Genomic DNA, 112170 nt, shown 5'->3' with positions numbered 1-112170 from the left:
TCGACGAGCTGAAAGTCGACGGCGTGTTCATCGCCATCGGCCACACCCCGAACACCTCGCTGTTCGAAGGCCAGTTGACCCTCAAGGACGGTTACCTGGTCGTGCAGGGCGGTCGTGACGGCAACGCCACTGCCACCAGCGTTGAGGGCATCTTTGCCGCCGGCGACGTGGCCGACCACGTGTACCGTCAGGCCATCACCTCGGCCGGCGCCGGCTGCATGGCAGCACTGGACACCGAGCGTTACCTGGACGGTCTGCAGAACGCTGCACACTGATACCCAGGCCATAAAAAAACCGGCGTAAGCCGGTTTTTTTATGGGTGTTGCATTGTAGGAACCGGCTTGCCGGCGAAGAGGCCCTCGAGCCTTGCGCTGCCTATGTTGGCGCCTTCGCTGGCAAGCCAGCTCCTACAGAGTGCGGCTCAGCGGCGGGTCAGCGGTTGGGCTGCGAACTTCACCCCGGCCAGGCCGTGAGCGATCAGGGCGCGGATATTGCCGTGGTCAGTGCCTTCGGGGGTGGCCAGTACCGAGCGGTAGTGCTCGCCGAAGGCCAGCAGCGCCTCTTCGTCGCTCAGGCCTTCCAACAGGGCCAGGCCCAGGGTCTTGCACGAGCCTTCGTTCTGCCCGGCGGCGTTTTCCACGCCGCCGTTGTTGAAGGCCTGGGGCTGGTAGTCGTAACCGGCGGCGACAAAGGCCAGGGTGTCGGCAAAAGCGTGTTCACCGCTGTTCAGGCTGGCGCGCAGGGTGTTCAGATCAGTCATGGGGCTTTCCTTTGGCGAACGCCGCTTGCTGCTCGGCGCTGGCTTCTTTCTGGTAGAGATTTTTCCATTCGGCGTAGGGCATGCCGTACACCACTTCGCGGGCGTCATCGAGGCTGACCTCGATCTGGCGTTCGTCGGCCTCGGCCTTGTACCACTTGGACAGGCAGTTGCGGCAGAACCCGGCCAGGTTCATCAGGTCGATGTTCTGCACGTCCTTGCGGCTGTCCAGGTGGGCCACCAGGCGGCGAAAGGCCGCGGCTTCCAGTTCCAGGCGTTGTTGTTCGGTCATGGGTTTCTCCGGGACAGTGGCAAGTGCCAAGACAGGCACTTGCCGCTGTGGCTGTTCTCTATGCGCCAGCGCGGCTGGCCGCGAGGGTGATCGATACCGACTCGGCAAAGCGCAGGGCGTGGGGTTTGTCGACTTCGACCTCGGCGTACTGCACCGAGAGGTTGCTCATCACCAGGTCCAGCAGTTCCTGGGTCAGGCGCTCCAGCAAGGCGAAGCGATTGCCTTCAACGTGGGCAATGATTGCTTTGGTGATGGTGCGGTAGTTCAGCGCGTGATCGATGTCGTTGTCGCGCACCGCATCCTGGGCGGGATACAGGATGGTCAGGTTGATCAGCACATCCTGCTTGTTGAGGATCTCTTCCTCGTTGATTCCGATATAGGTCCGCAGGAGCAGGTCCTTGACTCGGATACGAGCCATTCCTGGCTGAAGTTGTGGCATTGCTACTTGCTCCGTCCAATCAATTGCAGGAATTCCTGGCGAGTGGTGCTCGAGTCGCGAAAGGCGCCGAGCATCACCGAGGTGTGCATGGTGGAATTCTGTTTCTCGACGCCGCGCATCATCATGCACATGTGCTTGGCTTCGATCACCACCGCGACGCCCGCGGCCTGGGTCACGCTTTGCACCGCGTCGGCGATTTCCCGGGTGAGATTTTCCTGGATCTGCAGGCGCCTGGCGAACATATCGACGATCCGGGCGATCTTCGACAGCCCCAGCACCTTGCCAGTAGGAATATAAGCCACATGGGCCTTGCCGATGAAGGGCAGCAGGTGATGTTCGCACAGGGAGTACAGCTCGATGTCGGCGACTATCACCATTTCGTCGCTGTCGGAGGCGAACAGTGCGCCATTGACGATCTCTTCCACCGACTGGCTGTAGCCATGACACAGGTACTGCATGGCCTTGGCCGCGCGCTTGGGGGTATCGAGCAAACCTTCGCGCTCGGGGTCTTCACCGAGGCCCTTGAGGATCTCGCGGTAGTGTTGGGGCAGGGAAAGGCTCATGCAAGGTCCTCGTGGGGGCCGGCTTATTTAACGTGCCGCCCGCCGTTGACGGTCAAGGTGGTGCCGGTGACATAGGGGTTGTCCAGCAGATAGCGCAGGCTCTGGTAGATCACTTCGCTGCCGGGTTCGATGCCCAGCGCGGATTTGGCCAGGGCCTTGGCGCGGTACGCCGCGTCGTCGTCGGGGTTGAACAATAGCAGGGCGGGAGCGATGCCGTTGACCTTGATTGTCGGGGCGTATTTGGCCGCGAAGGACAGCGTCAGGCTGTCCAGCCCGGCTTTGCTGGCGCAGTAGGCGATGTGCTTGCTGCTGCCCTTGCGGGTCACGTCGTCGCTGATGTGGATGATGTCCGCCGGGCTCGAGCGCTGCAGCAACTGCGCGCAATGCAGGTTGATCAGGTAGGGCGCGAGCATGTGCACGTTGAACATCTGGGTAAAGGCGGCGGTTTCCTGGCCGGGGCTTTCTTCCAGCCATTGCGAGGCGTTATGGACGATGGCTCGCAGGCGATCGGTGTGGCTTTTCACTTCGCTGATCAGGGCCAGGATTCCGGCTTCGCTGGAGAAGTCGGCATGCAGCAGGATCGCACCCTTTTCCCGCAGGGTCTGCAGGCCCGGGCGGTCGCTGCGGTAAGTGACAATCACCGGCTGCCCGTCTTCCAGCAGGCGCAGGGCACAATGCAGGCCGACACGCTGGCTGGCACCAGTGATCAGGATCGGGGCGGGGGAGGCGTTCATGGAGGGCTCGCGTCGCGGGTAGGGGAAAACTATACCAGCGGGGAAGGCCTTGTGCCTTTAGGCAAAGGGCTTCGCTGGCAAGCCAGCTCCTACACAAGCCAGCTCTTGCGCAGTATGTAGGAGCCGGCTTGCCGGCGAATCACGGATTCTGCGTCGAAGGGGCGCTCGGAAGCGGGCGGGCCGGTGTGCTGTTGAGCCAGTTGGCCAGTAGGCGGGTGGACAGCGGAATGAAGAAGTAGACCATCAATGGGGTCAAGGCCAGGGTGCTGACAAACACTCGGGGCAACAGGCTCAGGTCGCTGAGCAGGGGGCCGAGGACGAAGTTGAACAGCAGCGATACCGGGAAGAACGCCAGCCAGATGGCGACGGCCTGTTTCCAGCGCGGTGGCCGTTGCCCGGCTGCGCCGAACCAGCCATCCATACCGCTGACCCGATGTTCCGATGGGTGGGCAAACAGGTCGCTGCCCCGAGCCAGCCAGGCGGTACGCGAAGCGGAGTGTTCCCAGGTGTGCAGGGTCTGTTCGTCGGCGAAGCGGAAGATGATCTGGAATTCGTCGTCGTCAGGTGGCGGGGCCAGAACGCCGGAACCCAGATAGCCGGGAAAATCGGTGGCCAGTTGTTCGCCTTCGCGCAGCCAGGCGATCAGGTCCTGGTAACGGCCGTCGGCAACGCGCCGGGCAACCATCAGGGTGACGGGTGAGGTAGACATTATGTATCTCCGTAAAACCAATGCGCGGCCTGGGTAAGGCCGTCGCTTGACGTGGCACCGGGGTAGTGGGCCGCGCCTGAAACAAGCAAGGATTATTCCTGATTGGCGCGATGGTACCAATGACACCGGTCGGTTTTTCTCGCGCTTGAAGCATTTGCACCTGGGGGGAGTAGAATGGCCGCCACTTTGTTTATCGGTGTTTTCTCCCCAGATGCCCGTCATGACTGAACTTGCCCCCGTCGCTCCGGCTCCTGACCCCGCCCGTCAGGATGAGCTGTTTCCGATCCGTGAGGTGGCGCGCCTGACCGGAATCAACCCGGTGACCCTGCGGGCCTGGGAGCGCCGCTACGGTCTGATCCAGCCAACGCGCACCGAAAGCGGGCATCGCCTGTATTCCATGCGCGATGTTGAGGCGGTGCGAGAGATTCTTGGTTGGATCGAGCGCGGTGTGGCGGTGAGCAAGGTCGGCAAGATTCTGGCCAAGAGCCGGGCGGCTCAGGCGCAGGTCAAGGCGCCGGTGGACGACGGCCTGCAAAGCGAATACGACCAGTGGCGCGATCAGTTGAAACTGGCGGTGAACGCTTTCGATGAAGAGCAACTGGAACGCCTCTACGGGCAGGTCTTCTCCAGCTACACCTTGGCGGTGGTATTCCAGGACATTTTCCTGCCGTTCTGGAAGCAACTGCTGCAGGACCGGGACACTTTCGGCCAGACCAGCGAGTGGTTGTTCCTGGATGGTTTTTTGCGGGCGCGGATCACACAAAGGCTGTTGTTGCAGCGTGCCACTCAGCGCCAGCAACTGCTGCTGACGGCGCTCAACCCGCAGTGCCGCGAACTGGAGTTGCTGGTGGCGGCGCTGATGCTCGGGCATGACCAGATCGGTGTCCGCCTGCTGGGGCCAGGAGCGCCGTTGGATGAGCTGACCCTGGTCTGCGAAAAACTCAGGCCTGTGGCCCTGGTGGTGTTCTCCAATCATGCGCCGACGGCGGAGTTGCCCAAGCGTCTCAAGCGTCTGGCGCTGACCCTGGACTGTCCGTTGATGCTGGCCGGGGATGCGGCGGACCTGGCTCAGGAAAGCTTCAGCGGTTCGCCGGTGGCGTGCCTGGGCAATGAGGGGCGCTTGATGCAGAAGCGCCTGCGGCAGTTCCTCAGCGGTCGCCTGGACACCTGAAGCCGCTGCCGCTCAGTCTCAGGCGTGCAGGGCCGGATGGGTATGGCGGTGCTGCTGGAGGATGAACTGGCGCAGGCGTTCGGTTTCTTCCGCGTCACTCTGATCCAGGCGATAGGCGTAGAAACCGGCTTCGGTCTGGCGCTCGAAGCGCCCGTGCAGGGCAATCCGTTCATATCCCGAAGGGCTGAACCACTGGGCGAACTGCTTGGGCGGACGGGTCCGGTTGCGGATCTCCAGCAACACGCCCTTGAACGACACTTCCCGCACCCACAGGCGTCCGGGCTGGCCACGGGAGTTTTCCAGGGCCACCGGCTCTTCCAACGCTAAGCGCCAGGGCCGGATCATGGGGCCGTCCTCGAAGATGCTCGGCACCCCCAGGCGCAGATGCAGGGCATGGAACTCGTCTTCCACCAGATGCAGGGGGAAGGTCATCTGCTGATTGTCGAAGTGGGCCTGGATGGTGACCTTTTCATTGGCAGCCAGACGGGTCAGCAGGTCACGGATCTGCGAGCCGCCATTGACCAGCAGGCTCGATGTGGCATCGCGCACATTGAGCTGCGGGTTGTGCTGCATGGTCTGGATGAAGTCCAGTTCATCCTGGGTGAGGAGAGCGTCACGCTGCATGATGTTGCTCGAAGGGTGGAGGACAAATCGGCGGGGAATATCCCTACAGACCACTAAACCTGCGACTTATTAGAGCCGTCGGTCGCCTTGAGTGCGGCGAGTTCGGCTTGCACTGCGGCCAACTGCTGCTCCAGCTGGAGCAAACGTTGCTGCGCCTTGATCTGCACGCTGACGTCTTTCTGCACACCAATGAAATAGGTCAGTTGATCGCTGTCGTTGAATACCGGGGTGATCGACAGCTCGTTCCAGAAGTGGCTGCCGTCCTTGCGATAGTTGCGCAGCACCTCGCGGCACGGCTGACCCTGGCTCAGGGCCTGGCGAATCCGTTCCAGCCCCGGCTGGTCACGGTCTCCGGACTGCAGGAAACGGCAGTCCTGATACAGCACTTCGTCGGCGCTGTAGCCGGTCAGTCGCTCGAAAGCCGGGTTCACGTAAATCACGATGTTGTCTTCGCCTTCCTGTTCCGCGACCACAATCCCGTCGTTGGAGGCGTTGATCATCTTTTGCAGCAGATGAGCGTTGATCATCCCGAAGTTCCGCTATCGATCAGCAAGTGCTGGATTCTAAGGCACGCTGGCACGCTGTCCACAGGCACTTTTGAGCTGTGCGGGGCACCAGAAGCGGGATTTTACTCCGTAGCTGGTAATATCCCAGTCTTTTAGTCAGCTTCAGGAACAGATTGATGAAAGTCGCCATCCTTTCCGGCTCGGTGTACGGCACGGCTGAAGAAGTCGCCCGGCACGCCGCCAAGCTCCTCAACGCCGCAGGTTTTGAGGCCTGGCACAACCCGCGGGCCACTCTGGCCGAGCTTCAGGCCTTCGCCCCACAGGCGTTTCTGGCCGTGACCTCGACCACCGGCATGGGCGAGTTGCCGGACAACCTGCTGCCGCTGTATTCGAGCATTCGCGATCAGTTGCCCGCCGCCTGGCGCGGGCTGCCCGGAGCGGTGATCGGCCTGGGGGATTCCAGCTACGGCGATACCTTCTGTGGCGGTGGCGAGCAGATGCGTGAGCTGTTTGCCGAGCTGGGAGTGGAAGAAGTGCTGCCGATGCTGCGCCTGGACGCCAGCGAGAGCGTGACCCCGGAAACCGATGCCGAGCCCTGGCTGGCCGAGTTGATCAGCGCACTGCGGGGCTGACCGGCTGTTCCCGTAGCAGCGCCAGCCAGGCTTGCGCTGCCTTGGACAGATACGCGCCCTGGCGCCAGATGAAGGCAATGTCCCAGCGCAGATAGTCCGGGGCCTTCAGCGTCAGGCGCACCACCCCCGGCCGCACCAGGCCGCGGGCCACCACACTGGGCAGCAGCACCACGCCTTGACCGGCGGCCACCAGCGCCGCGAGAAAGTCCGCCTGGCCGCTGCGTCCCCCTTCCTTAGGCGTGAAGCCCACCTGCTGGCAGGCCTGGAGCAGCCGGTCGTTGAGCACAAAGCTGCGCTGATAGAGGAGGAAGGGTGTATCCGCCAGTTCTTCCAGGCGCACCTGGGCGTTCATCGCCAGGGGATGCTCGGCGGGCAACAAGGCATCCAGGGGCTCATCGCAGAAGGGTTGATAGGCAAATGCCGGGTCCTTGGGGGTCAGGCTGCCTCCCAGTTCCAGCTCACCGTTGCGCACCGCCTGTTCCACATTCAGGCTGCCGCCTTCGAGCAGTTGCACCTGGATATTCGGGTAGCGCCGGCGGTATTCGGCGAAACGGCTGGCGAACAGTGCATCGCTGCCCAGCAGCGGCAGACCCAGGCGCAGTTCACCCCGTGCCAGTTGGCTCAGGTCATCCAGTTCGCTGAGCAGTTCATGGCGCAGACGCAGCATGCCCTCGGCCCGTTGCAGCACCACGCCACCGGCGGCGGTGAGATGGATGTGCGAGCCCTGGCGCTCCAGCAGGGGCGTGCCGAGGCTCTGTTCCAGTTGCGCGATCTGCTTGCTGACCGCCGACTGGCTGATGTGCAGCGTCCTGGCCGCCTGGGTGAAACCGCCCTGGCGGATCACTTCGACGAAACTGCGCAGTTGTTTGAAATCCATGGTGGTGATTCCAGATTGGAATGGTTTCAAGTCTAACAATTCGCTTCGGTGATGCAGGGGCTTTTCATAAAATAGGCCCTTGAGAGGACTGAACCACCATGAACATTTCCACCTGCAAACGCCTGGGCCGCCTGATCTGTGAACTGGCGGTGCTGCTGGCCATTTACTTTCTCGGTTGCCAGCTGGCCATCTGGCTGCCCTGGCCGATTCCCGGCGGGGTCATCGGCCTGGCGCTGTTGCTGCTGGCCTTCGCCCTGGGCTGGGTCAAGCCGGCGGCGTTGCAACTGGGGGCCGGCCTGCTGATGGCGGAGATGCTGCTGTTCTTCATTCCGGCGCTGATGAGCTTGCTGGACTACGGCGGCCTGCTGCGTCAGGACGGCTGGCGGATTCTGCTGGTGATCGGCATCAGCACCCTGCTGGTGATGCTGGTGACCGCACTCACGGTGGAGATGGTCTGCCGCTGGAGGGTGCGCCATGAAGCTTGAACTGATGCCGATGTTCTGGCTGGCCCTGACCCTGGGGGCGTATCTGTTCAGCCGCTGGATCTATCGGCGCACCGGGCGCTACCTGCTGTCGCCGCTGATCCTGGTGCCGGCCCTGCTGTTGGCGGTTGCCGTGCCGCTGCACACCGCCTATGCCGAGTACGCCGCCAACACCCACTGGCTGATGCTGGTGCTGGGGCCGGTGACCGTCGCCTTCGCCATTCCCATCTGGCAGCAGCGGCAGTTGCTGATACGTCACTGGTCGGCCCTGTTGCTGGGCATGCTGGCGGGCAGCGCCGCGTCCATCGGCAGTTCCTTCGGCCTGGCCAAGGCCCTGGCCCTGGACAGCTCGGTGACCCTGTCCCTGGTGCCACGCTCCATCACCACGCCGTTTGCCATGCCCCTGGCCCATGACCTGGGCGGCGTGCCTGAGTTGACGGCGGTGTTCGTGATGTTCACCGGGGTGTTCGGCGCCATGCTCGGGGGTGTGCTGCTGCGCTGGCTGCCCCTGCGCAGTGCCCTGGCCCGGGGCGCGCTGTTTGGCGTCGGCGCCCACGGAGCCGGAGTCAGCCGGGCCCATGAAGTCGGTGGGGAAGAGGGTTCGGTGGCCGGTCTGGTGATGGTGCTGACCGGGTTGCTGAACCTGTTCGCCGCCCCTTTGCTGGCGTCGGTGCTTTGACGTAAAGCCGCGGGCCAGAGCCTGTTTGCCGGCTGACCCGCTCGGTCATCAAGCTGGCTGCCAATGCAACTCCGCAGCTGACGCGGGCTGTCTAGACTCTGAGGGTTCTCTCATCCAATAAGAACCATCACCGAGGTCCTTGCCGTGAGCCTAGCCCCCGTTCAATCGACACCGAGTGTAAAAAACCAAGTCAGCGCCATCGAGTGGCAAACCCGCCTGGATCTCGCCGCCTGCTACCGCCTGGTGGCCATGCATGGCTGGGACGACCTGATCTTCACCCACATCTCCGCCAAGGTACCGGGAACCGAAGACTTCTTGATCAACCCGTTCGGCATGATGTTCCACGAGATCACCGCCTCGAGCCTGGTGAAGGTCGACCAGGCCGGTAACAAGCTGATGGACAGCTCCTACGAGATCAACCCGGCGGGCTACACCATTCACAGTGCCGTGCACGCGGTGCGCCACGATGTGCTCTGTGTGCTGCATACCCACACCGCCGCCGGGGTCGCGGTGTCGGCGCAGAAGCAGGGCGTGCTGCCCATCAGCCAACAGTCGCTGTTCGTGCTGTCGAGCCTGGGCCATCACCCTTATGAAGGCGTGGCCCTGAACCCCGAAGAGAAAGAGCGGCTGCAGGCCGACCTGGGGGACAACAGCTTTCTGTTGCTGCACAACCATGGCTTGCTGACCTGCGGCGCGAGCATCGCCGATACCTTCCTGATGATGTTCACCTTCCAGCGTGCCTGCGAGATCCAGGTGCTGGCGCAGAATGGCGGCGCCGAGCTGATCACTATTCCCGCGTCGATCCTGGCCGGGGCCAAGGCGATGATCGCCGGGGTCACCCGCAGTGCCCAGGGCATGGGGGGCGCACTGGCCTGGCCGGCCCTGTTGCGCAAACTCGATCAACTCGACCCGGGTTATAAAGTCTGATGCCTATCGCCGAGATTCCTCTTTGTGTCTGGCGCAAGCACGGCAAGGACTTCGTGTTTCGCGGCCAGCACATTCGTTACTGGGTGGCGGGGCAGGGCGAACCGCTGCTGTTGATCCATGGATTCCCCACGGCCAGTTGGGACTGGCATTACCTGTGGCAACCCCTGGCGCGGCGCTATCAGGTGATCGCCTGCGACATGCTCGGCTTCGGCGATTCGGCCAAGCCTCTGGACCACGAGTACAGCCTGCTGGAGCAGGCCGACTTGCAGCAGGCGCTGCTGGCTCATTTGCGGATCCAGGAGCCGCTGCACCTGCTGGCCCATGACTACGGCGACAGCGTCGCCCAGGAACTGCTGGCCCGGCATTACGAAGAGCGGATCGAAATCGCCAGCTGCGTGTTCCTCAATGGCGGTCTGTTTCCGGAAACCCATCGCCCGGTGCTGACCCAGAAGCTGTTGCTCAGCCCTGTGGGCTGGATGCTCGGGCGGGTGTTCAGCCGCCAGGGGCTGGCGAACAGTTTTCGGCAGATCTTCGGCCCCCAGACGCGCCCCAGCGAGTCGGTCCTGGATGACTTCTGGAGCCTGGTGCAAAGCAACAACGGGCCGCGCATCCTGCACAAGTTGATCGCTTACATCCCCGAGCGGCGGGCGCAGCGCGAGCGTTGGGTCGGCGCCATGCAACGCGGCGAGGTGCCGCTACGGGTGATCGATGGCGCCCAGGACCCGATTTCCGGGGCGCACATGGTGGAGCGCTATCGTCAGTTGATCGCTGAGCCGGACACGGTGCTGCTGCCGGGTATCGGCCATTACCCACAGATTGAAGCGCCGTTGCCGGTGCTCAAGCATTACCTGGGGTTTCGCGACAGGTTGCTCGCGCCGCCACGCCAGGCAGTGGGCTCCTGAGCGCCAGGGCCACTGTGTGGCCCAAGGCAGGGGCGCGGTCTTGAGCGGGCGGGGCGATTATCCCGCTGTCTTATTGGGCACCATTCAGGCCCGGACGTTTTTATTGTGACCGCCGGCCGCCTGCCTGACACTCGAAGGATTGTCCATTGGCCCTGCTGGAGTTCGGTATGAGTGAGTCTGTGCGCTTGGAAGACAAAGTGGTGATCATCACCGGAGCCGGCGGAGGCTTGGGGCGGGCCCATGCGTTGCTGTTCGCCAAACATGGGGCCAAGGTGCTGGTCAACGACCTGGGGGGCTCGGCCCAGGGCGAGGGCGCCAGTGCCTCGGCCGCGGATCGGGTGGTGGCGCAGATCCGCGAGGCCGGGGGCATCGCCGAGGCCAACCATGACTCGGTGACCGATGGCGAAAAGATCGTGCAGAACGCCCTGGATGTGTTTGGCCGGGTCGATGTGGTGGTCAACAACGCTGGCATCCTGCGGGACAAGACCTTCCACAAGATGGAGGACACCGATTGGGACCTGGTGTACCGGGTGCATGTGGAAGGGGCCTACAAAGTCACTCGCGCCGCCTGGCCGCACCTGCGGGACCAGGCGTATGGACGGGTGATCTTCACCGCCTCCACCTCGGGCATCTACGGCAACTTCGGCCAGTCCAACTACGGCATGGCCAAGCTGGGCCTGTATGGCCTGACCCGGACCCTGGCGATCGAGGGGCGCAAGAACAATATCCTGGTCAACGCCATTGCCCCTACCGGTGGCACGCGCATGACCGAAGGCCTGATTCCGCCTCAGGTGTTCGAGCAGCTCAAGCCGGAACTGGTGAGCCCGCTGGTGGTGTACCTGGGCAGCGAGCAGTGCGAGGAAACCTCCGGCCTGTTCGAGGTAGGCGGCGGCTGGATCGGCAAGGTGCGCTGGGAGCGCAGCCTGGGCGCCGGTTTCGATCCGCACCAGGGCTTTTCGCCGGAAGATGTGGCGGCCCACTGGCAGCAGATCTGCGATTTCGAGGGGGCGTCCCACCCCAAGGACAACATCGAAGCGCTGAAAGAGATGATGCAGAATCTGCAAAAGTACGCACTCTGACTTCCATCCGGGGAGGTCTTGCGGTCCGGTGATCGGCGCCCTGCGTTGCTGATCACCGGGCGGTCTTTCCAGGCTTGAAAATAGCCGGTCAATGACGCATCGGGCCTTGAGCCCCGGCGGTTGTACTCCTGCAGCGTTCGTCTCTATGCTCGACGGTTACCGAACGAACAAGGAGCGCTTGATATGTACGAGTCAAAGGACCAGCCGGTATTGTCGAGATTGCTGTTTATCCGACGCTTATGTGTTCACGGCCTGGTGGTTCTGGCCCTGATCATCTTTTCGGTTTTGCTGGGTATCAGCGGTCTGCTGTACTTCGAACAGGACATTTCCTTTCACGACGCCTTGTATGACGCAGCCATGATCCTTGGCGGCATCGGGCCCATCAACATGCCGCAAACCCCTGGCGGCAAACTGTTTTTTGCCACGTACGGGCTTTATACCAATCTGGTTTTTGCCGCCACCCTGGGCTTGATCCTGTCACCGGTGGCGCACCGTCTGCTGCACAAGTTTCATTACGATGAAAGTGATGACGACCGCCTGTAAGTGCAACTTGGCTTTTATATTCCAGGCATAAAAAAGGCCGCTGCAAGAGCAGCGGCCAAAGTAAGACGTTAGATCAAGGAGCTACAAAATCAACGTCGGTGAACCTGGGGTAGCGGCCTGAACTGAAGCCCTTCAAGCCTGCTGGAAATCTGTTTCGGGAAACGGCCGCCGGGCGCTTTGCGCGGCAGTGGCGTGGCGCTGTTTGCCGTGACTGCGAGGCAAGAATAAGCCCTGGCGTGACCTGGAAAAATAGCGATTCAGGACAAGGACTGTTACAGCATGAGCAACAGTCCAGAGGGGGCGCAGCACCTGTATCGATGCACTTGATGGGCTCGTATCCAGCCCGTGGATACGCCTCTGAGCGGCCCCCGTGGCAAGGGCACTCATCCTTTCGGGCGACAACTCGAATACCTCCTTGGTGCGCTTATCGGCCGTGGTACCCCGGCAGTAGGGTGAGCCTCCTGTCACTCACCGGGGAAGACGCATGACAAGAACAACAATGCGCGCCATCTTCAAACCGCAGGCGCTGGCCGTCGCGGTGGCGTTGGGCTGTAGCTCCCAGGCTCAAGCGGTCTCGTTCAACATCGGAGAAATCGAAGGGCAGTTCGACTCGTCGTTATCGGTCGGCGCCAGTTGGGGCATGCGCGATGCCGACCGGGCGTTCGTCGGTACGGTCAACGGCGGCACCGCGCAGTCTTCCACCGGCGACGATGGCCGCTTGAACTTCAAGAAGGGCGAGACCTTCTCGAAGATCTTCAAGGGCCTGCACGACCTTGAGCTCAAGTACGGCGACACCGGCGTCTTCGTTCGCGGCAAGTACTGGTACGACTTCGAACTCAAGGACGAAGACCGCGAGTTCAAACCCATCAGCGACCACAACCGCAAGGAGGGCGCCAAGTCCTCGGGGGCGCAGATTCTCGACGCCTTCGTCTACCACAACTACTCCATTGCCAACCTGCCGGGTACCGTGCGCGCCGGCAAGCAGGTGGTCAGCTGGGGCGAAAGCACCTTCATCGGCAACTCCATCAACAGCATCAACCCGGTGGACGTCTCGGCCTTTCGCCGCCCCGGGGCCGAGATCAAGGAAGGTCTGGTGCCGGTGAACATGCTGTTCGCTTCCCAGGGCCTGACCAACCAGTTGACTGTGGAAGGCTTCTATCAGTTGGAGTGGGACCAGACCGTGGTGGACAACTGCGGCACCTTCTTCGGCAACGATGTGGTGGCCGATGGCTGTACCACCGGCTACACCGTCGGCAGCCCGGCGATCGCACCGTTGCAACCGGTGGCAGCGGCCTTCGGCCAGGGCTTTCAGGTAACCCGCGAGGGGGTGATCCTGCCCCGCGGCGGTGACCGCGACGCCCGGGACTCCGGGCAGTGGGGCGCGGCCCTGCGCTGGCTCGGCGACGACACCGAGTACGGCTTGTACTTCATGAACTACCACGCGCGCAGCCCGGTGGTGAGTACCACCACGGCCAACATCAGCCCGGCCACCTTGGGGGCTATCGGCGCCGCGGGAGCCGCGGCCGCTCCCACTGTTCCCGGCGCGGGGGCCAGCCTGGTGCAAAGCGTGATGCTCGGCCGTGGCCAGTACTACCTCGAATACCCGGAAGACATCCGCCTGTATGGCGCCAGCTTCTCCACCACCTTGCCCACGGGCACTGCCTGGACCGGCGAGATCAGCTACCGGCCCAATGCCCCGGTGCAGGTCAACACCAACGACCTGACCCTGGCCCTGCTCAACCCCATCGCCGGGGGCGCGGCTTCACCGATCAAGACCGCCATGGGCGCCGACAACACTGGCTACCGGCGCAAGGAAATCACCCAGATCCAGAGCACCATGACCCAGTTCTTCGATCAGGTGCTGGGGGCCGATCGCCTGACCCTGGTGGGCGAAGCGGCGATCGTCCGGGTCGGTGGCCTGGAGGACAAAAGCAAGCTGCGCTACGGCCGTGATTCGGTCTACGGCCAGTACGGCTATGGCGGCGACACCGACGGGTTTGTCACCGCCACCTCATGGGGCTATCGCGCCCGGGCCATCCTCGACTACAGCAACGTGATCGGCGGGATCAACTTCAAGCCCAATCTGTCCTGGTCCCATGACGTCAACGGCTATGGCCCCAACGGCTTGTTCAACCAGGGCGCCAAGGCCCTCAGCGTTGGCGTCGATGCCGATTACCGCAACACCTACACCGCCAGCCTCAGCTACACCGACTTCTTTGGCGGGCGCTACAACACCCTTACCGACCGGGATTTTCTCGCGTTGAGCTTTGGCGTGAACTTCTGAATCGGCTCAAGAAGGAGCACTTGAATGCGCAAGATGATTCTGCAATGCAGCGCCCTGGCACTCGGCCTATGGGCGGCCAACCTGATGGCCGCAGTGAGTCCGGAAGAAGCCGCCAAGCTGGGCACCAGCCTGACTCCCGTGGGGGCGGAAAAGGCCGGCAACGCCGATGGCTCGATTCCGGCCTGGACCGGCGGCATCCCGAAGAACGCCGGGGCAGTGGACAGCAAGGGCTTTCTCGCCGACCCCTTCGCCACTGAAAAGCCGCTGTTCATCATCACCGCGGCCACGGCGGACAAGTACCAGGACAAGCTTTCCGCAGGGCAGTTGGCGATGTTCAAACGCTACCCGGACAGCTACCGGATTCCGGTCTATCCCACCCATCGCAGCGTCGGCCTGCCACCGGAGATCTACGAATCGGCCAAGCGCAGCGCGCTGAACGTGACCACCACCAACGACGGCAACGGGTTGGCCAATTTCACGGGCAACCGCTACTACGCCTTCCCGATTCCGAAGAACGGCATCGAGGTGCTGTGGAACCACCTGACCCGCTATCACGGCGGCAACCAGAAACGCATCATCACCCAGGCCACCCCCCAGACCAACGGCAGCTACACCTCGATCCGCTTTGAAGAGGAAGTGGCGGCGCCCCAACTGATCCCCGACCTGGACCCGGCCAAGGGGGCCAACGTGCAGAACTTCTTCAAGCAGTCGGTGACCGCTCCGGCGCGGCTGGCGGGTAACGTACTGCTGGTCCATGAAACCCTGGATCAGGTCAAGGAGCCCCGTTCGGCCTGGATCTACAACGCCGGGCAGCGCCGTGTGCGCCGCGCCCCACAAGTGGCCTACGACGGTCCGGGGACCGCGGCCGACGGGCTGCGGACTTCGGACAACTTCGACATGTTTTCCGGAGCGCCCGATCGTTACGACTGGAAACTGGTGGGCAAGAAGGAGATGTACATCCCCTACAACAGCTACAAGCTGGACTCCCCGAGCCTCAAGTACGACGACATCATCAAGGCTGGGCACATCAACCAGGACCTGACCCGTTACGAACTGCACCGGGTCTGGGAAGTGGTGGGCACGGTCAAGCCCAACCAGCGGCATATCTATGCCACCCGGCACATGTACATCGACGAGGACAGCTGGCAGGTGGCGCTGGTGGATCACTACGACGGTCGTGGCCAACTGTGGCGAGTGGCCGAAGGGCACGCGCAGTATTACTACGACCATCAGGTTCCGGCCTACACCCTGGAAGCCCTGTATGACCTTAACGCCGGTCGCTACCTGGCCCTGGGCATGAAGAACGAGGAAAAGCACAGCCTGGAGTTCGGCTTTGCCGCCAAAGCTGCCGACTACACACCGGCCGCGTTGCGCGCCAGCGGGGTACGCTAGGCAGCGGTGACGCACGAGTACAAAGGCGACCGTGCGGTCGCCTTTTTTATGGGGCTGGATCAGCCCGCTGAATACTTCTTCAACAGGTCGGGAGGTCGGGGCTAGGGTGGGAGCACGCTGGCTAAAACTATAAAAAGGCATGCTGCAATGACTGCCATGACTCGTTGTCCAGAGCGTTCCGGGTTCATGCCCCGTTTGTCTTCCCATCATTTTCCACGTGGCCACCTGAGTACGCCGTTGCTGGCCTCCAGTGCGCGGGTCAAGTTGTTGTGTGCACCCGCCGGCAGTGGCAAGACTGCACTGCTCAGCGAATGCCTGCAGCAGGCGCCCGCTTCGTGCCGGGTCATCTGGTTGCCTCTGGGTGGTGCGCGCCAGAGTCCGGAAGACTTGTGTCGTGCCCTGGCCGCTGCCCTGGGCCAGGCCGATGCCGATCCGACCGCGTTGCTGCAGCACCTGGCCCATCTGCCCAGTCCGGCCTGGCTGTGCATCGATGACTATTGCCGGCTGCCGGCGGCGGACCTGGACGGGCTGCTGGACCGCTTGCTGAGCATCGACAATCCCTTGCTCACCTGGTGGATCGGCAGTCGCCGTCGCCCCCAATGCAACTGGCCCCGCCTGTTGCTGGACGACCAGCTCTACGAACTGGACGGCAGCGCCCTGGCCTTCAGCCAGAGCGATATCGAGCAACTGTTGCAACGCTTGCCGCAACCTTTGTGTGCGCAGACCGCCAGCCGCATCCTGCAACGCAGTGGCGGCTGGTGTGCCGGGGTGCGTATCGCCTTGCTCGATGGCAGCGAGCGGGTGACCCAACCCTGTAAGCCAGGGCGCCCCAACACCTTGCTGGAATACCTGGAGCACGAGCTGTTCAGCGTGTTGCCGGCGGAACTGGCGGAGGTCTGGCAAGTGCTGGCCCATATGCCGCGGTTCAATGCCGAGCTGTGCGAGCATCTGTTTGGCGCCGGGGAAGGGGCCCAGTACCTGCGTACCCTGCAGGACCTGGCCTGCTTTATCGAACCCTGGGAAGGCAGCGCCGACTGGTTGCAGGTGTTCCCGCCCCTGGCCCGGCTGATGCGGGACGAAGCCTGGCCCACCGGGCGCTCCTGGCATCGACGGGCTTGCCAGTGGTTTACCGCTCAAGAGGACTGGCAGTCGGCCTTTGAGCAGGCGCTATTGGCCGAGGAGTATGACGTCGCGGTCAGCTTGCTGGAGCATTTCAATTTCGAGTTCCTGTTCCAGCAGCACAACGGGTTGTTGCTGTTGCAACTGCATGAGCGGCAGGGCGCCGAGTTGCTGCTGGGCAGTCCGCAGTTACTGGGGTTGCTGGTGGCGGCCATGCTGTTCGCCGGACGCTTCGAACAGGCCGGGCAATGCATGGCCCAGATGGCACGGTTCGCACCGCAACCTTCGGCCGTTGAACAACGCCAACTGCTGGCTCGCTGGCAGGCACAACAGGGTTGGCTGTTGCATTTGGCTGGGCGGATGGACGCCGCGCGGCAGCACTTTCTCGACGCCTTGAGCGAACTGGCAGACAGCGCCTGGACCACCCGTTTGCTGTGCCTGTCCGGGCTGACCCAGCAAGCACTGCTGTGCGGTGAGCTGGATGTGGCCCAGTCCCTCAATCGCGAGGCGCTGTGTCTGGCCCGGGCCCAGGATGCGTTGCTATTCGAAGGCTTGCTGGAGCTCGACCATGCCCAATTGCTGGAGCAACGCGGCGCGCCCCATCGAGCGCAAAGCTTGCTGGAGCAGGTGATCGAGCGTTTGTCCGGGCAAGCGCTGCGCGCCACGCCCTTGCTCGGGCGCCTGGCCTTGCGCCTCGGCCGGCTGGCGTTGCGCCAGGGACACGATGGGCAAGCGGCCGAGTATTTTCGCCGAGGGCTCGAGGACTGCCTGGTCAGTCATGACAAGCGCGCTTTGTATGGCTTTCTCGGTGAAGCCCAGTTGGCGGCCAACCAGGGCGACTACGCCCAGGCGTTCGTTCGCCTGCGGGACGCCGAGCGGCTGATGCAGCAACGGCAGATCCCCGACACTGTCTACCGTGGCGTGCTGTTGCAGGTCAGCAGCCAGCTCTGGCTGCAGCAGGGCCGGCCGGAGCTGGCCCACGAAGCCTTGAGCCGGTTGCTCCGGCACTTTCGCGGGCCCCAGGCCCTGCAGGCGCCGCCGGCCACCCTGGAGTTGATCCCGAGCATCGAGTACCTGCTGGTGTTGGCCGAGGTTGATCTGGGGCGGGCCCAGGCGCCGGTCGCCACGTTGCAGGGGCTGCTGGCACGGGCCCAGCGCCACGGCATGCTGGGGCTGGAGGCGCAGGTGCAGTTGGCCCTGGCCGAGGTGGCCTTCACCCTCGGCGATCAAGCCTTGGCGGCGCAGGCGTTGCAGGCCGGGCAGGAGCTGGTGGCACGCTGCAATCTGCCCCAGGCCCTGCACGAGTTGCACCTGCGGCAACCGGCGTTGTTGCAGGCGCTGGACTGCTCACAAACCACGCTTGCGGTGGCGCCGCAGGAGAGTCAGGACAGCCTGCTCAGCCTGCGGGAGTTGCAAGTGCTGCAATTGATCGCCCAGGGCTGCTCGAACCAGCAGATTGCCGAGCAGCTGTTCATTTCCCTGCACACGGTGAAGACCCATGGGCGCCGGATTCACAGCAAGCTGGGGGTGGAGCGGCGGACCCAGGCGGTGGCCAAGGCCCAGGCCCTGGGGCTGATGAGTTGAGGCGCGCCGGTTATTCGGGCTGCGGTTGATAACCCATGCGCCAGCTCACTGCAGAGCTGGCCGCCAGCAGGCGTTGGGCTGCGGGTCCATGTTCATCGGCGTGAAACAGCGATGTCGGCCCTACCACTGTCAGCACCGCGGCGATCTTGCCGGTGGCATCGAACACTGGCGCCGACAGTGCATCGACCCCAGGCATCAGCAAACCGTGGACATGGTGCAGGCCGCGCTGGCGAATCTGCTCGGCCAGTGCGTCGTGGACCTGTGGATCGGCCAGCGCATGGGGGCTGCTTGTGGACAGCTCCTGCTGACGCAGATCGAGGGTTTCCCGCTGTGGCAGGTAAGCGTTGAACACCAGTCCGGTGGATGAGCTGAGCAGGGGCAGCACCGAACCCAGTTGGGTGACCACGGTCACCGCCCGCACCGCCGGCTCGATGTGCACCACGGTCGCGCCCTGATTGCCCCACACCGCGAGGAAGCAGGTTTCGTTCAACTCATCCCGCAGCTCCGCCAGGGGCAGGGCGCCCACCTTCAAGACATCCATGCTGCCCAGGGCCGCCAGTCCCACCCGCAAGGCTTCACGACCCAGGCCGTAATGATTGGTGGCGGTGTTCTGTTCGGCAAAGCCGCTGGCGATCAACGCCTGCAGGTAACGGTGCACCTTGCTCGCGGGCATCTGCACATGTTCGGCCAGGCGCGAAAGAGAAGTGGCCGGTGACAGTTCGGCCAGGGCCTTGAGGATGTCGGTGCCGACTTCGGCCGAGCGGACTTTCTGTTTACCGGTGCTGTCGCTGGTGCTGCGCGGCTTTTCCATGGAGGTGTTGGGGTCCCGTGACAAGTGGCGGTCTTTATAGCTTGACGCTCCTGGGCAATCAAATTACGTTATGCGTAATTGGATTACGATAAAAATAACCCAGGCGTGCCGATAACTCTTGTTAAGGAGTGGTGGGCCCCTGCCTACTCCAACTTCCAGGAGGCTCCATGAACCTCGATTCTTCGGCGTCGGCCCTCAGCTATCAATCGGGCTTCGGCAATGAATTCGCCAGCGAAGCCCTGCCAGGCGCGCTGCCCGTCGGCCAGAACTCCCCGCAGAAAGCGCCCTACGGCCTGTACACCGAACTGTTTTCCGGCACCGCCTTCACCATGACCCGCAGTGAAGCCCGGCGTACCTGGATGTACCGCATCCAGCCCTCGGCCAATCACCCGGCGTTTGCCAAGCTCGAACGGCAACTGGCGGGCGGCCCCTTGGGAGATGTGACCCCCAACCGCCTGCGTTGGAACCCGTTGCCGATCCCTGCCGAGCCCACCGATTTCATTGATGGCCTGGTGGCCATGGTGGCCAACTCTGCAGCGCAGAAGCCTGCGGGCATCAGCGTCTATCACTACCGCGCCAACCGTTCCATGGAGCGAGTGTTCTTCAACGCCGACGGTGAAATGCTCCTGGTGCCGGAACTGGGCCGCCTGCGCATTGCCACCGAATTGGGCGTGCTGGACCTGGAGCCCCTGGAAATCGCCGTGCTGCCCCGGGGCCTGAAGTTCCGCGTCGAGCTGCTGGACCCACAGGCCCGTGGCTACATTGCCGAAAACCATGGTGCGCCGCTGCGCCTGCCGGACCTGGGCCCCATTGGCAGCAACGGCCTGGCCAATCCCCGGGACTTCCTGACCCCGGTGGCCCACTACGAAGACCTCAAGCAGCCCACCACCCTGGTGCAGAAGTTCCTCGGCGAACTCTGGGGCTGCGAGCTCGACCATTCGCCGCTCAACGTGGTGGCCTGGCACGGCAACAACGTGCCCTACAAATATGACCTGCGCCGCTTCAACACCATCGGCACCGTCAGTTTTGACCACCCGGACCCGTCGATCTTCACCGTGCTGACCTCACCCACCAGCGTGCCTGGCCTGGCCAACCTCGACTTCGTGATCTTCCCGCCGCGCTGGATGGTGGCCGAGAACACCTTCCGTCCACCGTGGTTCCACCGCAACCTGATGAACGAATTCATGGGCCTGATCCAGGGCGCCTACGATGCCAAGGCCGAAGGCTTCCTGCCCGGCGGCGCGTCCCTGCACAGCTGCATGAGCGCCCATGGTCCGGACGGCGAGACCTGCACCAAGGCGATCAACGTCGAGCTGCAACCTTCGAAGATCGACAACACCATGGCCTTCATGTTCGAGACCAGCCAGGTGCTGCGTCCCAGTCAGTTCGCCCTGGAATGCCCTGAGCTGCAGAACGACTACGATGCTTGCTGGGCCTCGCTGCCCGCCACCTTCAACCCGAATCGGAGATAACCCATGACCTCAACCATCACCCGTAGCTGGGTCGAGTCCGCCAACGGTCACCCCGACTTCCCGTTGCAGAACCTGCCCCTGGGGATCTTCAGCACCCAGGGTTCGGCGCCCCGCAGTGGCGTCGCCATTGGCGAACAGATTTTCGACCTGGAAGCGGCGCTGGACGCCGGCCTGTTCGAAGGCCAGGCCAAGGCCGCGGTGCAAGCCGCCCGTGGTGGTCAGTTGAATGCTTTCTTCCAGCTTGGCCGTCCAGCCCGTGTTGCCCTGCGTGAGCGCCTGCTGGAACTGCTGGGCGAGGGCAGCAGCCTGCGCGGCAAGATCGAAGCCCAGGGAGCGAAGCTGCTGCCCCTGGCGGCGGACTGCCAGATGCACCTGCCGGCCAAGATCAATGACTACACCGACTTCTATGTCGGCATCGAGCACGCGCAGAACGTCGGCAAGCTGTTCCGTCCCGACAACCCCCTGCTGCCCAACTACAAGTACGTGCCCATCGGCTACCACGGTCGCGCCTCGACCATCCGCGCTTCCGGTGCCGATGTGCGCCGGCCCAAGGGTCAGACCTTGCCGGCCGGGCAGAGCGAGCCGACCTTCGGCCCATGCGCACGCCTGGACTATGAACTGGAACTGGGTATCTGGATCGGCCAGGGCAACGAGATGGGCGAGCCCATCGCGATTGGCGATGCAGCCGAGCACATTGCCGGTTTCTGCCTGCTCAACGACTGGTCGGCGCGGGATATCCAGGCCTGGGAATACCAGCCGCTGGGGCCGTTCCTGTCGAAGAGCTTCATCACCAGCATTTCGCCCTGGGTGGTGACGGCCGAAGCCCTGGAGCCGTTCCGCCGGGCCCAGCCCCAGCGCCCTGAAGGCGACCCGCAACCCTTGCCGTATCTGCTGGACAAGCGCGATCAGGACGCAGGTGGCTTCGACATCGAGCTGGAAGTGCTGCTGATCACCCAGGCCATGCGCGAGCAGGGCTTGCCGGCGCACCGCCTGACCCTGAGCAACACTCAGCACATGTACTGGACCGTGGCACAGATGGTCGCGCACCACAGCGTCAACGGCTGCCAGTTGCAGGCCGGCGACCTGTTCGGTTCGGGCACTTTGTCCGGCCCGCAGAGCGGACAGTTCGGCAGCCTGCTGGAGATCACCGAAGGCGGCAAGAAACCTATCGAGCTGGCCTCCGGCGAGGTGCGCAAGTTCCTCGAAGACGGCGATGAAATCATTCTGCGCGGGCGTTGCAGCCGCGAAGGTTTCGCCTCCATCGGCTTCGGCGAATGCCGGGGCACTGTCCAGCCGGCCCGCTAAGGGGAGCGCCTTATGCAGCTCTATACCTACTACCGTTCCACGGCGTCCTACCGGGTGCGCATCGCCCTGGCCCTCAAGGGCCTGGAGTTCCAGGCCATCCCGGTCAACCTGCTGGTGCCCAAGGGCGGGGCGAACCGCCAGCCGGAGTACCTGGAGATCAACCCTCAGGGCCGGGTTCCGGCCCTGCGCACCGATGAAGGCGATCTGCTGATTCAGTCACTGGCGATCATCGAGTACCTGGAGGAGCGTTATCCACAGGTGCCGCTGCTGTCCAAGGATCTGGTCAGCCGCGCCCAGGAACGGGCGGTAGCCGCCATCATCGGCTGCGACATCCACCCGCTGCACAACTCCAGCACCCAGAACCTGCTGCGGGAATGGGGGCATGAAGAAGACCAGTTGCTGGTGTGGATCGACCATTGGATCAGCCAGGGCCTGGCCGCCCTGGAGCAACTGATCGGTGATCACGGCTTCTGTTTCGGGGATGAGCCGGGGCTGGCCGATGTGTTCCTGATTCCCCAGCTGTACGCCGCCGAGCGCTTCAAGGTATCCCTGGACGCCTATCCACGGATTCTTCGGGTCGCGGCCCTGGCCGCGGCGCATCCGGCGTTCCAGGCCGCGCACCCGGCCAACCAGCCCGACACCCCGGCCTGAGCCTGCACGCTGCCCCAGCTTTCGGGGCAGCGTGGCATCCGCATGACCTAGGCCCCGCAACGGGGCCTGAGCGGTCACCACCTGTGACCTGCGCAACACTGCTGCTCATAACCATAAAAAACGAACAGGTACCTTGCGATGCAAAATCAGATTGCCAGCTTTCGTGCTGCGCTCGACGCCCGCCCGGTGTCCCGCTATCAGTGGTTGCTCCTGTTGCTTCTCGCCTTGTTGCTGGTCACTGACGGCTACGATGCCCAGGTCCTGGGTTATGTGGTGCCGGCCCTGGCTCAGGACTGGGGCCTGGAAAAGTCCGCCTTCGGTCCGGTGTTCAGTGCCAACCTGCTGGGCTTGACCCTCGGCTCTCTGGCAGTGACACCGCTGGCGGACCGTTTCGGGGTACGGCGGATTCTGCTCTGTTGCGTGCTGATCTACGCCAGCCTGACGGTGCTGATGGTGTTCGCCAATTCCCTCCACAGCCTGATGGCCGCGCGCTTTATCTGCGGGATCGGCATGGGCGGTGCGATGCCCAGCGCCATGGCCCTGATGTCCGAGTATTCGCCGCCGCGTCTGCGCACCTTGATGGTGACCCTGGCCGCCTGCGGTTTCTCGTTCGGTGGTGCTGCCGGTGGTTTTGTCGCTGCCGGTTTTATCGATCGCTTCGGTTGGGAGGCGGTGTTCCTGGCTGGTGGGATCACGCCCTTGCTGCTGTTTCCGTTCCTGGTCTGGCGCCTTCCCGAGTCCCTGCCGCGCTTGCTGCGGGACGCGCCGCCCTATGCGCGCTTGCGCAAGGTCACAGCGCAGATGCTTGCGGACTGGCAGCCACCGCCCGTTGTCAGCGGCCCCGGTGAAGCACCGGCAGGCAGCAAGCTCACAGTGGTGGAGCTGTTCCGCCAGGGCTATGCGCGACCCACGCTGCTGATCTGGTCGACCTTTTTTGTCAGCCTGATCCTTCTGTATTTCATGATCAGTTGGTTGCCGACCTTGCTGCTGGAAAGTGGCCTGGCCCTGAAACAGGCCAATCTGGTGACCTCGATGTTCCTCTTCGCCGGCACCCTGGGGGCGATCTGCATGGCCTGGTTCGCCGACCGCCTCAAGCGCAAGGTGCGCCTGCTGGCGGCCGTGCTCGGCGCCGCGGCTCTGTGCACCGTGCTGCTGGGCCTGAATCACGACAACCCGCGTTATCTGGTGGTGTTCGTGTTTGCTGCCGGCTTTTGCATCATCGGCGGGCAACTGACCCTCAACGCCTTCGCCAGCAATTTCTATCCGGCGCAGGTGCGCGCCACCGGTACCGGCTGGGCGCTGGGGGTGGGACGCTTCGGTTCGATCCTGGGGCCGTTGTTCGGCAGCATGCTGCTGGCGATGCATATCCCGGTGCAGCAGATTTTCTTCTTCTGCGCGATTCCGGCGGTGCTGGCGGCCGTGCTGATCATCCAGGTGCGCTCGCCGTCCGAGGCTTGCGCGGGTGACGCGGGAGCGGCCCCCGAGCTGCAGGCGCCGCTCAAATCCTGAGGTGCTGTCGGTTCAGCGTGCCAGGTGCTTGATCATCGGCACGCAGGCCAGGGTCAGGCCCCGGGGTGACTGGTACTGGGCGATTCGCTCGCCGACGAAACCGCAATGACGGTAGAAGTCGGCGGCATTCAAGGTCGAATCCAGGATCAGGTGCGGCAGCTCGGCTTGCTGTGCCCGCTCTTCAAGGTACGCCATCATCTGCCGGCCAATCCCCTGGCCCATGTAGGCCGGGTCGACGAACACTGCGTCGACCTGTCCGGTCTCCAGGTCGAGCAGGCCGCTGGCGGTTACCAGGTCGTCGATGACGGCCACGTAGCCGGTGCCTTCCACCACTTCGATGAAGTAGTCCGCCAGGCTGCCGGCGGTCCAGATCTGCAAGTCGGCGTCGGGGTAGTGGCCGCGGCACTGGTGGTTGATGGCTTGGTTACGAATGTCGAAGACCCGTTGCGCGTCATCGCCATGAGCTTTTCTGATCAGCATGCTGTACCCGTTCCGTGGAGTGAGCCGAGCATCCTGCCAGAGCCCGGGAGGGGCTGTCATGCGGCCCTGGCCTGGATCAGCAGCAGCCCCCAGCCGGTCAGCAGCGTACCGTCCGCTCGCAGCAAGGGTTGCATGGCCTTGTGCAGCTCGTCCTTCAACAGTGTGCAGGTGGCGGGTGTCAGGCGGTCAAGGTCGTAGGTTTCCCCCAGGGCGTCCCAGAACTCCTCGAAGGTGGGGGTCCATTCAAGGTCCAGTTCTTCGAATTGCACGTCACGGAAATGGCGCGCCAACAGCTCTCGCCAGCCACTCTGGGACTGGGTACGTGGGTCCACCAGAGGCAGGGGCGCTAGCCGGTCGCGTTGGGCGGCGGCACGAAAGGCCTGCAAGTAGCGCAGGCCCGGTTCGCCGAGGAGAAAGCTGCGGCCGACGATGGCCGACAGTTGTCCGCCCCGGGCCAGGACTCGATGCACCTCGGCCAGTACCTGTTCGATATCGCTCATGAGCATCAGCGCCAGGTGCGAGACCACGGCGTCGATGCTACCGGTGGCCAGGGACAGGGATTGGGCGCGCTCATTGAGCAACACACTGCGCTCCCCGAGACGGGCGCGTGCAGCCTGCAGTTCGGTGCTACTCATGTCCACGCCGATCAATCGCGCCTCGGGGTACTCGCCGGCTAGCAGGTCCAGCAGAAAACCGTCGCCGCAGCCCAGGTCCAGGAGTTGGGCGCCAGGCCGAGCGGTGGCGAGTGTGGCGGTCAGCATGTCGTAGGAGGAACCGCGTCCCGGCAGGCTCAACCCGGAAAAGGCCGGTGGCGTGGTGCCGGGGCGCCGCTGGTGAAAGTCCTGAAGAAAGCGTTCGGCACTGTTCATGCTGTTCATCCTTGATGCAAGCGGTGAGTGGAGGTGGCGCGCGGGTATTGTTGCACGCAAGCAGTGCCCAGCTCTCAATGGACGATGTTGTTGGGCGGCAGATGCCCCAGACGTTCGGTCAGGCGCAGACGCTGGATCGGGTCGTCGCTGAGCAGCAGCGCGTGTTCCAGGTCGAAACGCTCGGCATTCGGGCACTCCAGGCGTTGATAGAGGCTGGCCCGGGCCAGGTAGTCGGCGGCGCTGCCGTTGCCCAGCTCCAGCACGCGCTCGGCATTGATCAGGGCCCCCAGGTTGTCGTCGTAGGACAGGTGCAGCTGGCGCAGGTTGCGCGACAGGCGCTGGAACATCTGCAGCGGCTCGGCACTGGCCAGGTGTTCGGCGCTGAGCTTGATATGGGCGCCGTACTGGCGTTGCAGCAGTTCCCGGCAGTCGGCGGGGTACAGCCGGCGTCCGCCGCAGGGGTCCAGCAGATGGTCGGCGCCGGGCACCCGCAGCAGAAAGTGCCCGGGGAAGTTCACCCCCACCAGGGGAATCTGCAGCCGTTGTGCCAGCTCCAGAGCAATCAGCGCCAGGGCCAGGGGTTGCCCGCGGCGCGATTCCAGGACCTTGTCCATCAGCGCCGCCTGGGGACGCAACGGAAGGTGCTCGTCCTGCTGAAAGCCCAGGTCGTTCATCCGCCGCAACAGTGGCTGGCCCAGTTCGTTCGCCGGCAGATGAGGCAGGCTGCTGCCGATCTGCAGCTGGATCTCCTTGAAGGCTTCCAACTGACGCTCGGGCACCAGTTGCGGTGCATGTTCGGCGGCAATCCACAGGGCCGCTTCCAGCAGGGCTGGGGGCGAGCGGTGCAGGCAGGCGAAAAAGGCTTGGCGCGGGTTCATCTCAACCTCCGACGGATGCCTCGTTTTAGCCTCGTGGCGCAGGTTCGTCCAGTGCTGACACAGGTGGTAGCAGGTTATTTCCCAAAGCCTGCAAATGCCTGCGGCTTATTCCAGCGTGGCGCAGCAAATTCCAGGCGCAAGCCTATACTGGCGACTACAAGAAGTGATTCGGGAGCCCGTCGATGTTCGCTCTCATGCACAGCACCCGCCTTGAATCGCTGCACCTCAGCGTCGACCCCAGCACCGGGTTGAAGGCAGTGATCGCCATCCACAACAACCGCCTGGGGCCCGCCCTGGGCGGTTGCCGTTATCTGGCCTACCCCGACACCACCAGTGCCGTGGAGGACGCTGCGCGACTGGCCCAGGGCATGAGCTACAAGGCGGCCCTGGCTGGCTTGCCTCAAGGTGGCGGTACTGCGGTGATCATCCGTCCCGCCCATGTGGAAAACCGCGCGGCGCTGTTCGAGGCCTTTGGCCGTTGCATCGAGCAACTGGACGGGCGCTACATCACCGCCATCGACAGCGGCACCTCGGTGGCCGACATGGACTGCATCGCCCAGCAGACCCGATACGTCACCAGCACCAGCGCCGCCGGAGATCCGTCGCCCCACACTGCCATGGGGGTGTTCGCCGGGATTCGCAGCACCGCCATGGCCCGCCTGGGCAGCGACAATCTGGAAGGTCTGCGGGTGGCGATCCAGGGCCTGGGCAACGTCGGCTACGCCCTGGCCGAGCAACTGCACGCCGTCGGGGCCGAGCTGCTGGTCAGCGACATCGATGCCGGCAAGGTGCAGTTGGCCATGGAGCAACTTGGGGCGCATCCCGTCGCCAATGATTCGCTGCTCAGCACCCCTTGCGACATTCTCGCCCCCTGCGGTCTTGGCGCCGTGCTCAACAGCCTCAGCGTGGCCCAGTTGCGCTGCGCGGCGGTGGCCGGTTCGGCCAACAATCAACTGACCAACCTACAAGTTGCCGATCAACTGGAACGGCGCGGGATTCTCTATGCGCCGGACTACGTGATCAATTCGGGTGGCCTGATCTATGTGTCCCTCAAGCATCGCAATGAGGAACTCCCGGTGATCACGGCGCACCTGTCGAAGATCAGCCTGCGGTTGACAGAGATCTTCGCCCACGCCCAGGCGGAAAAACGTTCCCCGGCGCGGGTCGCGGACGAACTGGCGGAACGGGTGCTGTACCGCTAGGCCTCCCTGTCTTAACCCTGGGGCCTGCCCTCTGTAGTATCTGGGCCCGGGCAAGGTTGCAGGGCTGAGCCCAATCCCTCACGGCCCCACTGACAAGGAATGTATTCGACGATGCCTCAAGTGCTCGATAGTGGTCTGGATGAGCAGTTGTCTTCGCTGTTGCGCTCAGGTGCGGATATTCGATCGATACGCCAGCTTCTTGTGCGATACCGGAATAGGGGCTTTGGCGCGCAGGCTGTGTACAACTTTCTGGCGTCGTTCAGGCATGACGCATCGGATGAACTCGAAGACAGAGTCCTGGAAGCCATGGATATAGCATCCGGATATTGCCCGCCAGGCTGCCGGGTGTGGGAGGTCGCGCCATGACCGCAGCCAATACGGACAATCTATCGAGCAGGTGTTCTGTCAGGGATCTGCAGTTGTACGCTGCGGCGTGCCTGGAGGCTTACTGCCTGAGTAAAGGTATTGCTCATCCTGCTGTAGATGACTTGATCAAGCACCTTGAGGACTACCCGGAAAAAGATCGTTTACTGGCCTGGGACAGGGCCGGAGCGCAACTGGCATTGAATGGACGAGGGGATGACTTGCCACCGAGTCTTGTTGCTTTGATAGCGCCTGAAGATATCGAGGCGTTCTCCAGTATCGTCGACAGCGCGGTTGAGGTTGGAATGGTCGACCTGTATGGAGGTGCGACCGATTTGCCCGTGATGTTCATGGGCCAGATCACTGCGATATTGCGTCGCAACCTTATCGATTTGCCCGAGCCCCAAGGCGCGTCAGTCGTTTAACCAGCGGCTGCATAACGGGCGCTCCATGATCGGCACACATGAAAAAAGCCCTGTGCCATGGACACAGGGCTTATTCAATTCGCGTGAAGCCTATTTCGCAGCCTTGGCTGCTTTCGCCGGCTTGGTCGGCGCCTCGACTTCAGCAGGTTGCTGCGCTTGAACCACCTCCACCCCGGGAGCGGGGGCGCTGAGCAACTCGGACAATGCATCCGGCTGGCTCTTGAAGGCCCTGGCAAATACATCGCGGTTCTTCGCCATGTAGATCCCGGCTTCTTCCACTTGTTGTTCGCTCAGCGACGGCACTGCTTTTTGCAACACTTGCGCCAGCACTTCAGCCAGTTCGAGCATTTTGTCATGACGGTCAGCTTCGGCTTTATCCATGAACAAGCGCTCCAGATCTCGGCTGCTGCGGTATACCACTTCGACGGCCATTCACCACCTCACATGCCTTCACGATAATGGGTCTGTATAAATACTGTATCTATATACAGGTCGAGAGAATAGGCGAAACCTTTTCCCTTGGATAGTGGCTTTTTAATGTAGACGGAATTTTTTTCCCGGGCCGATTGTTACGCGGCCGTGCCTCGTTGCGGGCGGCCACCATCTCATTGACGGCTCCTGGCCTTTTTTCTGCATGCAGAACAACCGTCACGTCCAATCCGCATCATCCGGTCGAACCGACCTAAGGAAGAACCATCGTGAAAATCAATTGGGCCGAGAACCTGCGGCAGAACGTCCATCAACTGGCCGAGTCCCTGGGCAACCTGTTTGTCGAGTCGTTCCACTACCTGGCGCTGTTCGCCATCGGAGCGGTGACCGCCTGGGCGGCAGTGATGGAATTCCTGCAGATGATCGAGGCGGGCCACATCAAGATCGATGACATCCTGCTGTTGTTCATCTACCTGGAATTGGGGGCGATGGTCGGTATCTACTTCAAGACCAACCACATGCCGGTGCGCTTTCTGATCTACGTGGCGATCACTGCGCTGACCCGGCTGCTGATTTCCAACGTTTCCCACCACAACCCGCCGGACCTGGGGATCATCTACCTGTGTGGCGGGATTCTGCTGCTGGCCTTCGCCATTCTGGTGGTGCGCTACGCCTCGTCGCAATTTCCTTCGGTGAAGATCGAGCATCCGCAACGCAAGATCGGCGCGGGCTCCGGCGAGCACCCGGAAGTGGAGAAAGGCGAGCTCTAAAACCTCAAGGCCTGGGGCGCAGGCTTTTGGCCGACGGGCGGCAGCAGTGCGAGGCTGTCGCCATTGGTCATGGCTTCGAGGATGGCTACGGCGCTGTGGCCTTGCTCGATGGCGATGCCGAATTGAATGCTTTGCACCAGGCGCTTGATGCGCTGCGGGTCATTGCGCTGGGCTGCGCTGATCATGCGCTTGGCCACCACCCGGCCGGCCTGGGACAGGGTCAGCATGATGCTGCCGTCCAGGCCCTGGATGCTCAGGTTGACCTGATAATCCGGGGTGAAGGTGTCGGTAATCAGTTGAAAGGGGTTGTCCATGATGCGTCACCGCCTGATTGGATCGTGCAGTCATTGACTGGCAGGGCGCGGAATTAGTTCGCGATTCCAGACCGCTGACCGGTCGTTTGCCGAGGCTTGCCTACGTCCGTGTTGCTCAAGGATGAACAAAGCAAGGGGCATGCCGGGAACCTCGACGGGCAATGATTGCGGGGACAAAAAAGCGGACCACAAGGTCCGCTTTTTTTATTCCTGCCCGTTTCAGGGCACGACCGAGTAAATGATCGCAGACAGTGCGATCAGGCCGATCAGCACCACGAACAGGTTCGACAGTTGACCCGAATACTGGCGCAGCGATGGCACGCGCCGGATCGCATACATCGGCATCAGGAACAGCAGGCAGGCGATCACCGGTCCGCCCATGGTCTCGATAATGCGCAGAATGCTCGGGTTGAAGGTGGCCACGGCCCAGCAAGTGAGGATCATGAACAGCGCGGTGATCTTTTCCAGGCGGGTGGACGACAGCGAGCGCCCCCGCAGGTTTTTCACGATCAGCCCCTGGAAGCCTTCGCTGGCGCCGATGTAGTGGCCCAGAAACGACTTGGTAATGGCCACCAGCGCGATCAGCGGTGCGGCGTAGGCAATCACCGGGGTCTGGAAGTGGTTGGCCAGATACGACAGGATCGAGATGTTCTGCTCCTTGGCCGCCGCCAGGTCCGCCGGCGACAGGGCCAGCACGCAGCTGAAGCAGAAGAACATCACCGTCAGCACCATCATGGTGTGGGACATGGCCAGGATGCCGCTGCTCTTGCGCTCGGCCTGGGCGCCGTAATGGCGCTTCTGATCCACGGCGAAGGCCGAGATGATCGGCGAGTGGTTGAAGGAAAACACCATCACCGGAATCGCCAGCCACAGGGTCTTGAAGAACAGCGGCAGGGGCATGCCCTCGCTGGCCGAAGCGAAGAACGCGCCGTTCCAGTTGGGGATCAGGCTCAGGGCCAGCAACAGCAGAGCGGCGACGAAGGGATAGACCAGCAGGCTCATGGCCCGCACGATCACGCCCTGGCCGCAACGCACAATCGCCATCAGCCCGAGGATCAGCAGCAGCGACAGCAGCGCCCGGGGCGGCGGCGTCAGGTGCAACTGGTGCTCCATGAAGCTGCTCAGGGTGTTGGTCAGGGCCACGCTGTACACCAGCAGAATCGGGAAGATGGCGAAGAAGTAGAGCAGGGTGATCAGCTTGCCGGCACCGACCCCGAAGTGTTCTTCCACCACCTCGGTGATGTCCCCGGAGCGTCCGGAGAGGACGAAGCGGGTCAGGCCGCGGTGGGCGAAGAAGGTCATGGGGAAGGCCAGCAGCGCCAGTACGATCAACGGCCAGAAGCCACCGACCCCGGCGTTGATCGGCAGAAACAGGGTGCCGGCGCCGATGGCGGTGCCATACAGGCCAAGCATCCAGGTGGTGTCGTGCTTGCTCCAGCCTTGCCGGGCTGTTGCGGTGTTGCGTGATGTGGCTACAGCGGGATTTTCGGCAGCAGGTGTGGGTACATCGGTCATCGGTATCGCCTCGTTATTATTTTTGCTCGGGCTCACGTGTTACGGACGATCAGGGAAGGCTCCTCAGCATTCCACCCAGCTCACCGCCAGGCCGCCCCGTGAAGTTTCTTTGTATTTGTCATGCATGTCGGCGCCGGTATCGCGCATGGTGCGGATCACCCGGTCCAGGGAAATGAAATGCTTGCCGTCACCGCGCAGGGCCATCTGGGTGGCGTTGATCGCTTTCACCGCGGCAATTGCGTTGCGCTCGATGCAGGGCACCTGCACCAGGCCGCCCACTGGGTCGCAGGTCAGGCCAAGGTTATGTTCCAGGCCGATCTCGGCGGCGTTTTCCAGTTGCTCGGGCGTGGCACCGAGGACTTCCGCCAGGCCCGCGGCGGCCATGGCGCAGGCTGAACCCACTTCACCCTGGCAGCCGACTTCGGCGCCGGAGATGGAGGCGTTCTTCTTGCAGAGGATGCCCACTGCCGCGGCTCCCAGGAAAAAGCTCACGACGTCGTCGTCAGAGGCCTGGGGATTGAACTTCATGTAGTAGTGCAGCACCGCCGGGATGATCCCCGCCGCACCGTTGGTAGGGGCGGTGACCATGCGTCCGCCGGCGGCGTTTTCCTCGTTGACCGCCAGGGCATAGAGGTTGACCCACTCCATGGCCGAGAGGGTCGAGGTGATGACATTCGGCTTGCCGATTTCCAGCAGGCTGCGGTGCAGCTTGGCGGCGCGCCGCGGTACATCGAGGCCACCAGGCAGGATGCCTTCGTGGCGCAGGCCCTGTTCCACGCATTCGCGCATCACCGACCAGATATGCAGCAGGCCGCTGCGGATTTCGGCGTCGCTGCGCCAGGCTCTTTCGTTGGCCATCATCAGCTCGCCGACGCGCAACTGGTGGGTCTTGCACAGCGCCAGCAGTTCAGCCGCGCTGTTGAAGTCGTAAGGCAATTCGACGCTGGCGCCGGCTTCGGTTCCGGCCTCGACCTGGGCCGCTTCGATGATGAACCCGCCGCCTACCGAGTAGTAGGTCTGCTCCAGCACGATGCCCTGCTCGCCGAGGGCGGTCAGGGACATGGCATTGGGGTGGTAGGGCAGGCTTTGGTCCAGCAGGAGCAGGTCCTGTTGCCAGTCGAAGGCGATGTTCCTGCGCCCCCCCAGCAGCAATTGGCCGCTGTCGCGCAGTTGCTGGATGCGTGGGCCGATGCTGCCCGGATCGATGCTGTCGGGCCATTCGCCCATCAGCCCCATGACGCTGGCGCGGTCGGTGGCATGGCCGACACCGGTGGCGGAGAGGGAGCCGTAAAGGCGGATCTGCACCCGCTGTACCTGATCCTCCAGGCCCAGGTCGAACAGCGCCTGGGCGAAAGTGGCGGCGGCGCGCATCGGGCCCACGGTGTGGGAACTGGAAGGACCGATACCGACTTTGAAAAGATCAAAAACACTGATAGCCATGCTAAAGCCTTACAAGCAATGGAAGGTGGATCGCTGCCATTTTTTGTAGGCCAAGCGCAATGTCGGCGATACTGCCCGGGTCGGTCGGTACTGACCAACGAAACTTCCTAAGAGATCCTTTAGCAGGACTAAACGATGAGCCGTCAGTTTCATGCCCAGACCTATGTCTGGCTGCATGTGTTTTCCTGTGCCGCGCGGCACCTGTCCTTTACCCGTTGTGCCGAAGAACTGCACATCACTCCCGGGGCGGTCAGCCAGCAGATCCGCCAGTTGGAAGAGCGCCTGGGTTTGCGCCTGTTTCACCGTCGGCCCCGGGGTGTGGAACTGAGTGCCGAAGGCCAGCGGCTGGCGCTGACGGTGAGCGAGGCCTACGGCAGCATCGATGCGGAACTGCGGCGCCTGGACGCGGGAATGATCAGCGGCACCCTGCGCCTGCGTTCGATCCCCTCGTTTCTTGGCAAGTGGCTGACGCCCCGTTTGCCGCGGCTGCAACAGCGTTATCCGGAGATCCAGCTGCGGCTGGTGGCGGAGGACAGCAGCGTGGCTCTGCATGAAGGCGACTTCGATCTGGCCATCGACCTGAACGACGGCAGCTACCCCGGCTTGCAATCCACGGCGTTGCTGGATGAGCAGATCTTCCCGGTCTGCGCGCCGACTCTGCTAAGGGGCCGTCCGCCGTTGCACGGACCGGCGGACCTCGCGCATTTTCCATTGCTGCACGACATCACCGCCTGGCGCGGCAGCTATGAATACGCCGAATGGGAGTTCTACCTGAATGCCATCGGCTTCGAAGGCGCGGATGTGCGTCGTGGCCACACCTTCAACCGCAACCACCTGACCATCGAGGCGGCGATCGCCGGCATGGGCGTGGCGATTGCCCGGCGTACCCTGCTCAATGACGAACTGGAGCGCGGCACCCTGATCGTGCCTTTCGGCCTGGCAGTGCCCAACCACAAACGCTACGTGTTGCTCTATGCGCCGGGCGCCCTGAGCCATCCGGGTGTACGCGCGGTGCATGACTGGCTGGTGGAGGAAGCGGAGATCTTTCGCGGTTTGCACCCTCTGGGTGAGGGGCAATTGTGAGGGTTTGAGCGAGGAAGCTGAATCGAGTCAACTCCCGACCTTAACAGCGCCTTTGCAGTTTGTCCGGCTTTATTTGCGTATGAATATTTATCTTTTTTAAGGGGTTGAAATGTTCGCCGCCGTGCCTAATTGTGTAATCAAGAGGTCACGAAATGCAGGTTCCAACACACTGCCTTGACCCTCTTACGAGCAAGCTGAAATAAGGGAAGAACTATGCAAATCCAAGTCCATAGCGATAACCATATTCAAAGCAGCCTTCGGATGGAGGAGTGGGTGCGCAGCACCGTTGAAAGCACGCTCGAACGCTACGAAGAAGACCTGACCCGGGTAGTGGTCCACCTGCGGGACGAGAACGGCGGCAAGTCAGGTCCGGACGACATGCGCTGCCAGCTGGAAGCCCGTCCGAAAGGTCACCAACCGATTTCCGTGACCCACAAGGCCGACACCCTGGAACAGGCCCTCGATGGCGCCACCATCAAGCTGGAAAGTGCCCTGGAGCACATGTTCGGTAAACTGCGCGGCAAACGTGCGGCGGCGGTGCCCAGCAGCGATGGCACCGAGGCGGATGCTCTGCTCGAAGAAGAATTCCTGGAAAACCAACAGGCCGCGCTCAATAGCTGACGGCTGAGTTTCTCCCCCAACCAACGGGCCTGCATTGCAGGCCCGTTTTGTTGTGGGCGAGAAAAAGTCAGAACGCCACTGAAGTCTGTACGTAAAGGGTGCGCGGCTCACCCACGTACTTGCCCTTGTTGTTGTCGTCGAAGGAGCGGGTGAAGTACTGGTGGTTGAAGATGTTCTTCACGCCCACCGCGACATTCAGGTCCGACAGCTGCGGACCGAAGTCGTAGCCGGCGCGAGTGCTGAACAGCATGTAGCCGGGGATGCGGCCGTTGCTGCCGTCAACGCTTTCGCGTGACGTGTTGGCGTTGTCGGCGAACTGGCCGCTCTGGTAGCTGCTGTCGAGGTTGAGCTTCCACGGACCTTCGGTGTAGCTCACCCCCAGGGTGCCCTTGTGCTTGGAGGAGAAGGGCACGCGGTTGCCCTTGTTCGGGCCGTCCTCACGAATCGTGGCATCGACGTAGGCATAGGTGGCGTAGACGTTGAAACCGGCCAGCGCCGGATCGAGGCCGTCCAGGGCGTAGTTGATGCTGCTCTCGATGCCCTGGTGGCGGGTTTCACCCCGGGCGATCACCGTGTCGTTGGTCTGGTTGCTGTCGTACTGGTTGTCGAAGTTGATCAGGAAGGCGCCGATCTCTGCCCGCAGGGTGCCGTCGTCATAGCGGGTGCCCAGTTCCCAGGTACGGGCCTTTTCCGGTTTGACCTCGCCGCTGGCCACGCGGTTGGGCATCTGGCTGTACTGCACGCTGCCGAAGGAGCCTTCGGTGTTGGCGTAGAGGTTCCAGCTCTCGTTGAGGTGATACAACACATTCAGCGCCGGCAGCGCGGTGTTGTAGTCGCCTTTGTATTTAACATTGGTGAGGTTGTTGCTCTGCTGCGACTCGATCATCTCGTAGCGGATGCCCGGGGTCAGGGTCCACTTGCCGATATCGATCCGGTCGTCGACGAAGAACGCGTGGGCCTCGGTGCCACCGCGGGTATCCCGGTCGTTGCGGCTGTTGGTGGTGGGCAGTTGCTGGTTGGCGGTCAGCGGTGTGCGATAGCGCAGTTCATGCCCGGCTTCGTTGATGTAGCGGTAGCCGACGCCCACTTCATGGCTGCTGTCTCCCAGGTCGAAGCCCTGGGCGAAGCGGGTTTCCAGGCCACGTACCCAGTACTCGCGGGGTGACAGGGAGAGGAAACTGCCCTGGTCCAGATAGCCGCTGCGCAGGGTCTTGGTGAAGAAGCTGTTGACGGTGAACTCCCGGCGATCTTCCTGATAGCGATAGCCGACGTTGAACATCGTGCGTCGACCCCAGAATTTGTCATAGGGACGGGTGGACTGATACGGGTCGGCCTTGTAGTTCGCCACGTTCAGGCCACCGGGCATGTCCGCTTCACCCTCGTAGTACTGGGCCATGGCATTGAAGCTGTTGGCCTCGTCGAGCTGGTACTTGCCCTTGAGGATCAGGTCGTCGATCTGCGTGTCGCTGTGTTCGCGCCAGTCGCCGCCGCGGGTGCCGGAGTACAGCAGGGCGCCACCCAGGCCGTTGTCGGCCGTGCCGCCGGCCAGCAGGTTGGCGCTGGTCTTGAAACCGTCATGGCTGGAGGAGGGGCTGGTCTCGGTCTGAAAACCACCCTTGACCGTCGGTGCGTCGGGAATCGCCCGGGTCACGAAGTTGACGATGCCGCCGACGTTCTGCGGGCCGTAGCGCACGGCGCCGCCGCCACGCACCACGTCCACGGCATCCATGTTGCCCATGCTGATGGGGGCAAACGACAGTTGCGGCTGACCGTAGGGGGCGAAGGGTACCGGGATGCCGTCCATCAGCACCGTGGAGCGCGAGGCCAGACGCGGATTGAGGCCGCGAATGCCGAAGTTCAGGGCCATGTCGTGGCTGCCGGTGCCGTTGTTGTCCGGTGCATTGACCCCGGGAATCCGATTGAGCACGTCCCGGGCCTGGGTCGCGCCCTGACGCTCGAACTCTTCCCGCCGAATTACGTCCCGGGCGCCGGGGTGCTCGAAGACATCGCTCTGCTGGGCATCGCCGAGCCAGTCACCGACCACGCTGGAGGCTTCCAGCTGCACCGACGCCGGGGCAGTCTCGGGGCTGTCCGGTTGCAGGCTGAAGGCGTTGCTGCCCTCGGCTCGGGCTTGCAGGCCGGTGCCTTGCAGCAGGGCGTCGAGGCCTTGCTGCGGGCTGTACTGGCCTTCCAGGCCACGGCTTTGCACACCGCTGGTGACCTGTGAACCGAAGGAAATCAGCACCCCAGCTTGCCGGCCGAACTGGTTCAGCGCGTTCTCCAGCGAGGTCGGGGCAATGTGATAACTCTTGGCCTGGGCCTCGGCGGCTTGGACCAGGGGCAGGCTGGCCAGGCTCAGGCTTGCCCCCAGCAGCAGGTGACGCAGGGTGCGGGCCAGGGGCGTGAGGCGGGTGGGTTGCTCGGTCATGAACGGTGATCCTGAGAAGGGGGAATCAAGGTGGCTTTCCTTCTCTGTCACCCGAGCCCTGGAAAACGGCTCACCTGAATTGAAAGTTTTTTTCCGGTATGGAAAACACTCAGCCAATCACCGGCCAGACTTAGGCCCGCGCCTGGACGGTGACCCAATAACGGGTAAAGCGCCGCACCCGCACCGGCAGGCTGATTTCCAGCAGCTCGAGAATCCGCTCGCTGTCATCCAGGGGATAACTGCCGGAGATCAGCAGGTCCGCCACCTGGGCGTCGCAGTTCAACTGGCCACGACGGTAGCGCCCCAACTCGTCGAGGAAATCCGCCAGGCGCATATGGGCCGCCACCAGCATGCCTTCGCTCCAGGCACCGCTGCCGGCATCCAGGGCCCGGGGCGGTTGCCAACTGCTGTGGGTGAAATTCAATTGTTGTCCGGCCGCGACTTGAGGCGGCAGTGCGCTGTAGTGCGAAGGCGTCACACTGACCGTTCCGGAAAATACCGCCAACTGACTGTGCTCCTTGAACTGGCGCAGGTTGATCCGTGCGGCAGCGGGTCGTACCTGCCCCTGGGCGGTCTGTACCAGCAGCGGCCGGGCGTCCTTGCCGGCGCTGAGCATGATCTCGCCCTCCAGCAGGCGGATCAGTCGTTGCTGTGCATCGAAGCGCACATCCACCGCGCTGCTGGTGTTGAGCTGCAGCTGGCTGCCATCGCTCAGTTGCAAAGTGCGCCGCTGGCCCAGGGAGCTGCGGTAGTCCGCCAACAGCGGCGGCAGCGGGTTGTGTTCCCGCAGGCCCCAGGCGGCGGCCGAGCCGGCACCGAGAATCAGCAGCAGCTTCAAGGCCTGGCGCCGGCTGGCGGACTTCGGCGCATTCAAGGCCGCGTGGGCCAGGGGCGAGGACAAGCCGCGCAAGCGCTGATTGACCCGTTGAATATGCTCCCAGGCTCGCTGATGTTCGCTGTGGGCGTCGTGCCATTGCTGCCAGGCCGCTTGCTGGCGCGGGCTCAAGGCGCCGCCTTGCATTTCGATCAGCCAGTGCACGGCCTGTTCGGCCACGGGGTTGCTGAAGTCGGGCTGGCCATTGAGGTGTGGATTCATCGAGGCGCTCACAGGGCGAAATAGCAGCGCATGGCGGCTTTGTTCAGATGACGTTTGACCGTGGCGATGGAGATGTTCAATTGCTCGGCAATCTGGCCGTAGGTCAGGCCATCGAGCTGACAGAGCAGAAAGGCCCGCTTGACCGGGCGTGGCAGGCCGTCGAGCAAGGCGTCCAGCTCCATCAGGGTCTGCAGGATGATGGCCCGCTCCTCTTCGGAGGGGGCCACCTGCTCCGGCATCTGCGCCAGGGTTTCCTGATAGGCCCGCTCCAGGTCCTGGCGTCGGAAGTGGTTGAACAACACCCGTTTGGCGATGGTGGTGAGAAACGCCCGGGGTTCGATCAGGGTCGGAGTTTCCCGGGCACTGAGTACGCGAATAAAGGTGTCCTGGGCCAGGTCGGCGGCACTGTGGGGGCAGCCGAGCCGGCGCCGCAGCCAAGTGTTCAGCCAGCTGTGATGGGCTTGGTAGAGGCCTTCGACGGTAGCGCAATGGGACAAGTCGGACGCTCCTGCACCGATAAGGCGCATAAGAGAACAAGAATTGTTCGCATTGTAGTGGTGCGACATGGCATTCGGCAATCAGCCCGGACCGACGGAAACGAACGGCTTTGTCAGTGTTTTTTGCGCATGAGAATATTTATCATTAGTATTGTCCGCCTGTTTCTCCCCGACGGCCTGTGCAGTGCCCCGGGCATCCCCTCGCTTCAAGGTTCAAACATGAAAAGCAAGGCCGGCGGAATTCCCGCTTCCTATCGTCTGGCAGTGGTGTCGCGGGTCTGTGCCGCGGTCCTGGGTGGTTATCTGCTGGCGGCGCTGTCCAGCGTCTGCCTGACCCTGCTGCTGCCCATTCCCAGGGCCGACGCCGTGCTCAGCGGGATGATGGCCTCCTTTGTGTTCTATCTGCTGGCGGTGCTCTGGTGCTTCTCCTGTCGCACTGCCTGGCAGGCCTGGTTCGGCCTGTTGCTGCCAAGCCTGGTGCTGGCGCTGGTCGCCGGCAGCGCCTATTGGGTGGCATTACCATGAAGGAAGGTTTCCGTCAGTCCATGGCCTGGCTGCACACCTGGGGCGGGCTGGTGTTCGGCTGGTTGCTGTTCGCGATTTTCTTCACCGGGACCCTGTCCTACTTCAAGGAAGAAATTACCCACTGGATGCAGCCGGAAGCCCCGGTCCGGGCCGTGAATGCCGATACCAGCCTGGATCGCGCCCAGCGTTACCTGGAACAGCACGGCCAGGGTGCACAGCGCTGGTTCATCAGCCTGCCCGATGCGCGCCAGCCGCTGCTGTCGGTGGCCTGGCAGGCGCCGAGCGCCCCGGGCGAGCGTGGCGACTTCACGGAAAAACTCCTGGACCCCAGCACCGGCAGCGAACTGCAGGTGCGCGATACCCGTGGCGGCGAGTTCTTCTATCGTTTTCACTTCCAGTTGCAAATGCCTTATCCCTGGGGGCGCTGGTTGTCGACCCTGGCCGCCATGGTGATGTTCGTGGCCCTGATCAGCGGCATCATCATCCACAAGAAAATCTTCAAGGACTTCTTCACCTTCCGGCCCCGCAAGGGCCAGCGCACCTGGCTCGACGGGCACAACGCGGTGGGCGTGCTGGTGCTGCCATTCCACCTGATGATCACCTACAGCAGCCTGGTGATCTTCATGTCCATGGTCATGCCGGCGAGCATCCTGGTGGCGTACAAGGGCGACAGCAGTGCGTTCTTCAAGGACTTGCGGCCGGCCAGCAACAGCACGCCGGCGGCCGGGCAGCCGGCAGCGCTGACGGCCCTCGACCCGCTGCTCAAGCAAGCCCTGGAGCATTGGCCGGGGGGCCATGCGCAGCGGCTGGTGGTCAACCACCCGGGGGATGTGAACGCCTCGGTACACGTCATGCGCCACAGTGCCGACCGGGTGGCCCGGGATCTTGGCAGCACCGTGTCGTTCAACGGGGTCACCGGCCAGCCGTTGGAGGCCAGCCCCGAACAGTCCCTGCCCATGGCCATCGGCGGCAGTTTCTATGGCTTGCACATGGGCCTGTTCGCCGGTCCGGTGTTGCGCTGGCTGTACTTTATCTGCGGCCTGGCGAGCACCGCGATGATCGGCACCGGGCTGGTGATCTGGCTGGGCAAGCGCCAGCTCAAGCACGCCAAGAGCGGGGTCATGCCCTTTGAGCTGCGCCTGGTGGAAGTGCTGAACATTGCCAGCATGTCCGGGCTGGTGCTGGCGGTGGCCGGCTTCTTCTGGGCCAACCGGCTGTTGCCGGCAGCCTTCGCCGAGCGCGCCGACTGGGAGGTCAACAGCTTCTTCATCCTGTGGGGCCTGAGCCTGGTGCATGCCGTGGCCCGGCCCGGGCGGCGAGCCTGGGTCGAGCAATTGAGCCTCGCCGCCTTGCTGTTCACCTGCATCCCCTTGCTGGACGCTGTGACCAGCCCGAGCCTGATGGACGGCTTCATGGTGCGTGGCGACTGGATGCTGGCGGGCTTCGACCTGGCCTGCCTGAGCAGCGGCCTGTTCCTGGCCTGGGCGGCGCGCAAGATGCATCGCGGCCAGCAAGCACCGGCCCGTGCTGCGCCCCGTGCGGCACGGCAACGGCCACTGGCCCCTGAAACCGAGGTGAACTGATGTTGCTGGCGCTGCTGCTGTGTTTTGCCGGATTCACCGGCCTGTGCCTGTCCCTGGACCGGCATCACGGCGAGCTGCTGGGGCACAAGCCCACGACTCGGCGCCGCCATGGCCTGCGCCTGGGAGGCTGGTTGCTGCTGGGCCTGTCGTTGGCGGCGGCAGTGCAGGACACCGGCTGGAGCCTGGGGCTGGTGCAGTGGTGCGCCGTGCTGATGTGCAGTGCCTTGCTGCTGGTGTTGCTGCTGCCCTATCGCCCGCGTCTGGTACTGTCGATGGCGGGGGCCAGTCTGTTGGCCAGCCCCCTCGCGGCCCTGGCCCAGTTCTGAGGGAGCGGCCCGTGATGAGCGCCCTGCCGCCGGAGCCCGGCGATCTGGATCACCCCGATCTGCGGGGCAGTCGTGCGCATTTTCTCCAGGTGTTCCTGTCCCAGCGTTCGCAGATGGAAGCCCTGGTCAGCCGCCGGGTCGGCTGCCGGGCCACCGCCGCGGATCTGGTGCAGGACCTGTTCCTGCGCTTCTGGCGCCGGCCTCTGGTGCAGGTCGAAGAGCTCAGCACCTACCTGCTGCGCTGCGCCGGCAACATCGCCATCGATCATTTGCGCAGCGAAGGTGCACGGGTGCGGGTCAGTGAAGGCTGGCTGCCGGAGCAGCAGGACAACCAGGGCTGCGAGCCCCAGGCCGCCCTGGAAGCCGGCAACGACCTGCGGCACGTGGAGGCCGCCCTGCGCAGCCTGCCGCAGCGGACCCGGCAGATCTTCCTGCTCAACCGTATCCACGGGCGCAAGTACGCCGAGATCGCCAAGGTCATGGGCCTGTCCCAAAGCGCCGTGGAAAAACATATGATGCGCGCCCTCGAAGCCTGCAAGGCCAGCCTGCGGGAACCCTCGACCACGCGCACGCCAAGGAATGCACCGTGAATCAGCGCTCCAGTGTCATCCCGACGCCCGCCCAGGAACAGGCCGCCCTGGCCTGGCTGAGCCTGCTTCACGACCAGCCCAGCAGTGGCGACCAGGCCACCTTCAGCCAATGGCTGCAGGCCGATCCGGCCCACGTCGAAGCCTATGCCCAGGCCCAGGTGCTGTGGGAGTTGAGCGAACAGCCGGCGCGGACCCTGGCGGATGAAGACGCCCTGGCCCTGCAGGGCCTGCTGCGCGCCATGGATGGAGCCAGGGCTCGGGCCCGGCGGCGCTGGTCGGCGGGGTTGGCCATGGCCGCCAGTGTACTGCTGGTGGTCGCCCTGGGCGCCGGCTGGCAGCCGGGCCGTTGGGTCGATGACCTGGGAGCCGATTACGTTTCGGCACCGGGCCAGGTCCGCACGGTGATTCTTGCCGACCAGAGTCAGGTCACCCTGGACGCCGACAGCGCCATTGCCGTGGACTTCAGCCGCGGCGAACGGCATGTGCAGCTGCGTCGTGGCGCTGGTTTCTTCAGCGTCAGCCACACCGGCGCGCCCTTTGTGGTAGCGGCCGGGGAGGGCGAAGCGCGGGTCCTGGGCACCCAGTTCGAAGTGCGTCTGCAAGCGGACGGTGCCCAGGTTACGGTGCTGTCCGGGCGTGTCGGGGTCACGGCTGCCCAAGGCGCGGCGCAGCAGGTGCTCGGTGCCGGCCAGCAGGTGGCGTACGGTCATGGTCAGGCGACCCCGTTGCAGGGTGTCGACAGCGAGGCGCAACTGGCCTGGCGCCAGGGTTGGCTGAACTACTACCACGCGCCCCTGGCCGTGGTGGTGCAGGACCTGCGGCGCTATTTCCCCGGACGCATCCTGCTGCTCGATGACCAACTGGCAGCGCGTCGGGTCAGTGGCAGTTTCTCCAGCAAGGACCCTCAGGCGGTCCTCGATTCCCTGCAGGCGGCCCTGGGCTTCGAACAGCACCAACTCCTCGGCAGGCTCATAGTCCTGCGCTGAAAGGCCCGTCCCAGAGCTCCCGAACATTCATCGATATCACACGGATCTGTCACCAAACCGTTACATCAGGCGCGGATGATCTGCGGATTCCTGAGCACATGGTCAGGATCGGCGAGGGTTGTGATTCAGCTCTCACAAGGGAGGGAAGGCTGAAGCGGGAGCAAGACGATGCGCAGCTGGGATGTCGCTAAAAAGAAGAAGGCCCACATCGAAATCATTCCGATGATCGATGTGATGATGTTTCTCCTGGTGTTCTTCGTACTGATCAGTCTCAACGTGATTCCCGCCGTGGGAATCAAGACGCAGTTGCCGGTCGCCAGTACCGCGCAACAATTGAAGCCGCAAAACAAGGCGGTGATTACCCTGGGCTTGCAAGAACGCCTGCAACTCGACGGCCAGGATCTGGATGAAGGGGCGCTGTTGGCACAACTCAAAGTGCTGAACAACGGCAGCGAAAAGTTGGTGATCATTATTAATAGCGATCAGGGTGTTGAAGTTAAACGCCTGGTTTCGGTGATGGACTTGCTCAAGGGCAATGGCTTCTATTCCGTCTCCATCGCTACGCGCAAGTCCTGACGCCATGTTCGGTTTATATAGAACTCGCAAGTGGCTTGCGTGCCTGCTGCCGGCCGGCCTGCTGTTTCTGCTGATCTATGCCAGTCAGTTGCAACAGTTGCAGATCAAGCCGGTGTACGACGAAAGCACGGTGGAAATTGCCTTGGTGGATGCGGCGGAACTGGTGGCCGCGGCAGAGCCGCCACCGCCTGAACCCGAGCCGCTGCCGATCGAGCCCGAGCCACCGCTGGTGGTGCCCGACGAAGAACCGCTGGTGATCGAGCCGCCCAAGCCCAAGCCGGTGGTCAAGCCCAAACCCCCAGCGCCCAAGCCGTTGCTGGCCAAGCCGCAACCGCCCAAGCCGGCTCCGGCTCAGGTGGCCAGGAGTGCCCCCGCGCCGCAGCCTGCGGTGGTTGCAGCGCCGCAACCGGCGGTGGCGCCAGCGGCTCCCGCACCGGCTCCGGCCCCCGCACCCGCGGCGCCCGCCAGTGCCATCAAGGAAAGCCTGTACACCGCCGCTTTGCGCAAGGAACTGGAAAAGCACAAGCAATACCCCAGTGGCCGCGAGGCCTCGCTGCAACGTCCCCAGGGCGATGTAGTGATCTGGCTGGAAGTCGATCGGGCCGGCAACGTGCTCGACAGTGGCATCGAAAACAAGGCGCCGAACATGTTGCTCAATCGCGCCGCGCAAACCAGTTTGCGCCGCGTGGAGAAAGTTTCACCGTTTCCCTCGGACGCGTTCTCCGGCAAGAACAAGCAACGTTTTACCGCGACCTTTAGTTACAACGTGGAATAAACCCATCACCTATTAACGAAAGTTGTAAGCAAGGGATTGACCCGTGAAGATCAATAAACTTTATGCCCTGCTTCTGGCATCGGGCCTGGGCAGTTTTGCGCCATTGGTTATGGCCGACGATACAGTGGACGTCGGTTCGGTGAACGTTGCCGGTAAACAGACCCTGGGCAACGGCCACATGATCAAGGAAGAAAGCGCCAAAGGGCGCTCCACCGTGACCAAGGAGGCCATGGATCAGATGGCCCCCACCGCCAACGCCGTGGACAAGCTCAAGTACACCCCGGGGATCAACGTCTCCAGCACCGATGCCACGGGCCTGAGCGGCACCAACTTCACCATGCGCGGGATGAACTCCGACCAGGTCGGGCTTTCCGCCGACGGTTTCCCGATCAACGATTCGGGGGACTACAGCATCTACCCGAACCTGATGGGCGACCCGGAGAACTTCAGTGAAGTCTTCGTCACCCAGGGCTCGTCGGAAGCCGACGGCCCGCACATCGGCTCCAGCGGCGGCAACATCGGCCTGGTGACCGTGCGCCCGACCAAGGACTTCGGCGTGTTCGCCAAGCAGTCCATCGGCTCGAACAACGTGCGCAAGAGCTTCGCCCGTCTCAACACCGGTGACTTGGGCGGCTTCAAGACCTGGGTCTCGGCGTCCCACACCGAGGGCGACAAGTGGCGCGGCAAGGGCACCTTGCGGGCCGACAAGGTCGAGTGGAACACCCTGTTCGAAGACGGCAACGGCAACTCCACCAATGCCATCGTCAAGTACAACTTGCAGGAAAACTACAACTACAACAGCCTCAGCAAGGCCCAGTTCCAGAATCAGGGCCGGCGCCTGGACTACTCGGAAAGCACCGTGTTCAAGAACGGCAGCGTGTCCCAGTCCTACAAGCTCAACCGCAACCCCTTCGAAAGCGTGACCGCCTCGGTCACCCAGCGCTTCCAGCTGCGCGATGACCTGAGCCTGACCTTGAACCCGTACTACGTGTGGTCCAACGGCGGCAGCTTCAGCGGCCAGACCGCCACCAGCTTGTCCGCCTCGTCGAACAAGGCCGGCAACTACAACCTGGCCGGCTTGCCCAGCGGCACCTACTACCGGCCTTCGTGGACCGAAACCTGGCGCCCCGGGATGACCACCAAGCTCAAGTGGGACCTCAACGAAGAGCACAGCCTGGACGTCGGCTACTGGTACGAGCGCGCCCGCCAGCGCCAGACCCAGCCCTTCATCGGGATCAAGGGCAATGGCGCCCCGGAAAATGTCTGGGGCGACTACAACGGTTCCGACCAACTGGTGGACCGCAACGGCGCCACGGTCCAGGGCCGTCACCAATACACCGTGACCCCGGCGCAGAAACTCTGGGTGCAGGACACCTGGCAGGCGACCCCGGACCTGACCCTCACCGGGGCCCTGGCCTACCAGTACGTGGAACGTGACGGCAACAACCTCGGCAGCCTCACCGACAAGCCGGAAAAACGCGACGCCAAGTACCACGAGTTCCTGCCCAGCTTCAACGCCAAGTACCAGATCGACCCGAGCAACCAGGCCTTCTACAACGTCACCCGCAACATGCGCACGCCGCCCAACTACGTGCTCTACAACAAGGGTGATTCCATCAGCCTGAAACCCGAGCTGAGCTGGAACCAGGAACTGGGTTGGCGCTACAGCGAAGAGAACATGGCCCTGAGCGCGACCCTGTTCTACATCAGCTTCAAGGACCGGCAGATCTCCACCACCGACGTCAACGGCGACTACGTAGTGGCCAACGTCGGCGAAGTGAAGAACCGCGGCCTGGAGCTGGAGTGGAGCGGCAAGTTGCCACACAACTTCAACTACTACGCCTCGTACACCTACACCAAGTCCGAGCAGATGGACGACCTGAGCAACAAGAACGTGCTGCTGCCCACCTCCGGCAAGCAACTGGCCAACGTGCCGGAAAACATGTTCAACCTGAGCCTGGGCTACGACGACTCGCGCTACTACGGCAACGTCGTCGGCAAGTACGTCGGCGCCTTCTACGGCGACCTGACCAACGACGAGAAGATCGCCGGACGCACCGTGGTGGATCTCAATGCCGGTATCCACTTGCCGGTGGACAAGAAAGTGCTGAAGTCCGCGACCCTGCGCTTCTCCATGCTCAACGTGTTCGACAAGGAATACCTGGCCTCGACCCGCACCGTGTCGTTCAACACCCAGCGCACCAATGGCCTGGCACCGAGCACCGCCTACTACAACGTCGGTGAGGAACGCACCGCGATGGTCTCCCTGGAAGCCGGGTTCTGATCCGTTTCAGGCACACGAGGAAATGACGATGGACATGAATCTGCTGCACGACATCACCTTCTACACCATGTACGGCGCTGCTGCGATTGCCGCCTTTATCGCGGTAGAGCGGGGCATCTACTTCAGTTTCAGCCTGCGCCAGGCGAAGAAACTGGAGGCCGTGCTCAACCCGAAGATGCACAGCGTCGACGACCTGCCCGCCGAACTGCGTGAGCGCAACAGCCTGCCCCTGGAAATGGTCGCCGAGCTGTTTGCCCACAAGCAGGGACTGGCCAGCCACAAGGACCTGGAAGACCTCAGCGAGTCGATCTACATCGCCACCCGCAGCAAGCTGATGCACGGTCTGTGGCTGCTGGAAACCGTGGTCACCGCCGCGCCCCTGCTGGGGCTCTTGGGCACCATCCTGGGGATCATCGACACCTTCAAGGCCTTGGCCGAGACCGGCGTCAGCGATCCGGGCGAAGTGTCCAAGGGCATCGGCACCGCGCTCTACGCCACGGCCCTGGGTATCGCCATCGCCCTGGGCAGCATGATCTTCCACAACCACTTCCAGGACCGGGTCGAGCGCATCACCGACCACCTGAAGATCCTCCTGCTGCGCGCCGGCATGGGCACCGCGCTGAAAGCTCCAACGGCCGCACCAGCGGTGCATGGCGGCCTGCAAACCGCCTGATGAGTTGCCCTCTGTAGCCGCTGGTGATCGACGCTGGGGCCCCTGTTGTTCAGGGGGCTGCGCCGGCTGATCACCAGCGGTCTTTTTTTGCCGATTTGCCAAGGACTCTATCCATGTCCCGTCTTCGTCCCATGCCCCGGATGCTGGGTGCACTGACCCTGGCCCTGGTCACCCTGGCCGGTTGCAGCTCGGTGCCACGCGAGCCGCAACCGGTGGCGGTGAACATCGTCGCCATCAACGACTTGCACGGCTATCTGCAGGCCAACCCCTTCAGCGTCAAGGATCCCCAGGCCCCCGGCGGTGTGCGCAAGCTGCAGGCCGGGGGCATCGCCACTCTGGGCGGCATGCTGACCCAGTTGCGCCAGCAGGACCCGCAATTGCTGTTCATCGGCGCCGGCGACCTGGTGGGCGGCAGCCCGCCGCTGTCGGCCATGTGGGCCGACGAACCGACCCTGGAAGCCCTGCGCCACATGGGCATGAAGCTCAGCGCCATCGGCAACCACGAACTGGACAACGGCAAGGCCGAGTTCCTGCGCCAGCTCAACGGCGGCTGCCAGTCATCACGGCCGGACAAGGCCTGCCAGTTCCGAGCGAATTACCCGGGCAGCGGTTTCCCCTACCTGGCGGCCAACCTGCTGGACAGCGACACCGGCAAACCGCTGTTGCCGGCCTATCGCATCGAAGAGGTGCGCGGGGTCAAGGTGGCCTTCGTTGGCGCGGTGCTGCGGGACGTGGCTTCGGTGGTCAGCGCCAAGGGCATGCGTGGCCTCAAGGTTGCCGATGAAGCCGAATCCATCAACCAGCTGATCCCCGAGCTCAATGCCCAGGGCGTTAACGCCATCGTCGCCGTGGTGCACCAGGGCGGCGCGACCCCGGAACCGTTCGACAAGCAGGACTGCTCGCAACTCGGCGGCGATATCGTCGACGTGGCCAAGCGCCTGGACCCGGCGGTGGACGTGCTGATCAGCGCTCACTCGCATCAGGGCTACCTGTGCAAGGTCGGGCCATTGCTGGTGACCCAAGGCAATTCCTACGGCCACCTGCTGACCCATCTGACCCTGCAAGTGACCCCGGGCCAGCACCGGGTGGCGAGCATCCAGGCGCTCAACCTGTTGGCCGACCCGGCCCGTTATCCACAGGACCAGGACTTGGCGAAGCTGCAACAGGAGGTCGAGGCCCGCAGCAATCAGGTGCTGCTCCAGCCGGTGGGGGCGATTGCCGCCTCGCCGATTGCCCGGCGCGCCGACAACGCCGGGGAAATGCCCATCGGCGACCTGATCGCCGATGCCCATCTGGCGGGGGGCCGGGCCAACGGTGCGCAAATCGCCTTCATGAATACCGGCGGCATTCGCAGCGATCTGGCCCTGGAGCCGGGGCAGACCCAAGTGAACTACGGGCAACTGGCGACCCTGCAGCCGTTCAACAACAACCTGATCGCCTTCGACCTCACGGGGCGGCAGATCGAACAGGTGCTCAACCAGCAATGGAAGGGCGCGGACGATGCCAATATCCTGCAAGTGTCCCAGGGCTTCAGCTACCGCTGGGATGCCAAGCGTCCGCTGGACAGCCGCGTGGTGCCGGGCAGTGTGCGTCTCAATGGCCAGCCACTGCAGGCCGACGGCAGCTACCGGCTGGTGATGAATGGTTTCCTGGCCGACGGCGGTGACCGCTTCAGTCTGTTCAAGAGCGGCCTGAACCGCAGTGACCTGGGGGTTTCCGACCTGGAGGCGATGTTGCAGTACCTCAAGGCCATGGACCAGCAGCGTAGGCCGGTGGGTTCCAGCAGCAGCGCCGGGCGTATCCAGCGCAGCAACTAGCGCCCTGCGATCCCTGTAGCCGCCGGTTGCCGCGGCTACAGGAGACGCTCCCGAGCCGCGCCGGGGGGCATGCTTGTCAGGTCCCTGAAAATATTTTCAAAAAACAGGTGAGGTCTTTGCGCTCGACGTCCGTGTAATGCTTGAAAGTGCGATTAATTCGCATTCACGGCGCTTTTACACACGAGTCTCAAGCATGAAGTCCAGGGCACATTCGGCGGCAAACGGTTCGGTCAAACGGTGGTTCGGCGCTTCGGCGCTGGTGGTGTCGGGGTTGGCCTTGCTGCCCCTGAGCGTGGCGCAGGCGGCCGAGGCCGGCAGTGCGCAACACAATTCGCTGTTCAACTTTGCCATCGCGGCCAAGCCGCTGCCCCAGGCCCTGAGCGATTTCACCCGGGTGACCGGGATCAGCGTGGTCTACACCGACGAAGCGCCTTATGCGTTCAAGGCACCGGCCCTCAGTGGCCAGTTCAGCGCCGAACAGGCCCTGCAGCGTCTGCTGGGCGGTTCCGGCTTCACGTACCGGCGCAGCGACGCGCACACCCTGGTCCTAGAACCCTTGCCCAACAGTGGCGCACTGAACCTGGGGGCCACCAGCATCACCACCCAGGGCATCGACGACAGCACCAGCTACCAGCCACCGGCCACCACTTCGGTGGCCCGTTCCCAGGCGCTGAACCAGGAAATCCCGCAGATCATCAACGTAGTGCCGGCTCAGGTGCTGCGGGACCAGACCCCGCGCAATCTGGATGACGCCCTGAAGAACGTAAGTGGCATCACTCAGACCAACACCCTGGGCGGCACCCAGGATGCGGTGCTGCTGCGTGGTTTCGGCGACAACCGCAACGGCTCGATCATGCGCGACAGCATGCCGGTGGTGCAGGGCCGCTCCCTGAACGCCACGGCGGACCGGGTGGAAGTGATCAAGGGCCCGTCGTCGCTGCTCTATGGCATCCAGGACCCGGGCGGGGTCATCAACATCGTCAGCAAGAAGCCTGAACTGCAGCAGTCCACGGCCCTGACCGTGCGTGGCTCGACCTACGGCTCGGGCAAGAACGGCAGCGGCGGCAGCCTCGACACCACCGGACCGCTGGGTGATTCCGGGCTGGCCTACCGCTTGATCGTCGACCACGAGGACGAAGACTACTGGCGCAACTTCGGCACCCATCGCGAATCCCTGGTGGCGCCGTCCCTGGCCTGGTACGGCGAGCGCACCAAGGTGCTGCTGGCCTATGAGCACCGTGAGTTCCTGACCCCCTTCGACCGTGGCACCGCCATCGACCCCAAGACCAACCACCCGCTGGACATCCCCGCCACCCGACGCCTGGACGAGCCGTTCAACAACATGGAAGGGCGCTCGGACCTGTATCGCTTCGAAGTCGACCACGAGCTCAGCGACGACTGGAAGGCCCACTTCGGCTACAGCTGGAACCGCGAGACCTACGACGCCAGCCAGGTGCGCCTGACCGCGGTGAATGCCAACGGCACCCTGACCCGGACCATGGACGGCACCCAGAACGCCCTGACCACCGACCGCTACGCCACCGTCAGCCTGGAAGGCAAGGTGCAGCTGGGCGGCATGCGGCATGATCTGGTGTTCGGCCTGGACGACGAGTACCGCAAGATCTACCGCGCCGACCTGATCCGCGGCAAGAGCACCAGCTTCAACTACCGCAACCCGGTGTATGGCCAGCAAGTGGCGGGAACCAACGTCAGCGCCCCGGACAGCGACCAGACCGACTTGCTGCGCAGCGACTCGCTGTTCTTCCAGGACGCCATCCACCTCACCGACCAGTGGATTCTGGTGGGCGGCGGGCGCTTCCAGGAGTACGACCAGTACGCCGGCAAGGGCCGGCCGTTCCACGTCAACACCAACAGCAACGGGCAGAAGTTCGTGCCCCGTGCCGGCCTGGTGTACCGCTACACCGACCAGCTGTCGTTCTATGGCAGCTACACCGAGTCGTTCAAACCCAACTCCAGCATCGCTCAACTGGCCGGGGGCAGCGTGGTGCTGGACGGTTCCATCGCTCCGGAAGAAGCCAAATCCTGGGAACTGGGGGCCAAGCTCGACATGCCAGGGCGCATCACCGCCAGCGCGGCGCTGTTCGACATCACCAAGCGCAACGTACTGGTGACCACCGCCACGGCCACCGAGACCGTTTCCAGCGTCGCCGGCGAAGTGCATTCCCAGGGCCTGGAACTGGACCTGACCGGACAGCTCACCGATCAGTGGAGCCTGATCGGCAGCTATGCCTACACCGACGCCGAGGTCACCAAGGACACCCAATACAAGGGCAAGCAACTGCAGAACGTGGCCAAGAACACCGGCTCGCTGTCGGCGGTCTACGACTTCGGCAGCCTGATCGGCGGCGACCGCCTGCGGGTGGGGGCCGGGGCCCGCTACGTGGGTGAGCGTGCCGGTGACGCGCCCAACAGCTTCGACCTGCCGGGCTACACCGTGGCCGATGCCTTCGCCACCTACGACACTCAGGTCGAAGGGCAGAAGGTCAAGTTCCAGCTCAACGTGAAGAACCTGTTCGACAAGACCTACTACACCTCGTCGGTGAGCAAGTTCTTCGTGTCCATGGGGGACGCTCGCCAGGTGTCGCTGTCCAGCACCCTGGAGTTCTGATGAGAACCCTGATCCTGGGCTGGGCCTTGGCGTTCTGTGGCGTGGCCCAGGCGGCCGTGCCGACGGATGAACGCCTCTACCACCGCGAGCGACAGGTGCAGTTGCCGGGTTCCGGCAGCAGTTGGGGCTTCATCGCCCTGGACCCGACCCGGCCCTACCTGTTCCTGGCGCGGCGGGAAAACGGCCTGAGCGTGTTCGATGTCGACAAGCAGCGCCCGGTGCGGACCATCGAGCAGTCGCAGGGGGCCAACGGCGTCGTGTTCGTCCCGGAGCTGGATCGCCTGCTGTTGCTCAATACCGACGGCAGCCTGGGGGTGGTGGAGTTATCCACACTCAAGCTGCTCAAGCGTATCGCCGTGACCAAGAGCAACCTCAACAGCGCGGTGTACGAGCCGCGCACGGGGCAGGTGATCATCGTCAGCGGGCGCCGGGCCGATCGTTCGACCCTGTTCGTCTTTGATCCCAAAGAGCAGCGGATCAGCGCCGCCCATGAGTTGGCGGTGAAGAAGATCGACCCGTTGCTGCTCAAGGGGGATGGCAGTTTCTTCTTGCCGATGCGCGATGAGGGCGTCGTGGCGCGGCTGTCCTCCAGCAGTTTCAAGGTCCTGGATCGCTGGCAGTATTCCGACTGCCCGCGGCCCAGTGCTCTGGCCCAGGATGAACAGCGCGGGCGGCTGTTCGTTGCTTGCCGCGGTGAACGGCCGGTGCTGCTGGTGCTCGACCGTGACAGCGGCGCGCTGAAAGCCAGCCTGCCGATCACCCGCGACGTCAACGCCCTGGCCTACGATCCGCAGGCTCGGCGCCTGCTGATCGCCAGTGGGGTGGACGCCAACCTCAGCGTCATCGTCCAACTCGATGCCGACCGCTACCGGCCCCTGGGTACCGTCAGCACCCAGCCCATGGCCTACAACATGGCGTTCGACCCGCGCAGCCAGCGGGTCTATCTGGCGGCCATGGACTTCACCCAGCCGGCCGCCAGCCCGGACGAGCCAAGGCCGGACCCGCTGTTTCATGCCAATACCTTCAAGGTCATCACCCTGGCGCCCTAATCAGCGCCAAGTGCCAGGGCTTGCGCTTGCGTCGCACAGTCGCCGCTGGCGCTCAGGCCCTTGGCGCGAACGGCCAGCAGCTCTTGCCGGGCGACGGCGAAGTCGGCCTGGAAGGTCGGGTTGGTGTGCAAGCGGGCCACGGTGGTTGCGCCAATCTCACGGCCTTCACGCACATCGCTGTACCAATGCACGTTGCACACCATGCGACTTTCCGAATAGGCCCGGCCGCGGGCCCAGAGCGCGTTGCCGTGTTCGGGGGCCAGTTCGCTCAACAGCAGCGCCCAGGTCCAGCCGATGGCGCTGTGGCCCGAGGGGTAGGAACCATCTGCGGCCAGCTTCGCCTCATCTTCCGGGGTGCAGCTGGGCTGCTGGTTATAGACGAAGGGCCGGGTGCGCTGGTAGCGCTTCTTTGCGCCATAGGTGGCCAGCCCGGCATCGGTCAGGGTCCGCCGCAAGACTCTGTACAGCGCAGGTGTTTGCTGCTCGCTGATTGGCGCATTCAGGGCACAGGAAAACGTCTCTGCGGCGGCGGGGAACTTCAGGTTGGCATCGCTGACGGCCAACTCCCAGCGTTTGCTGCCACGCAAGGCCTGGCTTTTTTCAGCCATGCTCTGGTCCAGCGCGAAGGCTGGAGTCCCCACCGCAGGAGGTGGCGGTAACAGCGACAGACTATTGGGCAGGTCCTGCTGTTTCAGATAACCGATCAAGTAACCCGGTCGGAACTCCGGGACACTTTCCGGTTGAGCACTTTGTTCGGCCAGGGCTGGGTTGATCAGGCTTAAAAACAATAGACCGGCCAAACGTTTTGATAGAAGACGTTGCATGTGGATATCACCTCTAAAAGTTAGATCCGCTACATCGGTTCTGCTTGTTGGATTACTTGATGTTCCAGGCGTAATTGAACATCAGTCGCGTATCATCGGTATCGCGGATGAAGTTCTTGGCATAGTTGGAGCGATAGAGCGCACTGCGCAGGCGCACACTTAAATTCTTTAGTGGACCTTGTTGCACGACGTAACGCAGTTCGTTATCCAACTCCCATGACTTGCCAATGGTTCGGCTGCCGGTGATCTCGGCATGACTGCCGGATATATAACGGCTGTTGAAACTCAGGCCCGGCAAGCCCAGGCTGGCGAAGTCATAGCCATAACGAAGTGCCCAGGAACGTTCCTTGGCATTGGCGAAGTCGCCCAGTACCGATAAGTTGATCAAGTTGGCATCGGCACCCAGGATGTTGGCATAACCGGTGTCTCCCAACATTCGCTGATAAGCCAGGCCAAGGCTGTGGCCTTTATAGGCATAGCCGAGCAACCCCTGCAGGGCGCGGTTGTCGATCTTGCCGCCTTTGGCATTGCCGTAGTCGTTCATCAGGCTCAAGCGCAGATCGCTGCTGAACGTTCCCGCTCCCCAGGGGCTCTTGTTGACCAGGGTGAAAACCTGCTGGCGGTAGATGTCCTCCAGTTGGGCGACATGCAAGCGAGCCAGCCATTGCTTGTGGAATCGGTAGTCGACGCCCGCCATGTCGAAGTGTTCCGCCGTCGCACCCTGGCCCTGAAAGCGTCGGTTCAAGGGGCTCAAGGTCAGCGGCGTGTACTGCGTGGCGTTGCGCTGCATGACCCGGCTCAGGCGCCCGGCGGTAAACTCCAGGTCATCGATTTCATTCGACGTCAGCAGCCCGCCTTCAAAAATCTGCGGAAACAGGCGGCCGTCATTGGGTTTCAGCGTCGGCAGTACCGGCGGCACCAGCGCGCCGAGCTTGAACAGGGTCTTGCTGGCCTTGAGCTTCCCGGCCAGGGCCAGTTTCGAATAGTCATCCTCTGCCCGGCCATCGCGTGCCACCTTCAGCAGCCCGGTGCCGGTTCGGCCGGGCGCGGAATCCAGCTTGATGCCGAGCATGCCGATGGCGTCGGCACCCACACCCAGGCTGCCCTCGGTAAACCCCGAATCCAGGCGCAAGAGGAAACCTTGTGCCCATTCTTCACGGGTGGGCGCGGTGCCTTCGCGATAGTCCCGGTTGAAGTAGTAGTTGCGCAACTCCAGGCGCGCGCTGCTGTCGTCAAGCAGTTCGGCGTTTACCGGGAGGGCCAGCACCGAGGCACACAGTAGAGTGGAGCGATTGATCCATTGTCGTGGCAAGTGTCTTGAAGGCATTTCATCGTTCTCTGTTTTTGTTGTTTTAGGAACAAGTCGATTGGGGCTTATGTGTCGAGTCTTTGCAGCTTTGTTTAAATGTTATGAGGGGTGGGTGGAAGTTGTGGGTATTGCTTTTTTGGGGGTTGAAGTTGATTGGGGTGAAAGCCTGCGGCTGCTTGTTGAAACTTTGCGTAATGCCTGGGGTTCAAGGCCTAAAGACTAAGTTGGGCCTGGTGTTAAGCAAGAATCATCAGCTCTGTGAATGGGGTGATAACTGAAGTTGTAAAATAATGACCTGTTTATTTTTTTGATTGTCATACAGGTACTTGTTGAAAGTGCTCTTTTGCGGAGAACTGCGTAGGAGTTTCTTAATTGTTTGGTAAGAGTTTTCCTGCTTAGGTAAAGAATTTGAGTAATTTACTTTTTCAGGCGTGCTGATGCGGGCTTTGGCGTAAGCAGTGGCATGCAGAGGAGGGGTATGGGTAATCCGAAGCTCAGCGCAGGAACGCCAGGCGGTAGTCCCCCGGTGTTCCCCCCAGGGCCTGGCGGAAGCGATTGTTGAAGTGGCTGGCACTGGCAAAACCACAGGCCAGTGCAATCTCCCCCAGGGGCTGGGCAGTGGTGCGCAGCAGGTGCCGGGCCCGGCTCAGGCGTCGGGCCAGCACATATTGGTGGGGCGGCAGGCCGAAGCTTGTGCGGAACATGCGGGCGAAGTGGTATTCGGAGAGGGCGCACAACCCCGCCAGTTGGCCCAGGCTCAGGGGCGCTTCCAGCTGGCTGTCGATGTAGTCCACCAGCAGGCGCCGCTGGTGCGCGGCCAGCCCGCCCTTGAGCCGGGCACCCTGGCGTGGGCCCACTTGATGGAGCAGGGCATGGCTGAGCATCTCGTGGGCCAGGCTGCTGGTCAGCAGGCGCTCGCCGGGCTCGTCCCAGTTCAGGCGGATCAACTGCGCAAAACGCCGGGTCTGCTCGGGGTCGTCGAGAAAGGTGCTTTCCCGCAGTTGCAGCTCCCGGGGCTCGCGGTCCAGCAGGGTGACGCAGCCCAGGGCGAATTGCTCCGGGCTGAAATACAGATGGGCCAGACGGATATCGCCGTTGATCACCCAGGCCGACTGGTGCTCGGCGGGCAGGATGCACAGTTTGCCCGGGCCGCCCTTGCTGCCGGGCTGGTCGCGGCGAAAGGTGCCGGTGCCGCCCGCCAGATAGCAGGACAGGGTGTGGTGGCTGGGCGCCTCATATTCCTGGGCGTCGTGATGGTTGCTCCACAAGGCTGCGGACAAGCCGTCACCGAGCTCGGCGCTGTGCTCCAGGCGAGCATTGGGCGAGCGGTTGAGGGCTTGGAAGACTTGCAGGGTATCCAGTGCGGGCATGGTGGTGACGTCAACATGGGTGCGGTTGCCGGTGTTTCGCATCCTACTCCGTAGCACCCGTGCTGCCAGCCCGGCACCGATAAAAAGCGCAAGTTTGTGCAAGCGCGGGCAGGGGCGGCGCTGGAAACTGTGCTCCTTATAGAGGAGTCGTGCCATGAACCTATCGCTGTACCTGTTGACCGTGCTGATCTGGGGCACCACCTGGATCGCCCTGAAACTGCAACTGGGGGTGGTGGCGATTCCGGTGTCCATCGTCTATCGCTTTGCCCTGGCGGCCCTGGTGCTGTTCGTCCTGCTGTTGCTCAGCCGCAAGCTGCAGCCGATGAACCGCCGTGGTCACCTGATCTGCCTGGCCCAGGGACTGTGCCTGTTCTGCATCAACTTCATGTGCTTTTTGCACGCCAGCCAGTGGATTCCCAGTGGTCTGGTGGCGGTGGTGTTTTCCACCGCGACCTTGTGGAACGCCCTCAATGCGCGAGTGTTCTTCGGCCAGAAGATCGCCCGCAACGTATTGCTCGGCGGCGGTCTGGGGTTGCTGGGGTTGGGGCTGCTGTTCTGGCCAGAACTGGCTGGCCACAGCGCCAGTCCGCAAACCCTGCTGGGCCTGGGCCTGGCCCTGCTGGGTACCTTGTGCTTCTCGGCGGGCAACATGCTCTCCAGCCTGCAGCAGAAAGCCGGACTCAAGCCGCTGACCACCAATGCCTGGGGCATGGCCTACGGCGCGACGATGCTGGCGGTGTATTGCCTGTCCCAGGGCATTGCCTTCGACGTGGAATGGACCACCCGCTATATCGGCTCGCTGCTGTACCTGGTGATACCGGGTTCGGTGATCGGCTTCACCGCCTACCTGACCCTGGTCGGGCGCATGGGCCCGGAGCGCGCGGCCTATTGCACCGTACTGTTCCCGGTGGTGGCGCTGAACGTCTCGGCCGTTGCCGAAGGCTACCAATGGACCGCCCCGGCCCTGGTGGGGCTGGTGCTGGTGATGCTGGGCAACGTCCTGGTGTTCCGCAAACCCAAGCCGTTGGTGACAGCCAAAGCAGCCACCGCCTGACCAGGCGCCGGCTTGTGTAGGAGCTGGCTTGTCAGCGAAAGCGGTTTCAAGGTTTGCGCAGAACTTGCGGGCCCCTTCGCCGGCAAGCCGGCTCCTACGGGGGAGGTGTTGCCAGTGAAGAGGCCGTCAAGGTGAGCCGATCAGCCCTTCCACACTTGCGGGTTGACCAGGTCTTGCGGCCGTTCACCCAGCAGGGCACTGCGCAGGTTGCTCATGGCGCGCTCGGCCATGGCGTCGCGGGTTTCATGGGTGGCCGAGCCAATGTGCGGCAAGGTCACCGCATTCTTCAGCTGGAACAGCGGCGACTCCGCCAGCGGCTCTTTCTCGTACACATCCAGGCCGGCGCCACGGATCTGGCCCTTCTGCAAGGCTTCGATCAGCGCCGGCTCATCCACCACCGGGCCCCGGGAAATGTTCACCAGGATCGCACTGGGCTTCATCAGCGCCAGTTCCCGATGGCTGATCAGGTGCCGGGTCTTCTCGCTCAACGGCACTACGAGGCAGACGAAGTCAGCCTCCGCCAGCAGCTGCTCCAGGCTGCGAAATTGCGCCCCCAGCTCCTGTTCCAGGGCGGTCTTGCGGTTGTTGCCGCTGTAGAGGATCGGCATGCCGAAGCCCAGGCGGCCACGCCGTGCTATGGCCGCGCCGATATTGCCCATGCCGACGATGCCCAAGGTCTTGCCGTGCACATCGCCGCCGAACAATGCCGGGCCGACGCTGGCCTGCCATTGCCCGGCCTTGGTCCAGGCGTCCAGCTCGGCCACCCGGCGGGCGCTGCTCATGAGCAGGGCGAAGGCCAGGTCGGCGGTGCTTTCGGTGAGCACGTCCGGGGTGTTGGTGAGCATCAGCCCGCGTTCGTTGAAGTAGCCCAGGTCATAGTTGTCGTAGCCCACCGAGATGCTCGACACCACTTCCAGCCGCGCGGCATTTTCCAGCTGCGCGCGGCCCAGCTTGCGGCCGACACCGATCAGACCGTGGGCCTGGGGCAGGGCTTCATTGAACTGCGCGGCGATGTCCCCGAGCTTGGGGTTGGGCACTATGACCTCGAAGTCCTGTTGCAGGCGTTCGGTCATCTCGGGGGTGATGCGGCTGAAGGCAAGTACAGTCTTTTTCATCGCGGGAAGACTCGTCAGGCGGGAGAGAATGCCAAGCAAGCTAACATTTTTGCCGCCGCTACCAAAGCACCCCGCCACGGGCCTGCGTGTGTAGGAGCTGGCTTGCCAGCGAAGGCGGCATCCAGGTTTGCGCAGGACGTGCGGGCCTCCTCGCCGGCAAGCCGGCTCCTACGGGTTGGGTGGACGCCCCGGCGGTCAATTGGCCAGGCGGGCACCGCTCAGGCTGCCACTCAGTTCATAGGCCGCCAGTTCCGCCTGGTGCGCGGCGAGGATCTCCGGCAGGGAACCGCGCAGGTATTCGACCCAGGTCTTGATCTTGGCGTCCAGGTACTGGCGCGACGGGTAGATGGCGTACAGGTTCAGTTCCTGGGAGCGGTACTTGGGCATGACCCGTACCAGGGTGCCGTTGCGCAGGCCTTCGATGGCGGCGTACACCGGCAGTACGCCAACCCCCATGCCGCTGATGATCGCGGTCTTCATGGCGTCGGCAGAGTTCACCAGGAACGGTGAGCTGTTGATGGTCACCATCTCCTGGCCCTCGGGACCGTCGAAGGTCCATTTCTCCAGGGGAATCACCGGGCTCACCAGGCGCAGGCAGGCATGGTTGAGCAGGTCGCTGGGCTTGTGCGCGCAGCCGTTGGCTTTCACGTAGGCCGGGGACGCGCAGACGATGCTGTAGGTAATCCCCAGGCGCTGGGAGACGAACCCCGAGTCCGGCAGCTCGCTGGCCAGGACGATGGACACGTCGTAGCCCTCGTCCAGGAGGTCCGGCACGCGATTGGCCATGGTCAGGTCGAAGGTCACGTCCGGGTGGGTCTTGCGGTAGCGGGCGATAGCATCGATCACGAAGTGCTGGCCGATGCCGGTCATGGTGTGCACTTTCAGTTGGCCGGCGGGGCGGGCGTGGGCGTCGCTGGCTTCGGCCTCGGCTTCTTCGACGTAGGCCAGGATCTGCTCGCAGCGCAGCAGGTAGCGCTTGCCGGCTTCGGTCAGGGCGATACGGCGGGTGGTGCGGTTGAGCAGGCGGGTTTGCAGGTGAGCCTCAAGATTGGAGACTGCGCGCGAGACGTTGGCCGTGGTGGTGTCCAGTTGCACTGCAGCGGCGGTGAAACTACCGGCTTCGGCGACGCAACTGAAGGCGCGCATGTTTTGCAAAGTGTCCATGGGGTGCTCTCAGGGGAGATGGCAAATTGTGACACGAAGTTACGGGGGCTTGGATAGGCGACCAAGGGATTATCGCGTTTACGGTAACAAAGATTCACAGGAATCCCAGCTTATCGCCGCCCCGACCGCCCCCTAGAATTGCGCCGATCCGTAGGGGCCGGTTTTTCGGCGATCCGCGCAACGCGGTGTAGCAGGCGTATCGCTGCGCCGGCCAGCCGACTTCTACGAGAGAAATATTCCCCCCCGATCTCAGGAATTCGCAGCAGTGCCGCGTCGCATCAGCAGAGGGTTCAAGACCCTCAGTGTTTGGGCTTTATCGTTAGCAATCAGCGGCTGCATCGGAACCGGAGGCATTGCCCCACAAGGCAAGACACTTCCCGCTAATACATTGGCCACCGACGAGGCGATCCGGAGCGCCGCGCAAGATGCCCACTGGCCCAGTGCCCAGTGGTGGCAGGCCTATGGCGACCCGCAGCTGAACCGCTGGATCACTCTCGCCGTGCAGGGCAGTCCGAGCCTGGCCATGGCCGCTGCCCGGGTGCGTCAGGCAAAAGCCCTGGCCGGTATCGCCGAGTCGGCCGAGTCGCTGCAGGTCAAGGGTGACGCTACCCTCAAGCGCCACAACTGGCCCACCGATCAGTTCTACGGCCCCGGGGCCCTGGCCAACACCACCACCTGGGACAACAACGCCGCCTTGGGCTTGAGTTATGCCCTGGACCTCTGGGGCCGGGAAAGCAACAGCACCGAGCGCGCCGTGGACCTGGCCCACATGAGCGTGGCCGAAGCCCGCCAGGCCCAGTTGGAACTGGTGAACAACGTGGTGCGCAGCTACATCCAGCTGTCCCTGCATTTCGCCCAGCGCGACGTGGTCCAGGCCACCTTGAAGCAGCAGCAACAGATTCTCGAACTGGCGCAACGGCGCCTGGACGGCGGCCTCGGCACCCATTTCGAAGTCAGCCAGGCCGAGGCGCCGCTGCCGGAAACCCATCGCCAACTGGACGCCCTGGACGAAGAAATCGCCCTGACCTGCAACCAACTGGCAGCCCTGGCCGGCAAGGGCCCGGGAGAGGGCGCGCAGTTGCAGCGGCCAAGCCTATCCCTGGGCGCGGCGCTGAAACTGCCGTCGGCCCTGCCCGCCGAACTGCTGGGCCAGCGCCCGGACGTGGTCGCCAGCCGCTGGCAAGTGGCGGCCCAGGCCCGTGGCATCGATGTGGCCCACGCCGGCTTCTACCCCAACGTCGACCTGGTGGGCAGCATCGGCTTCATGGCCACTGGCGGCGGGGCCCTGGAGTTCCTCACCGGCAAGAAACTCAACTACAACGTCGGCCCGGCCATCAGCCTGCCGATCTTCGACGGCGGACGCCTGCGCTCGGAGCTGGGTGAGGCCAGCGCCGGCTACGACATGGCCGTGGCCAAGTACAACCAGACCCTGGTGGACGCGCTGAAAAGTATCTCCGACCAGTTGATCCGCCGCGAGTCCATGGACAAGCAGCAGGCCTTCGCCGCCGAGTCGGTGGCTGCTGCGCAGAAGACCTACGACATCGCCACCGTGGCCTTCCAGCGTGGCTTGACCGACTACCTCAATGTGCTTAACGCCCAGAGCCTGCTGTTCCACCAGCAGCAGATCCAGCAACAGGTGCAGGCCGCGCGCCTGACCGCTCAGGCGGATCTGGTGACGGCCCTGGGCGGCGGCCTGGAGGCTGGACGCGACGTCCCGTCAGAAAGCCAGACTCAAGCGCCCAAGACCCCGGCGGCCCTGGCCGTCTTTGACCACTGAAGCAGGCCCCCATGACTTCCTTGCCCGCCCCTTTGCGCTGGCTGTACTCCCTAGAATGGCGCCGGGGTTTCTTCGACTGGGCGCGCAGCGACGGCGTGACCTGGGTTTATATCTTCAAAGTCCTGGCCGCCGCGTTCCTCACCCTGTGGCTGGCCATGCGTCTGGAGTTGCCGCAACCGCGCACGGCGATGATCACCGTGTTCATCGTCATGCAGCCGCAGAGCGGACAGGTGTTCGCCAAGAGCTTCTACCGCTTTCTCGGCACCCTGACCGGCTCGGCGGTGATGGTGGCGCTGATCGCCCTGTTCGCCCAGAACACCGAGCTGTTCTTGGGTTCCCTGGCGATCTGGGTCGGCATCTGCTCGGCCGGTGCCGCGCGTTATCGCAACTTTCGCGCCTACGGTTTCGTCCTCGCCGGCTACACCGCGGCGATGGTCGGCTTGCCGGCCCTGGCCCATCCGGAAGGCGCCTTCATGGCGGCGGTGTGGCGGGTGCTGGAGATCTCTCTGGGGATTCTTTGCTCGACCCTGGTCAGTGCCGCGATCCTGCCGCAGACCGCCAGCGCCGCCATGCGCAACGCTCTGTACCAGCGCTTCGGTGTGTTCGCCCTGTTCGTCACCGACGGCCTGCGCGGGCGCAGCCAGCGCGACAGCTTCGAAACCAGCAACGTGCGTTTCATCGCCGAGGCCGTGGGCCTGGAAGGGCTGCGCAGCGTCACCGTGTTCGAAGACCCGCACATGCGTCGGCGCAACGGCCGCCTGAGCCGCCTGAACAGCGAGTTCATGGGCATCACCACGCGCTTCAACGCCCTGCACCAGTTGCTCGAACGCCTGCGCAGCAGCGGCGCCGACCATGTAGTGGCGGCGATCAAGCCGGGCCTGCAGGACCTGGCGGAGCTGCTGGACGGCTTCTCCGGCCGGGCCCTGACCAGCCCCGACGCCGCGCGCCTGGTCACGGCCCTGGCGGCCTACAAGGCTGAGCTGCCGGCGCGGGTGCGCAGCCTGCGGGCCGCTTTCCAGGAGAGCGGCCCAAGCGACGCCGAGCAGCTGGATTTCCACACCGCCTACGAACTGCTTTATCGCTTCGTCGACGAAATGCACAGCTATGCCCAGACTCATGCGTCCCTGGCCGACCACAGCCACGAGCGCGAGCGCTGGGACGAGCCCTACACGCCGCAGACCAACTGGCTGGCCTGCGCCGCCTCGGGCATCCGCGCGGCCTTTGTGTTGGTGGTACTGGGCAGTTACTGGGTGGCCACCGCCTGGCCCAGCGGCGCCACCATGACCCTGATCGCCGCCGCCACCATCGGCCTCTCGGCGGCCACGCCGAACCCCAAGCGCATGGCGTTCCAGATGGCCTGCGGAACCTTTATCGGCGCCCTGGTGGGCTTCGTCGAAATGTTCTTCGTGTTCCCCTGGATCGACGGCTTCCCGTTGCTGTGCCTGATGCTGGCGCCGGTGATCGTGCTCGGTTCGTTCCTTGCGTCCAGGCCCAAGTACGCCGGGGTCGGCCTGGGCTTGCTGATCTTCTTCAGCACCGGTTCGGTGCCGGACAACCTGACGGTCTACAACCCCTACACCTTCATCAACGACTACATCGCCATGGTCATGGGCATGCTGGTCTGCGCCGCGGCCGGGGCGATCATCCTGCCGCCCAACAGCCGCTGGCTGTGGCGGCGCCTGGAGCAGGACCTGCGCGGCCAGGTGGTGTACGCCATCAGCGGCAAGCTCAAGGGCCTGGCCTCCAGTTTCGAAAGCCGCACCCGCGACCTGCTGCACCAGGCCTATGGCCTGGCGGTGGGCCAGCCCAAGGTGCAGAGCGAGCTGCTGCGCTGGATGTTCGTGGTGCTGGAAGTCGGCCATGCCATCATCGAGCTGCGCAAGGAACAGGCGATCCTCCCGGTGCACCCGGCCTATGCCGAATCCCAGCCCTGGCGCCAGGCGATCCGGGTCATGGGCCGCTCCCTGGTGCGGCTGTTCCTGCAGCCCAGCCAGAGCAACCTGGAACGCGGGCTGATCGCCGTGGACCACGCCATCAGCCGGGTCCAGGCCACCGACGAACCCTTTGCCCCGCACTTCGACACCTCGGCCCTGCGCCGGGTCAAGAGCTACCTGCACTTCATCCGCACTTCACTGCTCGACCCGCAATCGCCGCTGGCGGCCTATGCCGTGGCCAAGCCGGCGGCGCCTGCACCCCAAGGACTTGACCATGCCTCGTGAAATCGCCTTCCACGGCGTTTACATGCCCACCATGACCCTGATGTTCTTCATCGCCGCGGCCCTGGCCTGGGCCCTGGACCGGTTCATTTCCGGCTATGACCTGTATCGCTTCTTCTGGCACCCGGCGCTGCTGCGCCTGAGCCTGTTCTGCTGTCTGTTCGGCGCCATGGCGCTCACTGTCTACCGTTGAGACCCCCGCAATGAAAAAGTTTTTCAGCCTGCTCGCCACCCTGCTCGTGCTGGCCTTGGCCCTGTGGATCGGCCGCACCCTGTGGGAGCACTACATGTACACCCCCTGGACCCGTGACGGCCGGGTGCGCGCGGACATCATCAACGTCGCCGCCGACGTCACCGGCGAAGTGGTGGACGTGCCGGTCAAGGACAACCAGCTGGTGCGCAAGGGCGATCTGCTGATGCAGATCGACCCCGAGCACTACCAGATCGCGGTCAAGCAGGCGCAATCGCTGGTGGCGTCGAAGAAGGCCACCTGGGAGATGCGCAAGGTCAACGCCCGGCGCCGCGCCGACATGGACAACCTGGTGATCTCCAAGGAAAACCGCGACGACGCCGGCAACATCGCCGACTCGGCCCTGGCCGACTACCAGCACGCCCAGGCCCAGCTGGAAGCGGCGGAACTCAACCTCAAACGCACCCAGGTGCGGGCGGCGGTGGATGGCTACGTCACCAACCTCAACGTGCACCGTGGCGACTACGCGCGCATTGGCGAGCCGAAGATGGCGGTGGTCGACATGAACTCGTTCTGGGTCTACGGCTTCTTCGAAGAAACCAAGCTGCCCCACGTGCGCGTGGGGGATAAAGCCGACATGCAACTGATGAGCGGCGAAGTGCTCAAGGGCCACGTGGAAAGTATTTCCCGCGGCATCTATGACCGCGACAACCCGGAAAGCCGCGAACTGATCGCCGACGTCAATCCGACCTTCAACTGGGTGCGCCTGGCCCAGCGCGTGCCGGTGCGCATCCACATTGACCAAGTGCCGGAGGGCGTGCTGCTGGCCGCCGGCATCACTTGCACCGTAGTGGTCAACCCCGAACCCCTGTAGGCGCAGGCTTGCCAGCGAAGGCGTCGTCACAGGCGGTGCAAGGCTTGAGGGCCCCTTCGCCGGCAAGCCGGCTCCTACGGGAAACTGCGCGGTCTATCTGACAGCTGTAGGAACTGGCTTGCCAGCGAAGGCGCCGGCCCAGGCGATGCAAGACTCAAGGGCCTCTTCGCCGGCAAGCCGGCTCCTACGGGGGGCGGTTATTTGTAGCTTTTCTGCATGATCGCCAGGGACTTCTTCGCCGTGGCTTCCAGGCCGTCGTTGACGTGGTTGATCGCGGCCACCAGCTTCGGGTTCTGCAGCACGTCGACACCGGGGTAACGCTGCTGGGCCAGGCGCGAGACGATGATGTACTGGGTCACCGCGTAATGCAGCTTGAACTGGCCGCTGTCCCGGGCCTTGGCGATGGCCGCTTTGACAAAGGCCTGGCGCTCGGCTGTGGTCATGCCCTGGAACAGGTCGGGGAGATCGAAATGGATCTCGGCGGAGAAAATCGCCACCTCCTCATCCCGCGCCTCGTCATACATCACCTGCTTGCTGGTCACCCGCACCTTCAGCTCGCCAAAGCGCTGTTCGCCTGCGGCCAGCTGCTCAGGGCTCATCTTGCCTTTCAAGGCATCCAACTGGCTGGTGTCTTCGGTGTTGTCGATAACCTTCAGCCAGGCGTAGGCCTTCACCAGATCGCCGGACTCTTCGGCGGCGTCGGCCAGGCTCTGCTGTGGTTCCGGGTTGCCGTGCAGCGCCGAGCGCTCCAGCCAGCGCAGGGCCAGGTCCCGGTCCTTGGGGATGTCCTTGTCGCCGAACCAGTAGGTGGCGTACATGCCGTACTCGGCGCACCAGTCGTTCTGCGAGGCGGAGTAGGCGATGTAGTTGAAGGACTCGCGGTCGCGCTCGGCCTTGGGTTTGTCCGTTTCCTGATCGGTGGTGGTGGACAGGTAGCAGAAGGCCCGGGTGTAGTGCGGCGCGGCCATGGCGAAGCAGCCCTTGGCGTTCTTGTAGTCCTCGATCTCGTTCAGCTTGTAACCGATGCCGTACAGCAGATCGGCCTCCATGGCCGGGTTGCAGTACTCGTTGGCGCTGACCTTGGGCAAGACGCTGTCCAGCGTCAGCTTGGGCAGGGTGTCATTGAGTTCGGGGACTTTCGGTTCGGTGTTTTCCGGAGCCGTGGAGGCGCAGGCCGCCAGCAAGACAGCCAATGCCAGTGGCAGCGCGTTGAACAATTTCAATGGATATTCCCTGATCGGCGAATGAAAAAGGCGCGCATGAAATCAGGCTGGGACGGGAGAAGGACGAGCGTTAGCCATTCCGTGCTTGGGTGTCGACACCAGCGATTCCATGCTGCATGAGCCCTAAGGGCTCAAGGTCGCGCATTCTACTGGGATTGAGAGGGCGTACAACCCAAACCGCGGCATCTGGTTGACCGCGGCAAGGGGCCCTGAGGCCTTGAGCGGGTGACACCTCGGCGACGGCTTCAACAGCGTTAGCGCCGCCGCTCCCGTTATGGCTTGCGCTTGGCCAGAATGATTTTGGCCTTGGCTACGGTGTCTTCCACGCTCAGGTCATCGTCCTCCAGCAAGGCCTGCAGCCCTGGGTCTTGCCACAGGTCCACGGCCGGGCCGGCGCTTTGCACAAGGCGGGAAATCAAGGCGTAGGCCACCAGTTGGCCGCGCGTGTGGAACTTCGGGTAGAGGTCCTGCATGTCCACCAACTGGGCGACGAAAGCATGCCGTTGCTCAGGCGACATGCCCGCGAATACTTCCGGGTAGCTGAAGTACAGATCCCCTGTGCCCAGGGCGATGAGGTCCTGGCGCAGCGCCTGCTCAATCTCCTGTTTCGGCGTGAGTTGACCGAGCAACCGGGTGTAATGCTGCTCGCCTTCGGCCAACTGCTGAGGGCTCATCTTGCGTTTCACCGCTTCGAGTGTTTGGGCGTCATCCAGGGTTCGGGCCCAGGCATAGGCCTGCGGGAAATTATTCTGTTCGCTGTTCCAGCGCACCATCTCCTGTTGCGAGTCCTGGTCGCCGTGCCGAGCGGCGCGTTCCAGCCAGCCCATGGCCAATTCCTTGTTCGGGGGCTGGTCCAGCTTGCCGACGTTATAGATGTCGTACAGGCCAGCTTCCGCGCAGGATTCATTCTGCTTGGCGGCGTAGGCGATGTAGTTGAAGGCTTCGCTTTTGTCATAGTCCTTTTGCCTGGAGCCGACAATCCCGCCCAGGATGCACAGGCTGCCGGTGGAGCGGGGGGCGGCCATGATCAGGCAACTGCGGGCCATTTGGATTGCCTTGCTCGCCAGCAGGGTACGGCTTGAGCCATGCAGCACCTCGTCCTCATTGAACAGTCGGATGCCCAGGCCGACCAGCCGTTCGCTGTCCATCTCCGGCGTGCAGTAGGGGTTGGCCTCGACCTTGGGCAGGATCTGTTCGAGGCTCAAGTCCGGCAGGGAGGCATTGAGTTTTTCGTCCGGTGACGAGGCATTGCAGCCCAGTAGCAAAGCGAACAGGGTCAACGGCAGCGCATGACGACATTTCAATGGGGCAGATCCCTAATCGGCGAATGAACAAAGGTGTGCCGCGCCACCGCTGTAGGCGCTGGCCTGCCAGCGAAGGTGGCCGCAAGGTTTGCACCCGACTTGTGGGCCTCTTCGCCGGCTAGCCGGCTCCTACGGGAGGCACGCAGCACACCCGAAAAACGTGGTAGCTGGCTTGCATGCGTGGGGATCAGAGCTTGGCGCTCAATCCAAAACGCTTCATCAAGCCCTTCTCCAGCAGACCCTTGGGCAACAGGTTGGCCAGCAACGGCAAGGCACGGCTGCCATTGCCCAGGCGCACCAGGCGCGGCGGCTTGTCCTGTTGCACAGCCTTGAGCAAGCCGGCGGCAAATTCGCTGGCCGGGGTCGGCTTGTCCTGGGAGGCCTTGGCCCGGGAGCGGATGCCCTCGCGCAGCGGCCACCAGGGCGATTGTTCGTTGAGCAGCTGTTCGGCTTCATGCCCGGCGTTCTTGGCAAAACTTGAAGCAATGGCCCCGGGCTGCACTTCCATGACCCGGATACCGAACGGTGACAACTCCATGCGCAGGGCATCGCTCAAGGCGTGCACCGCGGCTTTCGACGCGCAATAGGCGCCGGCAAAGGGCGTCACCAGCACCCCAGAGACGCTGCCGATATTCACCACCAGGCCACGGCTGCGGCGCAGTACCTGGAACATCGCCCGGGTCACCCCGACCACCGAGAACACATTGGTTTCGAACTGGCGTTGCATGGCTTGCACGCCGCCATCCAGCAGCGGGCCCATGGCGCCGTAGCCGGCGTTGTTGATCAGCACATCGAGGCCGCCGTACTGCTGGTTGATCTCCTCGCCCAGGGCGCTAAGGGCCAGGCCGTCATTCACGTCCAGTTGCACGGCCTTGAAACCGGCGGCTTGCAGGGTGTTCACGTCCTCGGCTTTGCGAGCGGTGGCGAGCACGGTGAAACCGGCGTTCTTGAAGGTGTCTGCCAGGGCGCGGCCGATGCCGCTGGAACAACCGGTGATCAACGCTACGGGCATGGCGCGGTCCTTGTGCTGGGGTGAGGGGCGGGGCGAATCAGTCGGAGAAACTACCCTGTAAACGCTCGGCGCGAAACTCCAGGGTTTGCGGGCGATAGCCCGGGCGCAGCGGTGGCAGCGGCAGGCAGTCTTCCCAGCTGGCTCCGGCCTGCAACTCGCCGGGGCCACGGTAGCGCGGGGCGCTGTACTGGTTGTCGGCGAGGTTGACCGTATCCCCCGGGGCGTAGGCAGCGACCCGCCAGCGCAGTTCGACCAGGGGCACCTTGTTACCGTTGTTGAGCTTGACCTGCAGTGGGCGGTCGGCGGGGCAGTGTTCCGGCGCGTAGGTCAGGCGCAGCTCCAGGCGCGCCAGTTGCTGGGCTTCGCGGTTGTCCAGCCAGACCACCCAGCAGGCCACCAGGGCCAGGCCGAAAGCGGCAGCGAGGGACACGGGAAGGGCTTTGGCGGGGTAGCGCAGAAGCAGGATCAGCCAGGTGATGACCAGCAGAACGCCGATGAACATGACGCGAGCCTCGGGGAAAAGGAGGGGACATCCTACCTAAGCGTAGGTGGGCTTGGCGATGGAGTAGGGCTAGGACAAATTATTACTCAAGACGATGAAGGTTGATTTTTTGTGGATAACATAAGGTCTCTTATTGGCTTTCTTTGCCTATAATGGATCTTATATTGTCCATAGTTTGAATAATTGATCAGCCGGTCGGAGGCAGACGTATTCTTATGTCGCTTACCCGTTTTATGTACACACCGTCCGAGATTACGGCCGAGATCGGAAAAAACGCGCAGGCCCTCAGGTTGTCAAAAAACCTGTCGCGCAAAACCCTGGCTGAGAAATCCGGGGTGCCGGCCTCGACCATCAAGCGTTTCGAGCTGCAGGGAGCCATTTCCCTCGAGTCGATGGTGCTGATTGCGGCGGCGTTGGATGAACTCGATCCGCTGCTCAAGTTGTTCAAGCCACCTTCGCCAAACACGCTGTTTGAGCTGCAAAACTCCAAACGCCAGAGGGGCACCCGATGACCGAGCCAGGCGTCAAGAAGTACAAGCCGATCGAGGAACTGGGTGTCTTCATGCACGGCCGGCAGGTGGGAGTACTGAGCTGGAATCGCCAGGGCTGCTACTTCACTTATGCCAAGGACTGGTTGAGCCGGGGCTTCAATCTGTCGCCGCAACTGGCCTTCGATGAGAGGCCGCAGCAACCCGATAGCCAATTGTTCCTGGGCATTCATGGGGCCTTCGCCGACTCCCTTCCCGATGGCTGGGGCTTGCTGCTGATGAAGCGTTTTTTCACCGCGGAGTATGGATCGCGGGTCGCCAATGGTCTGACTCAACTCGATCGGCTGGCCTACATCGGCAACCGTGGGATGGGCGCCTTGGAGTACTACCCCATGGCGGAAAAAGTGGAGCGCGAGCCCATCAGCCTTTCACTGCTGTACGAGGCTTCGGTCCAGGTCCAGGTGGGGGAGACGGTTGACGTTCTGAAGGCACTGCGGATTGCCGGTGGCTCGCCAGGTGGCGCAAGGCCCAAGGCCGCCGTTGCCCTTTCGGAAGATCTGGCGCATGTCGTTTCGGCTTTCGACCCCTTACCGGAGGGCTACGGGCACTGGATCGTAAAATTCAGGGCCCTGCAGGAGCCCTGGTCCATGGGCGCGATTGAGTATGCCTACGCCCGCATGGCTCGCGCGGCGGGGGTCGAAATGGCCCATTGCGAGCTGATAACGGTGCCCTCTGAAAAGGGATGGAACGAGCGCTTCTTTGCCAGCCGGCGCTTTGATCGCAGGCACAACGAGAAAGTCCACATGATGACCGCTGCCGGAATTCTGCATGCGGACTTCAGAGTTCCGTGCCTGGACTACAAGGACTTGTTGAGGCTGACATTCGCGCTGACCAGGAGCGCCAAGGAAGTGGAGAAAATGGCCCGGCTCATGGTGTTCAACGGTCTGGCCCATAACTACGACGATCATGCGAAGAACTTCGCCTTCCTCTACGAAGAGGGGCAGGGCGGCCAGGACGGGCAGTGGCTTCTCGCGCCCGCGTATGACCTGACCTTCTCCACCGGCATGGGCGAGCACACTACCGCGTTCGACGGCCAGGGGCGCCCGTCCAGGAAGGCTATCAGGCGCTTGTGCGCGGACTACAAGTTCCTCAAGCCGGATGACTACATTGATCAGACGCTGGAGGCGCTGGGCAACTGGGAAGTGGTGTTTGGCGAAGTGGATGTTCCGGCCGTCGATGGAAAGGAGATATTCGAGACGCTAGAGGATGTTCGCCAACATCTTTAAGAATAAAACCTGGTGAAAAAAGCCCCCCTGGCTAGGAACTCCCCTGTACCCAGCGTGTTGAGGGTTTACTCTCCCGGGCCTCTGTGTTCCGCGCAACTCGCCCATCTCCATCAGCTGTTTTCGAGCCATCCTTAGGTTTGAGCTCACGCATGGGGGCGGATCGGCTAGTCAGGTGTATTTCAGCAAACCTGCGAACTTGATTGGCTAATTCCTGGTCGCGGGATATTCAAAACTAATGTTCGCGAAATGATTTGTAATATTTTATAGGGGCATGCCCTATAAGTTTTTACCCTCCTCGTTTGTCCTGTATTTGATCAAGGCGAAAAACCACGATCGCTTGGAATGCGTTAGTGAAAGTAATAGCGCGCTAGAGCCATATACGGAAATTTGATCAGAGGGTTGCACGATGCCAGACCACTTTATTAGTGTGAGAAACGAAGAGACGCTATCTACAACTTCAAATCCTACACCCGGAATGAATTTTTCAAATCGATCGTCATTTACCATACATGCAGCGAAGGCGGGATCGAGCATGGGTAATAACACGACCAAGACCGGGCATGTTTTTTTAGAGATTGATACGCCTGGCTATCGAGGTTCTATAGGTTTTAGTCCAGGTGAGAAATACGACACCTCACGTGACAATATTTCGCTCAATGATCGAGAGATTTACAAGGAAACAAGTTCCCATCGATTTGAACTTCCTGGTAGTCCGAAGTTTGAGAATATGATGAATATTCTTACGACGCAGGTTAGAGGCTATGCAAGCGGTGCAATAGACCCTGGGGACTACAATCTCTTGTTCAATAACTGCATCCATTTTGTAGAGAAACTGCTTTCAAAAGCGGGTATAGAAATTGATCTGGCCACAACGCCGGATGGGGTGGCCAAGGAAATAAGCAAAGTTCCGGAAAAACTTAAAACCCCACTCCTTATCGATTTGGATGGGAGCGGTATAGCTACCTTGCCAATTGAGCACGGTGTCAAATTCGACTTTGATGGAGAGTCGCATCCTATTAATACCGGGTGGGCAGGTACAAACAGTGGGTTTCTTGTCATGGATAGAAATAATGACGGCATCATAAATGATGGGACAGAGCTTTTCGGAGACCGTACGCCTTTGCCAACCGGTGGAACGGCTGCAGATGGTTTCATTGCACTCGCTGCTCTAGACAGCAATCTTGATGGGTTTATCGACAAGAATGATAGCGCGTGGGCGGATCTGAAGATCTGGCAAGACATCAATAGCAACGGGGTTTCGGAGGCAAGTGAGCTTTACTCATTGATCGACATTGGCTTGAAAAATATTGATCTGTCCTTTACCAGGGATTCAATTTTAGATAAGCACGGAAACATCCACGAATTAAATTCGTCGGTAACCTGGAATGATGGTCGGGTCACGGATATAACAGATGTTTTGTTCAAGGTTTTTGATCCTGAGGAAAGTAATGATCTTTTGAGTTTCATTTCGCAGGACTTTTCGATTGATGTGGTCGGGTCAAGATTCGCTGCTGAAGAGGTTTATTCATGATGAGCCGAACGCCCGTCAGCTGCGCTAGCATTGTCTCTTTATCGTTGCTACTTCTATCCATGCCGGCAGCCTCGGATAATCATATGAAAAATACAGCTTTTACCTTGCCCCCGGCAATTGTTAAGAAATTGGACTATCCGCCGGGTCTGCAAATAAACAATTACCCTAAGGACAGCGAAGAGTTTTCCAATGTGCTCAAGCTCTCCAGCATGGGTAACGCGCACTTCAACTATATTCTTGGCAGGATTTATAGCGACGATAGGCTGGATGAGTCGGAAAAAGACTATAAAACCAGTCTGCTCTATTATGAAAAAGCGATTGGTTTGTATCCGCGCCACCCAGACGCGCTTACAAATCTAGGCGTTCTCTATCAGCGTGGTTTAGGAACAAAAAAAGATATTAATAAAGCAATCGCCTTGTATGAAAGAGCTGCTGAGGTTGGGTCGATTATAGCCTACAATAACTTGAGTGTTATCTACGCTATGGGTAATGAAGTTCCGCAAGATTTCAAAAAAGCAAAAATATATAATCAAAATGCTGCTCATTTGGGTGATGCGCAAAGTATAGAGCTGTTAAAGCATTGGGATTACTATGTTGAGGTGTCTTCAACACAAGATGAGAAAAAAATAGAGCAGATTGCAGAGAAGTATAAAAAGATCGAATCGCAAAAAGTACCGAGTCAATAGGCCGTATTTTATAGTCAATAGTTGAACTGCCCCCTACCTGGAAAGGCAGGGGGCATCGAGATAAATCTGCCCCCTTTTTTGTAATGCATGCTGCAAAATCAACAGGTTTCTTACGTTGTCGGTTCCGTCATTCTATTGCGAGCAACAAGCGCGGAAGACTTGCAGCGACGGCAAGAACCGCAGCTCACGCACATGGCTATTTTCAGCAACTTTCCTGGCGGAGATGGGCAAGGCGCTGATCGATGATGTGGGATTGGGGATGAAGGATGAGGTATTGCAGGCCTGATCGTTGCTTCTTGATCAGGACGTCGAAAGGGCGCTACGTCTTTGTGGGAGGGGGGGTAGTGCTTTTTCTTGCCGCTTGAAGCTCGCCCCTTGCCCCTGCTTCCAAAAAAAATCCCCCTGTCCAAGCGCCTGCGGATAGGGGACGCAGGCGCCTGGAAAGGGGGAGCACAAAGGTCTTGCTGCCAACGACTCCCTGCTTTTACTTGCAGCTTGCCGCTTGAAGCTTACGGCTGCATCTACTCGCAGCTTGCCGCTTGAAACTCGCCGCTGTTACTGAGCGATGGTTTTCACCGAGACGCCACGTTCCACCGGCGTCGAGCGCCCGTAGATATCTTCAAAGCGCTCGATGTCGTCTTCGCCCAAATAGCTGCCCGATTGCACTTCGATGATCTCCAGCGGAATCTTCCCGGGGTTGCGCAGGCGGTGCACCGAGGCAATCGGGATGTAGGTGGACTGGTTCTCGGTGAGCAGGAACACGTTCTCGTCACAGGTGACTTCGGCGGTGCCGCTGACCACGATCCAGTGTTCGGCGCGGTGGTGGTGCATCTGCAACGACAGGCAGGCCCCCGGCTTGACCGAGATGTGCTTGACCTGGAAGCGGCCGCCCATGTCCACGGAGTCGTAGGAGCCCCACGGGCGATAGACTTCGCAGTGGTTCTGGGTTTCGCTGCGGCCCTGTTCGTTGAGGGTGTTGACCATCTGTTTCACCCCTTGGACCTTGTCCTTGTGGGCGATCATCATGGCGTCCTTGGTTTCCACCACGACGATGTTGTCCAGGCCGATCACCGACACCAGTTTGCCGTTGCCGTGGATCATGCAGTTGTGGCTGTCCTGGATCACTACATCGCCTTTGCTGACGTTGCCGTTGGCGTCCTTTTCATGCACGTCCCACAGCGACGACCAGCAACCCACGTCGCTCCAACCGGCGCTCAGGGGCACCACGCAGGCGCGCTGGGTTTTTTCCATCACCGCGTAGTCGATGGAGTTGTCCGGGCAGCAGGCGAAGGTGGCTTCGTCGATGGTCACGGTGTCCGCGTCCTGCTGGCTGCGTTCCAGGGTCAGCAGGCAGGTGTCGTAGATGTCCGGGTCGTGTTTCTTCAGCTCTTCGAGGAAGCGGCTGGCGCGGAACAGGAACATGCCGCTGTTCCAGAAGTAGCCGCCGGCCTCGACGAATTCGGTGGCGCGCTTGACGTCGGGTTTCTCGACGAAGTGCGAGACCCGGCTCACGCCTTCCGGCAGCAGCGCGTCGTTGCTGGACTTGATGTAGCCGTAGCCGGTTTCCGGTTTGGTTGCCGGGACGCCGAACAGCACCATCTCGCCACGCTCGGCGGCCACGGTGGCCAGGGCCAGGGCCCGTTGCAGGGCTTTCTGGTCGTCCAGGACGTGGTCGGCGGGCAGCACCAGCATCAGTTCATCGCGGCCTTCGTTGACCAGCATCATCGCGGTCAGGGCCACGGCGGGCGCGGTGTTGCGGCCGAAGGGCTCCATGAGGATGCGCTGGGATTCGAGTTTGCGCGTTGCCAACTGCTCGTTGACGATGAAGCGGTGGTCCTTGTTGCAGACCACGATGGGGGTGTCCATGCCTTCGAACACCAGGCGCTCCAGGGTTTGCTGGAACAGCGTGTGTTCGCCGGTCAGGGCGAGGAATTGCTTGGGGAATTGCTTGCGCGAAAGCGGCCAAAGACGTGAGCCGCTACCACCTGACAAGATCACCGGAATCATGTTGTTACTCCTTCAAACATCGTATGGGTTAGAGCTACTGCGTTCTGTCGTTTCACTCTTGTTTTTGTTTGGTGCCCGGATGCCTTGCCTGCCCCCTTGCCTGCCCCTTGTAGGAGCCGGCTTGCCGGCGAAGGGGCCTTTGAGCCTTGTGCCAGGCTTGAGGACGCCTTCGCTGGCAAGCCAGCTCCTACACAGGGGGCGCGGCGTGCATCCGGAAATTCGTTAGCGGGTCGACACTGGGCGCTTGACCCAGACTGGCGACAGGCTGCTGCCGTTGCCGGTGACGTAGAGCACCGCCGCTTCGCCGCGCTCCAGGGCCACGGGCTTAAGGTCGCTGACTTTTTTCTCACCGTCGTACAGGGCGAAGCTGACCTTCACCGGGTTGATTTCGCGCTCGCCGCGGCCTTTGGCGGCCACGGCCTTGACCACGTCGGTCTTGCCGTCGGCGGTCTTCAGGGTCAGGGCCTTGTCGCTGAGGTTCTGCACCCGCACCAGGGACTTCTGCTTGTTCTTGAACGGCGGCTCTTCGATCAGTTGTGGCTGGCCGCTGGCGTTGTTGACCAGGGTGTAATAGTGATCGGCGGCGAGTTTCACCGGCACGGTCTGGCTGCCCACTTTGGCGCTGTAGTCGCCACCGGGCATGAAGCTGAAGTCACTGCTGGCCAGGGGCGCGACGTCGTTGACGTTGGTGCTGCCCACCGTGGCGCTGACTTCGCTGTTGCTGGCGTTGTACAGGCGCACGAAGGTCGAGCCCTTGGGCGCGGTGGGGCCGTACAGGGCGGCATCGCCACCGGCGAATACCGGAGCTGATAGCAGGCCCAGGCCCGCGGCCAATACGGCAGCTTTCAGGGATTTGGCAGCGAGACGACGAGGAGTAGTAGTGAAAGTCATGAGTGTTACCTCTTTTCAGTTTTGCGCCCGGTCGGGCGTCTCGGATTTGTTGAGTACAGCTACGTTCTGTTGGCGAGCACCGGCTTGCTTGAGCTCTGCGACCCACTGCGGGTCGGCGTCGCCGATTTCGTTGTTCACAGGCAGATAGCGTTCAGGGAATTCCCAGATCAGCACCTGGGGCGGGTTGTTCTTGAAGTCGTCGCTTTTCAGGTAGCTGAGCATCGGCAGGATCGGGCCGTGGCCGTCTTCGGCGTAGCTCAGCACGTCGCTGTGCAGGGCCTGTTTCAGGGCGCCGACGAAGTTCCAGCTGGGGTTGGCGCTGTAGCTGGTGCCCACCAGGGTCACCGGTACTTCGCGGTCGGCAAACAGCGCGTCGTCGGCGGCCGGCTGCTCTTCGCTGGCCCGGGTCACGCGCTTTTGCAGGGGCTCTTCGGCCGGCATCAGGTTTTCGAACAGCGGGTCCAGGGGCAGGAAGCGGCGCAGGTCGCCCTTGTGTTCCACGGTCTCTTGGGTCTCGGTGACGAAGCGCTGTGGCTGACCGCTGAGCGGGGTCTTGGCGGCGATGGTCAGGGCCAGTTGGCGGGCGACGATCTCGGCGCCGGCGGGGGTCCAGTGGGTGTCGGTGCGCAGGAACACTTGCTGGCCCTGTTGCTTGGCCTGTTGCAGGGGCCCCAGCAGGTCGGGGGCGAGGATCTTGTCGGCGGCGACCCGGGCGTGGAAGTCCTGGTAGAGGTTGGCGTGGATCCGCGCCGGGCGCACCTCGTCCAGGTGTTCCGGGTACAGGCGCACCTTGGCCGGGACGATCGCCATCACCAGTTTCACCCCGTGCGCCTTCAAGGTCTGGCGCACGCCTTCCACCAGGGCGTAGTTGCCCTGCAGGTTGAGCTCCTCGTTGACCACCGGGTTGAACTCTTCATCGCTGTACAGCCACTGATCGCGGCCCAGCACCACACCAGGGCGGCCTTCGTTGAACAGCTTGAAGTCCAGGGCGGCCCAGAGGTTGGTGCCCAGGCGCTTGATCGGAAACTCTTCGTCGTAGTGAGTTTCCACAGCCTTGGTCCAGCGCCCGTTGAGCACCGTGGCCTCGGCGTTGGTGCTGAAGCCGAAGAAGCTGCGCACCGACCACAGGCCCAGGACCGTCAGGGTCAGCAGGAACAGGGCGATGTAGAACAGACGTAATGAGCGGGTCATGTCAGATCCCTCAGAACTGGAAGTAAAGGAACGGCGAGAAGCTTTGCGCCGAAAGTTTGAGAATCGAGGCGATGAACAGCAGCAGCACCAGGCCCCGCATCACGTAGCGCGACCAGTCGGTGGTCCAGTAGGCCGGTTGCACCTGGGCCTCGGTGCCCACGGTGTAGCCCGGTTGATGGATGCTGCCGGGGTTGTCGCCGGGTACGGCCTTGATCAGCCCCGGTTGTGCGCCGGCCGGGCCGTCCGCTTCGCTGTCTGGTTCAGGCTTGGCCTTGTTCGCTGGCGGGTTGCGGTAGAGGTCGCGCAGGCCGAAGAACGCCAGAGTGGCGTAGGCCAGGACCAGGGTCGCCACTTGCAGGCCGGTGAGGCTGGCGCGGTTGAGTTCGGACAGCGACCAGTCGCCAAAGCTGAACATGGCGCCGTACATGCGCCCGGCCACGTGCAGGTTTTCGGCACGGAAGATCACCCAGCCCATGACCACCAGGAGGAAGGTCAGGGCCCAGCGGATCGGGTTCAGGCTGCGTGGGGTGGTGTTGATGCCCAGGGCTTTTTCGATGGCCAGCCACATGCCGTGCCAGGCGCCCCAGACGATGTAGGTGATGTTCGCACCGTGCCACAGGCCACCGAGCAGCATGGTCAGGAACAGGTTGCGGTAAGTCATCAACGTGCCTTTGCGGTTGCCGCCCAGGGTGATGTACAGGTAGTCGCGCAGCCAGGTGGACAGGCTGATGTGCCAGCGCCGCCAGAACTCGGTGATCGACTGGCTGATGTAGGGCTGCTTGAAGTTTTCCATGAAGCGAAAACCCATCATCAACCCCAAGCCGATGGCCATGTCGCTGTAACCGGAGAAGTCGAAGTACAGCTGCGCGGTGTAGGCCAGGGCGCCCAGCCAGGCATCGCCCGTGGTGGGGTTTTGCAGGGCGAAGCAATGGTCGGCGACCACCGCCAGGGTGTCGGCGATAAACACCTTCTTGATGAAGCCCTGCATGAAGCGGGTGCAGCCTTCGGAGAACTTGTCCAGGGTGTGGGTGCGGTTGTTGAACTGCTCCGCCAGGTCGCGAAAGCGCAGGACCGGGCCGGCGATCAGGTGTGGGAAGATCGCCACGAACGCCGCGAAGTCGATGAGGTTGCGCGTGGCCGGGGTGTCGCCGCGATAGACGTCGATGATGTAGCTGATGGACTCGAAGATGTAGAACGAGATCCCGATCGGCAACAGGATGTGGGTCAGGATGAACGGTTCCAGACCGTAGGAGGTCATGATCGCGTTGATGCTGTCCACGCCGAAGTTGGCGTATTTGAAGTAGCCGAGGATGCACAGGTCGACGCCGACGCCGAGCAGCAGCCAGCGTTGGGCGGGTTTGGTCCGGACCCCAGCCGCACCGACTTTCAGGCCGATCCAGTAGTTCCACAGGGTGACGCCGGCGAACAGCGCCAGGAAGTCCACCCGCCACCAGGCATAGAACACATAACTGGCGATCAGCAGCAGCAAGTTGCGATAGCGTTGCCCGCTCAAGTAGTACAAGCCGAGAAAGATCGGCAAGAACAGAAACAGGAACACATTGGATGAAAAAACCATCCCGATCTCTCCGTGTTTAACCAATAGTCAGAGGCCGGAGCCCCCCCAAACCCCCCCGTGAAAAACCGGGGAAGCGGTACTGCGTGTAGCGCGACCTCTGTAGGAGCCGGCTTGCCGGCGATGGCGGTCTTGAGAGCGAAGACGTCCTTGAGGGCCCCTTCGCTGGCAAGCCAGCTCCTACGGTGGGTTGTTCCCATGTGCAGCGTGGGAACGATTCGAATCAGGAGCCTTTTTCGTGGGCCGGGTCGTAGACCTTGGTCAGGTCGCCCCCCAGGCGGAAGGTCTTGAACGGCTGCATCTTGTGTTTGCGCTCCAATACATCCGGGGCGCAGGTGTAGAGGCTGCAGAAGGGTTCGAGCCAGGCGAATTTCGAGTCGACCTTGAGGTCGGTCATGTCCTGCTGCTTACCGTTCTTCTTCTCGAAGTCGTCCGGGTCTTTCACCCCAGCCAGCACTCGGTCACCCAAGCGCTTGAGGGCGCTGTTGTTTTCCTGGCGCAGATCCACGCCATTGACCTGGGCGAAGCTGGCGATCATCGCCAACGGCGGCAGGGCGTAGTTGTGGTAGGCCAGGGCGCGCTGCTGACGCTTGAGTTCGTTGGGCAGAAAGCCGTCGGCGTCGATCTGGTTGGCGCCGACCTTGTATTCCTTTACGGCCCAGTCGAACAGGTCGCGGCGGTTGGTGGCGATGGAGGTCGCCATCACTGACCAGGCGGCCCAGTAGGAGTGGTTGTTGGTCTTGTCCAGGGGCAGGTTGTCCCAGTCGCTGACCACCTGATCGGCCATCTTGCTGAACCAGGCCTCAATCTTCTGTGCCTGTTCCTGATGGGTGGCCAGGGGATGGGAGTCGGAGAATTTCAGCCGCAGGTAGGCCGAAGCCATGCTGCCCAGGGCCCATTTGCGCATGGACTTGCCGGTGTGGTTGAAGTCCTTGGACATCAGCGCGTCGGCCTGGGCCCAGGCACTGAGCCAGCTCAGGGTGCAGTCCAGCTGTTGCGGGCGGCCGTCACGCATGAACTGCATGACCCTTTTGCTGGTGCCGCGCTCGATCTTGGTGATGTCCGCGGTGGTGTCGCGAAAGGCCTGTTCGGACTGGGTATTCAGGGTTGCCCGGGCCTTGTCCGAGCCTTCGTACTTGCTGCGAAATTGCAGGGCGCCGGTGTAGGGCGCCGGCATGGCGTCGCAGCCTTCGCTGTCGTCACCGCTCTTGAACTTGTCCACCGGGGCGTAATAGCCCTGGGGTGGACGCAGCGGCGCGGCGGCCTGGGCGCTGCCGGCGAGGATGGCCAGGCCCAGCAGGCTGGGCATCAGCAAGTGTTTCAAGGATGTGCTTTGCATAGGAAACCTCATTGCCCGATCTGCGCGGTGCGTTGCTCGGCGCCCGGGAATACGTTGCGTTTGCAAATTTTCGCTTCGACCTTCTGCCCGGCAGTGCCCGCTTCCGGGCCCTGGATTTCCACCGCCAGCAGGTTCTGCATGGCCCAGTCTTCGTCAGTGCGCAGTTCGAAGGCGAAGCGTCCGTCGGTGTCGGATGTTTCCGGCTTTTCGATCTTGATGTCCTCGTGGCGCCCGTTCATGTACCAGAGGGTGGCTTGCAGGGTTTTCACCGAAGGGTCGGCGAAGCGGATGTCGACCTGATGGCCGCTGTTGCGCAGGTCCAGGTTCTTGCTGTTGACCAGCAGTTCGTTCTTGCCCGGCTTGAGGGTGGTGCTGCCGGTCATCTGCGCATCCTTGCCCTCGCAGCCGTTGTCCAGCAGGGCCATCATCTGTCGGTAGATGGTTTCCTGATCCAGGCGGTACAGCGGCGAGAACTCCCAGATCAGGATCTTCGGCGGGCTCTTCTGGAATTCCTCGCTGCCCAGGTACTGCAACATCGAGCCTTCCAGGCCGCCGCCGGGGAAGGCCACGTTGAGGATGTCGGCGCCGATGGACTCTTCCAGGAAGCCGGCGAAGTTGTAGTTCTTGCCACTGTGGCTGGTGCCCACCAGGGTGATTTGCGGGTTGCCGGAATCACCGAACAGGTCGCCGTCCGCCGCTTCGCCCTTGGGCTCGGTGGTGAACTGGTCCATGTACTGGATTGCGTAGCTGGTGCCGCACAGTTGCCCGGCCATGTTGTGCAGGGTGCCGGTCTTGCCCATGCGCCCGGACTTGTGGGTCTCGAATTCACGCCGTGGAATGTCGGCGAAGGCCGGCAGTTGCTTGACCTTGTCGGCGACGATCCTGGCGGTGCGTTGGGCGCCGTAAGGCGTCCAGTGCTGGTCGCCGCGGAAGTAGAAGTCGTGGGCCGGCAGGGTGTCCGGCAGTTGTTCGTTGGTCAGCGGCGACAGGTCCGGCACCACGTAGCCCATTTGGGCGAAGCGCCCGAGCATGGCTTTGTAGTTGGTCAGGGCCTTGTCGTAGTCGAAGCGGGCCTTTTGCGCCGGGTTGAGCTTGTTGCGGTTCACCAGGCCACGGGTCGGCTGATAGACCACCACCAGCTCCACGCCCTTGCTCTTGAAAGCTTCGTGCAACTGCTTGAGGCGACGGTAGCCTTCCGGGGTGGTGTTGAATTCGGTGCGCAGGTCTTCCTGGGTGCGGAACAGCCAGTCGCCCTGGGCTTGCACCAGGGTGGTGAAGTTCTGCTGGTAGCGGGTGGTGTAGTTCTTCGCATCATGGGCGGCCGGGCACAGGTTGCAGCACGGCTCGGCGGTGAAGTTCGGCGCCTGGGGCTCATCGGCGCGGGCGCCGGCGCTGGCGGCGAGAATGCCGGCGGTCAGCGCCGACAGGCTCAACAGTTTGATCAGGTGTGGGGGCATGACAGTCATCCTCAATCGCGCATTTCGGTCTGGCGTTCGACGGGGTCGATCAGCACGGCTTTTTGCTGGCGAACCATCAGGTCGAGGATTTCATCCTGGCGCTCGCCAAGGATCCCCGAGAAGCTGATGCCGCTGCTTTTGGTGGGCGCGAGCATGGACACGCGATACAGCTCCACGCTCAACGGCGAGTCGATGGACAGCGGGCCGCTGCCATTGGCCGCCAGTTCGCCGCCGACCACGATCAGCGAAACCTGAGCGTCGAACGGGTCGAGCTTGATGTCGCGGTCGGTGTCGGAAAGGTCCTTGATGTGGCCGTAGACGCCGGTCAGGCCGTTGGCCATGGCGACGTTTTCGTACAGGCGGATATTCACGCTGTTGCGAATGCGGATGCCGTGGCGTTTGTTGCTGATCACCTTGTTGCCCCACAGCAGGTTGTCGGCGCTCTCGTAGAGGGTGATGCCGTCGGTGTGGTTGCGGTAGATCTCGTTGTAGGCAATCAGGTTGTTGACGCTGTTACGGTCGATCACCAGGCCCGAGAGTTTGTTGTCGTAGCTACGGTTGTTGAAGATGAAGCTGTCGTTCACTTCCCGGGAAATGATGATGCCGTGCTTCTTCTTCGTCCCGTGGACGGTGTTGTCGGCGATGATCAGCCGGTGCGAACGGTCGTGGGGGTCGATGCCGTAGACGATGTTGTCTTTGTAGGTGTTGCCCTTGACCACGAAGTCGCGGGTTTCGTAGCAGTAGAAGCCGTACCACATGTCCGAGAATTCCGAGCCGATGATCCAGCCGGTGGGTTCATCGCGCTTGAGTACCTTGGCCATGTTCGGCGTGTACTGGGAAATACTCACGCCGTAGGACTTGGAGTTGGCGTAGCCGAAGCTGGCCATCTGGCTGTTGACTATGTAGGTCTCGGTGCCGCCCCAGGCCAGTAGGAACGGGCGGAATTCCTTGGGCGAGCGGAAGGTCGCCGGGCCGTTGTCTTTCTCGCGCCAGCCCGTGACCTTGGTGTCGCGCACAAACAGCTGGCCATCGTTGACCAGGAACGAGCCGCCCTCCTGGGACAGGCGCAGTTCCTGGGTCTGTTTGTCGATTTCCAGGATGCCCTTGCGTCCGACCACGATCGGCAAGCGCGCGAGGAATACACCCGGCGCGGTTTCGCTGATGTACTGCTTGGGCAGTTTCTTGGCCAGGTCCTTGAGGTTGATGTAACCGTCGTCGATAAAGATCGCCTGGGGAATGCCGTGTTGGCGCACCACCCATTCGGCCATCTTGTTGTCACCGCCGATAAAGTCCTTCAGGGCGTCTTCCTGCATCATCCGGCGCACGCTGATCTTGCCCGGCTTGCTGCGCACGATCTTCGCCGCAGCGGCCTCGGCGGTGTAGCCGGAGAGGTCGGGCAGGGTCGGCGTGGCCAGGTTCAACGGCTCGGTGGGCGCGCTGCTGACAGTGTAGGTCTTGGCCTGTTGCAGCTCCTTGGCGACGATCGGCGCCTTGGCCGGCTCGACAGTGGCGAACGCCGAGCTGCTGGCCAGCAACAGGGCGCCGGCCAACAGGCTGATGGCGCCTTTCGCAGCGGGGCTGTTCATGGGGTAGCAGTTCATTTCGGGCACTCCCTTCGCGGCTCGCATCAGAAGCGCCAGATCACGTCGATAAAGGCGCGGTGCATGTACGAGTCGACGTCTTTGCCATAGGCATCGCCGGGCTTGAACACACCGCCACGAAAACGCACCAGGGCCGACGGCTCATCGATGGACTGGCTCAGGGCCGCCGGCAACAGGCCCTGCTTGAAGTACTTGGTGACCACCAAGTCCATTTCCTGCCCCAGGTCTTTCTTGCCGTCTTGCAGCGGCAGCGAGGTGCTGGAGAGCAGGTTGCCGTCGCCGTCATAGTCGTTGTCCACGGCGTTGATGCCGTTGCTGCCGACGGCCTTCTTGCCGTCCACGCGCCAGAACTTGTGGTAGATCAGGCTGGCGTCGTATTCGTCGTTGAGCATCCAGGAACCGAACAGGGTGGCGGTCTGCATGTTGTTCATTTCGCCGCGATAGGCTTCGCCGAAACGGTGCACGCGGGAGCGAGTGCCGGTGTAGTTGGAGCGGTTGCTTTCCAGGCCGTTCTGCTCGTAGTCGCCGCTGGCGCGAGCATAGGCGGCGCCGACTTGCCAGTTCGGGTCCAGGCGCAGGCGTACGCCCAGGTCCGTGGCCCAGCCGTCGAGGTTCTCGCTGCGCTTGGCCTGGGCCGGGCGGTTGCCATTGGCGTCCAGTGCGTTGACCGTGTCGCGGTCGCCGCGCATGCCGGTCAGGCTGGCCCAGTAGTTGACGGTGTTGGTGTTGCGCCAGTTATAGGCGTCGCTGTCGGCGGTAAGGCCGAGCCAAGTGAGGTCGCCGTTGTCTTTCTTGTCCAGGGAGTCGGCTGCTTCGCCGGGCACCGGATAGTCGAGCTTGCCGTCATCGTGGGTGTGATGACCGCGAATCCCCACCCAGTTGCCTGGGGTCCACTGGTAAGCCGCGTCGCCGTAGACGTGCAGGCGGTCTTTATCCTTGGGCGCCAGTTCCTTGAGGTCGGTGCGGTACTCGCTGAAGCGCTCGGCGGCGCCAACGTTGGCCCGCAGCAAGGTGGTGTCGAAGGTCCAGTTCAGGGCTTCGATGTTGGTGTCGCGCCACTGGCCGTCGTCGTTGCGCAGGCGTTGGCGGCCCAGTTTCAACTGCTCGCCGGGGTAGGGTGTGAAGCCGCTGTAGCCGATCCAGAACTCACGCAGGGCCAGGTAGTTTTTCTTGGTCTTGCGGTCGTCGTTGCTCGACTGCTGGGTACCGTCGGCGTCCGACTGCTGCAGGGTATCGGTTTCGATGATGTCGGTGGAGGTCACCGCCTGGCCCATGGCGTAGGCGCTCCAGGCACCGCGTTCACCGTAGACCCAAGGCCGCAGGTCCAGGCCCAGGCCGTTGACGTCGCCGCCGCGCTGGGTGCCCAGGTCGCGATCATCTTCGGATTGGCCGGTGATCTTCACTTCCAGGCCGAAGTTCTTGGTGTCGGTGATGGCTGCCAGCGACGGGGTCGCCCAGATCAGCGCGAAGCCCAGGCTCAGGCCCAGCTTTGACAGGCTGAAGCGGCCAGGGGCGGCAGTGGTGAGTGGAAACTTGAGCGTCATAGGGATTCCTCGCCGTCTTCTTCCTGCAGCGCGTGCAGTTGCAGCGTGTTCTGGGTCAGGGCGCCACGCACCGCCTGTTCCTGTTGCAGCAGGCGCTGGGCTTCGGCGCGCTGGCCGGGGGGCAGTTGTTCATCCAGCTGTTGCGCCAGTTCGTTGGCCTGGGGCGTGTCCTGGACCTTGGCCAGCTGGCTGAAGACGTAGGCGTTGATCGGGTTGGGCGCGGTGCCGCGGCCCTGGGAAAACAACTGGGCAATGGCGAAGTCGGCGCTGTTCTGGCCATTGCGGGCAGCGGTCAGCAGGTGGTCCAGGGCCTTTTGCGGGTACACCTGGCCCAGGTAGCCACGGCGGTAGATCTGCCCCAGGTAGTAGTCGGCGGCGACTTCGCGGCCCACGGCTTTCTGGAAATGCGCCTCGGCCACCTTGGCGTCGGCGGGCACCCATTTGCCTTCGTAGTAGAGCTTGCCCAGCAGCAGTTCGGCGCGGGGCTGGTCGGCGGCGCGGCCGTTGTCCAGGTATTCCATCATCTTGTCGACGTCACCCAGTTCGGGGAAGTCGTAGAGCAGTTGGGCCAGGCTGACCCAGGACGCCGGGTAGCCTGGGGCCACTTGCTCCAGCAGGGCCTGGGCGGTTTTTTCATCCGGCTTGCCGAGGCTGGCATCGCCCAGCACGCGGGCCACGCTGTCGACTCGCTGGGCGCTGACCGTGCCACGGCTGTAGCCAGCCTGCAGCTGCTTGAGCAGCTCGGCCTGTTGCTCCGGCTGGCCGCGTTTTTGATAAACGGTGGCCAGTTCCACGTAGCAGATGTCGGTGCTGTTGAGTGCGGCCTTGCAGATGGTTTCCACCTCCGCCAGGTGCTGGTCGTAGCTGCCTTGGGTGCGGTACAGCAGCACCTGGGCCAGGCCGGCTTCCGGGTAACCGGCGCTGCGCCATTGGCTGATCTGCTGCTGGGCGTTGATGTTGGGGAAGCTGTGGGGGTATTGCAGGTACAGCATCGCCAGGGGAATCAGGGTGTTGCCTTCACCGTTGGCAAAGGCTTTTTTCAACAGGCCTTCGGCTTCGTGCTGCTCGGCCTCGGTGGAGCCGGGCTTGGCCACCAACAGGCGGCCAAGGCGCGCCTGGGCCCGGGGCGACACATCGGCCGCAGCGCGATAGGTGGCCTCGGCCTGCTTGATCTGCGCCGGGTCGCGGCTGTCCACCTGGATGTCGGCCAGACCCACCTGGGCTTCGCTGTAGCCCAGGTCTGCCAGCTGGCGGTAGTTCTGTTCGGCCAGGGCGGTGTCGCCGCGCTTCAGGGCTTCGTTGGCCAGGCGCTGGTCCGGCAGGCCGGCGCAACCGGCCAGGCTCACGGCCAGGGCCAGGGAGCACAGGGCCAGGGCGCGGCGCCCTTGAGGCTTATCGAGTGCGCAGCACTCGCCAATGAAAAGACTAGTCACAGGCATGTCCTCCGCTCAGAGACCGGCGGCCATGGCTTTGTCGATCAGCCAGTTCATCGAGGGACCGCGGTCGCTGCTGACTTCCACCGGGCGACCGGCGAAGGCGCTGCTCAGGGGCGCGTCGGGTTTGATCTGCACGCGGATGTCGGAGGACAGGTCGTTGCTGTTGAGGCTGGTGCTGCTGACGATGGTGCCGCGGCGCACGGTGTCTTCATCGGCAATCTGGAAGTTGACCTTGGTGCCTGGGCGGACATCAGCGAATTGACGGTAAGAGAAGCGCGCCTCGACGTTGGCCTGGCTGCCCCGCGGGACCAGCTGGAAGATCACGTCGCCTTTGCTGGCGTACTGGCCGTCGGCGACCATTTGCTGGGCCACGGTGCAGTCGCAAGGGGAGGTCAGGGTGCCGGTCATTTGCTTGCCGAACAGCTCCTCGACCTTGGCCGGTTGCAGTTGGTCTTCATCCAGGTGGCCTTTGAGCACGTCGAGCATGCTGGTGCTGAAGGTGGCCAGTGGCGCGCCCTTGGCGGCGATACCGTCGCTCTGCACCAGGCTTTGTACGGTGCCGTCGCGCGGCATGGTGACGTTCATCCCCGGGACGCTGACCAGGCCGGCCTGGGCGTGGCTGACGAAGTACATGCCGTACACCGACTTGAGGATGAAACCGAACGCCGCCAGGCCCACCACGAAGATCCCGGCGCTGAAGGTCACCGCCCGCAGACGGCCCATGGCGGTCATGCCGCTGCCGCTGTCCTTGGTCTTGCGCGCCTTGGTGAAGTTGTCGCGCTGCAGGGTGGCGAGCACGTCGCCCATGCTGACGATGTCGCCGGCCAGGTGCGAGGTGATCAGGTGGCGCAGGGTGGAAATGTCCTGGGGCTCGAGGTTCTGGAACTGGCAACCGACGCGCCCGTTCTGACGATCGAAGGAGCGGATCTGCAGTTCAACGTCCATGGCCAGGCCGAGGTTGTCGATGACGAACTGCAGACGGCCCTTGTGTACTTCGCCGACCTTGAGCATCTGCTGCCCGGCGTTGAAGCTCAGGCCACCGGCAGAGAGGTCGTGGACCCGCACTTCAAGGGGTTTGGCCTCGTTCCCGAAGAAGCGCAGCTTGGCCGGGATCTTGACCCGGGCGTGCTGGCGTTGGGCTTCGGATTCATGCACTACGTTGACGTTCACGGCGGTGTTCATAGAGTCGATTTCCTAGTTAATTCAGGCAAGTCGGGTCAGACCATCAGCAGCAGCACGGCGACGAATACGCTGCCGGCCGAGAAGGTCATGGTTCGAGACGACCAGGTGTTGAACCAACGTTGAAAGCTGGCGAGATCACGGGTCAGTTTGGTGTCCTGGCGGGTCCAGGATTGCTGGTCGAGGCGGAAGAACACGTAGATCTTCACCAGGGCGCCGACGATCTGGTTGTAATAGAGAATCAGCGGATAGGCCGGGCCGATCCGGTGCCCCGAGCAGGACAGCAACAGGGTCAGGATCAAGCGGGTGATACCGATCCACAGCAGGTACGCGAGGATGAAGGCGGTGCCGTACTTGAAGCTGGCGATGATGGCCACGGTCAGGCCCAGCAGTGAGGTCCACATGGACACGCGCTGGTCGAACAGCACCACGCTGGTGAACAGCCCCAGGCGTTTCATGCCCAGGCCCAGAGCCCGGGCGTTCTGCCGCAGGTTGTTGCCGTACCAGCGGAACATCAGCTTGCGGCTGGCCTTGATGAAGCTCTTTTCCGGCGGGTGCTCCACGGTGTTGATCGCAGCGTCGGGCACGTAGAAGGTGTCGTAGCCCAGGCGCATCAGGCTGAACCAGCTGGACTTGTCGTCGCCGGTGAGGAACTTGAAGCGGCCCAGGCGCCAGTGTTGCAGGGAGTCGCTTTCCACGTCGGCGATGAAGTCCGGGTCGGTGACCACGGTGGCGCGGAACACCGACATGCGTCCGGTCATGGTCAGCACGCGCTTGGACAGGGCCATGGAGCACATGTTGATGTGGCGCTGGGCGAAGCGCAGCTTGTGCCACTCGCTCATGATGTAGCCGCCGCGCACTTCGCAGAATTCGTTGGTGGTCAGGCCGCCGACGTTGTCGAACAGCTGGAACCAGGGCACGGTCTTGCGCACGACGCCTTCGCCGAGCACGGTGTCGCCGTCGATCACCGCCACTACGGCGCGGTTGTCCGGCAGGTGGCGGGAGATGGCGCGAAAACCGAAGGCCAGGCCGTCGCGCTTGCCGGTGCCGGGGATGCGCACGAAGTCCAGCTTGACCCGCTCCGGCGGGTTCATCCGCGCCCACAGGCTTTTCACCAGCAGCTCGTCGGACATCTCCACGATCGAGCAGACCACGGTGGTGGGGAAGCCGCAGTCGATGGCTTCGCGGATCACCGAACCGTAGACCTGGGCGGTGGTCAGCGCATCGATGCGAAAGCTGGTGACCATCAGGAACACGTGGGACGGGTCCGCCGCGCTGCCGAGCTTGCGCACCTTGCGCCGCAGGTGCGGGTAGACCACGTAGAGAAACAGCATGCCGCGCACGAAGTGCGTGGCACCCATGGAGTAGCGCCAGATGCCCACGGCGCCAATCAGGAAAATGAAGTCCTTGGACTGCGAGTCGAAGGTCGATGTGGGCAGCAACAAGGCCATGCCCATCAGCAAACTCAAGTAAAACAGCCAACCGGCGGCCTGAAGCAGGCCGTGCTTTAGCCTGTGCATAATCTGCGTCCATCAAGGTCTCGGGCGAGCCTGTGGGGTGGCCCGAGGGGGGTTAAGGCAGGCATGGAGATTTGGGAGGGCCAGATCGCTGGCAAGCCAGCTCCTACGGGGATGGGGTAGGAGCCGGCTGGCCGGCGAAGCCTTACCAGCAGATCCCTTCGGTACGGCCTTTGACGCAGGTGGCCTTGGACATGAAGCCCACCAGGTCGATGACCTGCTTGCCGTGGGGCACGTCTTCGGCCAGGGCGCGGAACTTCTCGTCGCGGTTGCCGAGGATGATCACGTCGGAGTTGCCGATCACCGCGTCGAAGTCCGAGTTGAGCAGGGACGAGACGTGGGGGATCTTCGACTCGATGTAGTCCTTGTTGGCACCATGGACCCGGGCGTATTCGACGTTGCTGTCGTAGATGCTCAGGTCGAAGCCCTTGCCGATGAGCATTTCCGCCAGCTCCACCAGCGGACTCTCGCGCAGGTCGTCGGTGCCGGCCTTGAAGCTCAGGCCGAGCAGGGCGACCTTGCGCTTGTCGTGGCTGGAAACGATGTCGAAGGCGTTCTGCACCTGGGACTCGTTACTGCGCATCAGCGAGTTGAGCAGCGGCGCCTCGATGTCCAGGGAGCTGGCGCGGTAGGTCAGGGCGCGCACGTCCTTGGGCAGGCACGAGCCGCCGAAGGCGAAGCCGGGGCGCATGTAGTACTGGGACAGGTTGAGGGTCTTGTCCTGGCAGACCACGTCCATCACTTCACGGCCGTCGACACCCACCGCCTTGGCGATGTTGCCGATCTCGTTGGCGAAGGTGACCTTGGTGGCGTGCCAGACGTTGCAGGTGTACTTGATCATCTCGGCGACTTCGATGTCCTTGCGGATGATCGGCGCGTCGAGCTCTTCGTACAGCGCTTGCAGCACGTCACCGGAGGCCTGGTCGAACTGGCCGATCACGGTCATGGGCGGGAAGTCGTAGTCTTTGATCGCGGTGCTTTCGCGCAGGAACTCGGGGTTCACCGCCACGCCGAAATCCACCCCGGCCTTCTTGCCCGAGCAGTCTTCGAGAATCGGGATCACCACGTTCTTCACTGTGCCCGGCAGCACCGTGCTGCGTACCACGATGGTGTGGCGGGTGGCCTTGTCGCGCAGGACGAAACCGATCTCGCGGCACACCGATTCGATGTAGTCCAGTTCCAGGTCGCCGTTCTTCTTGCTCGGGGTGCCGACGCAGATCATCGACAAGTCGGTATCGCGAATGGCTTCGGCGAAGTTGGTGGTGCCGCGCAGACGAGCGGTCTGGATTCCTTGCGCCAGAAGTTCACCCAGACCCGGTTCGACGATGGGCGATTTGCCGGCGTTGATCAGGTCGATCTTGTCTTTGGAGATATCTACGCCAACCACTTCATGGCCCCGTGCGGACAGGCAACCGGCACAGACTGCACCGACGTAACCCAAACCAAATATGCTGATGCGCATCGCATTTACCTCTGTGTTATTCACGCCATTAAATGGCCGGAGTTAATGTTTGCCAGCTGTTGTTGCGCACTCGGAAGTACAACGAAGTACGTTGTAGTGCCGTGTGCAGGCAGACTAAGTTCCGAGTGACTAAATAAATGCACTCAAGTTGTGCGCAACCGATCCTTGTTGTTTTGACTTGCCCTTGAATGTTGCCGGCGGCTCCTGCTACAGGTTTCCCGAGAAAAACCACTCGATGTCCTTCGAATGGCTGGAGGCCATGTATTCAGGGCTTTCCAGTTGATTTCTGCGGTCCTTGAAGGCCAGCTGTTCCTTGGCTCGTTAGGGGATAGTTGAGGTGCCTTATCTCCTGTTGTTTACCCGTTAGTTCAAGTTTGTGACTCATTGGTCAAACCAGTGTCGGAACTTGATTGGTTTTACTGAGCCCGTGTAAGTCATCTCTTACAACCTCGTTGAGAATCGTTACCGGTGGTATGAGCGGTGTCTGAAGGCATAGTTCCTGCCCACTCATCCTGTTTTTAGAAATTTCTTGAAATATTGAGAAAGATGGCACTGCTCTCAAACTGATAGCACTTAAGGTTTGAGCCTTTAGTTATGGGGAGTTGAAGCGAGGGGGTACTTTTGTGCCACTACTGAATAAAAAAAGTGGTGCCACTACTGAAAAAAATCAGCGCTGTCGAGTGAAAGAAAAGTTATAGAAATAGATGAAAGTTTCATGGCGCCAAAAAAATGGCTTTATAAAGGCGGGGAATGTGCGGGTGATCACATTCTGGCGCGCTCGCCGGGTGGAAACGAGCGCGGCAGGGGAACGCTTTATTCCGGTGCGTGGTCGCGCAGGAACACCAGGTTGTCGGCTTTGGATTGTTCCGCACTGAAGCGGTAGCCTTGGACGTCGAATTGCTTGAGTTGCGCTGGATCGTTGATGCGTTCCTGGATGACGAAACGGCTCATCAAGCCCCGGGCCTTCTTGGCATAGAAGCTGATGATCTTGTACTGGCCGTTCTTCAGGTCCTTGAACTCGGTATTGATGATCCGCGCGTTCAGGGCTGTGCGTTTGACTGCCGAGAAGTACTCGTTGGAGGCCAGGTTGAGCAACAGGTCGTCGCCCTGCTCGGCCAGGGCTTCGTTCAGCCATTCACTGATGCGGGTGCCCCAGAAGGCATACAGGTCCTTGCCTCGGGCGTTGGCCAGCTTGGTGCCCATTTCCAGGCGATAGGGCTGCATCAGGTCCAGGGGGCGCAGCAGGCCGTAGAGGCCGGAGAGCATGCGCAGGTGCTGCTGGGCGTAATCGAAGTCCGCTTCGCTCAAGGATTCGGCGTTGAGCCCGGTATAGACGTCGCCCTTGAAGGCCAGCAGCGCCTGCTTGGCGTTGTCCGGAGTGAAGGCCGGGGTCCAGCTGCCGAAACGCGCGGCGTTGAGCCCGCCGATCTTGTCGGATACGTGCATCAGCTCGCTGATCTGTGCCGGGGTCAGTTCCCGCAGTTGCTGAATCAGTTCCTGGGAGTGGTCGAGGTATTGCGGCTGGGTGAAGCGCTGGGTAACCGGCGGTGTTTCGTAATCGAGGGTCTTGGCGGGTGAAATCACCATCAGCATGGGGGCGTCTCCTTTTGGCGTCGGGGGATTCTAGGGGCTCGGGCGTTCGGACTCCACCTATGATGGCGATAGCCATGACCGCTGATCGCGGTTCGCCGGCAAACCGGCTGCTACACGGCCCTGCAGGAGCTGGCTTGCCAGCGAAGGGGCCCTGATTCCTGGCGCAGATCGGCTATAGTGCCGCGCGGGTTTTGTTCTGGAGGCATCCCTTTGCGTATCGCGTCTTTCTTCTCGGCCTGGCTTCTGAGTTTCAGTGTGCTGGCGGCGCCCAATGATGTGGCGACCCTGGATCGCAGCACCTGGCCGGAAAAGCTCGACAATCCGACCCTGTTCGACGTCGCCTCGCGGGCCGAGATCCTGACCTTTGCCCGCACCTTGCTGATCAGCGAGGCCTGGGACGAGGCTTCCCTGAAGCAGCGCCTGGGCTTGCGCATGATCAACATGGAGGCGATCTTTGAGCTGCGCGAGCATCTCTGGAAGCGCCTGCTGGACAACTACAACTTCGCCCAGCAGAGCTGCGACCAGGACGCTTCGTTCTGCTATCTGGTGGAAAACATGCAGCAACTGCGCAAGCAGGCCGGCAAGTTCCACCTAGCGGAGGATTCCTACTACGCCCGTTGGGGCGAGCCGAGCCGGACTTTCCATGAGCAGTACCTGGACGAATTGCTGCGCAAGGCGGCGCTGGCCCCTCAGACCAGCAGCGAGGTGCTGCGCTACGGCGACTACGAACGCAACGGCGACGAACTCAACGACCGGCTGTTTCTGCTGACCTTCGACAGCGCCGCCAACCTGGCGCCGGACAACACGCCCTGGCTGACCAGTTACCTGCGCAAGGCCAATCTCAGCGGTACGTTCTTTGTCCTGGGCAACGACATCCAGAACCGCCTCGACAAGGCGTCGGTGGCCAGCCTGCAATCCCTGTACTCCAGGCAGTGCGTTGGCGTGCAAGGCTGGGAGTTCCGCTCCCACAGTCACTGGCAGGACTGGCAGTACTCGATCCAGCGCAGCGCCGATCTGGTGAAGAGCAAGCTGCCGGAGAACTACGTGCCCTTGTTCCGCCCGCCCTTTGGCCAGCGTCGTGCCGATGCCCAGGACTTCTTCAATGCCCAGGGCATGCAGGTGGCGTTGTGGGACATCGACGCCCAGGATGGCGCCGGCAAGCTCAAGGCCGAGGACAGTGGTCAACGGGTACTGACCTTGATGTTGCTATGGCGACGCGGGGTGATTGCCTTCAATGCCAAACAGGATGGGGTCAAGAGCAGCTTGCCCTGGTTGCTGGCGCAGACTGCGCAAAGCGGCATCGGTTGGGAGGATTGTCAGGACGCGTTTCGCTGAAACGGCCAAGTGCCCGGAAACACGGGGTATGGGCGCTAAAGGGGGCGGATTTCAGCGGGATTTCGAGGCAGGCGGACTTTCGACTTTAACGGTGCTGGGGCAACGCGCCAAGGGCTTTTCGTCACCCTGAAAAATAAACATCAAAAAAGCGTCAAAGTGCGTTTTCCTGTCACGGTTTTTGGAGTATTACGAACTTAGACCGCCGAAACCTGCGACACAGGTGGCGTCTCCCAAGACTCCTTGTGTGTGCAGCTCACCTGAACCCCTGCGGGTGAATTCGGTGGTCATTCGAGGCGCGATACCCCATGGTATTGCGTCGACTGGCTCCCACATAAGGTGACCGAGTATGGATGACCACGGACGTAGCTCTTCTTCCAACCAGCCAATCCTTTATGTACTCGATACCAATGTATTGATTCACGATCCCAACGCCTTACTGAATTTCGAAGAACACCACGTCGCCATCCCCATGACCGTCCTCGAAGAGCTGGACAAGCTCAAGAGCGGGCACCACAGCGTTGCCGCCGAATGCCGTCAGGCGATCCGCCTGATCGACAAGACCCTGGGCGAGGCTTCCCCCGAGGACGTCGAGCTGGGGGTTCCGATCCAGCGCGGCAAGAGCGGGCCCAAGGGCTTGCTGTCGATTCTGATGAGCAAGCGCAACGAGCCCAACAGCCTGTTGCCGGAAAACCTCAACGACAACATCATCATCAACCAGTTGATCGACCTGCACGCGCGCAACAAGGACTTGCCCGTGGTGCTGGTGACCAAAGACATCAATATGCGCCTCAAGGCGCGGGCCTGCGGGATCGCCGCCGAGGACTACAGCACCGACCAGCTGGTGGACGACGTGTCCCTGCTGCCCAATGGTTTCCACAACATGAGCGGCTCGTTCTGGGACCGCGTGAGCAAGGTGGAAACCCGTCAGGACCACGGCCGCACCTGGCACCAGGTGCAGTTGATCGACAACCTGCCGGCGGTGCATATCAATGAATTCATCATCGACGAACAGGGCTTTGTCGGCTGGATCAAGGAGATCCGCGCCGATGTGCTGCTGATCCTCGACCTGCATCAGGAACCCCTGCTGCACCAGGAAGCCTGGGGCCTGAAACCGCGCGACATCTATCAGGGCCTGGCGCTGTACGCGTTGCTCGACCCGGACATCCACCTGGTCAACCTGTCCGGCGCCGCCGGTTCCGGCAAGACCATCCTGGCCCTGGCCGCTGCCATCGAGCAGACCATGGTCAGCAAGCGCTACCGGCGCATCATCGCCACCCGCAGCGTGCAGGGGTTGGACCAGGAGATCGGCTTCCTGCCGGGCACCGAGGCGGAGAAAATGGAACCCTGGCTGGGTGCCATTACCGACAACCTCGAAGCCTTGCATATGGATGACGAGAACACCCATGGCAGCGTCGATTACATCCTCAGCAAGGTGCCGTTGCAGTTCAAATCCCTGAACTACATCCGCGGTCGCAGCTTCCAGCAGAGCCTGATCCTGATCGACGAATGCCAGAACCTGACCCCGCACCAGATGAAAACCATCATCACCCGTGCCGGCGCCGGTTCCAAAGTGGTGTGCCTGGGCAACCTGGCACAGATCGACACCCCTTACCTGTCGGCCACCAGCTCGGGGCTGACCTACCTCACCGAACGCTTCAAGGACTTCCCCAATGGCGTGCACATCACCCTGCAAGGGGTGCCGCGCTCGATCCTGGCGGAGTACGCGGAAAGCCACCTGTAACTTCAATCCCTTCCAGCACGGGCGACCTTCGGGTCGCCCGTTTTGCATTCGGCCTGGGGCACTGGGTTATTCTGCGGCTCCCCGCCGCCGAGCGCTTCCCAGTTGGAAAACACCGGATGACCCGCGTTTCCCTGCGCAATATCGATCTGAATCTGTTGGTGGTGCTCGATGCCTTGCTGACGGAAAAGCACGTGACCCGCACCGGCGAGCGCCTGCACCTGAGCCAGCCGGCGATCAGTCATTCCCTGGGCAAGCTGCGGGTGCTACTGGATGACCCGTTGCTGATCCGCCAGGGCAACGATGTGCTGCTCAGCCCGCTGGCCCGCAGCCTGCAAGCGCCCCTCAAGGACATCCTCAGTCAGATCGAAACCCTGTTCGGCAAGTCCCTCGACTTTGATCCGGCCAGTTCCCAGCGGATCTTTCACCTGGCGATGTCGGATTACGGTGCGGCGATCGTGCTCCCCAGGTTGCTGGTGCGCCTGCGTGGCGAGGCGCCCTTGATGCGCCTGGTGGTGACCCAGGGCAGCCGCCACGAGATGTTCGAGCAGATCGCCCTGGGCAAGATCGACCTGGCCCTGGGGGTGTTTCCCAGCCCTTCGGATGAGATCGTCAAGGAGGTGTTGTTCGAGGAAACCTTTTCCTGCCTGGTGGACCGCGCCACCCTCGATGGTGACGGCGGCCTGGACCTGACGGCTTATCTGCAGCGTCCCCATCTGCAGGTGTCGATGGACGGCTGTTTCAATGGCGAAGTCGATCACCGCCTGGGGGAGGAGGGACTGCAGCGGCAGATCGCGGTCAGCGTGCCCCACTGGGGCATCGCGCCGGGGATGATCCGTGGCACCGACCTGATTCTGACCGTGGCCAGCCGCACCCTGGACGAGATCCCGCTGCAGGAAGGGCTGCTGCGGCTGCCCCCGCCCTTGAACATTGCGCCCTTCAAATTCGTGTAGATCTGGCATTCGCGTTTCAGCGATGACCCGGCCCATCGCTGGTTGCGTGAACAGGTCAAGCTGGCCAGCCAGGCCAAGGCCTGAAATGACGCCTCAGCCGCGGGTGGTGATGACGAAACCGCCGATCACCACCAGCACGCCAATGAGTTTCTGCAGGCTGATGTCTTTGCGTGGCAGGCCCACCAGCCCGAAGTAGTCGATGATCAGCGAGATCAGCAACTGGCCGATGATCACCGCCATGATGAAGTTCAGCGCCCCCAGGCGTGGCGCCATCAGCAGTGCCACGGTGATGTAGAGCACTCCGGCCATGCCGCCCATCCAGATCCACCAGGGGCCTTGCAGCGCGGCCATGAGATTGGGCTTGGGCACTTTGATGAACAGCAGCAGGCCCCCCAGCACCAGCAGGCTGACCAGCAAGGAAACGCCGGTGGCCCACAATGGATGCCCCAGCAGGGTGCCCAGGCGGGCGTTGGTCCCGGCCTGGAGGGGCACGGCGAAACCGGCGAGCAGGCTGAGCAGGATCGAAACGAACAAGGCCATGAAGCGACTTCCTTTTGCGGTTTTTTGCGCTGTTGTACGTTGATCCGCAGTCGGGCTCCAATTCGTTGTTTTGATGCGGGTTATTCGCCAGGCTGATTGCCGGTTGGCGCTGCCGGGCGCCGGGCAGATGCCCCGTGCGAAAAACTGACCTGCAGGTTTACAATCGGCCCACCTGATCAGGAGTAACACCGTGCTGACTCATCTCGATTCCCAAGGTCGCGCCAATATGGTCGACGTCACCGATAAGGCCGTGACCTTCCGCGAGGCAGTGGCCGAAGCCCGGGTGCGCATGCTCCCGCAAACCCTGCAAATGATCGTCAGTGGCGGTCACCCCAAGGGCGATGTGTTCGCCGTGGCGCGCATCGCCGGAATCCAGGCGGCGAAGAAAACCAGCGACCTGATTCCCCTCTGCCATCCGTTGATGCTCACCAGCGTCAAGGTCGAGCTCAGTGCCGAAGGCGAGGACAGCGTGCGCATCGTGGCGCGTTGCAAACTGTCGGGGCAGACCGGGGTGGAGATGGAGGCGTTGACCGCCGCCAGCGTCGCCGCGCTGACGATCTATGACATGTGCAAGGCCGTGGACCGCGGCATGACCATCGAAGGCGTGCGGGTACTGGAGAAAACCGGCGGCAAGAGCGGTCAATACCGGGCGGCTGACGCATGAAGATCCAGGTCAGGTTTTTCGCCCGTTACCGTGAGGCACTGGGGCTCGACGCCCTGGAGATTGAAGGGTCGTTCGCCTGTGTCGACGATGTGCGCCAGGCGCTTTTGTCCCGTGACGGGGCCGCCGTGCTCGCCGAACAGAATCTGATGTGCGCCCGCAATGAGGACCTGTGCTCGCTGGACGAGCCCTTGGCGGACGGTGATGAAGTGGCGTTCTTTCCCACTGTGACCGGAGGCTGAGATGGCGATCCGAGTGCAATCCGCGGCCTTCGATCCGGGAGCTGAAGTCAACGCCATGCACGCCGCCGATACCGGGGTTGGCGCAGTGGTGAGCTTTGTCGGTTACGTGCGCGACTTCAATGACGGCCAGGATGTCCACGGCATGTTCCTCGAGCATTATCCGGGCATGACCGAAAAGGCCCTGGCCAAGATCGCCGCCGAAGCTCAGCAGCGCTGGCCGCTGTTGCAGTTGGAGGTGCTGCACCGCATCGGTGCCCTGGAGCCGGGCGAGCCCATCGTCTTCGTCGGCGCGGCCAGTGCCCATCGCCAGGCGGCTTTTGATGCCTGTGCCTTTGTCATGGACTACCTCAAGACCCGTGCACCGTTCTGGAAAAAGGAAAACACCGCCGACGGCCCCCGTTGGGTGGAAGGCCGCGACAGTGATCACGCCGCGGCCGATCGCTGGAAAGAATGATCCCCTGATCCTCGCTGGTGGGGCCTGAGCCGGCCGCCATTCAACCTTCAATCGACTGCGACTGTTCCCGCTAACCGCTGGGGATAAGTCGCTGCGCGCGTCGTTGACGACATGTACGTAAAAGTCCAGTATGGATTAACAAGTACAAATAGAGTCTTTACCGTTTTACCTCTTCCTTCTGTCTTGCCAAACCAACAACAACCCGCGAGAGAACGAACATGAAAAAACTCCCCCTCATCAGTGGCCTGGTCTTGAGCCTGTTGGCGTGCAGCAGCCTGATGGCCGCCGAGAAAACCCTGCGCCTGGGCATCGAGGCGGCGTATCCGCCGTTCGCCTTCAAGACTGCCGACGGCAAGATCGGTGGTTTCGACTACGACATCGGCAACGCCCTGTGCGCGCAGATGCAGGTCAAGTGCGAGTGGATCGAGGGTGAGTTCGACGGCCTGATTCCCTCGCTGAAGGTGAAGAAAATCGATGCCGCGCTGTCCTCCATGACCATTACCGCGGAACGGCGTAAATCGGTGGATTTCACCCACAAGTACTATTTCACTTCATCGCGCCTGGTGATGAAGAAGGGCGCGGTGGTGGACGACCAGTACGCCAGTCTCAAGGGCAAGACCGTGGGTGTGCAGCGCTCCACCACCACCGATCGCTTCGCTACCGAAGTCTTCGAGCCCAAGGGCATCAAGGTGGTGCGCTACAGCAACAACGAAGAGATCTACATGGACCTGGCGGCCGGGCGCCTGGACGCGATCTTCGCCGACACCATTCCTCTTGATGATTTCCTGTCGATGCCACGGGGCGCCGACTACGCCTTTGTCGGTCCTGAGTTGAAAGATCCGAAATACGTCGGCGAGGGCGCCGGAATTGCTGTGCGCAAGGGCAACGGTGAACTGGTGGGCGAGTTGAACAAGGCCATCGATGATATTCGCGCCAATGGTGAATACCAGAAGATCCAGGCCAAGTACTTCAAGTCGGATATTTATGGGGATTGAGAGATTGCGGCGTTCTTGAGGACGCCTTCGCGAGCAAGCTCGCTCCTACAGGTGTTGTGCAATTGCGTGTAGGAGCGAGCTCGCTCGCGAACCTTTATTGTCCCTTCAATTCCTTCAGGTGCTTGTACACCGTCGCCCGGCCCATGTTCAGCACGTTGGCCACATAGTTGGAGGCGCTCTTGCCCTTGAAGGCGCCTTCGGCGTGCAGGGCCAGTACCAGTTCGCGCTTGTGATCGCGGGTCAGCAGGTTCAGCCCCAGCTGGCGCTCGCGCAGCCAGTTGTGCAGGAAGGTGTTGATGCGCTCTTGCCAGTCATCACGAAACAGCGAGTCGGGCTGGGGAATCAGTTTGCTGGGTGAGAGAAACAGGTCCAGCGCGGCCTTGGCATTTTCGAACAGCGAGATATTCAGGTTGATGCACAGCACGGCCATTGGCTGACCGTGGCTGTCGCGCAGCACGCTGCTGAGACTGCGGATCTTCTGGCCGTCCCAGTTGAGCTTTTCATAGGGGCCGATGTTGCGTTCGCTGCTGTCGCCACTGAGCAGGTCTTCCAGGGCCGCATCGTCGCCCACTTCACGCTTGGACAGGTTATTGGCGATGTAGTCGATTTTCTGCGTGCGCAGGTCGTGGAGCACCACCTCGGCATGGGGGAAGAACAGCGTGGCAATGGCGTCGGCAATCGCCCGGAAATTGTCCAGGGCAGGGTCCTTTGCGGGTGAGGTCATGGGTCGTACTCCAGGCGGCTTCAGCGCCCGCCGCTAGCGGGCGCTGGGAGTGTGCCGCAATCGTTCGGGCGCGTCACCCCGAGGGCGGGTTCAACCGAGGCGGGCAGGGGAGAGCATGGCGGACTCCAGGCCGAAGCGGGTCAACTGTTCCGGCAGGGGTTGGCCGCGTACCAGGGCGGCGCTGGCCTGGCCCATGGCCGGAGACGTCTGGATGCCATAGCCGCCTTGTCCGGCGACCCAGAACAGCCCGGGTACCTGTGGATCGAAGCCGGCCAGCAAGTCACCGTCGCTGACGAAACTGCGCAGGCCGGCCCAGGTCCGGGTCGGACGACGAATGCTCAGGGTGGTGGCTTCTTCGATCTGGTAGATGCCCAGGGCAATGTCCAGCTCTTCGGGCTGCACATCATGGGGCTCCACCGGGTCGGCGTTGGCCGGCGAGCCGAGGAACATGCCGGCGTCGGGCTTCATGTAGAAGGATTCGTCCAGGCTCACCAGCATCGGCCAGCGGTGGCTATCGAGCCCTTCCGGGCCGGCGAAGATAAAGGCCGCCCGGCGCTTGGGTTGCAGGCCCAGGGGGCGGGCACCGGCCATGACGCCGATCTGATCGGCCCAGGCCCCGGCAGCGTTGATCAGCACCGGAGCGCTGAAATCCTGGCCGCTGGTTTGGACCTGCCACAGCCCTTGTTCATCACGACGCAGTCCCAGCACTTCATGGTCGGTATAGACCTGGCCCTGATGACGGCGGATGCCCCGCAGGTAGCCCTGATGCAGGGCGTCGGTGTCGATGTCGCTGGCACTGGGGTCGTAGAGGGCGCCATGGACCTTTTCGCGACGCAGGATCGGCAGACGAGCGCAGGCTTCGTCTGCACTGAGCAGTTGCATCTCCGGCACCGTGGCCTTGGCGCTCAGGTACTGGTTGTTCAGTTCGGCCGGATCGCCGGTGAAGTCCACGGTCATTTCCCCTCGTGGCGTCAGCAGCGGGTGGTCGCAGAAACCCTCCGGCGGGTGGTCGAAAAAGTCCCGGCTGGCCAGGGTCAGGGCCCGCACCTGGGCGGTGCCATAGGCGGCGGTGTAGAGCGCGGCAGAGCGGCCGGTGGAGTGATAGGCCGGGTGAGACTCGCGCTCCAGCACGATGACGCGGCCGTGGCGCGACAGCCAGAAACCGGTGGAGGCCCCGGCGATACCGCCGCCGATGATGATGAAGTCTGCCTGGATCATTCAAAGCTCCTGGAAAAGTGCAAGTGACGGGCCCTTAGTGCGGCTGCCGCAGGTGGTACAGGGCATTGGCCAGGGCGATGTCTTCCAGGCCCAGGCCGATGGAGCGGAAGAACACATGGCGTTCGGCACTGGGGCGTTGAGCCTGGTTGCTCAGTAGCTCCGGCAGGTCGCCGAGAATTGCCGCGCTGTCCCAGCCGTGCTGTTCGCCGGCAATCAGCATCTCGCCGGCCGAGCCTGGGGTGGTACGGCGATAGTCACAATAGACCTGCATCTGCTGCAGTGCGGCGGGCGGCACTTCATGGGCCCGTGGTGCATTGGTGCTGATGGAGGTGATCAGCGCCGGCTTGCTGAGGGTGCGTGGGTCGATGACCGGTCCGGCGGACGAGGTGCAGAGCATGATCACGTCCGCATCTTCGACAGCCTCTTCAAGCTGCTGGACGATTTGCAGGCGCGGATCGAGGGCCTTGAGGTGCGCATGCTCTTCGGCGGATTTACTGGCCAGGCTTGGGGAATAGAGACGGATGCTCTGCCATGGGCGCAGGTCTTTCACGTAGTGCAGATGAGCCTGGGCCACGGCGCCGCTGCCGATGATTGCCAGGTGCCGGGACTCGGGCGTAGCCAGTGCCTCGACGGCGACCGCCGTAGTGGCGGCGGTGCGTGCGGTGGTCAGTTCGGCGGCGTCGCACAGCAGCAGGGGCTGGCCGCTGTCCATTGACATCAGCAGGGTCCAGGCGGTGACCAGCGGGCCTTCGGCGCGAACGATGTAGGGCGAGGTCTTGACCCCGTAGACCCGATCTTCAGCCAGCACGCCCAGGTAGTTGATGAAGTCGCCGGCGCCCTGGGGAAATTCCACCAGTTGTTGTGCCGGTTGTACGGCGAGTCCGGCGGCCAGGTCGCGAAACAGTTTGCGCAGGGTCTGCGGGACGTCGATTTGCGCGAGCAATTGGCGGGCTTCGGTTTGGGCAATCAGGTAGGGCGTGCTGGGCATGTAGGCGTTCCCAAAGAATTAAACTTATTTGTCCATTATGGACTTTTGGTTTCTTCGGGCAATATCCAGGCAAAAAAAAACGCAGCCTGTGGTCGGGCTGCGTTTTTCAGATGGGCTAGGCGCTCTGGGAGCGCCGGTTATCAGGCTTGCGGGCGTTTGCGTTCCACCGGGCGCAGCAGTTCTGCGGGCGGCATCTCGCAGCTGATCTTGCGCCCCAGCAGGGCTTCGATTGATGGCAGCTGGTAGGAGTCGTCCTCACCGGCGAAGCTGATGGACACGCCGTCGGCCCCGGCACGACCGGTACGGCCGATGCGGTGCACGTAGTCGTCCGGCACTTCCGGCAGGGTGAAGTTGATCACGTGGCTGATGCCGTCGATGTGAATGCCGCGACCGGCCACGTCGGTGGCTACCAGGACCCGGATCTTGCCTTCGCGGAAGCCTTCCAGGGTTTTGATCCGCTTGTGCTGCGGTACGTCGCCGGACAGCTGGGCGGCGTTCACGCCGTCGCGAACCAGGCGTTCTTCGATGCGCCGCACTTCATCCTTGCGGTTGGCGAAGACCATGACCCGCTCCCAGCCGTTGTCGGTGACCAGGTTGTACAGCAGCTTGTACTTGTCGGCCCCGGCGACCGCATAAATGTGCTGTTCGACGTTTTCGCTGGCGACATTTTCGGACTCGATCTCGACGATGGACGGGTCGGTGGTCCACTGCTTGGCCAGGTTCATCACGTCTTCGGTGAAGGTGGCGGAGAACAGCAGGGTCTGACGTTCGCTCTTGGGCGGGGTCTGACGAATGATCTGACGCACTTGCGGGATGAAGCCCATGTCGAGCATGCGGTCGGCTTCGTCCAGCACCATCACTTCGACCATGTCCAGGTGCACGTCACCGCGCTGGTTGAAGTCCAGCAGGCGGCCCGGGGTGGCCACCAGGATGTCGCAGTGGCGAGCTTCCAGGTGCTTGAGCTGCTTGTCGAAATCCATGCCGCCGACGAAGGTCATGACGTTGAGGCCGGTGTATTTGGTCAGGGCCGCGGCGTCCTTGGCGATCTGCACCACCAGTTCCCGGGTCGGGGCAATGATCAGCGCCCGTGGTTCGCCCATGTAGCGTTCTTTCGGCGGCGGGGTCTGCAGCAACTGGGTGATGATCGAGATCAGGAACGCAGCGGTCTTGCCGGTGCCGGTCTGGGCCCGGCCGATGGCGTCTTTGCCCGCCAGGGTAAAGCCCAGTACCTGGGCCTGGATCGGTGTGCAGTAGGGAAAGCCCAGGTCCTGGATGGCGTGCATCAGTTCCGGAGCGAGCTTGAAGTCGTGGAAACGGGTCTTGCCTTCCTGGGGTTCCACCACGAAATCTTCGAGTTTCCAGGTGCTGACCGCTGGTTTTGGCGGCCGCGGGCGGCGCGGTTGCTCAGGTTTGGGTTGCTCGGCCTTGGGCTTCTCTTGGCGCGGCGCTGTGGGAGCGGAAGGGGCGGCCGGTGTGTTCACCGGTTCTTTTTTAGTTGCGGTAGCAGGTGCGCTCCGTTCCGGCTGACGGCCGTCATTACGGCTGCTGGAACTGGGGGAAGGGGCACTGGGGCTTGGCGCGAGCGGCTCAGCCTCGCTTTTACCGAAGATTTTCTTGAGTGCTTTGAGCACGGTCATCTCATCAATTGGTTAAGGAATGTACGCCGGCCAGTGTAATGCAAGAAACGGGCGCGGCGTAGTCTGTTGCTCGTGGTCCAGGTGCGAGGCGTTTGTTCTAGCGCAAACGCTCGCTCAGCCAGGTGCCGATATCGCGGATTTCCTCCGGTAACACCTCGTGTCCCATTGGGTATTCCTGCCATGTCACGGTGACACCATGCTGTTTCAGGTACTCATAGGCGGTGCGGCCCATGGCGTTCTGCACCACTTCGTCGTACTGGCCGTGCAGTGACAGCACCGGAATCCGCTGTTGGCTGGCGCAAAGTTGCAGTTCATCGCCAAAGGTCGGTGCGTAGGTGGAGAGGGCAAGTACGCCACCCAAGGGACCCTGCCATTTGAGGAAGGCGGTGTGCAGTACTACGGCGCCACCCTGAGAGAAACCCGCTAGGAAAATGCGCGATGCGTCTATTCCGCTGGTGCGTTGTTCTTCGATCAGTCTGATGACTTCGTCAGATGATTCATCGAGCTGTTCGCGACTGATCGCACGAGCCGGGTTCATGGCCAAAATGTCGTACCAGCTGGGCATGGCGTATCCGCCATTGATGGTCACGGCACGGGTCGGTGCCTGGGGCAGGACGAAGCGGGTGCTCAAGAGTTTTTCCTGCAGCATCTCGGCCACCGGCAGGAAGTCGTAACGGTCCGCTCCCAGGCCATGAAGCCAGATCACACAGGCGTCTGCGGGCTTGCTGGGCTGAAGAATCAAGGGCTCGGTCATGGCTGCTCCATTTGTGTGCGTGCGCGCTGATTGAGTGCGAGGTTAAGGGGCGCGCCCGGTTGATCGGTGAAGAAGATGTCGCACGGTTGAACGTTTTGCTATTGACCACTGGCTGAAACGCTTTAGCCGAAACTGTGGTACGGGCTTTGCTATGGCTCGGAAAGAGGAGCGGATGTGATAGCACGCTCTGCCGGCGGTAACACTAACAGGCTACCGCGGGCGATGGCATACCCAGCTCCTCTGATACAGGTTCGCCTACGGCCGCTACGGGCTCTGTGAACTGCAAAGGGCTACAGCCCGTTCGGCCGATTGGTGAGATGTAGGTCCCCCATTACGTGGATTTCTCCTACTAGACTCATAGCGAAGGTCTTACGCCGCTTGACCCTATAAAAAAGCCGACACGGGTCAACAGCGCCTCATGAGGGTGCGGCAGGACTCAAGCTCCGACACAACAAGAGCAAAACTGGAGGTTTGAATGAAGATGTTGAAATCCACCCTGGCCGTCGTGACGGCGGCCACGGTACTGGCTACAAGCGGTTTCGCACAGGCGGGTGCGACCCTCGATGCAGTACAGAAGAAAGGTTTCGTACAGTGCGGCGTCAGTGATGGTTTGCCGGGATTCTCGGTACCGGACGCTACCGGCAAGATTCTCGGCATCGACGCCGATGTCTGCCGTGCCGTGGCCGCAGCCGTATTCGGCGATGCGACCAAGGTCAAGTTCAGCCAGTTGAACGCCAAGGAGCGCTTCACTGCGCTGCAATCCGGTGAGATCGACGTGCTGTCGCGCAATACCACCTGGACCAGCTCCCGCGATGCGGGCATGGGCCTGATGTTTGCCGGCGTCACTTATTACGACGGCATCGGCTTTCTGGTGAACAACAAGCTGGGTGTGAAAAGTGCCAAGGAGCTGGACGGTGCGACCATCTGTATTCAAGCCGGTACTACCACTGAGCTGAACGTGTCGGACTACTTCCGCGGCAATGGTCTGAAATACACCCCGATCACCTTCGACACTTCCGATGAGAGTGCCAAGTCCCTGGAGTCCGGTCGTTGCGACGTACTGACCTCCGACAAGTCCCAGCTTTACGCACAGCGCAGCAAGCTGGCGACTCCGACCGATTATGTCGTACTGCCGGAAACCATCTCCAAGGAGCCTTTGGGCCCGGTGGTGCGTAAAGGCGACGAAGAGTGGTTCAGCATCGTCAAGTGGACCCTGTTCGCCATGCTTAACGCCGAAGAGGCGGGCGTCACTTCGAAAAACGTCGAAGCTGAAGCCAAGTCCACCAAGAACCCTGATGTAGCACGTCTGCTGGGCGCGGACGGTGAATACGGCAAAGACCTGAAACTGCCGAAGGACTGGGTAGTACAGATCGTCAAGCAAGTAGGTAACTACGGTGAAGTGTTCGAGAAAAACCTCGGCAAGAGCACGCCACTGGCCATCGACCGCGGCCTGAACGCGCTGTGGAACAACGGCGGCATCCAATACGCACCACCTGTGCGCTGATGGTTCTATCACCCGGCGGGCCAACCGCCGGGTGATGTTCTGTTCCATTATTCCTGGGGCACTTCATGCAAAATACAATCGGCGCACCCAAGCAGAGGCTTAGCCTCAGCGACCCGCGTGTGCGCGCCTGGTTATTCCAGATCATCACCATAGTGGCGGTGGTTTCGCTGGGCTGGTTTCTGTTCGACAACACGCAAACCAACCTCCAGCACCGGGGTATTACCTCGGGTTTTGACTTTCTTGAGCGCAGCGCCGGTTTCGGCATCGCTCAACACTTGATTGCCTACACCGAAGCGGACAGCTATGCCCGGGTCTTCGTCATCGGTCTGCTCAATACGCTGCTGGTGACTTTTATCGGGGTGATCCTGGCCACCTTGCTGGGGTTCATCATCGGGGTGGCGCGGCTGTCGCAGAACTGGATCATCAGCAAGCTGGCGACGGTGTATGTGGAAGTGTTCCGCAACATTCCGCCGCTGCTGCAGATCCTGTTCTGGTACTTCGCGGTGTTCCTGACCATGCCGGGGCCGCGCAACAGCCATAACTTCGGCGACACCTTCTTCGTCAGCAGTCGTGGCTTGAACATGCCGGCGGCGCAGATGGCTCCGGGGTTCTGGGCGTTCGTTGCGAGTGTGGCGCTTGCCGTGATCGCCATCGTGCTGATGTGCCGCTGGGCCAACAAGCGCTTTGAGGCCACCGGGGTGCCGTTCCACAAGTTCTGGACCGGCCTGGCGTTGCTGCTGCTGATTCCGGCGTTGTGCACGCTGGTCTTTGGCTCGCCCGTGCATTGGGAGTTGCCGAAGCTGCAGGGCTTCAACTTCGTCGGCGGCTGGGTACTGATCCCCGAACTCTTGGCCCTGACTCTGGCCCTGACCGTCTACACCGCGGCGTTTATCGCCGAGATCGTGCGTTCCGGGATCAAGTCGGTCAGCCATGGCCAGACCGAAGCGGCGCGCTCCCTGGGGCTGCGCAACGGTCCGACCCTGCGCAAGGTGATCATTCCCCAAGCCTTGCGGGTGATCATTCCGCCGTTGACCAGCCAATACCTGAACCTGGCGAAGAACTCGTCCCTGGCGGCGGGTATCGGTTACCCGGAAATGGTTTCGCTGTTCGCCGGTACGGTGCTCAACCAGACCGGTCAGGCCATCGAGGTCATTGCCATCACCATGAGCGTGTACCTGGCAATCAGCATCAGCATTTCCCTGCTGATGAACTGGTACAACAAGCGCATTGCGCTGATCGAGCGGTGAGGAAGCGCCCATGACGACTCATACTTTCAAGCCCGATATGCCGCCGCCCAGCAGCAGTATCGGTGTGCTGGCGTGGATGCGCGCCAACATGTTTTCCAGCTGGCTCAACACCCTGTTGACCCTGTTTGCCTTCTACCTGATCTACCTGGTGGTGCCGCCGATCCTGCATTGGGCGATCCTCGACGCCAACTGGGTCGGCACCAGCCGTGCCGACTGCACCAAGGACGGCGCCTGCTGGGTGTTCATCCAGCAGCGATTCGGCCAGTTCATGTACGGCTACTACCCGGTGGAGCTGCGCTGGCGGGTGGACCTGACCGTGTGGCTGGCAGTGATCGGCGTGGCCCCCTTGTTCATCTCGCGCTTTGCCCGCAAGGCGATCTACGGCCTGTGTTTCCTGGTGTGGTACCCGGTGGTGGCCTACACCCTGTTGCACGGCGGCTACCTGGGTCTGAGCAATGTCGCCACCAGCCAATGGGGCGGCCTGATGCTGACCCTGGTGATCGCCACCGTGGGGATTGCTGGAGCCTTGCCTCTGGGAATCTTGCTGGCGCTGGGACGGCGTTCCAACCTGCCGGCGATCCGCGTGGTCTGCGTGACCTTCATCGAGTTCTGGCGCGGCGTGCCGCTGATCACGGTGCTGTTCATGTCCTCGGTGATGCTGCCGCTGTTCCTGCCCGAGGGCATGAACTTCGACAAGCTGCTGCGAGCGCTGATCGGGGTGATCCTGTTCCAGTCGGCCTATGTGGCCGAGGTGGTGCGTGGTGGTTTGCAGGCCATTCCCAAGGGCCAGTACGAAGCGGCCGCCGCCATGGGCCTGGGTTACTGGCGCGCCATGGGCCTGGTGATTCTGCCTCAGGCCCTGAAGCTGGTGATCCCCGGCATCGTCAACACCTTCATCGCCCTGTTCAAGGACACCAGCCTGGTGATCATCATCGGCCTGTTCGACCTGCTCAACAGCGTCAAGCAAGCCGCCGCCGACCCCAAATGGCTGGGCATGGCCACCGAAGGCTATGTCTTCGCGGCCCTGGTGTTCTGGATTTTCTGTTTTGGTATGTCCCGCTACTCCATGCATCTGGAGCGTAAGTTGGACACAGGCCACAAGCGTTAGGAGTACCTCCATGAGTGAAGCGAGCAAAAAGCCTGTGGGCCCTGAAGGCATTATTCAGATGCAGGGTGTGAACAAGTGGTACGGCCAGTTCCACGTGTTGAAGGACATCAACCTCAACGTCAGGCAGGGCGAGCGCATCGTCCTGTGCGGGCCCTCGGGTTCGGGCAAATCCACCACCATCCGTTGCCTCAATCGCCTGGAAGAACACCAGCAGGGGCGCATTGTGGTGGACGGCGTGGAGCTGACCAACGACCTCAAGCAGATCGAGGCCATTCGCCGGGAAGTGGGCATGGTGTTCCAGCACTTCAACCTGTTCCCGCACCTGACCATTCTGCAGAACTGCACCCTGGCGCCGATGTGGGTGCGCAAGATGCCCAAGCGCAAGGCCGAGGAAATTGCCATGCACTACCTGGAGCGGGTGCGCATTCCGGAGCAGGCCAACAAGTACCCGGGCCAGCTTTCCGGTGGTCAGCAGCAACGGGTGGCGATTGCCCGGGCGCTGTGCATGAAGCCCAAGATCATGCTGTTCGACGAACCCACCTCGGCCCTGGACCCGGAAATGGTCAAGGAGGTGCTGGACACCATGATCGGCCTCGCCGAAGACGGCATGACCATGCTCTGCGTGACCCACGAAATGGGCTTTGCCCGCACCGTGGCCAACCGGGTGATCTTCATGGACAAGGGCGAGATCGTCGAGCAGGCGGCACCGAACGACTTCTTCGACAACCCGCAGAATGATCGCACCAAGCTGTTCCTGAGTCAGATCCTGCATTGATCCTGCTGCAGGACCCGCGCTGAAGATAAACCCGGACTGGCTCCGGGTTTATTTTTGCCCGGCGTTCAACTGCCGGCAGCGCCGAGCTGTTGCTCGGATGAGTCGCGGGAGGCAGAGGGCGCCAGTTGCGGTTCGCTGAGATCCAGTACGTCCTTCATCAACTGCGGGTGGCGATCCAGCAGGCGCATCAGCATGTACAAGGGCTGAGGTGCGCTGACTTCGCCGCGCTCGTAGCGGGAAAAGGCATTGTGCCCGCCGCCCGAAAGTAGCCTGACGGCTTCTTTCTGGGAAAGGTGCAGCTTGCGGCGGATGCGCTTCATGTCTGCAGCGACGATCTGCCGATACTCCTCCAGCAATTGGTCGCCCGCGGCCGCGTAACGTTCTGCGCTCGCTGCGTCGAATTCGATTTCATTGCATTCCTGGCATTCCCAGCCGGCCAGGCCATGGAGGTGACGCAACAGGTGCCGGTAGTCGATGAGCTCGCTGCGTTGCTCGAACGCCAGCATGCCGCTCGGGGCGCCGCAGCTGTAGCACTGTTGTCGTTTCATGTTTCTGCCTCCTTGAAGGAGATCACTGGAGGCCCTATGCCGGGGCGCTGGGTGATCTTGATGTAGAGCGTCCGGTTATCGATGCCGGTGTAATACACGTCCTGCCACATCCGGTGATCGTGATAGGTGGTCATCGATTTGTAGAACATGCTGCCCTGGAGTCCGGCTATCACTCGTTGCATGGCGGCCAGGGACAATCCGAGTTCCTTGCCGCAGAGCAACGCACTTCGAGTGAAGGCTTGTGCCCCTTGCCGAACGACCTGTGCCTTGATCAACGACAGGTCGTAATGAGGTGTTTTCTTTTCCATGAGACACCCTTGAGGCTTGATTGAAACTACCCTTATAGGGTTTTTTGTCAAGGCCTGTTTGAGATGGCGAAAGTGCCTCCTCCAGCCTAAAACGTTGAACTCTCGGAAAAGCCTGAATACCATGTCGGGCAATTCGTCCGATGATTGGATGAAAGAGTGAGTTCAATGAGCGAAATTTCCCCTCTGATCAAACGTTCCCTGGTCGACCAGGCCCTGGAGCAGCTGCGCCTGCGCATCACCAATGGCGCCTGGGCTGTCGGCCAGCGCTTGCCCACCGAACCGGAACTGGCCAGCGAACTGGGCATCAGCCGCAACACCGTGCGCGAAGCCATGCGCGTGCTGGCGTTCTCCGGGCTGATCGAGATCCGCCAGGGCGACGGCAGCTACCTGCGGGCGGTGGCCGATCCCCTGGACATGCTCCAGGCCCTGTCCCAATGCTCCCTGGAACAGGCCCGGGAAACCCGGCAGATCCTTGAAGTGGAGGCGGTTGGCCTTGCGGCCCTGCGTCGCACCGACGAGGACCTGCGCGCCTTGAACGAAGCCTTGCAGGCCAGCGGCGGGCATTTTCATGGCGATCTGGAAAGCTACATCGCCTGCGACCTGGTGTTTCATCAGGGCCTGGTGGATGCCGCACACAATCCGACCCTCAGCCAGCTGTACCGCTATTTCTCCAGTGTGGTGGGCGCCCAGTTGCGCCAGGCCTTGACGGTCACTCCGCGTCGCCAGGACGTCTTCGATCTCCACCAGCACCTGCTGGATGCCATCGAGCAGGGCGACCCCGAGCGGGCCAAGCACCTTTCCCGCCAGTTGATCAACGAATCCTGAATCCGAGACCTATATGTCCAACCACCAGGCCCCCCCGAACACCCCGTCGCCTCCAGAGTTGTTGATTGACGCCGAGGCCGATGACGAAGAAGTCCAGCAGGCTCCGCCACCTTTGCGGCGGCCCTGGCTGTTGCTGCTGGGGCTGATCCTGGTGGCGTTGAACCTGCGTCCGGCGCTGTCGAGCATGGCGCCGTTGCTCAGTGACGTATCCCAGAACCTGGGCCTGTCGGCCGCCAAGGCGGGGTTGCTGACCACCTTGCCGGTGTTGTGTCTGGGGCTGTTTGCTCCTTTGGCGCCGCTGCTGGCCCGGCGTTTCGGCGCCGAACGGGTGGTGCTGGGGATTCTCCTGACCCTGGCCCTGGGCATTGTCCTGCGCAGTTCCCTCGGTGAGTTCGGCGTCTTTGCCGGGAGCATCCTGGCAGGTGCCAGCATCGGCGTGATCGGGGTGCTGCTGCCGGGCATCGTCAAGCGCGACTTCGCCCGGCATGCGGGAACCATGACCGGTGTCTACACCATGGCCCTGTGCCTGGGGGCGGCCATGGCGGCAGGGGCGACAGTGCCCTTGAGCCATCACTTTGATGACAGCTGGGCAATGGGCCTTGGCTTCTGGGTGGTGCCGGCGTTGGTGGCGGCGCTGTTCTGGTTGCCTCAAGTGGGGCAGAAACACGGCGCTCACCATGTCGCCTTCCGTGTCCGCGGGTTGCTGCGTGATCGCCTGGCCTGGCAGGTGACCTTGTACATGGGACTGCAATCGTCCCTGGCCTACATCGTGTTTGGCTGGTTGCCGTCGATCCTGATCGGTCGTGGTCTGACTCCAACCCAGGCCGGACTGGTGCTGTCGGGTTCGGTGATCGTGCAACTGGCCAGCTCCCTGGCGGCGCCCTGGCTGGCGACTCGCGGCAAGGATCAGCGTCTGGCCATTGTGATTGTCATGTTGATGACCTTGGGCGGCCTGTTCGGCTGTCTCTATGCGCCGCTTGACGGCTTGTGGGGCTGGGCCATTCTGCTGGGCCTGGGGCAGGGCGGCACTTTCAGCCTGGCCCTGACCTTGATCGTCCTGCGTTCACGGGATACCCATGTGGCAGCTAACCTGTCGAGCATGGCCCAGGGCATCGGCTACACCCTGGCGTCCATGGGGCCGTTTGCCGTGGGGCTGGTGCATGACTGGACCGGCGGCTGGAACGCCGTGGGCTGGATCTTCGCTGTGCTGGGCAGTGGGGCGATCATTGCCGGGCTGGGCGCCGGCCGTTCGCTGTATGTGCAGGTGCAAAGCGAGAGAATCTGATGGGCGTCACTGTCGGTATTTGCACGGCAAATGCCGATAGTTTTCTCAAGGTGTGCGGATTATTGTGCAGGCATCCCTTTGCCCTTTCGGAGTCCGCCCATGAGTGATGCCCACCGCGCCCTGATCACTGAGTTCTATCAGGCCTTCCAGCGGCTCGATGCCGAGGCCATGAGCGCTTGCTATACCGAGGACGTCGTATTCAGTGATCCGGCCTTCGGCGAATTGCGTGGGCGTGACGCTGGCGACATGTGGCGCATGCTCACTTCCCGGGCCAAGGACTTTTCCCTGACGTTCGATCAGGTGCATGCCGACGAGCGCTCGGGTGGTGCGCACTGGGTCGCCACTTACCTGTTCAGCCAGACCGGCAACACGGTGGTCAACGATATTCAGGCGCGCTTCGTGTTTCGCGATGGCAAGATCTGTGAGCACCACGACCATTTCGACATGTGGCGTTGGGCGCGTCAGGCCCTGGGAGCCAAGGGGCTGCTGCTGGGCTGGACGCCGTTCTTGAAAAATGCCGTTCGCGCCCAGGCCCGCAAAGGCTTGAAGGCTTTCCAGGGCGGCCGTTGAAAACCATCCTCTGCTAAGATCGCGGCTTGTTATCCACAAGCCTCGATGCCCTTTGTGACCAGCCCCGATCCCTCTCCCGTCGTTGAAGCCGCTTCGCCAGTGGCGGACAGCAAACCCTGGTTCGTCTACCTGGTGCGTGCCGCCAATGGGGCCTTGTATTGCGGCATCAGCGATGATCCGCAGCGGCGTTTCGCCAAGCACCAGAGTGGCAAGGGCGCGCGGTTTTTTCTCTCCAGCCCCGCCGTGGCGCTGGTCTATACCGAAGCCTGCCGGGACAAGAGCGAGGCTCTGCGCCAGGAGCGGTTGATCAAGAAACTCAGGAAAAGCGCCAAGGAATGCCTGGTGGCTTCTGCCGGTGCAACCGCATCAATCTGACTGATAGGTTCTCATCAGTTGGATCTGTAGGCCGTCCACGGATTGCGCGCTAAGCTCAGCGTTCTCCCTCTTCCGGCGGAACCCAGCATGTCAGAGTTGATCCTGCACCATTACCCGACTTCTCCATTTGCGGAAAAAGCCCGCCTGCTCCTGGGCTTCAAGGGCCTGTCCTGGCGCTCCGTGAAGATTTCCCCGGTGATGCCCAAGCCTGATCTGACTGCCCTGACCGGTGGCTATCGCAAGACGCCGGTACTGCAGGTCGGTGCTGATATCTATTGCGACACGGCTTTGATCGCCCGGCGTCTGGAGCAGGAAAAGGCCTCGCCGGCGCTGTTCCCTGAAGGCCAGGAAATGATCAGCGCGACCTTCGCCGCCTGGGTCGACTCGGTGGTGTTCCAGCATGCA

107 protein-coding genes and 2 pseudogenes (2 of these 109 cut by a window edge) are annotated in these 112170 nt (G+C 62.4%); 59 read left to right on the top strand and 50 right to left on the bottom strand.

The window, feature by feature from the left end; all coding sequences use genetic code 11:
• Window positions 1-275, top strand: the end of a protein-coding gene (gene trxB, locus FW796_RS03950) for a thioredoxin-disulfide reductase (RefSeq protein WP_060837566.1). The gene continues 688 nt to the left of window position 1, outside the view; the window shows 275 of its 963 coding nt (coding positions 689-963); its start codon lies off the left edge, out of view; its stop codon occupies window positions 273-275.
• A 146-nt stretch (window positions 276-421) separates the two neighbouring features.
• Here trxB and FW796_RS03945 read toward each other — a convergent pair whose 3' ends face one another.
• From FW796_RS03945 to FW796_RS03920, 6 genes are all read right to left on the bottom strand, one after another.
• Window positions 422-760, bottom strand: coding sequence for a HopJ type III effector protein (locus tag FW796_RS03945; RefSeq protein WP_346633605.1), 339 nt, complete (start codon window positions 758-760; stop codon window positions 422-424).
• Window positions 753-1049, bottom strand: a complete 297-nt coding sequence (locus FW796_RS03940; protein ID WP_007929830.1) for a DUF1244 domain-containing protein — start codon at window positions 1047-1049, stop codon at window positions 753-755. The genes FW796_RS03945 and FW796_RS03940 overlap by 8 nt, the downstream gene beginning before the upstream one ends.
• A 58-nt stretch (window positions 1050-1107) precedes the next feature.
• Window positions 1108-1488 (bottom strand): dihydroneopterin triphosphate 2'-epimerase, encoded by a 381-nt coding sequence (gene folX / locus FW796_RS03935; protein ID WP_404938241.1) that lies wholly within the window; start codon window positions 1486-1488, stop codon window positions 1108-1110.
• 2 nt (window positions 1489-1490) lie between these two features.
• Entirely contained in the window at window positions 1491-2051 is a 561-nt protein-coding gene (gene folE / locus FW796_RS03930) for a GTP cyclohydrolase I FolE (protein ID WP_346633603.1), read from the bottom strand.
• Window positions 2052-2074: 23 nt separating this feature from the next.
• A complete protein-coding gene (folM, locus tag FW796_RS03925; RefSeq protein WP_346633602.1) occupies window positions 2075-2785 on the bottom strand; it encodes a dihydromonapterin reductase in 711 nt (236 codons plus the stop codon).
• Window positions 2786-2924: 139 nt separating this feature from the next.
• On the bottom strand, window positions 2925-3494 hold the full coding sequence (locus FW796_RS03920) for an antibiotic biosynthesis monooxygenase (protein WP_446439042.1): 570 nt from the start codon (window positions 3492-3494) through the stop codon (window positions 2925-2927).
• A gap of 211 nt (window positions 3495-3705) precedes the next feature.
• Here FW796_RS03920 and FW796_RS03915 point away from each other — a divergent pair, with 211 nt between their 5' ends.
• Window positions 3706-4665: a MerR family transcriptional regulator gene (locus FW796_RS03915; protein ID WP_446439041.1), complete on the top strand. Its 960-nt coding sequence runs from the start codon at window positions 3706-3708 to the stop codon at window positions 4663-4665.
• 18 nt (window positions 4666-4683) lie between these two features.
• On the opposite strand, the gene FW796_RS03910 is transcribed toward FW796_RS03915, so the two are convergent.
• Window positions 4684-5289, bottom strand: coding sequence for a hypothetical protein (locus FW796_RS03910; protein ID WP_346633599.1), 606 nt, complete (start codon window positions 5287-5289; stop codon window positions 4684-4686).
• A 53-nt stretch (window positions 5290-5342) separates the two neighbouring features.
• The gene (locus FW796_RS03905; protein ID WP_317071491.1) at window positions 5343-5816 is read right to left on the bottom strand and encodes a PAS domain-containing protein; all 474 of its coding nucleotides are present in this window, start codon (window positions 5814-5816) and stop codon (window positions 5343-5345) included.
• 155 nt (window positions 5817-5971) lie between these two features.
• On the opposite strand from FW796_RS03905, the gene FW796_RS03900 reads away from it, so the two are divergent.
• Complete coding sequence (locus FW796_RS03900) at window positions 5972-6427, top strand: flavodoxin (protein ID WP_346633598.1); 456 nt, start codon at window positions 5972-5974, stop codon at window positions 6425-6427.
• Here the strand turns inward: FW796_RS03900 and FW796_RS03895 are convergent.
• On the bottom strand, window positions 6408-7304 hold the full coding sequence (locus FW796_RS03895) for a LysR family transcriptional regulator (RefSeq protein WP_346633597.1): 897 nt from the start codon (window positions 7302-7304) through the stop codon (window positions 6408-6410). The two genes, FW796_RS03900 and FW796_RS03895, sit on opposite strands and share 20 nt — an antisense overlap.
• A gap of 98 nt (window positions 7305-7402) precedes the next feature.
• Between FW796_RS03895 and FW796_RS03890 the strand changes: the two genes are divergently transcribed.
• The 9 genes from FW796_RS03890 to FW796_RS03850 all read left to right on the top strand — a co-directional run bounded on the left by FW796_RS03890 (window position 7403) and on the right by FW796_RS03850 (window position 18295).
• Window positions 7403-7789, top strand: a complete 387-nt coding sequence (locus FW796_RS03890) for a CidA/LrgA family protein (protein WP_404938244.1) — start codon at window positions 7403-7405, stop codon at window positions 7787-7789.
• Window positions 7779-8465 (top strand): LrgB family protein, encoded by a 687-nt coding sequence (locus FW796_RS03885; RefSeq protein WP_346633595.1) that lies wholly within the window; start codon window positions 7779-7781, stop codon window positions 8463-8465. Before FW796_RS03890 ends, FW796_RS03885 begins: the two co-directional genes overlap by 11 nt.
• Window positions 8466-8609: 144 nt before the next feature.
• Complete coding sequence (locus tag FW796_RS03880; RefSeq protein WP_446439040.1) at window positions 8610-9392, top strand: class II aldolase/adducin family protein; 783 nt, start codon at window positions 8610-8612, stop codon at window positions 9390-9392.
• The gene (locus FW796_RS03875) at window positions 9392-10294 is read left to right on the top strand and encodes an alpha/beta fold hydrolase (protein WP_346633593.1); all 903 of its coding nucleotides are present in this window, start codon (window positions 9392-9394) and stop codon (window positions 10292-10294) included. Before FW796_RS03880 ends, FW796_RS03875 begins: the two co-directional genes overlap by 1 nt.
• Window positions 10295-10461: 167 nt before the next feature.
• On the top strand, window positions 10462-11373 hold the full coding sequence (locus tag FW796_RS03870; RefSeq protein WP_346633592.1) for an SDR family oxidoreductase: 912 nt from the start codon (window positions 10462-10464) through the stop codon (window positions 11371-11373).
• 183 nt (window positions 11374-11556) lie between these two features.
• A complete protein-coding gene (locus FW796_RS03865) occupies window positions 11557-11916 on the top strand; it encodes a hypothetical protein (RefSeq protein ID WP_346633591.1) in 360 nt (119 codons plus the stop codon).
• A 484-nt stretch (window positions 11917-12400) separates the two neighbouring features.
• Window positions 12401-14200 carry a DUF1302 domain-containing protein gene (locus FW796_RS03860; protein WP_346633590.1) on the top strand — a complete coding sequence of 600 codons (1800 nt, stop codon included), beginning with the start codon at window positions 12401-12403 and terminating at the stop codon, window positions 14198-14200.
• A gap of 24 nt (window positions 14201-14224) precedes the next feature.
• Window positions 14225-15592 (top strand): DUF1329 domain-containing protein, encoded by a 1368-nt coding sequence (locus tag FW796_RS03855; protein ID WP_346633589.1) that lies wholly within the window; start codon window positions 14225-14227, stop codon window positions 15590-15592.
• 147 nt (window positions 15593-15739) lie between these two features.
• The gene (locus tag FW796_RS03850; protein ID WP_446439039.1) at window positions 15740-18295 is read left to right on the top strand and encodes a LuxR C-terminal-related transcriptional regulator; all 2556 of its coding nucleotides are present in this window, start codon (window positions 15740-15742) and stop codon (window positions 18293-18295) included.
• A gap of 10 nt (window positions 18296-18305) precedes the next feature.
• On the opposite strand, the gene FW796_RS03845 is transcribed toward FW796_RS03850, so the two are convergent.
• Entirely contained in the window at window positions 18306-19106 is an 801-nt protein-coding gene (locus tag FW796_RS03845) for an IclR family transcriptional regulator (protein WP_123727503.1), read from the bottom strand.
• 167 nt (window positions 19107-19273) lie between these two features.
• Here FW796_RS03845 and hmgA point away from each other — a divergent pair, with 167 nt between their 5' ends.
• The 4 genes from hmgA to FW796_RS03825 all read left to right on the top strand — a co-directional run bounded on the left by hmgA (window position 19274) and on the right by FW796_RS03825 (window position 24043).
• A complete protein-coding gene (gene hmgA, locus FW796_RS03840) occupies window positions 19274-20578 on the top strand; it encodes a homogentisate 1,2-dioxygenase (protein ID WP_346633587.1) in 1305 nt (434 codons plus the stop codon).
• Between the two features lie 3 nt (window positions 20579-20581).
• On the top strand, window positions 20582-21883 hold the full coding sequence (fahA, locus tag FW796_RS03835) for a fumarylacetoacetase (RefSeq protein ID WP_346633586.1): 1302 nt from the start codon (window positions 20582-20584) through the stop codon (window positions 21881-21883).
• A gap of 12 nt (window positions 21884-21895) precedes the next feature.
• Window positions 21896-22534: a maleylacetoacetate isomerase gene (gene maiA / locus FW796_RS03830; protein ID WP_346633585.1), complete on the top strand. Its 639-nt coding sequence runs from the start codon at window positions 21896-21898 to the stop codon at window positions 22532-22534.
• Window positions 22535-22672: 138 nt separating this feature from the next.
• Entirely contained in the window at window positions 22673-24043 is a 1371-nt protein-coding gene (locus tag FW796_RS03825) for an MFS transporter (RefSeq protein ID WP_404938248.1), read from the top strand.
• 12 nt (window positions 24044-24055) lie between these two features.
• On the opposite strand, the gene FW796_RS03820 is transcribed toward FW796_RS03825, so the two are convergent.
• The 3 genes from FW796_RS03820 to FW796_RS03810 form a co-directional block, all read right to left on the bottom strand.
• A complete protein-coding gene (locus FW796_RS03820; RefSeq protein WP_446439038.1) occupies window positions 24056-24523 on the bottom strand; it encodes a GNAT family N-acetyltransferase in 468 nt (155 codons plus the stop codon).
• A gap of 56 nt (window positions 24524-24579) precedes the next feature.
• Entirely contained in the window at window positions 24580-25392 is an 813-nt protein-coding gene (locus tag FW796_RS03815) for a class I SAM-dependent methyltransferase (protein WP_404938249.1), read from the bottom strand.
• A gap of 74 nt (window positions 25393-25466) precedes the next feature.
• Window positions 25467-26270, bottom strand: a complete 804-nt coding sequence (locus FW796_RS03810) for a SirB1 family protein (RefSeq protein WP_346633581.1) — start codon at window positions 26268-26270, stop codon at window positions 25467-25469.
• A gap of 182 nt (window positions 26271-26452) precedes the next feature.
• On the opposite strand from FW796_RS03810, the gene FW796_RS03805 reads away from it, so the two are divergent.
• Window positions 26453-27472, top strand: a complete 1020-nt coding sequence (locus FW796_RS03805) for a Leu/Phe/Val dehydrogenase (protein ID WP_346633580.1) — start codon at window positions 26453-26455, stop codon at window positions 27470-27472.
• Window positions 27473-27834: 362 nt separating this feature from the next.
• Window positions 27835-28260: a hypothetical protein gene (locus FW796_RS03800; RefSeq protein ID WP_346633579.1), complete on the top strand. Its 426-nt coding sequence runs from the start codon at window positions 27835-27837 to the stop codon at window positions 28258-28260.
• A gap of 177 nt (window positions 28261-28437) precedes the next feature.
• Here the strand turns inward: FW796_RS03800 and FW796_RS03795 are convergent.
• Window positions 28438-28692, bottom strand: a pseudogene (locus tag FW796_RS03795) (YebG family protein); the annotation flags it as partial.
• Between the two features lie 266 nt (window positions 28693-28958).
• Here FW796_RS03795 and FW796_RS03790 point away from each other — a divergent pair.
• A complete protein-coding gene (locus tag FW796_RS03790; RefSeq protein ID WP_047283972.1) occupies window positions 28959-29459 on the top strand; it encodes a phosphate-starvation-inducible protein PsiE in 501 nt (166 codons plus the stop codon).
• On the opposite strand, the gene FW796_RS03785 is transcribed toward FW796_RS03790, so the two are convergent.
• From FW796_RS03785 to FW796_RS03775, 3 genes are all read right to left on the bottom strand, one after another.
• Entirely contained in the window at window positions 29456-29773 is a 318-nt protein-coding gene (locus FW796_RS03785; RefSeq protein ID WP_346633578.1) for a DUF3509 domain-containing protein, read from the bottom strand. The genes FW796_RS03790 and FW796_RS03785 overlap by 4 nt on opposite strands.
• Before the next feature lie 219 nt (window positions 29774-29992).
• Window positions 29993-31288: a serine/threonine transporter gene (locus FW796_RS03780; protein WP_446439037.1), complete on the bottom strand. Its 1296-nt coding sequence runs from the start codon at window positions 31286-31288 to the stop codon at window positions 29993-29995.
• 63 nt (window positions 31289-31351) lie between these two features.
• Window positions 31352-32728: an L-serine ammonia-lyase gene (locus FW796_RS03775; RefSeq protein ID WP_212805967.1), complete on the bottom strand. Its 1377-nt coding sequence runs from the start codon at window positions 32726-32728 to the stop codon at window positions 31352-31354.
• Window positions 32729-32863: 135 nt separating this feature from the next.
• Between FW796_RS03775 and FW796_RS03770 the strand changes: the two genes are divergently transcribed.
• Both FW796_RS03770 and FW796_RS03765 read left to right on the top strand, forming a co-directional pair.
• Window positions 32864-33811, top strand: a complete 948-nt coding sequence (locus tag FW796_RS03770) for a LysR substrate-binding domain-containing protein (protein WP_346633576.1) — start codon at window positions 32864-32866, stop codon at window positions 33809-33811.
• 213 nt (window positions 33812-34024) lie between these two features.
• Window positions 34025-34432 (top strand): HPF/RaiA family ribosome-associated protein, encoded by a 408-nt coding sequence (locus FW796_RS03765; protein WP_123727515.1) that lies wholly within the window; start codon window positions 34025-34027, stop codon window positions 34430-34432.
• A gap of 67 nt (window positions 34433-34499) precedes the next feature.
• Here FW796_RS03765 and fecA read toward each other — a convergent pair whose 3' ends face one another.
• The 3 genes from fecA to FW796_RS03750 form a co-directional block, all read right to left on the bottom strand.
• On the bottom strand, window positions 34500-36860 hold the full coding sequence (fecA, locus tag FW796_RS03760; protein WP_446439036.1) for a TonB-dependent Fe(3+) dicitrate receptor FecA: 2361 nt from the start codon (window positions 36858-36860) through the stop codon (window positions 34500-34502).
• A 130-nt stretch (window positions 36861-36990) separates the two neighbouring features.
• On the bottom strand, window positions 36991-37956 hold the full coding sequence (locus tag FW796_RS03755; RefSeq protein WP_446439035.1) for a FecR domain-containing protein: 966 nt from the start codon (window positions 37954-37956) through the stop codon (window positions 36991-36993).
• An 8-nt stretch (window positions 37957-37964) separates the two neighbouring features.
• On the bottom strand, window positions 37965-38483 hold the full coding sequence (locus tag FW796_RS03750) for a sigma-70 family RNA polymerase sigma factor (protein ID WP_404938255.1): 519 nt from the start codon (window positions 38481-38483) through the stop codon (window positions 37965-37967).
• A gap of 189 nt (window positions 38484-38672) precedes the next feature.
• On the opposite strand from FW796_RS03750, the gene FW796_RS03745 reads away from it, so the two are divergent.
• From FW796_RS03745 to FW796_RS03690, 12 genes are all read left to right on the top strand, one after another.
• Complete coding sequence (locus tag FW796_RS03745) at window positions 38673-38978, top strand: DUF3649 domain-containing protein (protein WP_346633572.1); 306 nt, start codon at window positions 38673-38675, stop codon at window positions 38976-38978.
• Entirely contained in the window at window positions 38975-40561 is a 1587-nt protein-coding gene (locus tag FW796_RS03740) for a PepSY-associated TM helix domain-containing protein (RefSeq protein WP_446439034.1), read from the top strand. The genes FW796_RS03745 and FW796_RS03740 overlap by 4 nt, the downstream gene beginning before the upstream one ends.
• Window positions 40561-40887, top strand: a complete 327-nt coding sequence (locus FW796_RS03735) for a DUF3325 domain-containing protein (RefSeq protein WP_346633570.1) — start codon at window positions 40561-40563, stop codon at window positions 40885-40887. The genes FW796_RS03740 and FW796_RS03735 overlap by 1 nt, the downstream gene beginning before the upstream one ends.
• A gap of 14 nt (window positions 40888-40901) precedes the next feature.
• Window positions 40902-41477, top strand: coding sequence for an RNA polymerase sigma factor (locus FW796_RS03730; protein WP_123727522.1), 576 nt, complete (start codon window positions 40902-40904; stop codon window positions 41475-41477).
• Window positions 41474-42463: a FecR family protein gene (locus FW796_RS03725; protein ID WP_404938257.1), complete on the top strand. Its 990-nt coding sequence runs from the start codon at window positions 41474-41476 to the stop codon at window positions 42461-42463. The genes FW796_RS03730 and FW796_RS03725 overlap by 4 nt, the downstream gene beginning before the upstream one ends.
• Before the next feature lie 168 nt (window positions 42464-42631).
• Window positions 42632-43039 (top strand): ExbD/TolR family protein, encoded by a 408-nt coding sequence (locus tag FW796_RS03720; protein WP_446439033.1) that lies wholly within the window; start codon window positions 42632-42634, stop codon window positions 43037-43039.
• Window positions 43040-43043: 4 nt separating this feature from the next.
• Window positions 43044-43814 carry an energy transducer TonB family protein gene (locus FW796_RS03715; RefSeq protein WP_337154164.1) on the top strand — a complete coding sequence of 257 codons (771 nt, stop codon included), beginning with the start codon at window positions 43044-43046 and terminating at the stop codon, window positions 43812-43814.
• Window positions 43815-43857: 43 nt separating this feature from the next.
• Window positions 43858-46098, top strand: coding sequence for a TonB-dependent receptor family protein (locus FW796_RS03710; RefSeq protein WP_346633568.1), 2241 nt, complete (start codon window positions 43858-43860; stop codon window positions 46096-46098).
• A gap of 28 nt (window positions 46099-46126) precedes the next feature.
• On the top strand, window positions 46127-46771 hold the full coding sequence (locus FW796_RS03705; RefSeq protein WP_161466216.1) for a MotA/TolQ/ExbB proton channel family protein: 645 nt from the start codon (window positions 46127-46129) through the stop codon (window positions 46769-46771).
• A gap of 113 nt (window positions 46772-46884) precedes the next feature.
• The gene (locus tag FW796_RS03700; protein ID WP_346633567.1) at window positions 46885-48588 is read left to right on the top strand and encodes a bifunctional metallophosphatase/5'-nucleotidase; all 1704 of its coding nucleotides are present in this window, start codon (window positions 46885-46887) and stop codon (window positions 48586-48588) included.
• Window positions 48589-48781: 193 nt separating this feature from the next.
• The gene (locus tag FW796_RS03695) at window positions 48782-51217 is read left to right on the top strand and encodes a TonB-dependent siderophore receptor (protein ID WP_346633566.1); all 2436 of its coding nucleotides are present in this window, start codon (window positions 48782-48784) and stop codon (window positions 51215-51217) included.
• The gene (locus FW796_RS03690; RefSeq protein WP_446439032.1) at window positions 51217-52266 is read left to right on the top strand and encodes a hypothetical protein; all 1050 of its coding nucleotides are present in this window, start codon (window positions 51217-51219) and stop codon (window positions 52264-52266) included. The genes FW796_RS03695 and FW796_RS03690 overlap by 1 nt, the downstream gene beginning before the upstream one ends.
• Here the strand turns inward: FW796_RS03690 and FW796_RS03685 are convergent.
• From FW796_RS03685 to FW796_RS03675, 3 genes are all read right to left on the bottom strand, one after another.
• Complete coding sequence (locus tag FW796_RS03685) at window positions 52263-53090, bottom strand: acid phosphatase (RefSeq protein WP_346633564.1); 828 nt, start codon at window positions 53088-53090, stop codon at window positions 52263-52265. The two genes, FW796_RS03690 and FW796_RS03685, sit on opposite strands and share 4 nt — an antisense overlap.
• Before the next feature lie 52 nt (window positions 53091-53142).
• Window positions 53143-54417, bottom strand: a complete 1275-nt coding sequence (locus FW796_RS03680; protein ID WP_446439031.1) for an OprD family porin — start codon at window positions 54415-54417, stop codon at window positions 53143-53145.
• A 476-nt stretch (window positions 54418-54893) separates the two neighbouring features.
• Window positions 54894-55769: a helix-turn-helix domain-containing protein gene (locus tag FW796_RS03675; RefSeq protein WP_446439098.1), complete on the bottom strand. Its 876-nt coding sequence runs from the start codon at window positions 55767-55769 to the stop codon at window positions 54894-54896.
• 154 nt (window positions 55770-55923) lie between these two features.
• Between FW796_RS03675 and FW796_RS03670 the strand changes: the two genes are divergently transcribed.
• Window positions 55924-56823: a DMT family transporter gene (locus tag FW796_RS03670; RefSeq protein WP_404938262.1), complete on the top strand. Its 900-nt coding sequence runs from the start codon at window positions 55924-55926 to the stop codon at window positions 56821-56823.
• A 140-nt stretch (window positions 56824-56963) separates the two neighbouring features.
• On the opposite strand, the gene FW796_RS03665 is transcribed toward FW796_RS03670, so the two are convergent.
• Both FW796_RS03665 and FW796_RS03660 read right to left on the bottom strand, forming a co-directional pair.
• On the bottom strand, window positions 56964-57938 hold the full coding sequence (locus tag FW796_RS03665; protein ID WP_404938263.1) for a 2-hydroxyacid dehydrogenase: 975 nt from the start codon (window positions 57936-57938) through the stop codon (window positions 56964-56966).
• A 195-nt stretch (window positions 57939-58133) separates the two neighbouring features.
• Window positions 58134-59102 (bottom strand): LysR family transcriptional regulator, encoded by a 969-nt coding sequence (locus FW796_RS03660; protein ID WP_346633560.1) that lies wholly within the window; start codon window positions 59100-59102, stop codon window positions 58134-58136.
• 265 nt (window positions 59103-59367) lie between these two features.
• Between FW796_RS03660 and FW796_RS03655 the strand changes: the two genes are divergently transcribed.
• The 4 genes from FW796_RS03655 to FW796_RS03640 are packed head-to-tail and all read left to right on the top strand — an operon-like array spanning window position 59368 to window position 64159.
• The gene (locus FW796_RS03655) at window positions 59368-60879 is read left to right on the top strand and encodes an efflux transporter outer membrane subunit (RefSeq protein WP_446439030.1); all 1512 of its coding nucleotides are present in this window, start codon (window positions 59368-59370) and stop codon (window positions 60877-60879) included.
• Window positions 60880-60890: 11 nt separating this feature from the next.
• Window positions 60891-63098, top strand: coding sequence for an FUSC family protein (locus FW796_RS03650; RefSeq protein ID WP_346633558.1), 2208 nt, complete (start codon window positions 60891-60893; stop codon window positions 63096-63098).
• Window positions 63088-63288: a DUF1656 domain-containing protein gene (locus FW796_RS03645; RefSeq protein WP_007930063.1), complete on the top strand. Its 201-nt coding sequence runs from the start codon at window positions 63088-63090 to the stop codon at window positions 63286-63288. Before FW796_RS03650 ends, FW796_RS03645 begins: the two co-directional genes overlap by 11 nt.
• Before the next feature lie 10 nt (window positions 63289-63298).
• Window positions 63299-64159: an HlyD family secretion protein gene (locus FW796_RS03640; protein WP_346633557.1), complete on the top strand. Its 861-nt coding sequence runs from the start codon at window positions 63299-63301 to the stop codon at window positions 64157-64159.
• A gap of 197 nt (window positions 64160-64356) precedes the next feature.
• On the opposite strand, the gene FW796_RS03635 is transcribed toward FW796_RS03640, so the two are convergent.
• From FW796_RS03635 to FW796_RS03620, 4 genes are all read right to left on the bottom strand, one after another.
• Complete coding sequence (locus FW796_RS03635) at window positions 64357-65382, bottom strand: sel1 repeat family protein (protein WP_346633556.1); 1026 nt, start codon at window positions 65380-65382, stop codon at window positions 64357-64359.
• Window positions 65383-65654: 272 nt separating this feature from the next.
• Window positions 65655-66686 (bottom strand): sel1 repeat family protein, encoded by a 1032-nt coding sequence (locus tag FW796_RS03630; RefSeq protein WP_446439029.1) that lies wholly within the window; start codon window positions 66684-66686, stop codon window positions 65655-65657.
• Between the two features lie 187 nt (window positions 66687-66873).
• Window positions 66874-67698: an SDR family oxidoreductase gene (locus FW796_RS03625; protein WP_446439028.1), complete on the bottom strand. Its 825-nt coding sequence runs from the start codon at window positions 67696-67698 to the stop codon at window positions 66874-66876.
• Between the two features lie 37 nt (window positions 67699-67735).
• Window positions 67736-68200: a multidrug transporter gene (locus tag FW796_RS03620; protein WP_346633553.1), complete on the bottom strand. Its 465-nt coding sequence runs from the start codon at window positions 68198-68200 to the stop codon at window positions 67736-67738.
• Window positions 68201-68415: 215 nt separating this feature from the next.
• Between FW796_RS03620 and FW796_RS03615 the strand changes: the two genes are divergently transcribed.
• The 5 genes from FW796_RS03615 (at window position 68416) to FW796_RS03595 (ending at window position 72477) form a co-directional block, all read left to right on the top strand.
• Window positions 68416-68712, top strand: coding sequence for a helix-turn-helix domain-containing protein (locus FW796_RS03615; protein ID WP_072451362.1), 297 nt, complete (start codon window positions 68416-68418; stop codon window positions 68710-68712).
• On the top strand, window positions 68709-69974 hold the full coding sequence (locus FW796_RS03610; RefSeq protein WP_446439027.1) for a type II toxin-antitoxin system HipA family toxin: 1266 nt from the start codon (window positions 68709-68711) through the stop codon (window positions 69972-69974). The genes FW796_RS03615 and FW796_RS03610 overlap by 4 nt, the downstream gene beginning before the upstream one ends.
• Before the next feature lie 532 nt (window positions 69975-70506).
• The gene (locus tag FW796_RS03605; protein ID WP_346633551.1) at window positions 70507-71505 is read left to right on the top strand and encodes a hypothetical protein; all 999 of its coding nucleotides are present in this window, start codon (window positions 70507-70509) and stop codon (window positions 71503-71505) included.
• Between the two features lie 83 nt (window positions 71506-71588).
• The gene (locus FW796_RS03600; RefSeq protein ID WP_446439026.1) at window positions 71589-72191 is read left to right on the top strand and encodes a tetratricopeptide repeat protein; all 603 of its coding nucleotides are present in this window, start codon (window positions 71589-71591) and stop codon (window positions 72189-72191) included.
• Window positions 72192-72306: 115 nt separating this feature from the next.
• On the top strand, window positions 72307-72477 hold the full coding sequence (locus tag FW796_RS03595; RefSeq protein WP_404938271.1) for a DUF3077 domain-containing protein: 171 nt from the start codon (window positions 72307-72309) through the stop codon (window positions 72475-72477).
• Window positions 72478-72746: 269 nt separating this feature from the next.
• Here FW796_RS03595 and FW796_RS03590 read toward each other — a convergent pair whose 3' ends face one another.
• The 13 genes from FW796_RS03590 to yaaA form a co-directional block, all read right to left on the bottom strand.
• Complete coding sequence (locus FW796_RS03590; protein ID WP_346633548.1) at window positions 72747-74198, bottom strand: mannose-1-phosphate guanylyltransferase/mannose-6-phosphate isomerase; 1452 nt, start codon at window positions 74196-74198, stop codon at window positions 72747-72749.
• A gap of 222 nt (window positions 74199-74420) precedes the next feature.
• Window positions 74421-75089 carry an alginate O-acetyltransferase AlgF gene (locus FW796_RS03585; protein ID WP_446439025.1) on the bottom strand — a complete coding sequence of 223 codons (669 nt, stop codon included), beginning with the start codon at window positions 75087-75089 and terminating at the stop codon, window positions 74421-74423.
• Between the two features lie 15 nt (window positions 75090-75104).
• Entirely contained in the window at window positions 75105-76280 is a 1176-nt protein-coding gene (locus FW796_RS03580; RefSeq protein WP_346633546.1) for an alginate O-acetyltransferase, read from the bottom strand.
• 10 nt (window positions 76281-76290) lie between these two features.
• Window positions 76291-77856 carry an MBOAT family O-acyltransferase gene (locus tag FW796_RS03575; RefSeq protein WP_446439024.1) on the bottom strand — a complete coding sequence of 522 codons (1566 nt, stop codon included), beginning with the start codon at window positions 77854-77856 and terminating at the stop codon, window positions 76291-76293.
• A 220-nt stretch (window positions 77857-78076) separates the two neighbouring features.
• Complete coding sequence (locus FW796_RS03570) at window positions 78077-79192, bottom strand: mannuronate-specific alginate lyase (RefSeq protein WP_446439023.1); 1116 nt, start codon at window positions 79190-79192, stop codon at window positions 78077-78079.
• 8 nt (window positions 79193-79200) lie between these two features.
• On the bottom strand, window positions 79201-80649 hold the full coding sequence (locus tag FW796_RS03565; protein ID WP_446439022.1) for an alginate O-acetyltransferase: 1449 nt from the start codon (window positions 80647-80649) through the stop codon (window positions 79201-79203).
• 11 nt (window positions 80650-80660) lie between these two features.
• On the bottom strand, window positions 80661-82250 hold the full coding sequence (gene algG, locus FW796_RS03560) for a mannuronan 5-epimerase AlgG (RefSeq protein WP_404938276.1): 1590 nt from the start codon (window positions 82248-82250) through the stop codon (window positions 80661-80663).
• Window positions 82251-82276: 26 nt separating this feature from the next.
• On the bottom strand, window positions 82277-83794 hold the full coding sequence (locus tag FW796_RS03555; RefSeq protein WP_446439021.1) for an alginate export family protein: 1518 nt from the start codon (window positions 83792-83794) through the stop codon (window positions 82277-82279).
• Complete coding sequence (algK, locus tag FW796_RS03550) at window positions 83791-85233, bottom strand: alginate biosynthesis TPR repeat lipoprotein AlgK (RefSeq protein ID WP_446439020.1); 1443 nt, start codon at window positions 85231-85233, stop codon at window positions 83791-83793. Before algK ends, FW796_RS03555 begins: the two co-directional genes overlap by 4 nt.
• 9 nt (window positions 85234-85242) lie before the next feature.
• A complete protein-coding gene (locus FW796_RS03545; RefSeq protein ID WP_346633539.1) occupies window positions 85243-86412 on the bottom strand; it encodes an alginate biosynthesis protein Alg44 in 1170 nt (389 codons plus the stop codon).
• 35 nt (window positions 86413-86447) lie between these two features.
• A complete protein-coding gene (gene alg8, locus FW796_RS03540; protein ID WP_404938279.1) occupies window positions 86448-87929 on the bottom strand; it encodes a mannuronan synthase in 1482 nt (493 codons plus the stop codon).
• 142 nt (window positions 87930-88071) lie between these two features.
• Entirely contained in the window at window positions 88072-89388 is a 1317-nt protein-coding gene (locus FW796_RS03535) for a nucleotide sugar dehydrogenase (RefSeq protein WP_346633538.1), read from the bottom strand.
• A gap of 813 nt (window positions 89389-90201) precedes the next feature.
• Window positions 90202-90981, bottom strand: a complete 780-nt coding sequence (gene yaaA / locus FW796_RS03530; protein ID WP_446439019.1) for a peroxide stress protein YaaA — start codon at window positions 90979-90981, stop codon at window positions 90202-90204.
• Between the two features lie 210 nt (window positions 90982-91191).
• On the opposite strand from yaaA, the gene FW796_RS03525 reads away from it, so the two are divergent.
• From FW796_RS03525 to FW796_RS03515, 3 genes and pseudogenes are all read left to right on the top strand, one after another.
• Window positions 91192-92316: a polysaccharide deacetylase family protein gene (locus FW796_RS03525; RefSeq protein WP_346633536.1), complete on the top strand. Its 1125-nt coding sequence runs from the start codon at window positions 91192-91194 to the stop codon at window positions 92314-92316.
• Between the two features lie 346 nt (window positions 92317-92662).
• On the top strand, window positions 92663-94057 hold the full coding sequence (locus FW796_RS03520; protein ID WP_060837639.1) for a PhoH family protein: 1395 nt from the start codon (window positions 92663-92665) through the stop codon (window positions 94055-94057).
• A 116-nt stretch (window positions 94058-94173) separates the two neighbouring features.
• Window positions 94174-95091: pseudogene (locus FW796_RS03515) on the top strand (LysR family transcriptional regulator).
• Between the two features lie 9 nt (window positions 95092-95100).
• On the opposite strand, the gene FW796_RS03510 reads toward FW796_RS03515, so the two are convergent.
• Window positions 95101-95547, bottom strand: a complete 447-nt coding sequence (locus tag FW796_RS03510) for a DMT family transporter (RefSeq protein ID WP_404938283.1) — start codon at window positions 95545-95547, stop codon at window positions 95101-95103.
• A 190-nt stretch (window positions 95548-95737) separates the two neighbouring features.
• Between FW796_RS03510 and moaC the strand changes: the two genes are divergently transcribed.
• The 4 genes from moaC to FW796_RS03490 all read left to right on the top strand — a co-directional run bounded on the left by moaC (window position 95738) and on the right by FW796_RS03490 (window position 97899).
• Window positions 95738-96211 carry a cyclic pyranopterin monophosphate synthase MoaC gene (moaC, locus tag FW796_RS03505; protein WP_346633533.1) on the top strand — a complete coding sequence of 158 codons (474 nt, stop codon included), beginning with the start codon at window positions 95738-95740 and terminating at the stop codon, window positions 96209-96211.
• Window positions 96208-96450: a MoaD/ThiS family protein gene (locus FW796_RS03500; RefSeq protein ID WP_346633532.1), complete on the top strand. Its 243-nt coding sequence runs from the start codon at window positions 96208-96210 to the stop codon at window positions 96448-96450. The genes moaC and FW796_RS03500 overlap by 4 nt, the downstream gene beginning before the upstream one ends.
• Before the next feature lies 1 nt (window position 96451).
• Window positions 96452-96904, top strand: coding sequence for a molybdopterin synthase catalytic subunit MoaE (gene moaE / locus FW796_RS03495; protein WP_346633531.1), 453 nt, complete (start codon window positions 96452-96454; stop codon window positions 96902-96904).
• Window positions 96905-97122: 218 nt separating this feature from the next.
• Complete coding sequence (locus FW796_RS03490; protein ID WP_346633530.1) at window positions 97123-97899, top strand: ABC transporter substrate-binding protein; 777 nt, start codon at window positions 97123-97125, stop codon at window positions 97897-97899.
• Between the two features lie 94 nt (window positions 97900-97993).
• Here FW796_RS03490 and FW796_RS03485 read toward each other — a convergent pair whose 3' ends face one another.
• The 5 genes from FW796_RS03485 to FW796_RS03465 form a co-directional block, all read right to left on the bottom strand.
• On the bottom strand, window positions 97994-98623 hold the full coding sequence (locus FW796_RS03485; protein ID WP_346633529.1) for a helix-turn-helix transcriptional regulator: 630 nt from the start codon (window positions 98621-98623) through the stop codon (window positions 97994-97996).
• Window positions 98624-98713: 90 nt separating this feature from the next.
• Window positions 98714-99841, bottom strand: coding sequence for an NAD(P)/FAD-dependent oxidoreductase (locus tag FW796_RS03480; RefSeq protein WP_346633528.1), 1128 nt, complete (start codon window positions 99839-99841; stop codon window positions 98714-98716).
• 34 nt (window positions 99842-99875) lie between these two features.
• Window positions 99876-100829 carry an ornithine cyclodeaminase family protein gene (locus tag FW796_RS03475; RefSeq protein WP_404938286.1) on the bottom strand — a complete coding sequence of 318 codons (954 nt, stop codon included), beginning with the start codon at window positions 100827-100829 and terminating at the stop codon, window positions 99876-99878.
• Between the two features lie 140 nt (window positions 100830-100969).
• Window positions 100970-102466 carry an ATP-dependent RNA helicase RhlB gene (gene rhlB, locus FW796_RS03470; RefSeq protein WP_446439018.1) on the bottom strand — a complete coding sequence of 499 codons (1497 nt, stop codon included), beginning with the start codon at window positions 102464-102466 and terminating at the stop codon, window positions 100970-100972.
• 97 nt (window positions 102467-102563) lie between these two features.
• Window positions 102564-103220, bottom strand: coding sequence for an alpha/beta hydrolase (locus FW796_RS03465; protein ID WP_346633525.1), 657 nt, complete (start codon window positions 103218-103220; stop codon window positions 102564-102566).
• Window positions 103221-103695: 475 nt separating this feature from the next.
• Here FW796_RS03465 and FW796_RS03460 point away from each other — a divergent pair, with 475 nt between their 5' ends.
• From FW796_RS03460 to FW796_RS03445, 4 genes are all read left to right on the top strand, one after another.
• On the top strand, window positions 103696-104724 hold the full coding sequence (locus FW796_RS03460) for an amino acid ABC transporter substrate-binding protein (RefSeq protein WP_041116089.1): 1029 nt from the start codon (window positions 103696-103698) through the stop codon (window positions 104722-104724).
• Window positions 104725-104789: 65 nt separating this feature from the next.
• Window positions 104790-105971, top strand: a complete 1182-nt coding sequence (locus FW796_RS03455) for an amino acid ABC transporter permease (protein WP_346633524.1) — start codon at window positions 104790-104792, stop codon at window positions 105969-105971.
• Window positions 105972-105981: 10 nt separating this feature from the next.
• Window positions 105982-107079, top strand: a complete 1098-nt coding sequence (locus FW796_RS03450) for an amino acid ABC transporter permease (protein ID WP_346633523.1) — start codon at window positions 105982-105984, stop codon at window positions 107077-107079.
• A 10-nt stretch (window positions 107080-107089) separates the two neighbouring features.
• Window positions 107090-107854 (top strand): amino acid ABC transporter ATP-binding protein, encoded by a 765-nt coding sequence (locus FW796_RS03445; RefSeq protein WP_041116093.1) that lies wholly within the window; start codon window positions 107090-107092, stop codon window positions 107852-107854.
• 65 nt (window positions 107855-107919) lie between these two features.
• Here the strand turns inward: FW796_RS03445 and FW796_RS03440 are convergent, their stop codons facing one another.
• Both FW796_RS03440 and FW796_RS03435 read right to left on the bottom strand, forming a co-directional pair.
• The gene (locus FW796_RS03440) at window positions 107920-108402 is read right to left on the bottom strand and encodes a type II toxin-antitoxin system MqsA family antitoxin (protein ID WP_346633522.1); all 483 of its coding nucleotides are present in this window, start codon (window positions 108400-108402) and stop codon (window positions 107920-107922) included.
• Window positions 108399-108710: a type II toxin-antitoxin system MqsR family toxin gene (locus FW796_RS03435; RefSeq protein ID WP_446439017.1), complete on the bottom strand. Its 312-nt coding sequence runs from the start codon at window positions 108708-108710 to the stop codon at window positions 108399-108401. The genes FW796_RS03440 and FW796_RS03435 overlap by 4 nt, the downstream gene beginning before the upstream one ends.
• Before the next feature lie 165 nt (window positions 108711-108875).
• Between FW796_RS03435 and FW796_RS03430 the strand changes: the two genes are divergently transcribed.
• The 5 genes from FW796_RS03430 to FW796_RS03410 all read left to right on the top strand — a co-directional run.
• Entirely contained in the window at window positions 108876-109535 is a 660-nt protein-coding gene (locus tag FW796_RS03430) for a FadR/GntR family transcriptional regulator (RefSeq protein ID WP_446439016.1), read from the top strand.
• Window positions 109536-109548: 13 nt separating this feature from the next.
• Window positions 109549-110820 (top strand): CynX/NimT family MFS transporter, encoded by a 1272-nt coding sequence (locus FW796_RS03425; protein WP_346633519.1) that lies wholly within the window; start codon window positions 109549-109551, stop codon window positions 110818-110820.
• A gap of 99 nt (window positions 110821-110919) precedes the next feature.
• A complete protein-coding gene (locus FW796_RS03420; protein WP_346633518.1) occupies window positions 110920-111390 on the top strand; it encodes a nuclear transport factor 2 family protein in 471 nt (156 codons plus the stop codon).
• 45 nt (window positions 111391-111435) lie between these two features.
• A complete protein-coding gene (locus FW796_RS03415) occupies window positions 111436-111765 on the top strand; it encodes a GIY-YIG nuclease family protein (protein ID WP_346633517.1) in 330 nt (109 codons plus the stop codon).
• A gap of 87 nt (window positions 111766-111852) precedes the next feature.
• Window positions 111853-112170, top strand: partial view of a glutathione S-transferase family protein gene (locus FW796_RS03410; protein ID WP_446439015.1) — the 5' end (the start) only. The gene runs 618 nt beyond the window's last position; 318 of the gene's 936 nt are visible here — the first part of the coding sequence; its start codon is at window positions 111853-111855; its stop codon lies off the right edge, out of view.

Source organism: Pseudomonas sp. 910_21 (genome assembly GCF_052850735.1).
This window is presented reverse-complemented; position numbering and strand designations above follow the sequence as displayed.

What these genes read in the sequence shown, in the direction of transcription:
- FW796_RS03945 (WP_346633605.1), bottom strand. Translation starts at nt 760, where the DNA reads ATGACTGATCTGAACACCCTGCGCGCCAGCCTGAACAGCGGTGAACAC.
- FW796_RS03940 (WP_007929830.1), bottom strand. Translation starts at nt 1,049, where the DNA reads ATGACCGAACAACAACGCCTGGAACTGGAAGCCGCGGCCTTTCGCCGC.
- folX (WP_404938241.1), bottom strand. Translation starts at nt 1,488, where the DNA reads ATGCCACAACTTCAGCCAGGAATGGCTCGTATCCGAGTCAAGGACCTG.
- folE (WP_346633603.1), bottom strand. Translation starts at nt 2,051, where the DNA reads ATGAGCCTTTCCCTGCCCCAACACTACCGCGAGATCCTCAAGGGCCTC.
- folM (WP_346633602.1), bottom strand. Translation starts at nt 2,785, where the DNA reads ATGAACGCCTCCCCCGCCCCGATCCTGATCACTGGTGCCAGCCAGCGT.
- FW796_RS03920 (WP_446439042.1), bottom strand. Translation starts at nt 3,494, where the DNA reads ATGTCTACCTCACCCGTCACCCTGATGGTTGCCCGGCGCGTTGCCGAC.
- FW796_RS03915 (WP_446439041.1), top strand. Translation starts at nt 3,706, where the DNA reads ATGCCCGTCATGACTGAACTTGCCCCCGTCGCTCCGGCTCCTGACCCC.
- FW796_RS03910 (WP_346633599.1), bottom strand. Translation starts at nt 5,289, where the DNA reads ATGCAGCGTGACGCTCTCCTCACCCAGGATGAACTGGACTTCATCCAG.
- FW796_RS03905 (WP_317071491.1), bottom strand. Translation starts at nt 5,816, where the DNA reads ATGATCAACGCTCATCTGCTGCAAAAGATGATCAACGCCTCCAACGAC.
- FW796_RS03900 (WP_346633598.1), top strand. Translation starts at nt 5,972, where the DNA reads ATGAAAGTCGCCATCCTTTCCGGCTCGGTGTACGGCACGGCTGAAGAA.
- FW796_RS03895 (WP_346633597.1), bottom strand. Translation starts at nt 7,304, where the DNA reads ATGGATTTCAAACAACTGCGCAGTTTCGTCGAAGTGATCCGCCAGGGC.
- FW796_RS03890 (WP_404938244.1), top strand. Translation starts at nt 7,403, where the DNA reads ATGAACATTTCCACCTGCAAACGCCTGGGCCGCCTGATCTGTGAACTG.
- FW796_RS03885 (WP_346633595.1), top strand. Translation starts at nt 7,779, where the DNA reads ATGAAGCTTGAACTGATGCCGATGTTCTGGCTGGCCCTGACCCTGGGG.
- FW796_RS03875 (WP_346633593.1), top strand. Translation starts at nt 9,392, where the DNA reads ATGCCTATCGCCGAGATTCCTCTTTGTGTCTGGCGCAAGCACGGCAAG.
- FW796_RS03870 (WP_346633592.1), top strand. Translation starts at nt 10,462, where the DNA reads ATGAGTGAGTCTGTGCGCTTGGAAGACAAAGTGGTGATCATCACCGGA.
- FW796_RS03865 (WP_346633591.1), top strand. Translation starts at nt 11,557, where the DNA reads ATGTACGAGTCAAAGGACCAGCCGGTATTGTCGAGATTGCTGTTTATC.
- FW796_RS03860 (WP_346633590.1), top strand. Translation starts at nt 12,401, where the DNA reads ATGACAAGAACAACAATGCGCGCCATCTTCAAACCGCAGGCGCTGGCC.
- FW796_RS03855 (WP_346633589.1), top strand. Translation starts at nt 14,225, where the DNA reads ATGCGCAAGATGATTCTGCAATGCAGCGCCCTGGCACTCGGCCTATGG.
- FW796_RS03850 (WP_446439039.1), top strand. Translation starts at nt 15,740, where the DNA reads ATGACTGCCATGACTCGTTGTCCAGAGCGTTCCGGGTTCATGCCCCGT.
- FW796_RS03845 (WP_123727503.1), bottom strand. Translation starts at nt 19,106, where the DNA reads ATGGAAAAGCCGCGCAGCACCAGCGACAGCACCGGTAAACAGAAAGTC.
- hmgA (WP_346633587.1), top strand. Translation starts at nt 19,274, where the DNA reads ATGAACCTCGATTCTTCGGCGTCGGCCCTCAGCTATCAATCGGGCTTC.
- fahA (WP_346633586.1), top strand. Translation starts at nt 20,582, where the DNA reads ATGACCTCAACCATCACCCGTAGCTGGGTCGAGTCCGCCAACGGTCAC.
- maiA (WP_346633585.1), top strand. Translation starts at nt 21,896, where the DNA reads ATGCAGCTCTATACCTACTACCGTTCCACGGCGTCCTACCGGGTGCGC.
- FW796_RS03825 (WP_404938248.1), top strand. Translation starts at nt 22,673, where the DNA reads ATGCAAAATCAGATTGCCAGCTTTCGTGCTGCGCTCGACGCCCGCCCG.
- FW796_RS03820 (WP_446439038.1), bottom strand. Translation starts at nt 24,523, where the DNA reads ATGCTGATCAGAAAAGCTCATGGCGATGACGCGCAACGGGTCTTCGAC.
- FW796_RS03815 (WP_404938249.1), bottom strand. Translation starts at nt 25,392, where the DNA reads ATGAACAGTGCCGAACGCTTTCTTCAGGACTTTCACCAGCGGCGCCCC.
- FW796_RS03810 (WP_346633581.1), bottom strand. Translation starts at nt 26,270, where the DNA reads ATGAACCCGCGCCAAGCCTTTTTCGCCTGCCTGCACCGCTCGCCCCCA.
- FW796_RS03805 (WP_346633580.1), top strand. Translation starts at nt 26,453, where the DNA reads ATGTTCGCTCTCATGCACAGCACCCGCCTTGAATCGCTGCACCTCAGC.
- FW796_RS03800 (WP_346633579.1), top strand. Translation starts at nt 27,835, where the DNA reads ATGACCGCAGCCAATACGGACAATCTATCGAGCAGGTGTTCTGTCAGG.
- FW796_RS03785 (WP_346633578.1), bottom strand. Translation starts at nt 29,773, where the DNA reads ATGGACAACCCCTTTCAACTGATTACCGACACCTTCACCCCGGATTAT.
- FW796_RS03780 (WP_446439037.1), bottom strand. Translation starts at nt 31,288, where the DNA reads ATGACCGATGTACCCACACCTGCTGCCGAAAATCCCGCTGTAGCCACA.
- FW796_RS03775 (WP_212805967.1), bottom strand. Translation starts at nt 32,728, where the DNA reads ATGGCTATCAGTGTTTTTGATCTTTTCAAAGTCGGTATCGGTCCTTCC.
- FW796_RS03770 (WP_346633576.1), top strand. Translation starts at nt 32,864, where the DNA reads ATGAGCCGTCAGTTTCATGCCCAGACCTATGTCTGGCTGCATGTGTTT.
- FW796_RS03765 (WP_123727515.1), top strand. Translation starts at nt 34,025, where the DNA reads ATGCAAATCCAAGTCCATAGCGATAACCATATTCAAAGCAGCCTTCGG.
- fecA (WP_446439036.1), bottom strand. Translation starts at nt 36,860, where the DNA reads ATGACCGAGCAACCCACCCGCCTCACGCCCCTGGCCCGCACCCTGCGT.
- FW796_RS03755 (WP_446439035.1), bottom strand. Translation starts at nt 37,956, where the DNA reads ATGAATCCACACCTCAATGGCCAGCCCGACTTCAGCAACCCCGTGGCC.
- FW796_RS03750 (WP_404938255.1), bottom strand. Translation starts at nt 38,483, where the DNA reads ATGCGCCTTATCGGTGCAGGAGCGTCCGACTTGTCCCATTGCGCTACC.
- FW796_RS03745 (WP_346633572.1), top strand. Translation starts at nt 38,673, where the DNA reads ATGAAAAGCAAGGCCGGCGGAATTCCCGCTTCCTATCGTCTGGCAGTG.
- FW796_RS03740 (WP_446439034.1), top strand. Translation starts at nt 38,975, where the DNA reads ATGAAGGAAGGTTTCCGTCAGTCCATGGCCTGGCTGCACACCTGGGGC.
- FW796_RS03735 (WP_346633570.1), top strand. Translation starts at nt 40,561, where the DNA reads ATGTTGCTGGCGCTGCTGCTGTGTTTTGCCGGATTCACCGGCCTGTGC.
- FW796_RS03730 (WP_123727522.1), top strand. Translation starts at nt 40,902, where the DNA reads ATGAGCGCCCTGCCGCCGGAGCCCGGCGATCTGGATCACCCCGATCTG.
- FW796_RS03720 (WP_446439033.1), top strand. Translation starts at nt 42,632, where the DNA reads ATGCGCAGCTGGGATGTCGCTAAAAAGAAGAAGGCCCACATCGAAATC.
- FW796_RS03715 (WP_337154164.1), top strand. Translation starts at nt 43,044, where the DNA reads ATGTTCGGTTTATATAGAACTCGCAAGTGGCTTGCGTGCCTGCTGCCG.
- FW796_RS03705 (WP_161466216.1), top strand. Translation starts at nt 46,127, where the DNA reads ATGGACATGAATCTGCTGCACGACATCACCTTCTACACCATGTACGGC.
- FW796_RS03700 (WP_346633567.1), top strand. Translation starts at nt 46,885, where the DNA reads ATGTCCCGTCTTCGTCCCATGCCCCGGATGCTGGGTGCACTGACCCTG.
- FW796_RS03695 (WP_346633566.1), top strand. Translation starts at nt 48,782, where the DNA reads ATGAAGTCCAGGGCACATTCGGCGGCAAACGGTTCGGTCAAACGGTGG.
- FW796_RS03690 (WP_446439032.1), top strand. Translation starts at nt 51,217, where the DNA reads ATGAGAACCCTGATCCTGGGCTGGGCCTTGGCGTTCTGTGGCGTGGCC.
- FW796_RS03685 (WP_346633564.1), bottom strand. Translation starts at nt 53,090, where the DNA reads ATGCAACGTCTTCTATCAAAACGTTTGGCCGGTCTATTGTTTTTAAGC.
- FW796_RS03680 (WP_446439031.1), bottom strand. Translation starts at nt 54,417, where the DNA reads ATGCCTTCAAGACACTTGCCACGACAATGGATCAATCGCTCCACTCTA.
- FW796_RS03675 (WP_446439098.1), bottom strand. Translation starts at nt 55,769, where the DNA reads ATGCCCGCACTGGATACCCTGCAAGTCTTCCAAGCCCTCAACCGCTCG.
- FW796_RS03670 (WP_404938262.1), top strand. Translation starts at nt 55,924, where the DNA reads ATGAACCTATCGCTGTACCTGTTGACCGTGCTGATCTGGGGCACCACC.
- FW796_RS03665 (WP_404938263.1), bottom strand. Translation starts at nt 57,938, where the DNA reads ATGAAAAAGACTGTACTTGCCTTCAGCCGCATCACCCCCGAGATGACC.
- FW796_RS03660 (WP_346633560.1), bottom strand. Translation starts at nt 59,102, where the DNA reads ATGGACACTTTGCAAAACATGCGCGCCTTCAGTTGCGTCGCCGAAGCC.
- FW796_RS03650 (WP_346633558.1), top strand. Translation starts at nt 60,891, where the DNA reads ATGACTTCCTTGCCCGCCCCTTTGCGCTGGCTGTACTCCCTAGAATGG.
- FW796_RS03645 (WP_007930063.1), top strand. Translation starts at nt 63,088, where the DNA reads ATGCCTCGTGAAATCGCCTTCCACGGCGTTTACATGCCCACCATGACC.
- FW796_RS03640 (WP_346633557.1), top strand. Translation starts at nt 63,299, where the DNA reads ATGAAAAAGTTTTTCAGCCTGCTCGCCACCCTGCTCGTGCTGGCCTTG.
- FW796_RS03625 (WP_446439028.1), bottom strand. Translation starts at nt 67,698, where the DNA reads ATGCCCGTAGCGTTGATCACCGGTTGTTCCAGCGGCATCGGCCGCGCC.
- FW796_RS03620 (WP_346633553.1), bottom strand. Translation starts at nt 68,200, where the DNA reads ATGTTCATCGGCGTTCTGCTGGTCATCACCTGGCTGATCCTGCTTCTG.
- FW796_RS03615 (WP_072451362.1), top strand. Translation starts at nt 68,416, where the DNA reads ATGTCGCTTACCCGTTTTATGTACACACCGTCCGAGATTACGGCCGAG.
- FW796_RS03610 (WP_446439027.1), top strand. Translation starts at nt 68,709, where the DNA reads ATGACCGAGCCAGGCGTCAAGAAGTACAAGCCGATCGAGGAACTGGGT.
- FW796_RS03605 (WP_346633551.1), top strand. Translation starts at nt 70,507, where the DNA reads ATGGGTAATAACACGACCAAGACCGGGCATGTTTTTTTAGAGATTGAT.
- FW796_RS03600 (WP_446439026.1), top strand. Translation starts at nt 71,589, where the DNA reads ATGAAAAATACAGCTTTTACCTTGCCCCCGGCAATTGTTAAGAAATTG.
- FW796_RS03590 (WP_346633548.1), bottom strand. Translation starts at nt 74,198, where the DNA reads ATGATTCCGGTGATCTTGTCAGGTGGTAGCGGCTCACGTCTTTGGCCG.
- FW796_RS03585 (WP_446439025.1), bottom strand. Translation starts at nt 75,089, where the DNA reads ATGACTTTCACTACTACTCCTCGTCGTCTCGCTGCCAAATCCCTGAAA.
- FW796_RS03580 (WP_346633546.1), bottom strand. Translation starts at nt 76,280, where the DNA reads ATGACCCGCTCATTACGTCTGTTCTACATCGCCCTGTTCCTGCTGACC.
- FW796_RS03575 (WP_446439024.1), bottom strand. Translation starts at nt 77,856, where the DNA reads ATGGTTTTTTCATCCAATGTGTTCCTGTTTCTGTTCTTGCCGATCTTT.
- FW796_RS03570 (WP_446439023.1), bottom strand. Translation starts at nt 79,192, where the DNA reads ATGCAAAGCACATCCTTGAAACACTTGCTGATGCCCAGCCTGCTGGGC.
- FW796_RS03565 (WP_446439022.1), bottom strand. Translation starts at nt 80,649, where the DNA reads ATGCCCCCACACCTGATCAAACTGTTGAGCCTGTCGGCGCTGACCGCC.
- algG (WP_404938276.1), bottom strand. Translation starts at nt 82,250, where the DNA reads ATGAACTGCTACCCCATGAACAGCCCCGCTGCGAAAGGCGCCATCAGC.
- FW796_RS03555 (WP_446439021.1), bottom strand. Translation starts at nt 83,794, where the DNA reads ATGACGCTCAAGTTTCCACTCACCACTGCCGCCCCTGGCCGCTTCAGC.
- algK (WP_446439020.1), bottom strand. Translation starts at nt 85,233, where the DNA reads ATGCCTGTGACTAGTCTTTTCATTGGCGAGTGCTGCGCACTCGATAAG.
- FW796_RS03545 (WP_346633539.1), bottom strand. Translation starts at nt 86,412, where the DNA reads ATGAACACCGCCGTGAACGTCAACGTAGTGCATGAATCCGAAGCCCAA.
- alg8 (WP_404938279.1), bottom strand. Translation starts at nt 87,929, where the DNA reads ATGCACAGGCTAAAGCACGGCCTGCTTCAGGCCGCCGGTTGGCTGTTT.
- FW796_RS03535 (WP_346633538.1), bottom strand. Translation starts at nt 89,388, where the DNA reads ATGCGCATCAGCATATTTGGTTTGGGTTACGTCGGTGCAGTCTGTGCC.
- yaaA (WP_446439019.1), bottom strand. Translation starts at nt 90,981, where the DNA reads ATGCTGATGGTGATTTCACCCGCCAAGACCCTCGATTACGAAACACCG.
- FW796_RS03520 (WP_060837639.1), top strand. Translation starts at nt 92,663, where the DNA reads ATGGATGACCACGGACGTAGCTCTTCTTCCAACCAGCCAATCCTTTAT.
- FW796_RS03510 (WP_404938283.1), bottom strand. Translation starts at nt 95,547, where the DNA reads ATGGCCTTGTTCGTTTCGATCCTGCTCAGCCTGCTCGCCGGTTTCGCC.
- FW796_RS03500 (WP_346633532.1), top strand. Translation starts at nt 96,208, where the DNA reads ATGAAGATCCAGGTCAGGTTTTTCGCCCGTTACCGTGAGGCACTGGGG.
- moaE (WP_346633531.1), top strand. Translation starts at nt 96,452, where the DNA reads ATGGCGATCCGAGTGCAATCCGCGGCCTTCGATCCGGGAGCTGAAGTC.
- FW796_RS03490 (WP_346633530.1), top strand. Translation starts at nt 97,123, where the DNA reads ATGAAAAAACTCCCCCTCATCAGTGGCCTGGTCTTGAGCCTGTTGGCG.
- FW796_RS03485 (WP_346633529.1), bottom strand. Translation starts at nt 98,623, where the DNA reads ATGACCTCACCCGCAAAGGACCCTGCCCTGGACAATTTCCGGGCGATT.
- FW796_RS03480 (WP_346633528.1), bottom strand. Translation starts at nt 99,841, where the DNA reads ATGATCCAGGCAGACTTCATCATCATCGGCGGCGGTATCGCCGGGGCC.
- FW796_RS03475 (WP_404938286.1), bottom strand. Translation starts at nt 100,829, where the DNA reads ATGCCCAGCACGCCCTACCTGATTGCCCAAACCGAAGCCCGCCAATTG.
- rhlB (WP_446439018.1), bottom strand. Translation starts at nt 102,466, where the DNA reads ATGACCGTGCTCAAAGCACTCAAGAAAATCTTCGGTAAAAGCGAGGCT.
- FW796_RS03465 (WP_346633525.1), bottom strand. Translation starts at nt 103,220, where the DNA reads ATGACCGAGCCCTTGATTCTTCAGCCCAGCAAGCCCGCAGACGCCTGT.
- FW796_RS03460 (WP_041116089.1), top strand. Translation starts at nt 103,696, where the DNA reads ATGAAGATGTTGAAATCCACCCTGGCCGTCGTGACGGCGGCCACGGTA.
- FW796_RS03455 (WP_346633524.1), top strand. Translation starts at nt 104,790, where the DNA reads ATGCAAAATACAATCGGCGCACCCAAGCAGAGGCTTAGCCTCAGCGAC.
- FW796_RS03450 (WP_346633523.1), top strand. Translation starts at nt 105,982, where the DNA reads ATGACGACTCATACTTTCAAGCCCGATATGCCGCCGCCCAGCAGCAGT.
- FW796_RS03445 (WP_041116093.1), top strand. Translation starts at nt 107,090, where the DNA reads ATGAGTGAAGCGAGCAAAAAGCCTGTGGGCCCTGAAGGCATTATTCAG.
- FW796_RS03440 (WP_346633522.1), bottom strand. Translation starts at nt 108,402, where the DNA reads ATGAAACGACAACAGTGCTACAGCTGCGGCGCCCCGAGCGGCATGCTG.
- FW796_RS03435 (WP_446439017.1), bottom strand. Translation starts at nt 108,710, where the DNA reads ATGGAAAAGAAAACACCTCATTACGACCTGTCGTTGATCAAGGCACAG.
- FW796_RS03430 (WP_446439016.1), top strand. Translation starts at nt 108,876, where the DNA reads ATGAGCGAAATTTCCCCTCTGATCAAACGTTCCCTGGTCGACCAGGCC.
- FW796_RS03425 (WP_346633519.1), top strand. Translation starts at nt 109,549, where the DNA reads ATGTCCAACCACCAGGCCCCCCCGAACACCCCGTCGCCTCCAGAGTTG.
- FW796_RS03420 (WP_346633518.1), top strand. Translation starts at nt 110,920, where the DNA reads ATGAGTGATGCCCACCGCGCCCTGATCACTGAGTTCTATCAGGCCTTC.
- FW796_RS03415 (WP_346633517.1), top strand. Translation starts at nt 111,436, where the DNA reads ATGCCCTTTGTGACCAGCCCCGATCCCTCTCCCGTCGTTGAAGCCGCT.